Annotated in this window: 93 protein-coding genes (2 of these 93 only partly in view); 35 read left to right on the forward strand and 58 right to left on the reverse strand. The window is 37.3% G+C overall.

The genetic code is table 11. From position 1 onward, the window contains the following. Positions 1 to 691, reverse strand: the 5' end (the start) of a protein-coding gene (locus tag GQS55_RS15145) for a Lon protease family protein (RefSeq protein ID WP_159821288.1). 1,703 nt of this gene lie to the left of the window's left edge; 691 of the gene's 2,394 nt are visible here — the first part of the coding sequence; it begins with the start codon at positions 689 to 691; its stop codon lies off the left edge, out of view. A 119-nt stretch (positions 692 to 810) separates the two neighbouring features. Continuing rightward, a complete protein-coding gene (locus tag GQS55_RS15150) occupies positions 811 to 1,296 on the reverse strand; it encodes a zinc ribbon-containing protein (RefSeq protein WP_159821289.1) in 486 nt (161 codons plus the stop codon). A 211-nt stretch (positions 1,297 to 1,507) separates the two neighbouring features. Between GQS55_RS15150 and leuS the strand changes: the two genes are divergently transcribed. The 10 genes from leuS (at position 1,508) to GQS55_RS15200 (ending at position 12,955) form a co-directional block, all read left to right on the forward strand. Continuing rightward, positions 1,508 to 4,120 carry a leucine--tRNA ligase gene (gene leuS / locus GQS55_RS15155; protein ID WP_159821290.1) on the forward strand — a complete coding sequence of 871 codons (2,613 nt, stop codon included), beginning with the start codon at positions 1,508 to 1,510 and terminating at the stop codon, positions 4,118 to 4,120. A 1-nt stretch (position 4,121) separates the two neighbouring features. Beyond that, positions 4,122 to 4,670 carry an LPS-assembly lipoprotein LptE gene (locus GQS55_RS15160; RefSeq protein WP_159821291.1) on the forward strand — a complete coding sequence of 183 codons (549 nt, stop codon included), beginning with the start codon at positions 4,122 to 4,124 and terminating at the stop codon, positions 4,668 to 4,670. 37 nt (positions 4,671 to 4,707) lie between these two features. Next, the gene (holA, locus tag GQS55_RS15165; protein WP_159821292.1) at positions 4,708 to 5,772 is read left to right on the forward strand and encodes a DNA polymerase III subunit delta; all 1,065 of its coding nucleotides are present in this window, start codon (positions 4,708 to 4,710) and stop codon (positions 5,770 to 5,772) included. 71 nt (positions 5,773 to 5,843) lie between these two features. Next, the gene (gene nadD, locus GQS55_RS15170) at positions 5,844 to 6,521 is read left to right on the forward strand and encodes a nicotinate-nucleotide adenylyltransferase (protein ID WP_159821293.1); all 678 of its coding nucleotides are present in this window, start codon (positions 5,844 to 5,846) and stop codon (positions 6,519 to 6,521) included. A gap of 116 nt (positions 6,522 to 6,637) precedes the next feature. Continuing rightward, the gene (rsfS, locus tag GQS55_RS15175) at positions 6,638 to 6,961 is read left to right on the forward strand and encodes a ribosome silencing factor (RefSeq protein WP_159821294.1); all 324 of its coding nucleotides are present in this window, start codon (positions 6,638 to 6,640) and stop codon (positions 6,959 to 6,961) included. A gap of 17 nt (positions 6,962 to 6,978) precedes the next feature. Further along, positions 6,979 to 7,449 (forward strand): 23S rRNA (pseudouridine(1915)-N(3))-methyltransferase RlmH, encoded by a 471-nt coding sequence (gene rlmH / locus GQS55_RS15180; RefSeq protein ID WP_159821295.1) that lies wholly within the window; start codon positions 6,979 to 6,981, stop codon positions 7,447 to 7,449. A 114-nt stretch (positions 7,450 to 7,563) separates the two neighbouring features. Then, complete coding sequence (gene mrdA, locus GQS55_RS15185) at positions 7,564 to 9,540, forward strand: penicillin-binding protein 2 (protein WP_159821296.1); 1,977 nt, start codon at positions 7,564 to 7,566, stop codon at positions 9,538 to 9,540. Further along, entirely contained in the window at positions 9,530 to 10,642 is a 1,113-nt protein-coding gene (gene rodA / locus GQS55_RS15190) for a rod shape-determining protein RodA (protein ID WP_159821297.1), read from the forward strand. Before mrdA ends, rodA begins: the two co-directional genes overlap by 11 nt. A gap of 112 nt (positions 10,643 to 10,754) precedes the next feature. After that, a complete protein-coding gene (locus tag GQS55_RS15195; protein WP_159821298.1) occupies positions 10,755 to 11,603 on the forward strand; it encodes a septal ring lytic transglycosylase RlpA family protein in 849 nt (282 codons plus the stop codon). A 155-nt stretch (positions 11,604 to 11,758) separates the two neighbouring features. Next, positions 11,759 to 12,955: a serine hydrolase gene (locus tag GQS55_RS15200; RefSeq protein ID WP_159821299.1), complete on the forward strand. Its 1,197-nt coding sequence runs from the start codon at positions 11,759 to 11,761 to the stop codon at positions 12,953 to 12,955. A gap of 133 nt (positions 12,956 to 13,088) precedes the next feature. On the opposite strand, the gene GQS55_RS15205 is transcribed toward GQS55_RS15200, so the two are convergent. From GQS55_RS15205 to GQS55_RS15225, 5 genes are all read right to left on the reverse strand, one after another. Further along, the gene (locus GQS55_RS15205) at positions 13,089 to 14,207 is read right to left on the reverse strand and encodes a beta-ketoacyl-ACP synthase III (protein WP_159821300.1); all 1,119 of its coding nucleotides are present in this window, start codon (positions 14,205 to 14,207) and stop codon (positions 13,089 to 13,091) included. Positions 14,208 to 14,353: 146 nt separating this feature from the next. Next, positions 14,354 to 14,704 carry a ribonuclease E inhibitor RraB gene (rraB, locus tag GQS55_RS15210; RefSeq protein ID WP_159821301.1) on the reverse strand — a complete coding sequence of 117 codons (351 nt, stop codon included), beginning with the start codon at positions 14,702 to 14,704 and terminating at the stop codon, positions 14,354 to 14,356. Next, a complete protein-coding gene (locus GQS55_RS15215; protein ID WP_159821302.1) occupies positions 14,697 to 15,428 on the reverse strand; it encodes a 1-acylglycerol-3-phosphate O-acyltransferase in 732 nt (243 codons plus the stop codon). Before GQS55_RS15215 ends, rraB begins: the two co-directional genes overlap by 8 nt. A 316-nt stretch (positions 15,429 to 15,744) precedes the next feature. Continuing rightward, positions 15,745 to 16,119: a YcxB family protein gene (locus GQS55_RS15220; RefSeq protein ID WP_236559659.1), complete on the reverse strand. Its 375-nt coding sequence runs from the start codon at positions 16,117 to 16,119 to the stop codon at positions 15,745 to 15,747. Between the two features lie 247 nt (positions 16,120 to 16,366). Then, positions 16,367 to 17,176 carry a crotonase/enoyl-CoA hydratase family protein gene (locus tag GQS55_RS15225; protein ID WP_159821304.1) on the reverse strand — a complete coding sequence of 270 codons (810 nt, stop codon included), beginning with the start codon at positions 17,174 to 17,176 and terminating at the stop codon, positions 16,367 to 16,369. A 336-nt stretch (positions 17,177 to 17,512) separates the two neighbouring features. On the opposite strand from GQS55_RS15225, the gene nagB reads away from it, so the two are divergent. Continuing rightward, positions 17,513 to 18,319 (forward strand): glucosamine-6-phosphate deaminase, encoded by an 807-nt coding sequence (gene nagB, locus GQS55_RS15230; protein ID WP_159821305.1) that lies wholly within the window; start codon positions 17,513 to 17,515, stop codon positions 18,317 to 18,319. A gap of 307 nt (positions 18,320 to 18,626) precedes the next feature. Here nagB and GQS55_RS15235 read toward each other — a convergent pair whose 3' ends face one another. From GQS55_RS15235 to rppH, 5 genes are all read right to left on the reverse strand, one after another. After that, entirely contained in the window at positions 18,627 to 19,478 is an 852-nt protein-coding gene (locus GQS55_RS15235) for a thymidylate synthase (RefSeq protein ID WP_159821306.1), read from the reverse strand. Further along, on the reverse strand, positions 19,478 to 20,338 hold the full coding sequence (lgt, locus tag GQS55_RS15240) for a prolipoprotein diacylglyceryl transferase (protein ID WP_159821307.1): 861 nt from the start codon (positions 20,336 to 20,338) through the stop codon (positions 19,478 to 19,480). The genes GQS55_RS15235 and lgt overlap by 1 nt, the downstream gene beginning before the upstream one ends. A 42-nt stretch (positions 20,339 to 20,380) precedes the next feature. Next, positions 20,381 to 21,172 carry a sulfite exporter TauE/SafE family protein gene (locus tag GQS55_RS15245; protein WP_159821308.1) on the reverse strand — a complete coding sequence of 264 codons (792 nt, stop codon included), beginning with the start codon at positions 21,170 to 21,172 and terminating at the stop codon, positions 20,381 to 20,383. Next, a complete protein-coding gene (ptsP, locus tag GQS55_RS15250) occupies positions 21,172 to 23,490 on the reverse strand; it encodes a phosphoenolpyruvate--protein phosphotransferase (RefSeq protein ID WP_159821309.1) in 2,319 nt (772 codons plus the stop codon). The genes GQS55_RS15245 and ptsP overlap by 1 nt, the downstream gene beginning before the upstream one ends. A 78-nt stretch (positions 23,491 to 23,568) precedes the next feature. Continuing rightward, the gene (rppH, locus tag GQS55_RS15255; protein WP_159821310.1) at positions 23,569 to 24,096 is read right to left on the reverse strand and encodes an RNA pyrophosphohydrolase; all 528 of its coding nucleotides are present in this window, start codon (positions 24,094 to 24,096) and stop codon (positions 23,569 to 23,571) included. A gap of 138 nt (positions 24,097 to 24,234) precedes the next feature. Between rppH and mutH the strand changes: the two genes are divergently transcribed. Continuing rightward, positions 24,235 to 24,924 (forward strand): DNA mismatch repair endonuclease MutH, encoded by a 690-nt coding sequence (gene mutH, locus GQS55_RS15260; protein WP_159822893.1) that lies wholly within the window; start codon positions 24,235 to 24,237, stop codon positions 24,922 to 24,924. A 285-nt stretch (positions 24,925 to 25,209) separates the two neighbouring features. On the opposite strand, the gene GQS55_RS15265 is transcribed toward mutH, so the two are convergent. The 3 genes from GQS55_RS15265 to GQS55_RS15275 all read right to left on the reverse strand — a co-directional run bounded on the left by GQS55_RS15265 (position 25,210) and on the right by GQS55_RS15275 (position 29,485). Next, entirely contained in the window at positions 25,210 to 26,088 is an 879-nt protein-coding gene (locus GQS55_RS15265) for a D-hexose-6-phosphate mutarotase (protein ID WP_159821311.1), read from the reverse strand. A gap of 87 nt (positions 26,089 to 26,175) precedes the next feature. Then, entirely contained in the window at positions 26,176 to 28,386 is a 2,211-nt protein-coding gene (locus GQS55_RS15270; RefSeq protein ID WP_159821312.1) for a patatin-like phospholipase family protein, read from the reverse strand. A 256-nt stretch (positions 28,387 to 28,642) separates the two neighbouring features. Next, a complete protein-coding gene (locus GQS55_RS15275) occupies positions 28,643 to 29,485 on the reverse strand; it encodes an HDOD domain-containing protein (RefSeq protein WP_159821313.1) in 843 nt (280 codons plus the stop codon). A gap of 247 nt (positions 29,486 to 29,732) precedes the next feature. On the opposite strand from GQS55_RS15275, the gene trhP reads away from it, so the two are divergent. Together trhP and GQS55_RS15285 are read left to right on the forward strand one after the other, a co-directional pair. Then, positions 29,733 to 31,139 (forward strand): prephenate-dependent tRNA uridine(34) hydroxylase TrhP, encoded by a 1,407-nt coding sequence (gene trhP, locus GQS55_RS15280; protein ID WP_159821314.1) that lies wholly within the window; start codon positions 29,733 to 29,735, stop codon positions 31,137 to 31,139. Between the two features lie 3 nt (positions 31,140 to 31,142). Then, positions 31,143 to 31,391 (forward strand): YfhL family 4Fe-4S dicluster ferredoxin, encoded by a 249-nt coding sequence (locus GQS55_RS15285; protein WP_159821315.1) that lies wholly within the window; start codon positions 31,143 to 31,145, stop codon positions 31,389 to 31,391. A gap of 795 nt (positions 31,392 to 32,186) precedes the next feature. Here the strand turns inward: GQS55_RS15285 and GQS55_RS15290 are convergent. Continuing rightward, a complete protein-coding gene (locus GQS55_RS15290; RefSeq protein ID WP_159821316.1) occupies positions 32,187 to 32,936 on the reverse strand; it encodes a DUF748 domain-containing protein in 750 nt (249 codons plus the stop codon). 242 nt (positions 32,937 to 33,178) lie between these two features. On the opposite strand from GQS55_RS15290, the gene GQS55_RS15295 reads away from it, so the two are divergent. Beyond that, positions 33,179 to 33,889 carry a DUF642 domain-containing protein gene (locus GQS55_RS15295; protein WP_159822895.1) on the forward strand — a complete coding sequence of 237 codons (711 nt, stop codon included), beginning with the start codon at positions 33,179 to 33,181 and terminating at the stop codon, positions 33,887 to 33,889. An 81-nt stretch (positions 33,890 to 33,970) separates the two neighbouring features. On the opposite strand, the gene GQS55_RS15300 is transcribed toward GQS55_RS15295, so the two are convergent. The 7 genes from GQS55_RS15300 to GQS55_RS15330 all read right to left on the reverse strand — a co-directional run bounded on the left by GQS55_RS15300 (position 33,971) and on the right by GQS55_RS15330 (position 43,118). Then, the gene (locus GQS55_RS15300; RefSeq protein ID WP_159821317.1) at positions 33,971 to 35,143 is read right to left on the reverse strand and encodes an AraC family transcriptional regulator; all 1,173 of its coding nucleotides are present in this window, start codon (positions 35,141 to 35,143) and stop codon (positions 33,971 to 33,973) included. Between the two features lie 201 nt (positions 35,144 to 35,344). Next, positions 35,345 to 36,469, reverse strand: a complete 1,125-nt coding sequence (locus tag GQS55_RS15305) for a DUF3083 family protein (protein WP_159821318.1) — start codon at positions 36,467 to 36,469, stop codon at positions 35,345 to 35,347. Between the two features lie 258 nt (positions 36,470 to 36,727). Beyond that, positions 36,728 to 37,588: a PA4780 family RIO1-like protein kinase gene (locus tag GQS55_RS15310; protein WP_159821319.1), complete on the reverse strand. Its 861-nt coding sequence runs from the start codon at positions 37,586 to 37,588 to the stop codon at positions 36,728 to 36,730. Between the two features lie 4 nt (positions 37,589 to 37,592). Further along, the gene (locus GQS55_RS15315; RefSeq protein WP_159821320.1) at positions 37,593 to 39,197 is read right to left on the reverse strand and encodes an ABC-F family ATPase; all 1,605 of its coding nucleotides are present in this window, start codon (positions 39,195 to 39,197) and stop codon (positions 37,593 to 37,595) included. A 198-nt stretch (positions 39,198 to 39,395) separates the two neighbouring features. Further along, positions 39,396 to 40,079 (reverse strand): DsbA family protein, encoded by a 684-nt coding sequence (locus GQS55_RS15320; RefSeq protein WP_159821321.1) that lies wholly within the window; start codon positions 40,077 to 40,079, stop codon positions 39,396 to 39,398. Between the two features lie 89 nt (positions 40,080 to 40,168). Continuing rightward, entirely contained in the window at positions 40,169 to 42,112 is a 1,944-nt protein-coding gene (locus GQS55_RS15325) for an AsmA family protein (protein ID WP_159821322.1), read from the reverse strand. A 184-nt stretch (positions 42,113 to 42,296) separates the two neighbouring features. Continuing rightward, positions 42,297 to 43,118 (reverse strand): zinc-dependent peptidase, encoded by an 822-nt coding sequence (locus GQS55_RS15330; protein WP_159821323.1) that lies wholly within the window; start codon positions 43,116 to 43,118, stop codon positions 42,297 to 42,299. Between the two features lie 208 nt (positions 43,119 to 43,326). Here GQS55_RS15330 and GQS55_RS15335 point away from each other — a divergent pair, with 208 nt between their 5' ends. Beyond that, on the forward strand, positions 43,327 to 43,944 hold the full coding sequence (locus GQS55_RS15335; protein ID WP_236559661.1) for a hypothetical protein: 618 nt from the start codon (positions 43,327 to 43,329) through the stop codon (positions 43,942 to 43,944). Positions 43,945 to 44,220: 276 nt separating this feature from the next. Here GQS55_RS15335 and GQS55_RS15340 read toward each other — a convergent pair whose 3' ends face one another. The 5 genes from GQS55_RS15340 to GQS55_RS15360 all read right to left on the reverse strand — a co-directional run bounded on the left by GQS55_RS15340 (position 44,221) and on the right by GQS55_RS15360 (position 52,915). Further along, positions 44,221 to 45,165, reverse strand: a complete 945-nt coding sequence (locus tag GQS55_RS15340; RefSeq protein WP_159821324.1) for a sugar kinase — start codon at positions 45,163 to 45,165, stop codon at positions 44,221 to 44,223. A gap of 76 nt (positions 45,166 to 45,241) precedes the next feature. Then, complete coding sequence (locus GQS55_RS15345; protein ID WP_159821325.1) at positions 45,242 to 46,540, reverse strand: MFS transporter; 1,299 nt, start codon at positions 46,538 to 46,540, stop codon at positions 45,242 to 45,244. A gap of 2 nt (positions 46,541 to 46,542) precedes the next feature. Next, positions 46,543 to 46,938 (reverse strand): cupin domain-containing protein, encoded by a 396-nt coding sequence (locus tag GQS55_RS15350; RefSeq protein ID WP_159821326.1) that lies wholly within the window; start codon positions 46,936 to 46,938, stop codon positions 46,543 to 46,545. A 323-nt stretch (positions 46,939 to 47,261) separates the two neighbouring features. Beyond that, positions 47,262 to 49,526: a chondroitinase-B domain-containing protein gene (locus GQS55_RS15355; RefSeq protein WP_236559662.1), complete on the reverse strand. Its 2,265-nt coding sequence runs from the start codon at positions 49,524 to 49,526 to the stop codon at positions 47,262 to 47,264. 95 nt (positions 49,527 to 49,621) lie between these two features. Beyond that, positions 49,622 to 52,915 (reverse strand): TonB-dependent receptor, encoded by a 3,294-nt coding sequence (locus tag GQS55_RS15360; protein WP_159821327.1) that lies wholly within the window; start codon positions 52,913 to 52,915, stop codon positions 49,622 to 49,624. A gap of 344 nt (positions 52,916 to 53,259) precedes the next feature. Here GQS55_RS15360 and GQS55_RS15365 point away from each other — a divergent pair, with 344 nt between their 5' ends. Continuing rightward, a complete protein-coding gene (locus tag GQS55_RS15365) occupies positions 53,260 to 53,994 on the forward strand; it encodes a FadR/GntR family transcriptional regulator (RefSeq protein ID WP_159821328.1) in 735 nt (244 codons plus the stop codon). Between the two features lie 77 nt (positions 53,995 to 54,071). On the opposite strand, the gene GQS55_RS15370 is transcribed toward GQS55_RS15365, so the two are convergent. From GQS55_RS15370 to GQS55_RS15450, 17 genes are all read right to left on the reverse strand, one after another. Continuing rightward, complete coding sequence (locus tag GQS55_RS15370) at positions 54,072 to 54,290, reverse strand: hypothetical protein (protein ID WP_159821329.1); 219 nt, start codon at positions 54,288 to 54,290, stop codon at positions 54,072 to 54,074. Between the two features lie 491 nt (positions 54,291 to 54,781). Further along, positions 54,782 to 55,663 carry an NAD(P)-dependent oxidoreductase gene (locus tag GQS55_RS15375; RefSeq protein WP_159821330.1) on the reverse strand — a complete coding sequence of 294 codons (882 nt, stop codon included), beginning with the start codon at positions 55,661 to 55,663 and terminating at the stop codon, positions 54,782 to 54,784. 573 nt (positions 55,664 to 56,236) lie between these two features. Beyond that, positions 56,237 to 59,248, reverse strand: a complete 3,012-nt coding sequence (locus tag GQS55_RS15380; protein WP_159821331.1) for a TonB-dependent receptor — start codon at positions 59,246 to 59,248, stop codon at positions 56,237 to 56,239. A 681-nt stretch (positions 59,249 to 59,929) separates the two neighbouring features. Beyond that, positions 59,930 to 60,118 carry a hypothetical protein gene (locus tag GQS55_RS15385; RefSeq protein WP_159821332.1) on the reverse strand — a complete coding sequence of 63 codons (189 nt, stop codon included), beginning with the start codon at positions 60,116 to 60,118 and terminating at the stop codon, positions 59,930 to 59,932. Between the two features lie 152 nt (positions 60,119 to 60,270). After that, complete coding sequence (ureG, locus tag GQS55_RS15390; protein ID WP_159821333.1) at positions 60,271 to 60,882, reverse strand: urease accessory protein UreG; 612 nt, start codon at positions 60,880 to 60,882, stop codon at positions 60,271 to 60,273. 115 nt (positions 60,883 to 60,997) lie between these two features. Then, positions 60,998 to 61,756 carry an urease accessory protein UreF gene (locus GQS55_RS15395; RefSeq protein ID WP_159821334.1) on the reverse strand — a complete coding sequence of 253 codons (759 nt, stop codon included), beginning with the start codon at positions 61,754 to 61,756 and terminating at the stop codon, positions 60,998 to 61,000. Beyond that, positions 61,746 to 62,204: an urease accessory protein UreE gene (ureE, locus tag GQS55_RS15400; protein WP_159821335.1), complete on the reverse strand. Its 459-nt coding sequence runs from the start codon at positions 62,202 to 62,204 to the stop codon at positions 61,746 to 61,748. The genes GQS55_RS15395 and ureE overlap by 11 nt, the downstream gene beginning before the upstream one ends. Before the next feature lie 73 nt (positions 62,205 to 62,277). Then, positions 62,278 to 63,981, reverse strand: coding sequence for an urease subunit alpha (ureC, locus tag GQS55_RS15405; protein ID WP_159821336.1), 1,704 nt, complete (start codon positions 63,979 to 63,981; stop codon positions 62,278 to 62,280). Between the two features lies 1 nt (position 63,982). After that, a complete protein-coding gene (locus tag GQS55_RS15410) occupies positions 63,983 to 64,300 on the reverse strand; it encodes an urease subunit beta (protein ID WP_159822909.1) in 318 nt (105 codons plus the stop codon). A 64-nt stretch (positions 64,301 to 64,364) separates the two neighbouring features. Further along, positions 64,365 to 64,667: an urease subunit gamma gene (locus GQS55_RS15415; RefSeq protein ID WP_159821337.1), complete on the reverse strand. Its 303-nt coding sequence runs from the start codon at positions 64,665 to 64,667 to the stop codon at positions 64,365 to 64,367. A 57-nt stretch (positions 64,668 to 64,724) separates the two neighbouring features. Continuing rightward, entirely contained in the window at positions 64,725 to 65,681 is a 957-nt protein-coding gene (locus GQS55_RS15420) for an urease accessory protein UreD (RefSeq protein WP_159821338.1), read from the reverse strand. A gap of 116 nt (positions 65,682 to 65,797) precedes the next feature. Then, positions 65,798 to 66,493 carry an urea ABC transporter ATP-binding subunit UrtE gene (gene urtE / locus GQS55_RS15425; RefSeq protein ID WP_159821339.1) on the reverse strand — a complete coding sequence of 232 codons (696 nt, stop codon included), beginning with the start codon at positions 66,491 to 66,493 and terminating at the stop codon, positions 65,798 to 65,800. Beyond that, the gene (gene urtD, locus GQS55_RS15430; protein WP_159821340.1) at positions 66,493 to 67,356 is read right to left on the reverse strand and encodes an urea ABC transporter ATP-binding protein UrtD; all 864 of its coding nucleotides are present in this window, start codon (positions 67,354 to 67,356) and stop codon (positions 66,493 to 66,495) included. The genes urtE and urtD overlap by 1 nt, the downstream gene beginning before the upstream one ends. Next, positions 67,356 to 68,528: an urea ABC transporter permease subunit UrtC gene (gene urtC, locus GQS55_RS15435; protein WP_159822911.1), complete on the reverse strand. Its 1,173-nt coding sequence runs from the start codon at positions 68,526 to 68,528 to the stop codon at positions 67,356 to 67,358. The genes urtD and urtC overlap by 1 nt, the downstream gene beginning before the upstream one ends. 53 nt (positions 68,529 to 68,581) lie before the next feature. After that, a complete protein-coding gene (urtB, locus tag GQS55_RS15440; RefSeq protein WP_159821341.1) occupies positions 68,582 to 70,240 on the reverse strand; it encodes an urea ABC transporter permease subunit UrtB in 1,659 nt (552 codons plus the stop codon). A 190-nt stretch (positions 70,241 to 70,430) separates the two neighbouring features. Next, on the reverse strand, positions 70,431 to 71,714 hold the full coding sequence (gene urtA, locus GQS55_RS15445) for an urea ABC transporter substrate-binding protein (protein WP_159821342.1): 1,284 nt from the start codon (positions 71,712 to 71,714) through the stop codon (positions 70,431 to 70,433). 118 nt (positions 71,715 to 71,832) lie between these two features. Continuing rightward, complete coding sequence (locus GQS55_RS15450) at positions 71,833 to 72,771, reverse strand: porin (protein WP_159821343.1); 939 nt, start codon at positions 72,769 to 72,771, stop codon at positions 71,833 to 71,835. 340 nt (positions 72,772 to 73,111) lie between these two features. Here GQS55_RS15450 and GQS55_RS15455 point away from each other — a divergent pair, with 340 nt between their 5' ends. Together GQS55_RS15455 and GQS55_RS15460 are read left to right on the forward strand one after the other, a co-directional pair. After that, a complete protein-coding gene (locus tag GQS55_RS15455) occupies positions 73,112 to 76,480 on the forward strand; it encodes an ATP-binding protein (RefSeq protein WP_159821344.1) in 3,369 nt (1,122 codons plus the stop codon). Continuing rightward, on the forward strand, positions 76,473 to 77,363 hold the full coding sequence (locus GQS55_RS15460; protein ID WP_159821345.1) for a response regulator transcription factor: 891 nt from the start codon (positions 76,473 to 76,475) through the stop codon (positions 77,361 to 77,363). Before GQS55_RS15455 ends, GQS55_RS15460 begins: the two co-directional genes overlap by 8 nt. A gap of 84 nt (positions 77,364 to 77,447) precedes the next feature. Here GQS55_RS15460 and GQS55_RS15465 read toward each other — a convergent pair whose 3' ends face one another. Continuing rightward, a complete protein-coding gene (locus GQS55_RS15465) occupies positions 77,448 to 77,762 on the reverse strand; it encodes a hypothetical protein (RefSeq protein WP_159821346.1) in 315 nt (104 codons plus the stop codon). Beyond that, the gene (locus GQS55_RS15470) at positions 77,759 to 78,793 is read right to left on the reverse strand and encodes a YHYH protein (RefSeq protein WP_159821347.1); all 1,035 of its coding nucleotides are present in this window, start codon (positions 78,791 to 78,793) and stop codon (positions 77,759 to 77,761) included. The genes GQS55_RS15465 and GQS55_RS15470 overlap by 4 nt, the downstream gene beginning before the upstream one ends. A 428-nt stretch (positions 78,794 to 79,221) precedes the next feature. Here GQS55_RS15470 and GQS55_RS15475 point away from each other — a divergent pair, with 428 nt between their 5' ends. Both GQS55_RS15475 and GQS55_RS15480 read left to right on the forward strand, forming a co-directional pair. Further along, positions 79,222 to 80,391, forward strand: coding sequence for a hypothetical protein (locus tag GQS55_RS15475; RefSeq protein WP_159821348.1), 1,170 nt, complete (start codon positions 79,222 to 79,224; stop codon positions 80,389 to 80,391). A gap of 254 nt (positions 80,392 to 80,645) precedes the next feature. Next, the gene (locus GQS55_RS15480; RefSeq protein ID WP_159821349.1) at positions 80,646 to 81,107 is read left to right on the forward strand and encodes an REP-associated tyrosine transposase; all 462 of its coding nucleotides are present in this window, start codon (positions 80,646 to 80,648) and stop codon (positions 81,105 to 81,107) included. Between the two features lie 646 nt (positions 81,108 to 81,753). On the opposite strand, the gene GQS55_RS15485 is transcribed toward GQS55_RS15480, so the two are convergent. From GQS55_RS15485 to galU, 6 genes are all read right to left on the reverse strand, one after another. After that, positions 81,754 to 82,080 (reverse strand): YbaB/EbfC family nucleoid-associated protein, encoded by a 327-nt coding sequence (locus GQS55_RS15485; RefSeq protein ID WP_159821350.1) that lies wholly within the window; start codon positions 82,078 to 82,080, stop codon positions 81,754 to 81,756. A 107-nt stretch (positions 82,081 to 82,187) separates the two neighbouring features. Then, positions 82,188 to 84,404, reverse strand: a complete 2,217-nt coding sequence (gene dnaX / locus GQS55_RS15490) for a DNA polymerase III subunit gamma/tau (RefSeq protein WP_159821351.1) — start codon at positions 84,402 to 84,404, stop codon at positions 82,188 to 82,190. 6 nt (positions 84,405 to 84,410) lie between these two features. Then, the gene (gene apt, locus GQS55_RS15495) at positions 84,411 to 84,956 is read right to left on the reverse strand and encodes an adenine phosphoribosyltransferase (RefSeq protein ID WP_159821352.1); all 546 of its coding nucleotides are present in this window, start codon (positions 84,954 to 84,956) and stop codon (positions 84,411 to 84,413) included. 91 nt (positions 84,957 to 85,047) lie between these two features. Beyond that, on the reverse strand, positions 85,048 to 85,431 hold the full coding sequence (locus GQS55_RS15500; RefSeq protein ID WP_159821353.1) for a response regulator: 384 nt from the start codon (positions 85,429 to 85,431) through the stop codon (positions 85,048 to 85,050). 360 nt (positions 85,432 to 85,791) lie between these two features. Further along, positions 85,792 to 87,468 (reverse strand): glucose-6-phosphate isomerase, encoded by a 1,677-nt coding sequence (pgi, locus tag GQS55_RS15505; RefSeq protein WP_159821354.1) that lies wholly within the window; start codon positions 87,466 to 87,468, stop codon positions 85,792 to 85,794. A 208-nt stretch (positions 87,469 to 87,676) separates the two neighbouring features. Continuing rightward, positions 87,677 to 88,576 (reverse strand): UTP--glucose-1-phosphate uridylyltransferase GalU, encoded by a 900-nt coding sequence (gene galU / locus GQS55_RS15510; protein ID WP_159821355.1) that lies wholly within the window; start codon positions 88,574 to 88,576, stop codon positions 87,677 to 87,679. 393 nt (positions 88,577 to 88,969) lie between these two features. Here galU and gspC point away from each other — a divergent pair, with 393 nt between their 5' ends. The 14 genes from gspC to GQS55_RS15580 all read left to right on the forward strand — a co-directional run bounded on the left by gspC (position 88,970) and on the right by GQS55_RS15580 (position 104,114). Then, complete coding sequence (gspC, locus tag GQS55_RS15515) at positions 88,970 to 89,941, forward strand: type II secretion system protein GspC (RefSeq protein ID WP_159821356.1); 972 nt, start codon at positions 88,970 to 88,972, stop codon at positions 89,939 to 89,941. A 104-nt stretch (positions 89,942 to 90,045) separates the two neighbouring features. After that, on the forward strand, positions 90,046 to 92,211 hold the full coding sequence (gspD, locus tag GQS55_RS15520; protein WP_159821357.1) for a type II secretion system secretin GspD: 2,166 nt from the start codon (positions 90,046 to 90,048) through the stop codon (positions 92,209 to 92,211). Further along, positions 92,211 to 92,435: a hypothetical protein gene (locus GQS55_RS15525; RefSeq protein WP_159821358.1), complete on the forward strand. Its 225-nt coding sequence runs from the start codon at positions 92,211 to 92,213 to the stop codon at positions 92,433 to 92,435. Before gspD ends, GQS55_RS15525 begins: the two co-directional genes overlap by 1 nt. A 29-nt stretch (positions 92,436 to 92,464) precedes the next feature. After that, positions 92,465 to 93,949 (forward strand): type II secretion system ATPase GspE, encoded by a 1,485-nt coding sequence (gene gspE / locus GQS55_RS15530; protein ID WP_159822913.1) that lies wholly within the window; start codon positions 92,465 to 92,467, stop codon positions 93,947 to 93,949. A 37-nt stretch (positions 93,950 to 93,986) separates the two neighbouring features. Next, positions 93,987 to 95,219, forward strand: coding sequence for a type II secretion system inner membrane protein GspF (gspF, locus tag GQS55_RS15535; protein ID WP_159821359.1), 1,233 nt, complete (start codon positions 93,987 to 93,989; stop codon positions 95,217 to 95,219). Positions 95,220 to 95,828: 609 nt separating this feature from the next. Next, positions 95,829 to 96,281: a type II secretion system major pseudopilin GspG gene (gspG, locus tag GQS55_RS15540; protein ID WP_159821360.1), complete on the forward strand. Its 453-nt coding sequence runs from the start codon at positions 95,829 to 95,831 to the stop codon at positions 96,279 to 96,281. A 46-nt stretch (positions 96,282 to 96,327) separates the two neighbouring features. After that, complete coding sequence (gene gspH, locus GQS55_RS15545) at positions 96,328 to 96,954, forward strand: type II secretion system minor pseudopilin GspH (RefSeq protein WP_236559663.1); 627 nt, start codon at positions 96,328 to 96,330, stop codon at positions 96,952 to 96,954. Next, complete coding sequence (gspI, locus tag GQS55_RS15550; protein WP_159821362.1) at positions 96,947 to 97,366, forward strand: type II secretion system minor pseudopilin GspI; 420 nt, start codon at positions 96,947 to 96,949, stop codon at positions 97,364 to 97,366. Before gspH ends, gspI begins: the two co-directional genes overlap by 8 nt. Then, positions 97,366 to 98,043: a type II secretion system minor pseudopilin GspJ gene (gene gspJ, locus GQS55_RS15555; RefSeq protein ID WP_159821363.1), complete on the forward strand. Its 678-nt coding sequence runs from the start codon at positions 97,366 to 97,368 to the stop codon at positions 98,041 to 98,043. Before gspI ends, gspJ begins: the two co-directional genes overlap by 1 nt. Continuing rightward, positions 98,043 to 99,071, forward strand: a complete 1,029-nt coding sequence (gene gspK / locus GQS55_RS15560; protein WP_159821364.1) for a type II secretion system minor pseudopilin GspK — start codon at positions 98,043 to 98,045, stop codon at positions 99,069 to 99,071. The genes gspJ and gspK overlap by 1 nt, the downstream gene beginning before the upstream one ends. Beyond that, positions 99,071 to 100,513: a type II secretion system protein GspL gene (gene gspL, locus GQS55_RS15565; RefSeq protein ID WP_159821365.1), complete on the forward strand. Its 1,443-nt coding sequence runs from the start codon at positions 99,071 to 99,073 to the stop codon at positions 100,511 to 100,513. Before gspK ends, gspL begins: the two co-directional genes overlap by 1 nt. Beyond that, positions 100,513 to 100,998: a type II secretion system protein GspM gene (gene gspM, locus GQS55_RS15570; RefSeq protein WP_159821366.1), complete on the forward strand. Its 486-nt coding sequence runs from the start codon at positions 100,513 to 100,515 to the stop codon at positions 100,996 to 100,998. Before gspL ends, gspM begins: the two co-directional genes overlap by 1 nt. 83 nt (positions 100,999 to 101,081) lie before the next feature. After that, positions 101,082 to 101,846 carry a type II secretion system protein N gene (locus tag GQS55_RS15575; RefSeq protein WP_159821367.1) on the forward strand — a complete coding sequence of 255 codons (765 nt, stop codon included), beginning with the start codon at positions 101,082 to 101,084 and terminating at the stop codon, positions 101,844 to 101,846. Positions 101,847 to 102,512: 666 nt separating this feature from the next. Then, a complete protein-coding gene (locus GQS55_RS15580) occupies positions 102,513 to 104,114 on the forward strand; it encodes a cytochrome-c peroxidase (RefSeq protein ID WP_236559664.1) in 1,602 nt (533 codons plus the stop codon). Between the two features lie 656 nt (positions 104,115 to 104,770). Here the strand turns inward: GQS55_RS15580 and GQS55_RS15585 are convergent. The 5 genes from GQS55_RS15585 to glnE form a co-directional block, all read right to left on the reverse strand. After that, a complete protein-coding gene (locus tag GQS55_RS15585; protein WP_159821368.1) occupies positions 104,771 to 105,571 on the reverse strand; it encodes a tetratricopeptide repeat protein in 801 nt (266 codons plus the stop codon). 41 nt (positions 105,572 to 105,612) lie between these two features. Continuing rightward, complete coding sequence (locus GQS55_RS15590) at positions 105,613 to 106,095, reverse strand: hypothetical protein (protein ID WP_159821369.1); 483 nt, start codon at positions 106,093 to 106,095, stop codon at positions 105,613 to 105,615. A gap of 117 nt (positions 106,096 to 106,212) precedes the next feature. After that, positions 106,213 to 109,794, reverse strand: coding sequence for a beta strand repeat-containing protein (locus GQS55_RS15595; protein ID WP_159821370.1), 3,582 nt, complete (start codon positions 109,792 to 109,794; stop codon positions 106,213 to 106,215). 1,284 nt (positions 109,795 to 111,078) lie between these two features. Then, positions 111,079 to 112,734, reverse strand: coding sequence for an MBL fold metallo-hydrolase RNA specificity domain-containing protein (locus GQS55_RS15600; protein WP_159821371.1), 1,656 nt, complete (start codon positions 112,732 to 112,734; stop codon positions 111,079 to 111,081). A gap of 361 nt (positions 112,735 to 113,095) precedes the next feature. Continuing rightward, on the reverse strand, positions 113,096 to 115,343 hold the 3' portion of the coding sequence (gene glnE, locus GQS55_RS15605) for a bifunctional [glutamate--ammonia ligase]-adenylyl-L-tyrosine phosphorylase/[glutamate--ammonia-ligase] adenylyltransferase (RefSeq protein ID WP_236559665.1). 668 nt of this gene lie beyond the right edge of the window; only the last 2,248 of its 2,916 coding nucleotides appear in the window; the start codon falls outside the window, past its right edge; it ends in the stop codon at positions 113,096 to 113,098.

The raw sequence follows: 115,343 nt of genomic DNA on the forward strand, positions 1-115,343 counted from the left end.
GTTTCCATAACGGTAATTCAATTAATTGTTCAGCCAGTGCAATTTCTAACTCGCCTAAAAGTTTATAAAACTGAGCTCTTTCCGTTTCATTAATATTCGCAAATTCTTTATCGTTTAATGGCTTACCATCAACTAAAGGAGCAAAGCCTACTTCGCCATTTTCTTCATACAATGAAACATTGTTTTTCAATGCTATTTTTTCAACAGTAGAAATAGCTTCATCATATTTTTTATTAAAATCACGATCAATGGCTGACTTATATCGTTGATAGCCTGGGTTATCAAAAATTTCAGGAAATAAATCCATTAACTCATCAATAAACTTATTCATCCGTGATAACAACTGTTTACCATCACCTGGATTAACGTAAAGTTTATAAGGTGCATGACTTTCATCAAAGTTATTGATGTAACACCACTCAACAGGAGTCGCTTGTTCTTTTGCTAATTTAGCTAACAACTGCTTAATTAATGTTTGTCTTCCTATGCCATGTTCTCCCATAGCAAACACATTAAAGCCTACAGATGACATTGAAAGACCAAAGTCTAATGCCTCTTTAGCTCGTTCGTGACCAACAAAAATTTGTTTTATTTCACTGGCGTCTTTTTTTTGAGAAAAAAGTTCAGCAGATAAAGTAGAGCTAAGTTGTGCAGCAGTTATTTTACACTGCAAAGCAGGTGTTGTTATCATGTATGTCCTTGAGAATATTACTTTTTTGAAATAGAGCAAGCTAGATAAAGCTATCGCGCTAGTGTACTAGCTAAGGGCTTTGCTAACAATATAAATGGTTACTCTAGATTAAAGATATTTTAAGGAGCTAACGGTAGACGAGTAAAACTATTTCCACCACACTTTACACACTCAGTCACTTTACTAAAATGCACAATATGTTGCTTGTCATCACATTGCTGACAAACTAATTCCCCAAAACCAATAACATCGCCCACTTTATACAGCCCTTCATGCTCAAAATCGTCCATCAATTCAGCCCATTCGACTTGCGACTTATCCGTTAATTGTGCAAGCGTCGACCATAATGTTTCATTGAGTAATCCCAAATAAGTAGAGTTTTTTGCTTCAGACTGATTTTGCAGATAAAAGTCATGTAAATCATATTTTAAATTTTCAGTAAATTGGTTTACTTTTTCCTCTGACATATCTTCCGCTGCTTTAGCGTAGAGCTTAGCCTGCTTAACTAATTCTATAATTTTTGGCTTTTGTAACTCCGTCATTTCATCAAGCCAGTTGCTAAGATCTTGGTAAATTTCCGTAAGATAGTCTTTTTGATTTGCCATTACCTTTTCCTTTTCTCATTATATTTATGAATACACTTACTAACAGTATAGACAAAATTGCCAATATAAGCTTGTTGTTAGCACGCTAGATAAGGTATTCTATCACGATAATTTAAACTCAAGTTTATTGCGTGTTCCACCTGTTTTTTATTATTATCCAAGCAGATTAACACCCTACAATAACATCTAAAATAGCGTTAGAGACCCCCTAATGGAAGCCATTTATAATCCCCAATCGATTGAAGAATCAGTACAAACTTTTTGGACTGAAAACGATACATTTAAAGCTGTTGAAGACGACAGCAAAGAAAAGTTCTATTGTCTTGCCATGTTTCCATACCCTAGTGGGCGTTTACATATGGGTCATGTACGCAATTACAGCTTAGGTGACGTAGTTTCTCGCTATCAACGTCTACAAGGCAAAAATGTAATGCAACCTATGGGTTGGGATGCTTTTGGTTTACCTGCTGAAAATGCTGCGATTAAAAACAAAAGCGCGCCAGGCACTTGGACTTATCAAAACATTGACTACATGCGTAATCAATTAAAATCGTTAGGTTTTGGTTATGATTGGAGCAGAGAGTTAGCGACTTGCAAACAAGATTATTATCGCTGGGAACAATGGTTTTTCACTAAGCTTTATGAAAAAGGCTTAGTTTACAAGAAAAATGCTACTGTAAACTGGGATCCTGTTGATCAAACAGTATTAGCAAACGAACAAGTCATTGACGGCCGAGGCTGGCGCTCAGGTGCAATCGTTGAAAAGAAAGAAATTCCTCAATGGTTTATAAAGATTACCGATTACGCACAAGAATTACTTGATGATTTAGATCAGTTAACTGACTGGCCGGAACAAGTAAAAACAATGCAACGTAACTGGATTGGACGCTCACAAGGCGTTGATATGACTTTTCAAGTTGACGGCTTAGTTGAAGGCAAACAAGAAAGTTTTGATATTTATACAACACGCCCAGATACCTTAATGGGGGTTACTTATGTCGCTCTTGCTGCTGAACATCCTTTAGCGTTAATTGCTTCAAAAGATAATGCAGCATTAGCAGACTTTATTAAAGAATGTAAAGGCAACCAAACCACAGAAGCTGATATGGCTGCGATGGAAAAGAAAGGTGTTGATACCGGTTTTAAAGCTATTCACCCGCTTACCGGTCAGTTAGTGCCAGTTTGGGCTGCTAACTTTGTGTTAATGGATTACGGCTCTGGTGCGGTTATGTCTGTTCCTGGTCATGATCAACGTGATTATGAATTTGCCAAAAAATATAACCTTGAAATTACGCAAGTTATTGCTGGAAAAGATGAAGATAATATAGAAGAATCGGCGATTACTGAGAAAGGTACTCTAATTAACTCAGGCGAATTTGATGGCTTAGATTTCGAGCAAGCATTTGCCGCAATCAGTGAGAAATTAGCCAATGAAAACAAGGGTAAAGTAACGACTAACTTCCGTCTACGTGATTGGGGAGTCTCTCGTCAACGTTATTGGGGAACGCCAATCCCAATGATTAGCCTTGCTAATGGTGAGTCAGTTCCCGTACCTGAAAATGAATTACCGGTAGTATTACCAGAAGATGTAGTAATGAACGGCGTTACTTCACCTATTAAAGATGATCCAGAATGGGCAAAAACCACTTTTAATGGTGAACCAGCTTTACGTGAAACCGATACTTTCGATACCTTTATGGAATCTTCATGGTATTACGCACGTTATTGTTCACCAAATGATGACACTCAAATGATCGACCCAGCTAAAGCAAATTATTGGCTACCTGTTGATCAATATATTGGTGGTATTGAACACGCTATTTTACATTTACTTTATTCACGTTTTTTCCATAAATTACTACGTGATGTTGGCTTAGTTAATTGTGATGAACCTTACAAAAAACTATTATGCCAAGGCATGGTATTAGCAGATACTTATTATCGTGAAGCAGATAATGGCGGACAAGAATGGATTGCTCCTACTGACGTTACCGTTGAGCGTGATGAAAAAGGTCAAGTAACCTCGGCTATTAGCAATATTGATGGCGAAGCGGTTATCTCAGCCGGCATGAGTAAAATGTCAAAGTCTAAAAACAATGGCATTGATCCACAAGAAGTAATTAGTAAATATGGCGCAGATACTGTGCGTTTATTTATTATGTTTACTTCACCGCCAGAGCAAACTTTAGAATGGTCTGATGCTGGTGTTGAAGGTGCACATCGTTTTGTTAAACGTGTTTATAAACTTGTGCATGACTTTATCGAGGTAAATGGGGAATCAACAGCAGTAGACAATATTAAATTGAATGCTGACCAGAAAAAACTTCGTCGTGAGTTACATAAAACAATTGCCAAAGTAACTGATGATATTGGTCGCCGAAATACTTTTAATACAGCGATAGCTGCCATCATGGAGTTAATGAACCATTTAACTAAAGCGCCCATGGCAACTGATGAAGACAAAGCAGTAATGCTTGAATCTCTTCGTGCAGTAGTAATCATGTTAACCCCGATCACACCGCATATGTGTCATTACCTATGGAACCAATTAACGCAACAAACCGTGGTTGATAACAACAACGCTGTTGAAAATGCTCAATGGCCTGTAGTTGATGAAAGTGCGCTAGTTGAAGATGAGAAATTAATCATTGTTCAAGTAAACGGTAAGTTACGTGCGAAAATCACCGTTGCTGCTGATGCGAGTAAAGAAACCGTTGAAGCATTAGGCTTAAATGATGAGCATGTATTGAAATTTACCGAAGGCAACACTATTCGTAAAGTTATCTATATACCAGGTAAACTATTGAATATAGTGGCTAACTAAGATGTATTTATCACTAAAGCAGTATGTAAGTCGTCAGGCTATTAAGCAAAGGAGTTGTATTTTTCTAGTAATATTTTCTACTAGCTTTTTAAGCGCTTGTGGCTTTCATCTGCGTGGTGATTACCTGCTTAGTGATGAACTGCAAACTCTGTATGTAAGCTCAAGTGATGTTCATGGTGAATTGACCCGCTTGGTGAAACAACACCTTTCACGGAACCAAGTGAATGTACTAAAATATAAAAGTACCCAAAAACCTGAGCTTCGCATACTGTCAGATACGCTCGATAGAAGAACTTTATCTGTATTTCAAAACGGCCAAGTGGCTGAATATGAACTTATTTACACCGTTCATTATCAGCTACGATTTGGCTCTACAAATGGTGAACCACTTGAAGAGCCTCAAGACTTTAGCTTTGAATTAAACCGAGACTACCAAGATGATCCTAATCTAGCATTAGCAAAATCTCGCGAATTATCATTATTATTAAGTGAAATGAGAAAGTCTGCTGCCGATAAAATTTTACGAGACATGGCAAGAATTCAGCGATAATACTGACAACTTGCGCTAACTTTTAAACAAGGCATCTATGAAGATTTACCACAACCAACTACAGCAAACAGTAAAACAAGGCTTCAAGCCTGTGTGGTTGGTATTTGGTGATGAACCTTGGCAAAAAAATGATAGCTTAGCAATAATCAAAAATCATGCTCTACAACAAGGTTTTAGTGAGGTTATTCGCTTTACTAGTGACAATAGTTTTGATTGGCAACAGCTCATCGATGAATATCAATCAATGAGCTTGTTTTCTAGCCAACGTATTATTGAAGTGGAATTAACGACGGTTAAGGTTGGAGAAAACGGTAATAAAACCTTACTTGCATTAAGTGAGATTATTGAAAAAAATGCAGCATTACAAGATGTGGTTTTTATTTTTTATGGACCTAAACTTGATGGTCCTAGCGCGAATAAAAAATGGTTTAAAGCCTTAACTCAACTAGGTTGCTACCTTCCTATATATGATATTGATGCAAAAATATTACCTCGCTGGTTGCAAAACCAAGCAAGAAGCTTAAATGTCAATTTAGCACCTGAATTATCCTCATTATTAATCGAGTTATGTGAAGGTAATTTACCCGCTTTAGAACAAGAGCTTCAAAAACTCTCATTACTTTTTCCTAATAATAATCAACAGATCAGTTTAAATGATGCCGAAAAGTTAGTAACCAAACAAGCTAAATTTAATCCGTTTCAAATTATTGATGCTTTATTACTGGGTAATTGCAAAAAGTGTGTTGTGATGTTAGATCAATTACAGCAAGAAGGTGCTGCTACCGGACAAATAATTTGGGTATTTCACAAAGAAATAAACCTGTTATACACCATGCTAAGTAAAGTAGCACAAGGAACGCAGCTCAATGACTTATATAAAGAATATCGAATATGGGATAAACGTAAACCTTTATATCAGCACGCACTAACACATATAAGCCTAAAGAATGTAAAACGAGCTATGTCACGACTTGCTGACATTGATTTAATCAGTAAAACCAGTAGCGAATTCAACGCTTTCATATTATTAGCCGATTTATGCATAACTCTATATTACGGCGAAACTACCCAACACTTTTCGCTAAATTATGAATATAGTTAACCTGCGCTAACTTAAGAGCTCAGCTACACGCAAAGATAGTTAATAAGAATAAAGACGTAAGAGTAAAATTAATGATGAGCAAAAAAACGGTGAGTGATATTGGTATTTTAGGTGGTACCTTTAACCCCATTCATCTTGGTCATACCTTACCTGCGAAAGCAGTAGCTAAACATTTATCATTAGATGAAGTGTTATTTATTCCTGCCAGCATTCCTCCTCATAAAGCATCACCTAATGTCAGTGCCACCCAACGCGCAACTATGGTGAAATTAGCATGTGAGAGCGAATCTATATTTAGTTGTGATGAACGCGAATTACAACGTAGCGGCTATTCTTATACCGTAGACACGTTGAAAGAACTATCGTTAGCGTATCCCAATTCACGTTTATATTTCATCATGGGCTTAGACTCCTTATTAACCTTTACCCATTGGCATAAACATCAAGAGATATTATTGTTTTGTCACTTAATCGTGAATACTCGGCCAAATTATCAGTTAGACAATATTAATCAAGCGACTCAAATATTACTCAATGAACATCAAGTAGACGATGTTCATTCATTAAAGCAAAAAAAATCAGGCAGTATATTATTACTCCCCTGTGACCTTCCAAATAATGAAAAACTCATAAATATCAACCTCTCTTCTAGTGAAATAAGACAGCGTTTAATTAATAAACAGAGCTGTCAAACGATGTTAAATCCAAAAGTATTAGATTTAATCAACAAAAATAAGCTTTATCGTTAACTGCTTCGTTAAAAAGTGTTACTATTGCCAACTTATATGGTGCGTATTTTAACGCAGCTATTATCGGTACCTTAATACCGAGCTTAATAATAAACCTGACTCTAGGAAGAACAACCTTGCAAACTGAAGAACTTAATAAATTTGTTATAGAAAAACTTGATGATATGAAAGGAAGAGATATTATTTCTCTTCATATTACTAATAAAGCAAGTTTTGCTGATTATATGATTATCTGTTCAGGTAATTCAAAACGTCACGTAAAATCAATCGCTCAATCTGTTGCTATGGAATGCCGTGCCGCTGGCTCTGCTCCTCTTGGAATGGAAGGTAACGATGTTGGTGAATGGTCATTAGTAGATTTAGGCGATATTATCGTTCATGTTATGACTGATGAACAACGCGATAAATATAATTTAGAACAGTTATGGGCAGAAGAATAATTTAGCTGGACTTATTAATGAAACTAACTTTATATGCCGTTGGCACTAAAATGCCTTCTTGGGTCACTCAGGGCTTTAGCGAATATTCTCGTCGCTTTCCTCGTGACTTGCCATTCGAGTTAGTCGAAATATCAGCGGGAAAGCGTGGTAAAAATGCAGATATAGCACGTATCTTAGAAAAAGAAGGTGAGCAATTACTTAACGCTATTCCCAAAGGAAACCGTATAGTCACTTTAGAGGTGGAAGGTAAACCTTGGGATACGCCACAACTTGCTAAACAACTTGAACGTTGGCAGTTCGACGGTAGAGATGTCGCATTGTTGGTGGGTGGCCCGGAAGGCTTATCTCCTGCTTGCATTGAAGCGAGTGAACAAAAATGGTCTTTGTCGTCATTAACCTTGCCCCACCCAATGGTTAGAATTCTTATTGCTGAAAGTTTATATCGCGCTTGGAGCGTCAATACTAATCACCCTTATCATAGAGAATAGCTGTGACTAATTGTTGTATGGCTGTACAAAACTTTCTTTATAATATTCTTTACAATGAGTGTGCTAATAAAAATATATTCGCCCCTAAAATAGTATGGCGTAAAGGAAATAATTGTGGCTAAACGTCGTATTACGATGCGTAATCATAGCGCAGAAGCAAACTTATTTGCTCGTCGTACCTTTATTATATTTATTGGCGTATTAGTACTTATATTAGTATTGTTTAATAATATCTATTCACTGCAAGTAAATTCATTTGAAAAATATCAAACGCGTTCTAACTCTAACCGAATAAAGCTGTTGCCAGTTGCTCCGAATCGGGGCCTTATCTATGATCGAAATGGTGTTATTCTTGCTGATAACAAACCAGTTTACAGCCTAGCCGTTATTCCCGAGCAAACTGACAACTTACAAGAAAATATTGACGAAATTAGTGCGTTACTCAACATCAGTGATGATAGAAAAAAAAGTTTCTTCAAATCTGTCAAACGAAAGCGCCGTTTCAAGCAAATTGAATTACACCCTCGTTTAAGTGAACAACAAGTTGCTCTTTTCTCCGTTAACCAACATAAATTCCCGGGCGTTTTTGTCGATGCTCGGTTAAAACGTTATTATCCTTTTGGCAAGTTAACCACACATAACTTGGGCTATGTAGCACGAATAAATCGTAAAGATGCTAATCAACTCGAAATTGATGGCAAGTCTGAAAACTATGCGGCAACTCATGGTATAGGGAAACTAGGTATTGAAAAATATTATGAAGATATTTTACACGGAACTATAGGCCACCAAGAAGTTGAAGTTAATAGTCGAGGCCGAGTTATTAGAACATTGGATTATAAACCGCCAACCCCCGGTAAAGACTTAACGTTAACGCTCGATATTGAATTACAAATGATCGCTAAACGCGCACTTGCAGGAAAGCGCGGTGCAGTAGTTGCCATGGATCCTCGTACAGGCGGTATTTTAGCAATGTACTCGAATCCTAGCTATGATGGTAACTTATTTGTCCATGGTATTAGCACTAAAAATTGGAATAAAATACGTAACTCAAAAGATTTACCACTAATCAATAGAAGTGTTCAAGGCTATCCGCCTGCATCAACAGTAAAACCTTTCTTAGCATTAACAGGTTTAGAAGAAGGCGTTATTACACCTGAAACTAGAGTTTGGGATCCCGGTTGGTACCAACTTAAAGGCTTACCTAATAAATACCGTGATTGGAAAAAATGGGGCCATGGCTGGGTTGACTTAAATAAAGCAATTGAGCAGTCCTGTAATACCTACTTTTTTGATTTAGCGTTTAAACTTGGTATTACCAAAATTAGTACTATGATGGAACGTTTTGGTTTTGGTGATTACACTGGCATTGATATACATGAAGAAAGTAGTGCGATAATGCCAAGCGTTGCATGGAAACGTGCGCGTTATAATAAGTCTTGGTACACGGGAGAAACCTTGTCTGTTGGAATAGGTCAAAGTTACTGGACCGTTACACCTTTACAATTAACTCAAGCATTAACAACGTTAGTAAATCACGGCAAACGTAAAGTGCCGCATTTACTTAAATCAACTAAAGAGCCTAGCAGGGATCCCAATGTTGAAGAAGAAGTAATTTATGAAGAACAAGCCCCTCTCGTTCTAAAAAACGATGAACATTGGGATTTAGTACTTAACGCCATGCATCGTACAGTACAAGAAATTGGCGCAACAGCCCATGCCCCTTTTAAAGGAGCAAAATATGATGCATCAGGTAAAACAGGCTCGGCACAGGTTGCTCGTATCAAACAAGATGAAAAATATGATGCGAAAACAACTAAAGAAAATCAACGAGACAATGCAATGTTTATCGCTTTTGCCCCCTATAATGCACCTGAAATAGTTGTATCGGTTGCAATAGAGAACGTTGCAAAAGGTGGCGGTGGAACGAATGCGGGCCCAGTAGCAAGACAAATTATGGATCAATACTTTGGTAACAGAGAAATTACGTCTAGTTATGGAAGTTCAACTACCGATTCAGATAGTATTGCTAATCACCAACATGATCACTCGCCACAACAACAAAAACTGAGCTCTGATAATGCGGAATAACAGCGAAGCGCAACAACCCTATAGTGTATGGCAGAAGTTACACATTGATTTAGTATTGTTGCTTGGCATATTATCACTGATGGCTCTTGGGTTATTTATTGTCTATAGCGCTGGTGGACAAAACATAGAGATTGTTTACCGCCAAGCTATTCGATTAGGCGTCGCTTTAGCCGTTATGTTAGCAATAGCCCAAATCCCGCCGCTTTCTTATAAAAAATGGGCGGTATCTGTTTTTGTATTAGGTGTATTACTATTAGTTTGTGTATTACTTTTCGGCCATGTAGGAAAAGGTGCGCAGCGTTGGCTAGATTTAGGTTTTATGAAATTTCAACCATCTGAAATAATGAAACTGATTGTACCTATTATGATTGCTTGGTTTGTTAGCCAAAAAAGCCTCCCCATAAAAAAAACTACGATGTTTTTCGCTTTTATTTTAGTGTTAATCCCCACACTCTTAATTGCTAAACAGCCAGATTTAGGAACATCGCTATTAATTGCTAGTTCTGGTATTTTTGTAATATTTCTTGCTGGTGCAAGCTGGAAGCTTATTGGTGTCTGTGTTGGTTTAGCCTCTGCTTTCGCACCTATTTTATGGATGTTTTTGATGAAAGATTATCAAAGGCAACGTGTAATGACTTTTTTAAACCCTGAACAAGATCCTCTCGGCTCTGGCTACCATATTATTCAATCTAAAATAGCGATTGGCTCAGGTGGCGTTACTGGTAAAGGCTGGTTACAAGGCACACAATCACAGCTAGAATTTTTACCTGAACGACACACCGATTTTATTTTTGCCGTTTTTAGCGAAGAATTTGGTTTAGTTGGCGTCGGAATATTACTCGCAGTATATTTACTTATTGTAATGCGCGGTTTATGGATAGCAACAAATGCTCAAGATGCTTTTACAAAATTATTGGCAGGTAGTATAACTTTAACTTTTTTCGTTTATGTATTTGTGAATATTGGTATGGTATCAGGTTTATTACCGGTGGTTGGTGTGCCACTACCGCTAGTTAGCTTTGGTGGCACCTCAATGGTGACATTACTCGCAGGATTTGGCATGCTTATGGCTATCAGTACACACAGGCGATTTCATGTGTAATATTTCATCTTAACTTGCTGTTAGCCTAGCCGCTAACGATAACTTTGCCTTTTGCTTAAATTAATAATACTGCAATTATAACAATCAAAAACTTTATACAATGAGTAAATTCATGAGAAATCTACAAACACTTTTCTTAATTATTTCAGTGCTTCTTCTCGCATCCTGTAGCACTGGTCGCTATCAAGATAAACATGACAGTATACCCACTCGACTTCCAAACCAAAGTGAGCAACAAGATGCCATTGCACGTGCTGAAGTTTATAGCAGAGGGGGTAATAAAGACTATCAAGTACGTGGTATCAACTATAAAATATTACCCAGTGCACAAAATTTTGAGCAAATAGGTACAGCATCTTGGTACGGCAATAAGTTTCATGGGCATTTAACGTCGAATGGCGAAATTTATGATATGTACGCAATGAGTGCTGCACATAAAAATTTACCATTACCTACTTACCTTAAAGTCACCAACCTAGCTAATGATAAATCAGTTATTGTCCGTGTTAACGATCGAGGACCCTTTCATCAAAATCGTATTATTGATTTATCCTATAGTGCAGCTTATAAACTTGATATGCTAAAAAGTGGTACCGCAGACGTAAAAATTAGCGCGATTACCGAATTTGGAGAGAAAATAACAGCAATGACCTCACCTATTACGAATAAAGAAATAGATAAAGAGCCAATCATTAGTAAAACAATTGCTGACCATTTACTTGAGAAAACATCAACTAAAGCAAAAGATCATATTCAAGTGTTTGCTACTACCAAACATGAATTAGCGCAAAAAATAGCGAAAGAGATAGCAATCAAACATTCTCAAACGGTTAAATTCCCTAAAGAAAATGGAATATATCGTATTCAAATAGGTCCAATTGTAGATACAACCATTTTAAATAACCTATTAATAGAGCTAAAAAGTGGTAGCTATCCCAATGCCTATTTAAAAGCTTTATAATACAAAACAATGCAGAAGTTAAGATATTAAGACTAATTGTAAATCGATTTTTACAATTTACTTAATATCAACCATAGCCATGTAAATTAGAGCTGTTATACTTTCTCTAGCTTTATATTCATTCATCACTCTATCGAATCTAACATTAAATAATTATGCCTATAAAATCAAAAAATATCGTACGTAATTTTTTCAAAATCATATCCACTTCTTTGTTTGGAACAGCACTCACTTTTTCATCGATAAGTAATGCAATAACAATTATACCTGATGCACCACAAATTAATGCTAAAGGGTATATTTTAATGGATTTCACTACAGGTAAAGTTATTGCACAAAGCAATGCCGACATGCAATTAGCACCTGCTAGTTTAACCAAAATGATGACAAGTTATATCATAGGAAAGGAATTAAAAAACGGCAATATATCCAATGAAGATAAGGTGAGAATCAGTGAAAATGCTTGGGCAAAAAACTTTCCTGATTCATCAAAAATGTTTATCGAAGTCGGTACAGAAGTTTCAGTTGAACTACTAAACAAAGGTATTATTGTTGCGTCAGGTAATGATGCCTGTGTTGCAATGGCCGAGCACATCGCTGGTAGTGAAGGTGCTTTTGCTGACTTAATGAATGCTCATGCTGCACAGTTAGGTATGTCGAGTTCATTCTTTGAAAACAGTCATGGTTTAGATAGCTCATCACATATGACCACACCACGTGATATGGCAACTTTAGCGGGTGCAATTATCCGTGACGTACCTGATGAATATTTAATTTATAAACAAAAATCTTTTACATACAACAATATCAAACAGTATAACCGTAACTCATTGCTGTGGGATAAAAGCTTGAATGTGGATGGCATGAAAACAGGCCACACATCAAATGCTGGTTATAGTTTAGTAACCTCGGCAACAAAAGGTGACATGCGCCTGATTACCGTGGTAATGGGCACTGAAAGTGAGCGTTCACGTAAAGTAGAAAGTAAAAAATTACTTAACTATGGCTTCCGTTTCTTTGAAACATTTACACCATACCAAGCTGGTGAAATATTTGCGACTAACCGTATTTGGATGGGTGATAAAAAAGAAGTAGATTTAGGTATTACAATGGATATTCCTATTACTATTCCTCGTGGTCAACGTAAAAACTTAGAAGCAACATTTGAATTAGATCAACAACTAAAAGCACCAATAGCAAAAGGCACTGTTGTTGGTAAGTTATTCTTACAAATCGGAAATGAAGAGATTGCGCAATACCCTCTTGTTACTCTACAAGAAGTTAATGAAGGTAGTTTCTTTTCAAAAGTAGTTGATTACATTAAATTATTCTTTGCACAGTTTTTTGAATAAAAGCTTTGTGCAAAGCAGTAAATAAACAACCTAGACTCAACAAGCTACCTAGATAGTTTACATAAAAAAGCCACAAGTGATATATCACCTGTGGCTTTGTTTTTAGGGCTATATGTCCTGCCTTACAATCTGTTTAAACATACTCTAAGATTAAACAACACGCTGAATAACCGGCGCCAAAAGAGCATAACACCGCTTTATCTCCTGAATTAAAACCATCATGATGTTTATGCAAAGCAATAATACAACCTGCTGAACTCGTATTAGCGTACTCATCTAAAATAATAGGTGCTTCTTCTGGAGTAGGATCGCGCCCTAAAACCTTCTTACCAATAAAGTTATTCATATTAATATTTGCTTGGTGTAAATAAAGGCGCTTAATATTTTCTGGTGCTAAGCCAACCTTATCCATTTGCGATGCTATTAGGTTCGATACCATCGGCAGTACTTCTTTAAATACTTTACGCCCTTGCTGTATAAAATACTTATCGATATCGTTTTCAGTGTCAGGACTACATTGATTCATATAACCAATATTGCTACGAATATTATTTGAAAATTGTGTGATAGGTTGTTCTGCAATAATTTTGAATTGATGCTCGCCTGTCGCTGTAGAAGCATCCTCAATGATTGACGCTGTTGCAACATCACCGAAAATAAAATGACTATCTCTGTCTCGGTAATTAATTTGTGGTGACAGTATTTCAGGGTTAATCACTAATACTGTTTTAGCTGTACCACTACGAATAGCATTGGCCGCATTGATAATACCAAATGTTGCTGCAGAACAAGCAACCAACATATCAAACCCCCAACCAGGACAACCTAATGCTTGTTGTATTTCAATTGCCATAGCAGGGTAAGAGCGTTGCGTATAAGCGCAAGCGACAATAATAAGGTCAATATCTGCCGCGGTTTTATTCGCTGCTGCAATTGCTTGTTTGGCTGCTGCAACACCAATTTCGGCTTGTAGGGATAATTCGCTATTTGGCCGTTCAGCAAATGAAGGCCTCATAACATCAATATTTAAGATGTCTGACTTAGACATAACATAGCGGCTTTTAATACCTGAAGCTTTTTCGATAAAAGCGCTACTTGAATGGGCTAGCGCAGTAATATCACCATTTTCGATGGCTTGTTCATTACTGCTATTGAATTGATCGACATAACGATTGAAACAAGTAACTAACTCATCATTTGAAATACTTTCAGAAGGAGTAAATAACCCCGTACCACTAATTACAACAGACATAAAATTTTCTCAAACATACAAAGAAGGTATGACCACTAGTGTATTTTATTTGATAGGTTTTGTCGATTGTTCGGCAATTTATTAACAACAGGGCTTAATGACAATAGTCATTCTATTACCCGCTAAACTAACCTTAATGTAAAAGGTTATTCCTCAAAATAAGTACCCCAACCGTCATAATCTACTTTGCACTTCTGCGCCAGCTCAAACATTTCTTTTGTTTCTTTTCTCAGTAATTCTGCGTTTAGCATTTGCTCAGTTACAATATCAAAAGCAAATACTTTATCACCATTTTCAAGTTCAGCTTCTTCAGGCTCTTCAATTTCTAACCCTAATTTAAATGCAGCTATTGCGGCCTTTTCAAGTACCTCAAAATTTTCACTAGCAAAATGATGTTCAATGGTATGGTATACCTCTTCATTTGTGCCGTCTTCGAGTAATTCACCAACAAGTGCATCGGTATGTTCCAACCAACCTTCTAATTCTTTATCAATCATTTTCTTTACCCTTTGCTATTTCTTCATCAAGTTGACTAATTTTTTCTTTCATTAAAGCGTGTGTTTGCTCTGCTATAATACGCGCACTGACACTAGTATCATTAGGAATCACAATCGGGTCTAAAAGTTCAATAATAATTTTACCATTGTTCCAGCGTCCTAGTTTAATTGTTCCGTTTTGATTACTAACACAAATAGGAATTATAGGAACGTTAGCTTGTATTGCTGTACGAAAAGCGCCTGTTTTAAAAGGTAAAAGCCCTCGCCCTTTACTGCGAGTACCTTCAGGGAACATCAACACAGAAAGTTTATTTTGCGTAATTTTTTTGACGGTAACATTCATAGTCCCCATCGCTTTATTCGAATTTTTACGATCAATTAATATGTTGCCTGTCAGCCAATACATTTGGCCAAAAATAGGGATCCATTTTAAACTTTTTTTACCTAGCGTTACCGTGCCTGGCTGGACAGCATTAGCGACAGTAAAAATATCATAATTGTCTTGGTGATTAGCCACATAAATTGCAGGGCCGATAGTTTTAACTGACTCAGGAATTCTGACTTCAACATCAAAACCGAGTAATTTACTTATTTTGCCTAAATATTTAGACGTATAGTAAACATTGTCTCGATGAAAGGGCCTTATTACACAGTATAAGCAAGAAAGAATGCAAACAAGTAGAAAGACAAGAGCCATCAAAATAAAACGAAAAAGAGATAACAATAAAGGAATTCCTAGCAAAATTTAAGGTGGCGAGTATAGCAAGTTGCCATACTCAATAAAACAATTACTATCCTTAACATAGTAATCAAAGACTTAATTTTCCAATATAAAAATTAATAAAAACAAAGTAAAGGCTGGGTCGAGTCTTCGAACATGTTTAACTGTCGATTCACTACCAGAGTATTTAAAATACCTTATGTAATAATGGCAGCTTTAGATATAGAGAAAGTATAGTAAAACAATACTATTAGGATTAGTTAACCTTAAGGTCAATAAGCATAAGGTTAACTAATTTGGCATTTAACTAGTTTGACATTTAACTAATATCTGTCATTTTCATCTGAATATAAGACTGGGCATCATTTGATAGATGAGACTTAGATAAGTAGCTTTTTCCGGTATTTTTCCCTGCCTTAAAATGCAAAACATACCCTAAACTCGTTTCTGTTATTGTGGTTACGTCTTGCCATAAAATCCTGCCGGTATGATAAAAAGACTCACTAAGAACACCTTGTTCATCAATAGTTAATGTTACTTCGCTGTTAGAAGCTTTACTAAGCATTTGTCTAACAACCCACCAAGGCTGACTATAGTAAAGACTTAGCGCTTCTAAGATCCCTAGTGCCACAACAAACCAAGCAGCATAGGCATTTACCGGAGTAAATAATAGAATGATTAAACCAAATAACATTAACACACCTGATTTTAAAAAAGTCTTAGCTGAAAGCTCTAATGTGCTTGATTCACTATAACACTCGTTAAAATATGGTTTATCTAATATAAATTTGCTTGTAAAAGAAGGAGATGAATTCATGAAAAAAAACTAACAATAAATAAAAATAATTCTAACAGAAATTATTCATGAAGTAATGAAGGTAATTGAACTTTAATGGTTAAAAAGCACTCTGCGTCATCAAAATGCCACAAGTGCTATAAAATTAAAAACTACTGCGATCGATAAATGATTTTGGTTCTTCATTTCTTGCTAAACCATTCTTCATTGCTATCCGTTGGTTTTTCCGTCCTAATAATCGTAACTGAACTATCCTTTCCCAGAATAACGCCGCTCGGGTATCTTTTTTCCAAGTCTTTTTAAATAAATATTTAGCGGCAGCAATAGCGTCGGGACTTTGTTGACAGATTTTTTCAGCCAACGATTTTGCTTCAATTAATGGTGTATCACTAACCTTTGAAACTAAACCATATTGCTCAGCCTCAACTCCGGAGAAAAATCGCCCTGTCATTGTTAATTCTTGGGCTATATCTACACGAGTTAATCTGGACAAGGTTGCCATACCGCTCATGTCGGGGATCAAACCCCATTTCATTTCTAGAATCGATAGATTTGCATCAGGAGTCGCTATACGATAATCACAACCCAATATAATTTGCATACCAGCCCCAAAACAATTGCCGTGTACAACAGCAATAACAGGTACTGATAAATCTCGCCAAACGTGTGCTACTCGTTGAAACATATTATCTTTGCGCCAAGGGAGTTTGAAGAAGAACTTACCAATCATTGAGGGATTTTTAGCAACATAATTAAAATCTAACCCCGCACAAAATGAAGCCCCTGCGCCTTGTAAAATGACACAACGAATACTGCGATCTTTATCTATTTTTTTAGCTACTTGCACTAATTCAAGTATCATTGGTTTATCTAAACCATTATGTTTATCCACTCTATTTAAAGTGACATAAGCAATGTTTTGCTCAACGTTAAATTTCACTCTCGCATTAGTCATAAAATTTACCATCTCAAAGTTAATCTTTTATTGAGTGTGCCATAATTAAACTGGTAGTACCACAAAGCAAGATTATTTAGCTTAACGCGGTAATTTTCAGATCAAAAATGTGTTTTTTTCCCTGAACTTTACCAATATATCCGATAATTTTGTGGTAAAGTTACTAAACGCACCTAGATTAATATCATTACAAAAATAAAACAGCCTCAGGTTGATAATGTTAAAAATAAATAACATGTAATGATTACTGATACTTTCAGATGTCTACTATTTAAGACGTCTGCCCTTGGTATAAACACCAAAGGGATAATAGTTTAATTTTTCTAAGGAAATAACATGCAAGTTATTATTTTTGACGATGCACAACAAGTTGCCGTTAATGCTGCCGAATGGGTAGCTGAATTAATTACTAAGAAAAAAAACCCCGTGTTAGGCCTAGCGACAGGCAGCACTCCAATTAGTCTTTACCAACAACTTGTTAATAAATATAAAGCAGGTGAGTTGAGCTTTAAAAATACGACAAGTTTTAATTTAGATGAGTATTTGGGTATTGATGCTGATAATGAACAAAGCTATCGCCACTTTATGAATCAAAATTTATTTAATCATGTTGATATTAATATAGACAATACCTTTTTACCTACTTGTAACCAAGGTGAAAACCCTAGAGAGCAAGGCTTAGCTTATGAAGAGAAAATCAAGCAAGCAAATGGTGTTGATTTACAAATATTAGGCATTGGTGCAAATGGACATATTGGCTTTAATGAACCAACGTCAAGTTTAGCGTCACGCACACGAATAAAAACATTAACACAACAAACTCTTAATGATAATTCTCGTTTATTTAATAAAGATGAATTTCAGCCAACACTCGCTATGACCATGGGTATTGCAACTATTTTAGATGCTAGATATGTATTATTAATGGCGACGGGTGAGAGTAAAGCCCAAGCGGTAAAAGACATGGTAGCAGGGCCACTTTCAGCTATGTGCCCTGCTTCAGCTTTACAAATGCATGAAAACGCCATTATATTATTAGATAAAGCGGCAGCAAGTAAGCTTGAAGATCAAGAGTATTACCACTGGGCAAATAATCAAAATATTAAAGTGAATGAAGAGTTTGGTTTATATCACAACTATTAATTTAGATAATATTAATTTAGATGATATTAATTTAGATAATTACATACATTAACAATAAAAAACCGACATTATGTCGGTTTTTTTATAGCAGTTTCATTAATTAAGTGAACAATTAGATACGTAGAAAAAATTGCCAAATATAAGGCATTTATTTCAATAACTAGTTGTTCTAATTATTAAATAAATAACGATGTAGTTGGTTATTTTAGCAAGTAGAAATGATCACATAGCTAGTGAGCTTGGTATTATCCATTATCGAATTAGCCGTAAATCGCTAGAATAAATAGCCTAAGATTAAAAATATCGTTTATACAGCAAACGGGTATTTTATCGCTTCATGACTCTGATAGCCTTCCACTGAAAAATCATCCATTGTGACCCAGGTTTCTAAGTCTTTTAATGATTTAATATCCGGATTTATAATCAATTTAGGTAACGGCAACGGTTCACGTTTAAGTTGTACATCTTTCATCAAGGCCAATTGATCTTCATAAATATGTGCATTCACTATTTTATGATAAGCAATACCAGGCTTTAACCCTGTAATTTGTGCCATGATAGCCAAGAAGAAAAACACCTGTACTTGGTTGAAATTTAGTCCTAATGGTACATCACACGAACGTTGAAAACTGGTTAAATAAAGTGTGTCATCCAATACTGAAAAATTGTGAGTATGCATACAAGGTCTTAAACAACCCATATGAAATTCACCAGGGTTATAAAAAGTCAGAATTTCAGCACGGTCGTCGATGCCTTGACTTAAGTTATCAACTATTTTTTGGAGCTGATCAATAGTGCCACCATCTGGTGTAGCCCAAGCTCGGCCCTGAACGCCATAAACACGCCCCATATCATCCTCACCTTTACGGTGAGTATTATTCAACCAAACATCATTTAAATTAGCATTCGCATCCCAGGTTTTTGTACCTAGCTTTCTAAAATCAGCCGCATTATCATAGCCACGAATATAGCCAAGAAATTCAGCAATAGCCGATTTAAAAAAACTTTTTCGGGTAGTTATCATCGGAAATTCGTTATCGGCAACATTGTATTCCAAATCGGCATTAATCACAGTTAAGCAACGCTTGCCTGTTCGGCTATTTTCAACCCAAGTTCCGTGGTCAACAATACGTTGACATAAATCTAAATATGCGCGCATTATGTTTTACCTTTATTTGAAGATGTTGTTTTTTTTCCTGTGCGCTTTGTATTAGAAATTGCTTCTTTTTCTTGAATTAAGTAACCCAAATAAATAATCAAAATCCCACCTAAAATCATAGGAACACTTAAAATCTGCCCTTTAGTAATAAAAGAAAAATATAAGCCTAAATGGGCGTCTGGCTCTCTAAAGAATTCAATAATGGTTCTAAACACACCATAACCAATTAAAAAGACGCCTGAAGCTAAACCTAAACTTCTAGGCTTACGTGTAATAACGTATAAAATAACAAATAAAACAACGCCTTCCAGGAAAAACTCATACAACTGTGAGGGGTGACGTGGCAATTGTAATGGGTCTGTTGGAAACACCATAGCCCAAGGTACATCAGTTTGTCTTCCCCATAATTCAGCATTAATAAAGTTACCTAAACGCCCCATCCCTAAACCAATAGGTACAAGTGGTGCAACAAAATCACCAACCGTTAAAAAAGCTTTATTTGTTTTACGTGCAAAAAGATACACCGCAGCAATAACACCAAGCAAGCCACCATGGAATGACATACCGCCAGCCCAAATTTTGAAAAGGTATAATGGCTCAGCTAAAAAGTAGTCGAATTGATAAAATAGTACGTAACCTATTCGCCCACCTAAAATAACACCAAGAAAGCCATAAAATAATAAATCGCTTACTTGCTCACGAGTCCACTCGCCACCACTTTTATCCGCGGCTTTATTTGCAATAAACATTGCACCCAAGAATCCGACTAAGTACATCATGCCGTACCAACGAAGTGCAACCGGCCCAATACTAAAAATAATAGGGTCAATAATGGGAAATTGTAAAAATTGGTCTGTCATTTTCTATCCAAATAAAGCTTCGCTGAAAAATACGAAGAAAAGTTAAGTTAACATCATTTTCATTGCCACAATAATAAGAAAAATGGCAAATAATTGTTTTAAAGTTTGTACTGGTACCTTAGCGGCATATTTTACGCCAACAGGGGCAAATAATGAAGATGTAAGCGCTATTCCGCTTAAAGCAGGTAAATAAACGTAACCAAGACTCCAAGCAGGTAATAATTCATTACCAAATCCTGAAATGATATACCCCAAAGAGCCAAATAACGCCACCATAACACCACATACGGTGGCAATACCAATACAATGCCTTAATGGCGTACCAAAATACGTTAAGATTGGCACTAAAATAGCACCACCTGCCATGCCCATTAAACTCGCAACCACACCGGTGAGTAAACTAATAAATTGTAACTTAATTTTTGATGGCATTTCTTTATAGCGCTGCAAGCGAATAGATAACAGCATATAGGACGCAAGTATCACAACCGCAATAGCAAAAAAGCTTGTTAATGCCTGAGCTGACAAATGATCTGCAATAAAAGCCCCGACTAAGGCCCCAAAAGCGACAATGAACATCAGTGGTTTAGTTATATTCCAAGGAATATTTCTGTTCTTATGGTGAGCAAATGTGGCACTCGATGAAGTAATCACAATTGTCGATAACGAGGTTGCCAATGCCATCGGCATTATCACTTCATTACTAATCCCTAGTTGAGGTAATAAGTAAACCAAAGCTGGCACTACTATCAAACCACCACCAATACCTAATAGCCCAGCTAAAAAGCCAGTAAAAGCGCCAAGGAATATACAGCTAATAAAAATTAAAAACATTACAATCCAGCGCGAATAAAACCGCCCAAACCTAATTGTTCGAGTTGCTCATTTAAGTAAATATGCACTTGCTTAGCAGTAATCAGTTTTAAGGTGTGAGATAAAATCAATTCAGCTCTTTGAAAATCAATATGGCGAATAACCCATTTAATACGCGCTATATTATGCCCATTCATACTGAGTTTATCAAAACCCATAGCTAATAATAATAAGGCACCAGCAGGCTCACCAGCTAACTCCCCACACAAACTTAGCGGTATAGAATACTTTTTAGACTGTTTTGCAATAGTATACAGAGCTCTAAGCACCGCAGGATGATAAGCATCGTGTAAACCAGCCACTTGCGCATTGTTACGGTCTACCGCAAGTAAGTATTGTGTTAAATCATTACTACCAACAGAGAAAAAGTCGACTCGCTGTGCTAATTCTTCAAGTTGAAAAATCACAGAAGGAACTTCTAACATAATACCTATTTTAGGACGAGGAAGCTCTTTAACTTGAACGTCGCCGCCATACTGATTATTTATCCCATTTTGACTTTCACTACTTATCTCGGCACCTACTTCTAGGTAAGCTTGATTTATTAAGCGAATAGCATCATCAACTTCATTAACATTTGAAATCATAGGTAACATAATTTCTAAGTTATTATACTGATGATTAGCTCGAATCATGGCACGAACTTGAACTAAAAATATTTCAGGGTGATCTAAAGTGATCCTGATCCCACGCCACCCTAAAAACGGGTTATCTTCAGTAATAGGAAAGTAAGGTAACGATTTATCTCCGCCTATATCTAACGTACGCATGGTAACCGTTGCTTGAGAAAACTCTTTTAATGTTTTTTCATATAAGGTCGTTTGCTCCTGCTCTGATGGAAAGTAATGTCGATCCATAAACGGAATTTCAGTTCGATACAAACCTATGCCTAAACTACCTAAGTTTTCTGGACGATCAAACCCCGCAGACAAACCAGCATTTAATTGTAGCTCGATAGCTTGGCCATCTTGAGTAATTGTGGGTAAATGAACTTCTTGTTGAATTTTACTGATCAACTCGCTTTCTTGAGCAATTAATTGACGATATTCACTTATCAATGCGTCATCAGGATTAATAAATAGCTCACCGCTATAACCATCGACAATCGCTTGTTGATGATTAAACTGGGCAATAGGGATATTCGTAATTCCCATAATGGCCGGCAATTCAAGCGCATGTGCTAAAATAGCAGCATGAGAATTAGCAGAGCCAGATAAAGAAACGATACCTTTTAATCCTTTGTGTTGATATTCAGCTAACATAGAAGCTGTTACATCTTCAGCAAGCAAGATAAAGGCTTTAGGGAGTTTTACTTTTAGCGATTTTTTCTTCTGTAAATTACGTAATAATCTATTACCTAAATCACGAATATCGGTAGCTCGCTCTTTTAAATAGCTATCATCTATCGCTTCAAATTGAGTCACATAATGATCAATGATAAGTTTAAGGGCACTTTCTGCTTGCCAGCCTTCATTGATTTTTTTGATTACACCTTGACGAATATCCGCTTGATCAAGTAACTGTATATAAACATCAAAGATGGCTAAGTTATCATCGGTGATAATATCACTTAGTTTTTGACTCAACTTTTCAAAGTCAGCTTTGGTTTTATTAACTGCAGCAGTGAAGCGCATAATTTGCTTACTTTGTTGAGCTAAGCTAACTTTTTCTAAGACTACTGTGACAAGCTCAACCTTAGGTTGATAAACAACTATCTCACTCAGCGCGATACCAGGAGCACCTGCAATACCTAATAACTGTTTTACATCTTTACTTTTATCTGATTGCATAAAGAGGTTTTTCACCTCGGCACTGGCTAACGCATTAGCCAATTGTGCTGCTATCGTAACTAAAAAGGCTTCTTCATTTTCTGTAAAATTTCTAGCGTTTTTTTGTTGAATAGAAAGAATGCCCAACACTTTACGTCGGTGGATAATAGGTGTGCCTAGAAAAGCATTAAAATCATCTTCTTCAACTTCAGGTGCATGCATGAAATGTTGATGATTTCTTGCATCAGCTATATTTATTGGCTCTTCTCGCTGCCCTACTAGCCCAACCAACCCTTCAGAGAACCTTATCGCTGTTTGCCCAAACGACTTTTGTGCTAATCCATCAGACGCCATTAATAAGAAGTGTTGTTGAGCGTGATCAGCTAAATAAATTGAGCAACAGTCGGTATTCAGTGAATTTTTGATTTGGCTAACCATACGCTCTAATGCTATTTGCAAGTGCATTTCTTGACTAAACTCAAGCACAATACGACGTAGCGTGGTTAACATAATTTCCTTATTGAACGTATAAAATGAATAAAAAAGCCCACGTAAGTAGGCTTTTAATAAAATAACTCATAGTAATAATTACGCTTGGCGTTTACCTCGATTAGGCCGCCTATCAGGCCTTTTTTCATATGAAAAAGATAAAGCCTGTAGGGCAAACTCTTTCATAACTTTACGATAAACATCGCGCTTAAATGACACTACTTGTCGAACTGGATACCAGTAACTCACCCAACGCCAATCATCGAATTCAGGATGAGAGCTATGTAGCAAATCGACCGATGATTCAGGAGCAGTTAATTTTAATAAAAACCACTTCTGTTTTTGCCCAATACAAACAGGTTTACTATCGTGTCTTATATAACGTTTTGGTAATTTATACTTTAGCCAGTGTTTAGTTGAAGCAACAATTTTAACATGTTCTGGTTGTAATCCTACTTCTTCATATAACTCTCGAAACATGGTTTGCTCAGCAGTTTCCCCTTCATCAACACCACCTTGTGGATATTGCCATGAATGTTGCCCAAACCTTCTAGCCCAAAATACTTGTCCCCTGCTATTAATTATTACTATGCCGACATTGGCTCGGTAGCCTTCGGCATCGATCACAGGAACTCCTGAAAACTAAAAAATACTTGTGTAGATTCAACCATAATAACGCCAATGGAGCAAATGATTACTTTGATTTTTTTACCTATTAACCAGATAATAGCTTTTATTTACAAACGCATTAGTGATAAACACACAATGAACATTCCCGCTTCCGAACAAGAACTACTTGAAAGAGTGCATAGTTTAGCTGGCTTAACCCTAGCTGAGGTTGCCGATGATGCGAAAATTGAAATGCCTGTAGATTTAAAGCGTAATAAAGGCTGGGTAGGCTTATTGCTTGAGCATGTCCTTGGCGCTAGCGCTAGCTCAAGACCTGAACCTGATTTCCCCACACTCGGAATTGAATTGAAAACCTTGCCAATTAATTGCCAAGGTAAGCCACTTGAGACAACTTTTGTTTGTGTTGCGCCATTAACGGGTTTAGTAGGTGTTAATTGGCAAAATTGTTGGCTTAAACAGAAATTATCAAAAGTATTATGGGTTCCCATCATCTGCAATACGCCAGAGGAAAAGAAAATACCTTTAGCAGAGCGCCGAATTGGCAGCGCTTTTCTTTGGTCACCTTCAGTTGAAGAAGAGCAGTTATTAGCAATGGACTGGCAAGAGCTAACCGATATGATTGTTTTAGGTGATGTAGAAAATATTCATGGTAAACATGGACAAGTACTACAACTTAGACCAAAAGCTGCCAACGCTAAAGCAAAAACACAAGCCTATAATCGCCATGGCAAGCCATTTATGACCTTACCTCGTGGCTTTTATTTAAAAATCCCTTTCACTCAAGCGCTATTAAATAAAAACTTACGTATCAATGATGGTGCTTGACTTCTTAACACCGTCCCCCTGAAACGCCCTCGCCTTCCGTATTAAATCACCTACGGAATGACTGCAGATCCGCATTCTGAATTTGATTCAGAATCCCAAGCGTTATGCTGTGTAGACGTTGAGATCTAGGAATTCACGCATAATTCAACCACACGCATGGAATTCCGTATTAAACCATCAACGGAATGACGAAGCTGGTGACCTACGGAATGCACAAGTGACGAACAACTGATGAACAACTGATGAACAACTAAATAGTTAAGTATCGAACAATAAAGACAGCACTTACGCATGATTTATAATTGAAATTTCTTGTTCAATAATTGTACTCATACCCGCTGGAAGTAATTGCATTTCGGTAGTTGCCGCTTCTAAACAAACAAACTCCTGTTCACCGTTACAATGAACATCAGTCATATTATTAGCAGCATCAGTTCCTGGGTTCCAAAAAACCCACTGCTTTGTATTTTGTGATTTCAGCTCAATCGTACGTCCCCATGTATTATCAACTAGGCTCATATCATCATTGGTGTGGTAAATGCGATCCACAGGCCCCACACCATTTTTAAACGCTTGTGGCTTACATAACTGTTCAGTTAACTTATCATAAAAATTAGCTTGCGCTAACGCCGCTATTTTTATTGCTTTAGGTGAGCTCACGGAAAAATAGCTGTGTAGAGCGCCGGTGTAGTATGCGTCAACATCACTTAAGTTAGTTATATGTAACGTTTGCTTAAATGTTCGACCAAAGAAGAGAACTTGTTTTAATTGGCAAGCATTTGGCCATAGTTCGTTCATTGCTTTTCCTTGCCAACTCAACGTGACTTCTACGCCCTGCTCGATGATATCAATATTATCTACTTGCCATTGCTGCGTTCGCGCAAAACCATGATTACCAGCAGTTTGATCATTATCGTTTGGATGAGCACCAAACCAAGGCCAACATAAAGGTATACCGCCGCGAATGGCTTTTCCTTGCTCAAAAGCTGAATCTTTTGATAACCAAAAAACTTCTTTTTCACCATCAGGGCGCCAGCTCAGTACTTGACCGCCATATAAACTGACTTTTGCTTCAACCGCAGTGTGTTTAATATCTAATGCAGATAAGTCTTGAGATAACTTGGTTTCAAGTACTTGGCCAAATTCGTTTTTAACTAATAACACTATTCAAACACCTTATTATTTCTATATATTAATATGACTATTTTTCTAAAACTAAAGATAAGACTAAGTATAAATTGAATGTAAAAATTAAAAGTTTTTACCTAATGATAAAAATACCGTACTTTCACCACCAGAAGCGAAGCCGAAGCCGAAAACAGCAGGGCCGAAATCTGTATCCGTGCCAAAATATAAACTCCCAGAGCGAACCATGTCGTCAATTGCAATGGATTCACTTAATTCCCACACATTACCTGTTTCAAAACTAGCGCCTAAATAAAGAGGTAAACTTGCTTTTCCAAAAAGTTCACGTCCTAAATCATACTGATAAACGATGGCTGCAAAAACCTTATGCGAACCAATTAGTGCATCTTTTTGATAACCAGAAAGGTTCAAAAAACCACCTAACTCAGTTACATGAACAGTAAAATCACTATCGTTATTAACGGTTGCGAAAGATGCTATACCAACAAAAGAATGATTCTTAACGTTAAAAGCACCTCGCCAATCTAACTGTACTTCCAGTGACGTATCTTTGGGCTCAACACCTTCAATTTCTTGATAATGGTCATTTCGCCAAAGCACATTAAAAGATAGCTTATTACCATCAGTGGGAAAATCAATACTATTTAAGCTGTCATAATTAAATGATAAATAAGCACCGTAAGATTTATAGTCAAGCTTTCCGCCTTGATTATATTCAAACGCAAGCTTTCCTTTTTCTCCAAGAAAACCGAGTTCTACAACACCATCATTTAAATAATCAAACCCTAAACCTAACTTAACTAAATAATTTTTATTAATGAGTTCAGCCCTATTATCAGTAGCCTCCCATTTATCCTGACTATATTGAATTCTTGTTCTAGTAAAGTAGTGTTGGCTTTCTGATAATGGTTGATAAAACTCGGTTGCTAACAATGGTTCCCAACCTAACTTTATTTCATTAATCCACATACCACCATAGGGGGTAACATCATTTAAAATATAAGCTAAATCAAGGTCAATAACAGAGCCTTGTTTAAAGTCACTTTCTAGCTTAAAACCCAAATGAAGATAATTGGGTCCCCAAGATTGAGCTCGAGTAGTAACTATCAATTGCCTTCCATCTTCTAAATCAACAAATTCGGCATCAACATACTCAAATTTATTAAGAGAATATACTCGTCCAATAGCGAACTGTAATTGCTCCTTATTTACAATATCGCCAATTTTCAGTGCTAATTTTTCTTCAATAATGGCGGTACTTACCGTTGAGTTATTCTGGTATTCAATACTCGTAATAGGCTGAGTAAAAGCAGTAAACCAAGTAAGTGATTTTTGTGTTTTTTCTTGTTGATAGCTTAAGTACTCTTGCTCATCAACACTTAATACTTTTAATGCTTCTTCAGCTTGCAATGCCGCCTGCTCTCCTAGCTCAAGCGCTTGACTCATGATTGAAAAGTCTGTGGTACTTAAATAGTCAATTTTGGGGCGAATTAATACATCTCTAGTTGATAAGTACTTCATCTGAGTTTGTGTGGTGTTATTCGTGATAATTGTTGAGAGCTGATTAAATACATCAAACGTACTATTAATATTTTCTTTCGAAAATAAAGCAGAACCAATATCCACTGCAATAACAATATCAGCTCCCATTGCTTTTATTACATCAATAGGCATATTATTGGCAATACCGCCATCCACTAATAACTTACCATCAATAGTTACCGGCTCTACTACACCAGGAACAGCTGCTGATGCTCGCATTGCTTTAGTAAGACTGCCTTTATTAAGAACGACCATTCTTGCGGTAACCAAGTCAGAAGCAATGGCACGATAAGGAATAGCTAGATGATTAAAACTATCAAACTTTGCAATAACATTGGTCGATAACTTCAATAAACTGTCTGCTGACTGCCCTAGCAATACACCATTAGATGATTTTAATTGCCCATCACGAATACCTATTCGCATAGGAATATTATATTTATCTCTTAAGTTTTTATTTTCAAATGATAAGAATAACCTAGGAATATAATCAGAATAACTCTGTTCCCAAGGTAAATTAAGCATTGTTTTTTCTATATAATCGACGCTATAACCTAATGCATATAAGCCGCCAACATAAGCGCCAATACTGGTACCAACAACGTAATCAATGGGAATTTCATTCTTCTCAATGACCTTCAGTACGCCAATATGTGCAGCCCCCTTAGCACCACCGCCACTGAGTACTAAACCAATTTTGGGGCGTGATTCTGCATGGATTAATGAGCTTGTTAGCGTAATACAGGAAATGATAAAAAGAAAAATAAATCGCATAAAATTAAAAAGTTAATAAGGAACAGGGACGTTACAAATATACAGTTTTATTTATTCCTATTCATCTTTAATTAAAAGTATGATTTAAATTTAAGAAAAACTAGTTAAAAATAAGTTGTGTTTAAATTCAATGTGGAATCTAACGTATCTATAAGGATGAGGTTCTAGTTTAACGATAAAGGGTTTATTAAAGTATGACCAATAATAAACCCAGCATAAAAAAATCACTTTTGAGGGCAATAAATAATAACGAATTTTAGATGAACATTGATCTTACGTCAGAGCACCTTGCTTTAAAACCTTCGGTGTCCATAAAGTCGATATCAGGTAAAATACCTTTTTTAACATAACTATTTAATAGTGCTTCTTGTGTCGCTTTATTCTTAAAAATATTATGATAGATAGCACCTGCTCGAATAAAATCTAGGTAATGAATTTCTGTTGGTAAAATAGTTAAATCCCCCCAACTTTCCGCCAACTCAGTTAATTCATCTGAAAAACCCCATGCACGAGTAACTTCTCCACCAATTTTACCTGAAAGCTTGGTAATGGCTTGCTGTAAGAAAGTTGGGTTAGCAAAGGTATCTGGATATTGCTCAGCTTCCGTTAAAATAGGTAGAACTCCAATATTATGTATTAAAGAGCCTAAGGTTAGCGTGTCTAAATTTAATGCCGTATGTTTATTTTTTTCAAGATAAGCCCCCATTAAACTAATTGATACTGATGCTATATCAACAGTTTTTTCCCAAGACTTCTTCATATATGAAGCAACAACGTCATTTTTAGACACAAATACTTGCTCAAGTGCCATTGCCGTAGCAATACCTTTAATTTGACGTAAACCAATACGAGTTACGGCTTGAGATACACTTTCAACCTTAACCGTTCTCCCTAATAAGACGCTATTAGCCACTTTTATTAAGCCTAGAGACAGCGCAGGATCTTGCGCAATGATGTCGCTCATATAATGTAGATTAACATCAGGATCGTCAGCCGCTTGCCTTACCTTAAATGCAACTTCGGGCAACGTTGGTAACACTAACGCCTCTTGATTTATTTTTTCCGTTAAAATCGTGTATAACGCACTTTCAGCAGCCATAAAAAATCCTCTTTATTTTTATCCTATAATTTTAACATAGCACAATTTTCTTTAACTCAATGGATTATTTACTTTTTTTTATTAAATATTTTTCACTTATAAATAGTCGATAGGTCAATTAATAAGTATTTAATCGTATTCTTTGTTCTAGAACATACTTACCCTTGTTTTAGATTGTCCGTATTAGCCCTTTTTTTTATAATGCGCGTCCATTTACCCTGTACACAAATAAAACTAATTATATTTTATGCTAAAACCTGAATTGCTTTCCCCTGCGGGTAGTTTAAAGAACATGCGGTATGCTTTTGCCTATGGCGCTGATGCTGTTTACGCCGGACAACCACGTTACTCTCTTCGTGTTCGAAATAATGAATTTTCTCTCGAAAATATTAAAATAGGCATAAATGAAGCGCATGCGTTAGGAAAAAAGTTTTATTTGGTCAATAACATTGCGCCTCACAATGGCAAATTGAAAACTTTTTTAAAGGATATAGCCCCGGTTATTGCAATGAAGCCCGATGCTTTAATTATGTCAGATCCAGGTTTAATCATGATGGTGCGTGAAAACTTTCCAGACATGCCTATTCATTTATCTGTACAGGCTAATGCCGTGAACTGGGCAACCGTTAAGTTTTGGCATCAACAAGGGGTTGAACGGGTAATATTATCGCGCGAGTTGTCGCTTGATGAAATTGAAGATATTCGCCTGCACTGTCCTGAAATGGAACTTGAAGTATTTGTACATGGTGCCTTATGTATGGCTTATTCAGGCCGTTGTTTATTATCTGGTTATATTAATAAACGCGATCCAAACCAAGGTACCTGCACTAATTCATGTCGATGGAAATATGACACACACGAAGCAAAAGAGACTGAAACAGGTGACATTGTTGCGGTAGCTCCCTCGCCAGAAATATACACACCAAACAACAATATTATTACATTCGAACAAGGTCAAACTCCAAACCAACCAATCAACGACCTAGTATTACTTCAAGAACAGGGCCGCCCTGGTGAATATATGCCCGCATTTGAAGATGAACACGGCACATATATTATGAATTCAAAAGATTTACGCGCTGTTGAACATGTAGAACGTTTAGTAAAAATGGGAATACATTCATTAAAAATTGAAGGTAGAACTAAGTCATTCTACTATTGTGCTAGAACTGCTCAAGTTTATAATCAAGCCATTAATGATGCCATGGCTAACAAGCCTTTTGATACCAATTTAAACTCTGAGTTAGAACACTTAGCACACAGAGGATATACCGAAGGATTTTTAAAACGTCACCGCCCTTCAGACACACAAAATTATGACTATGGGTATTCAAAAAGTGATACACAGCAATTTGTTGGCGAAGTATTAGGAAAAAACAAAGATTCAGGACTGATTGAAATTGATGTTAAAAATAAATTTCTTATCGGCGATCAATTAGAATTAATGACGCCAGATGGCAATATAACCTTTACCCTAACTCAAATGGTTAACAGTAAAACAGGTGAAGCAATAACAGATGCAAAAGGCTCAGGTCATAAAGTAGCTATTGCGCTAAATACCGAATTAGATTTAAGTTTTGGCATTATTATGCGCTACCTAACAGGTGAAGGTACAACAAGACACCCTTTCGCCCAAAACCAAGTAAGCAAATAAATAGTGGCATTATATATTGAAGACAGCTGCATAAATTGTGATATGTGTGATCCTGAATGTCCTAATGAGGCAATAGCATTAGGAGAACACATTTATGAAATTGATACCGATAAATGTACTGAGTGCGTAGGTCATTATGATAAACCTACTTGTGTCAGTGTTTGTCCAATTGATTGTGTAAAGCCCGATCCTAACCACGTTGAAAACGAAGACGCGTTATTGGCTAAATTTATCAAGATGCATGTTGCTTAATTTTATTGTTAATTAAGCGACGTCAGTCGCCTGTTCACAAGACACGTCAATAACGCTGTATATGTTATATCCCATTATTAGGCGAATAAATTCGCCCCTACGATGATGATAATCAATTATTTCGTAGGACATTTTCTGTATTTGGCGAATAAATTCGCCCCTACGGTGATGATAATCAATTCCTTCGTTGGGTATTTTTGTAGGGGCGACTTCAGTCGCCTGAACACAATACACGCCATTATATCCCATTATTAGGCGAATAAATTCGCCCCTACGATGATGATAATCAATTATTTCGTAGGACGTTTTCTGTATTTGGCGAATAAATTCGCCCCTACGGTGATGATGATCAATTACTTCGTAGGACGTTTTCTGTATTTGGCGACTGAAGTCGCCCCTACGGTGATGATGATCAATTACTTCGTAGGACGTTTCTGTATTAGGCGAATAAATTCGCCCCTACGGTGATGATATTCAATTCCTTCATAGGACGTTTTCTGTAGGGGCGACTTCAGTCGCCTGAACACAATACACGCCATTATATCCCATTATTAGGCGAATAAATTCGCCCCTACGGTGATGATGATCAATTCTTTCGTAGGACGTTTTCTGTATTTGGCGACTGAAGTCGCCCCTACGGTGGTGATAATCAATTCCTTCGTTGGGTATTTTTTGTAGGGGCGACTTCAGTCGCCAGTTCACAATACACATCAATAACACCTATATGATGTTATATCCCATTATTTAAAGAATTCATGCCTTTATAAAAGACTAGGACAGGAATAGATTACTAGTTTAGCCATTAAGCTTATCAAGAAGTCCACCAAACTTTTCTTTAGCTTTCTCTTTTATTTTATCTTTAGCTTCTTCTTTTAAAATATCCACTTGCTCTGCTTTAGCTTGCTTCCAAATAGATGATAATGCTTGTTTTACCAACTCTGCACCTAACTGGCTTGCCGGCATACCAGACTCACCACCAATATTACTTAAATGAATATCAGCTAACGTCGCTTGGTGCGATTTATTACCAAGTTTTGTTAAATCAACGGTTAAAGCAACACCGGCTAAGATAAATTTGTTTACACGTATAATTGGCTCAGTTTTACCTGTCTCTGATTCTGACACAGGAGTACCATCGCCTGCGGTATTTTTCTTAATCGCATCCAGTATGTCTTTAATATTGGCGCCACCATTTTCTGTAAACTCTACAACAGCTTCAGGCTTATCAATAATAATTTGATCAATAACAATAAGATCTGTTGCTAAGCTTTTAAGGTTAATATCTAGGGTTATCTCATTTAATGAAAATACTGAGGGCGCGCTGTAACTTGACGGATTAGCTAATACTAAGCCATTAATCGTACCCGCCCCTTTTAATAATTTCATGTCAACCCGACTAACCGTTACTGATTGTTCGGTAACTTTTGAGCCTACTTGCTCAATTTTCGTTTTAATTAAGGCATTAATTGCATCACCACTTAAAAATACAAAAGCCCCTCCTGCAATTAACACTAAAACGCCTACCAATATGATCAATTTTTTCATTACCTAAATATCCTTACAAAATAATAATTTAATAACTGATAACTTACGGTATAAATAGCATTCAAGCAATCACTGTATGCCTGATATTACTTTAATTAAATTTAGTTAAAGTAATATCACCATCAAGTAGCACAGCTAAATCTTTATCATCTTTTAAACAATTGGACAGTTAAGCCATATTTTCAATATATAGACTTCTCTATACTTACCACATCAATCAACGCCAACGAGATAATAACGCTATGTCCACATTTATAAATAAAATAGTATTAACACTTTCTTTAACTTGTTTAACTTCATTTGCAAATGCGTCATTAATTACTAATGGTAGCTTTGAGCAAACAACCTATGATGATGGTTCAGTCGTATCAGGCACTCTTTTCAATACCGATTTACATACATACGATAGCGCTAATGGTATATGGGATATATTTTCTAGCTTACCAGGATGGGAAAGTAGCGGCGGCAGTGGTATCGAGTTACAAAAAGGTATTGTTAGCCAATCACAAGATGGGTCACATCATATAGAGTTAGATTCACATGTTGGTGCCTCTAATTCAGTTATGACACAAACAGTAAACTCATTAACAATCGGTCAAAATTATTTATTAGAGTTTTATTATAAGCCTAGAACAAACATCCTTAATGACAACGGTATTAATGTTTTTTGGTATGACGCCGCTGAGGATTTCAGCATAAATATGGATGCTGTTTTGGTTGCTGATAGCACTACAGGTTTAACACCTGATTGGGCCTTACAATCTATTTTGTTTACAGCAGAAGCTGAGTCAATGAATTTAAGCTTTGGTTCTTCTGGTATACAAAATACGTTAGGTGGCTTAATCGATAATGTATCTTTAAAGCAATCAACAGCGGTACCTGAGCCATCTATGATAGTTCTTTTCTTAACAGCGCTTGCTTTCTTAGTGATACGTAAGCAAAAAGCAAATTAAGACTTTAATTTTATGACTTTCTCAATTAGTAGCCCCCTTCTAACTATTAGTTGAGGAAGCTCATAATGTTAAATAAATACACTATAAAGAACGATCAAATACTTGTTCTTTAATATCGGCAAAGCCTTTAATATTCAATAGTTCTGCTTTGTCTGACAGTTCACCAAAGTCTTCATGGCCAGTCGCAGAAAAATACAAACACGACAGCATAAATAATACCAACTCATCTTGCTCACTTCTTTTTCCATTTACCTGACTAATTTTTTCTATATGGTTTAGTTGTTTAATTAAGCTGACATCAATATGCCACATTGACAACATTAATGATGATGACGAGTAAATACTAATTTGCATAAGCTCCCTAATGTGACAATTAAGCGAGTGAAGATCAGATATCCCACGCAATGAATACAGCATTAGCTCGTGTTTATAAGCGCTTTTATGTGCAAGTAAAAATACACCAAGCAAGGCAAAAGTTAATACTTGTTCTGTTAAAGGGATATCAAACTCGACTTCTGAACTTAACGATTTACGAATGAGTTGAAAAAACTTAGGGGCAATTAAAAATATCTCACTATATTGCTCAATAATAAGAGGGTCTACATTATCTTGTAATGCATCTTTCACAGCATAAACAATAGCAAAATTAATAACAGTATTAATGCCTAAATTTCGACTAATAGCTTCAGAAAGGTTATTAGGTGTTTTCCCGTATATCGCTTTACTGGCAAGCCCCATAATACGAGCAGAAAAAATAGCATCTTTACTCACAATTTCTACAACTCTATGTACATCAAGATCATCACTTTCTTTTGCATCCAACAACTGCTTGCAACTACTTGACATTGGCGGTATATCTGCCGCAATCTCTATTAGTTTTTTATGGCAACTACTGTCATTGTCAACTAACGATAATACTCGAAATTGAGATGGCGTGACGCCAAACTTTTGCCGAAAAGCACGTTCAAAAGTGGCTCTTTCGGAATAGCCGAGTTTAATAGCTAAATCATCAATTTTAATTTGTTTCGTTAATAATGTACTCACACAAAGTTCATTTAAAAATTTACTTTGGATGAGCTTATAGCTAGTTTCTTCTTGGGAAAGTTTACGGCGAAAAGAGGTCATGCTCATGGCTAGCATAGAGGAGCATTGTTCTAACGTTAAGGAGGCTGGCAGCTCAGACTGATTAAGCAAAGAGTTAACAGACTCGGTTAATGGTAGCGTGAGTTGTGTATCATTCATCTTATTTGGCATATATTATTTAACGATAAATGGTATGTACTATCACTCTACGTTGGATAGTCATAAAAAGCAAAAACCCAGTGCTTAAGTAAAACACTGGGTTAAATGATACTAGTAATGCATATAGATTAATTAAGTCTAGTTATTAATCAACTCTAGTAATTAATAAGTTATAGCAATTAATAAATTATGGCAGTTATAGTTTAATGATAATTATACTTGCAACATAAGATGCTGATGTATGCGAATCATAATATCATCGCTTTCTTTTTTCCAATTAACTTCATCGGCAAAAGCTTTTACTGCGCTAATCGCTTGGTTAACAAATTTACCATAATTATTATGGGTTTCATCACTTTTATCGGCAATGAAAACAATACGCAAGGTATCAACTAATTTATCTGCGTCCCAGTGTATACAGAAACGAGTTTCTGAATTATTAGGATTAATGCCAATAGAAATTAACTCACCTCGAATTTCTGCTGCTTCACTTTCATCATAACGAACAAAGGGTGATACACCATTAGCAATCAAAGCCGCTTGATTAATTTTATTGCTATTGCATGAATTTTTAAAGGCCTGCTCAATTTTTTGATAAAGCTCGGTAAAAGGCGAATCAGACAAATAATCAATATCTGTTCCTTTCAATAAGCGACGCGCCATCGGTATACTAGCAATTGCATAAGTAATTGAGGTGTGATTGCTATCAATATTTTGATTTTGACTTTCATAGCGCTCAGATATTTCTCTAAAAGTATGGCTAAGCGTATTACTCGCACCCTTTTCTTTTGCAAAAACGTCAAAGGTTAAATGCTGATGATCACGTAATTTAATTTCATTTTCAGGTAAGCCAAGGGTAGTTGAGATTTCTTTAACAGCCTGATGAACTGTATTATGAAATTTACCCGCATTGCTTCTAAGCTCTTCACCCGTTGCTAAAAATAATACTTTTATCTTTCTTACTCGAACAGCACCATCGTAATAACCTTTAAAAGTACTGTTGTGCTGCGGACAATAAAAGAAATATGATTGTTGTTCTGTATGTAATACTCTTTGCTCGCCGCTGTATCTTACACGTACTAAGCGATTGTTGGCGACAAAGTTGACATGTGATAAATCATATTTTTCAACAACACCAAAAATCTTGTGAGATAATGTTTGATAAAAGCGTTGATACGGTTTAGCTGAGGTGTGATCAATTGCGCCGCTAATTTTCTCAATTAAGCTATCTGTTAGCGGTATTTCAGCTAAGATATATTGATTATCACGTGAATCACTTGGTAAATAAACGCGCTCGCCGGCACGATGTTTCTTTAAAATAGATGAAGCTCTTCTCATTTTTCCTCCCCAACACACTAATAATAGTTAAGCACATCAAAAATCTTACGTTTTCTTGTGCTTTCCTTCCTTTTACTTTTTTATTTTGCTTTAAACATCATACAATAAAAAATAATACTAATGTTACTTTTGTTGTTAAATTACGTCAAAAATATAAATAACATCTGAAGGTTTGGTAAGGCGTATCATTGAGGATACGCCTTGATATGTTTTACATAACTCTCTATTGATTGCTCTATGTAAATTATTATCTACTGATTACTCTTCAACTTCATTCGCTTCGGCTATCCGTTGTATACGATCTTGCTCTTCAAGAAATGCCGCTTTTATTTCTTCGATTACGTTATCCACATCAGCAGACACTTCACTTTCTTGAAATAGCCCGGTCAGCTGGGTCTCGAATGTTAATTCACCGCTTTCATATAAAGCCCACATTTCTTGTGCATACTTACTTAATAATAACTCTGGAGCAAATTGACCATAATAATTAGTCATGTTTTCTACATCACGTATTAACATGGCTTTAGCATTATTATTTGCCGACGCATCTACCGCTTGTGGTAAGTCAATAATAACAGGGCCATACTCATCTACTAATACATTAAATTCTGATAAGTCACCGTGAACAATACCAGCACATAACATACGTAATACATAAATCATGACTAATTGATGATCTTCAATAGCCTGTTCTTTTGACATAACTACATCATTTAATCGAGGTGCTACATCACCAGCTTCATCAGTAACAAGCTCCATCAACAAAACGCCATCAAAACAACCAAAAGGATGTGGTACTCTAACGCCAGCTTCAGCTAATTTATAAAGTGCCTCAACCTCAGCATTTTGCCATGATTCTTCTTGTTGATTACGACCATACTTAGAGCCTTTTTCCATGGCTCTAGAACGACGACTGTTACGACTTTTTCTGCCTTCTTGATATTGAGCAGCCTTTTTAAAACTACGCTTATTTGCTTCTTTATAAACCTTAGCACAGCGGACTTCGTCGCCACAGCGAACCATGAAAACAGTCGCTTCTTTACCACTCATCAATTGGCTAATAACTTCGTCTACTAAGCCATCATCAACAAGTGGCTGAATACGCTTGGGAGTTTTCAAAACCTTAAGCAACCTTTTGAGTATTTGATTGGTTAGCAAGGTACTCATCTAAAGAACCTTCAAAACTAACTAATTTTTTATCTTTAATATCGATAATACGTGTTGCCAAACTTGACACAAATTCACGGTCATGACTAACAAAGATTAACGTGCCTTCAAAGTCTTTTAATGCATTATTTAATGCATCAATCGCTTCAATGTCCATATGGTTGGTAGGCTCATCCATGATTAATACATTAATATCAGCCATCATCAATCGACCAAATAATAAACGGTTCTTTTCACCACCTGAACAGTTACGTGCTTTTTTATTTGCATCATCATCAGTAAATAACATACGACCTAACATACCACGTACACTTAAATCGTTATGACAAGGTCTACGCCATTGCGACATCCAATCCATTAATGTTAAATCATTATCAAAAAATGAACCACTGTCTTGCGGACAATAACCTACAGCAGCATTTTCAGACCATTTAACAACGCCTTCTTTTTGTACTAATTCACCCATTAAACAACGTAATAACGTAGTTTTGCCTACGCCATTTTCACCAATAATAGCTAATTTTGCACCGGCTTCTAATAATAAGTTACCTTTGTTAAATAAATTATCACCCTCAAAACCGTGAGCTAGATCTTCAAGCTCTAACGCTTGGCGGTGCATTTTTTTACCTGGAGCAAAGGCTATTTTTGGAGTGATACGACTTGATGACTTAACATCATCTAGCTTTATTTTATCCATTTTTTTAGCACGAGAACTCGCTTGCTTCGCTTTTGACGCATTAGCACCAAAACGGTTAACAAAATCTTGTAACTCAGCAATTTCAGCCGCTTTTTTATCATTACCTGATAATAGTTGTTCACGTAATAAACTAGACTGCTCTAGAAAGAACTCGTAATTACCAGGGTAAATGCGTAATTCACCATAATCAATATCTGCCATGTGCGTACATACTGAATTAAGAAAATGACGATCATGTGAAATAATAATCATAGTACACTTACGTTTATTTAATTCGCCTTCTAACCAGGTGATGGTATGAATATCCAAGTTGTTAGTTGGCTCATCAAGTAACAAAATATCAGGATTTGCAAACAACGCTTGGGCAAGTAGTACACGTAATTTCCAACCAGGCGCAACTTGTGCCATCGAACCGAAATGGAAAGACTCTTCAATACCTGCTTCTAGTAAGATTTCACCAGCGCGACTTTCGGCTGTGTAACCGTCCATCTCAGCAAATTCACTTTCTAATTCGCCGGCACGCATACCGTCTGCTTCGCTCATTTCAGCTTGTGCGTAGATAGCATCTCTTTCTTGTTTCACTTTCCATAATGGCGCATCACCCATGATTACAGTATCAATCACGTTGTTTTCTTCAAAAGCAAACTGATCTTGTCCCAAAGTACTTACTTTGTGGCCAGTGCTAACAGACACATTACCTGAGCTTGGCGTTAACTCACCACTTAATATTTTCATAAAAGTAGATTTTCCGCAGCCATTTGCGCCAATTAAACCGTAACGGTGTCCGTTGCCAAATTTAGCCGATATGTTTTCAAATAAAGGCTCTGCGCCAAATTGCATTGTAATGTTAGATGTAGTGATCAAAAGAAGTTCCTAGGTAGTGCCAACAGAGATTTAGTGCCGATTAAAATAACAAGCAGAGTCCAAATAATAAGGTCGCGTATTATACAGGAATATCTATCCAGTCTATACCCTATATTGAATTTAATTGGTTGTTTTTTCACCTTCACCGTCAGAAATAACTTTATTCTGATTTTTATTGCTTAATCAAAGGCGAATATACTATTGAGCAAGCACGTTATTAATCGTCGTTAAGGTAGCGTGATAGTCTTCATAATTAATAGGAATCTGATAATGAGCACCGTCACATTCTAATACAAGCGAAGGAAAACCTTGATTTGTTAACGCTCTCGCAAGTTGAATTTGATGAGTTAATACTTGTTGGGTTTCTTCTGATTTAAAGTCACGAGTAAAGCGAGGTAAATCAAATGCTAGTACTGGCGGTTTATCTCCCTCACTGGCTGTTTTTTTAGTTATTTCCTGGGTTGATATACCTCTTGCTAACTCAATTAAAATCTCACTATCTGAAGGATTTAAAGCACGTAAATAATACCCTTTTTGGATCGCTTCAATCATTTGCAATTGATAGCCTTGATTATTCGCTGCAATAACCGCTCTGCAAGCATTGTAAGTAGATCGGCGTGGCGTATTATTACGCCAAAAATCAAAATTGAACTCTGTCCCCAATTTTTTTTCAATGGTATGCCAGTGCGCCTCAATCATTTTTTGCTGATCTAGTGGCATGGGCGTATCAGAGTCTGGCGCTAAGCCACCAACAACATACTCCACTTGAATTGATTCAGGTAAATTAAGCTTCAAGGTATTCCATACTGGACGATATCCCCAACACCAGCTACACATTGGATCGTGAATATAATATAAGATTGTCTTTATTGTTGTGCTCATAGCGACTTCATACCAAATTGATTGAGTGATTATTCACAAATAGAAAAAACCGTATCACTACGGTTTTTTATCAAACTTACAATACATAATTAACCGAATAACTTGTTTAGTTTATCTTTAACTTTGTCTTTTACCTTATCTTTTACTTTATCTTTTACCTCTGAACTTATATCAGGTCTTACTTTTACATCATGAAATGGACCAGAAATCTTAATCGGAATTTTAACGCCTGAACTTGCATCTTGCGCGGCTTGTCCCTGAACCGACGCGACCATTTCAGTGACTACCTGCATATTCATTTTTGTTTGAGGTAAATCGATATCGCCCGAACCTAATACACGAATAAAAGGGTTATCTAAAGATAAATCCTTAGTATTCGCTACCCCATTACTTAATATAAATGTACCTTGCAAAGCAGCAAAATCTGTTTTTTCTGCATTACTAAAATCACTATCTAAACTAACTGCGGCCAAATTACCTGACATAATATTAGTCGCACTTTTAGCAATTGCGGCTAAGTTAACACCTTTAACGGCACCATCAATAAAACTAAAATCAAGCTCACCATTAAGCTGGCTAATAAAGTCTCGTTGACTAATACCTTTAGTAGATAAATTCCAAGATAATTGTCCTTTACCTAATAATTTATCAAAACCCACGGCATCAGTAAGTAATGGCTCTGCATTTATTTTTGCTAACTCAAACTTAGTCGTTATTTGATATGGTTTTTTATTCGTTGAAACTTCGATAACACCTGAACCTTGGCCTTCATATCCCTGAAAATCTACTAGGTTAATCGTCGCTTTACCGTTATGTGTTTTAATTGCTAATTTGTTCTCACCTAACTTAATATCTTGTACAAAAAGTTGACGTGATTGAATCTTTATATCGGCATTAATTAAACTTAAGGCAGATAGGTCTAACTCACTATCATCCCATACTAAGGGTTCACTCTTAGTTTCGGCCTTATCATTATTAGACGCTGCTTGTTCAGCTATCGCACTTTCAGGCAAGTATGGATTAAGATCTAATATGCCTAAATCAATATTACCGTTAACCATTAATGGCTCAGATAATGTTATATCAGCCAAACCAGTAAAGGCTAATTTATCAAGATCTACCGCGATATCATTTAGCGTGAGCTTATTATTAGCAAAATGCATACTTGTTGCTAAAGAAAATTGATTAAATGCCTCTTCTTTAGCTTCCAATGGCATACCTTGCCACTGTAGTAATGCCTTAACTGAATCACCTGAAATTGATAACTTTCCACTAATGTCCTGACCTTGCTCTTTAATTTCACCTTCATAGTTAACATTAGCAAGCTCAGATAGTAACGCGAGCTTTATAGTAAACGGTTGGTTATTAATAGCTTCTGCGGGTGTGGTAACACTTGATTCCAGTTCAAACACTTTATCCATATAACGGATACTACCTGAGACATGAAGGGGTTGCTTTAATGATGGTAGTAAAACGGCAAGATCTAATTGGTCAATAATCTGCGTTGTTTTATTTTGATGATCTAGCATAGTCAGCTTACCGCCTTGAATTTCGACTTGCCCAAGACTAATATCGAAATTTTCAGGCAAAGTAACGGCTGTTGCTTTATCTTTGCTTGTGCTTTGCTCACTTGTACCACTATCGGCAATATCAAACTGCCAATTAGCTTTTCCTTTAGCCGACGTTTCTAACAAAATATTGGGGTTAACGATGACAAATTTATCGACATTTAACTCCCCTGAGAATATTGATAGCCAGGGTATATGAATATTCAGCTGATCAAGCGTCGCCATATCAGGTCTTGAACCATCTGAAGCATTAGCAAAGCGCACATTATTAAGAACCAGAGATAATGACGGGAAAAAGCTTAATTCTTTATCTCCATCTACCGATAAAGAACGACCCGTTGATTCTTCTACTTTTATACTAACTTGCTTAACAATATCTTCTGTCGATATTAACTGTGTAGCGGCTACAATCAATAAAGCCATGATAACTACTATTACTGCTATTATTTTTATGAATATTCGCATAATTTATTTAATTCTCGCTGAGTTGGGAATAACTTTAATCAAATTGGTATTACTATAGTAAAACTGCGTACTGAAGTCAGCGATTAAAATGAAATAATGTATTTCTACCAACTTAAGCATTCGTGATTAAATGATTATCTCTCTTTATCTAGTAAGTTTCTTATCAATGTATAGTGAGGAATGATTACCAATGAATAGGATCAACTTGATAATACTGCTTTAATTGTTGGTATAATTTTGGATGCTCAGCAGAAAACTGTTGTGCTTTTTCGAAGAAGACCTCACTGGCAACAGCAAAAAATTCAGCTGGGTTTGTAGCACCATAATAATCAAAAATTGACGGCGTTCCAGTCGCCACATTATTTTTCAATTGTTCAAATTGTGCAGAAAAAACATCAGACCAACACTGGTAATTCTGACCTTTTTCTAAAATAGGCGCACCATTAGCATGGCCGTTTTCCTGATCTAATTGATGAGCAAATTCATGAATAACAACGTTATGACCATCATCAGGTATTTTTGCACCATCAATGGTATCTTGCCAAGATAAAACCACTTTACCATAGTCCCATGACTCACCCGCTAAAACCGTTTTTTGCGTAAATTGTACGCCACTGACATCCTTGCTTTGTTGATTTTTAACAAAAGCACGAGGGTAGACAAGTATCGTTTGTAATTTAGGATAAAAATCAGTTTTTCTATTAAGTAACAATAAACAAGCTTGAGCTGCAACCGTTACCCTGATCTCATCTGTTATATCAACACCGTTACAGCCAATAAAGTTTTTCTCAGCCAAAAAGACCTGAATGTGCTGTTTAAGCTGTAACTGCAAGTCAGCTGGCATTTGCCTAAAGTAAGGCATTCTTTGTTGGATTATTTTTCGCCACTCTTTTTTAAATGGCATGCTTGCTATTTTATTACGTTGATAATCACGCCAATAAGGCTTACCTACTGAGTAACCTATAAGTAAGACACCAATAAGAATTGGTAATAAATAAGACAACATAATGAAATACAATGAATGGTTTTACTATGAGATTGGTACAAAAGAGCTAAATATCAAGCAGTCCAGCAATAAATTAGGTTTAATAATAAAATTTACAAATAACAGTTAGGAGTAAATAAAAGAAAAACAGGACTAATTCAAAAGCACTTGTTGTTATAGAATCGATTCTTTATAGTAGCTCACTTGTATGAATTAAAAGGAATAGATTATGTTTACAACGTTAGGAAAATCATTACTAAAAGCGACTTTTACATTAGTATTAATACAACAAAGCGCCCTTGCAAATATAGCGGAAGCACCGCTTGTTTCAATCAAGTCTCATGATGACTATTTCACTAATATTAGCCAATATTGTGGACAAGCGTTTGAAGGAAAAGTTACTGAAGATAACTCAAACAGTGATAGTTTTGCCAATAAAAAGCTTGTTATGCATGTACGCAAGTGTACTGATTCTGAGCTTCAAATACCGTTTCATGTTGGTGACGACGCATCAAGAACATGGATTATCACGAAAACAGGTTCGGGTTTATCGTTAAAGCATGATCATCGCCACAAAGATGGAACCAACGATGCTTCAACTATGTATGGCGGTCATACAGTAGATGCTGGTTGGTCTGAAGTACAATCCTTCCCTGCCGATCAATACTCTAAAGAGCTTTTTGTAAAGCAAGGTATTCCTCAATCGGTAGGTAACACATGGCAAATGTTTATTTATCCAAAGCAATTTACTTATAGATTAATTAGAGATGGTAGAGAGTTTAGAGTCGACTTTGATTTATCTAAGCCTATCACTCCACCTGCTGTACCTTGGGGTTATAAAGATTAATAATAGCGATAAAAAAAGGGCTAAAATAAGATTATTTTAGCCCTTTTCACTACTATCAATGTTTATAGCAAGCTAATACCAATCTCACTAGCTATGTGATCATTTTTACTTGCTAAAATCATCAACTACATCGTTATTTATTTAATAATTAGAACAACTAGTTATTGCAATAAATGCCTTGTATTTGGCAATTTTTTCTACGTATAAAATTGTTCACTTAATTAATGAAACTGGTATAAAAACAATTGATAACGTGTTTTATTAATTAGCGGAGAGTTAGTTAAGCAAGTCTGTAATGAATGCCTGATAAGCATTCGGCTCAACAATAGCACCATGATGCTGGATAACAAAAGCAGCCGACTTAGAAGCAAGCTCTATCGCTTCACTAAGACTAGAGCCATTAGCTCTTGCTCCAAGATAAACACCATTAAATGAGTCACCGGCAGAAGTAGTATCAACAACATTATCTACTGGCGTGATAAAGAACTCATACGCAAGCTCTCCCAAATAACAAATAATACCTAGCTCGCCGTTTTTAATGATTAATTCATCAAATTGATATGGCTTACAAAACTCATAAACTTCTTGAGAGGTTGTTATTCCATATAATTGTTCAAAGTCATCAACACCAGGAAGTAAAACATCCGCAGCACTAAAAGCTAGTTCAAATTGCTCTTTCGCTTTAGCAGGGGTATCCCACATTCTAGCTCGATAATTTGGATCAAAAACAATCTTAACACCGGCAGTTTTCAACTTTTCTATCATAGACCAAAAAGCAGCACGAGCTTCAGGCTCAATAACAGCTAAAGAAATACCTGAAAAGAAAAACATATCACCTTCAGATAACACATTTATTGCTTCATCATCGATATGTTGCATAACTTGACGAGCGGCTGAATCGTTGCGCCAATAGGTAAAGCTTCGCTCACCTTTATCGTCAAGTTGAATTGAATATAAGCCTGGTATTTTGCTTTCTGATTGAAAAACTAAATCAGTACCAATTTGCTCATCTTCAAAGTATTGAACCATTTTTTGGCTAAAATTATCTTTTCCTACTGCCGTTACCAAGTTTACTTTTATATCACTAAAAGTACGCTTTAAATAAACTGCTGTATTAAAAACATCACCGGCAAATGACTGTTTAATGGTACTTGATGACTTTTCTTGTGAAGCTGTCATCAGCTCAATCATACATTCGCCGAATAAAAAAATGTTTTTCATCTATAAAGCCTTATTCTTATTTAAACTAAATTTATACTGATTCATTTATTTGAATCAGTATAAATTACTTACTTAATTACTTAATGCTTTTAAGTGGTTCAATTTTTGGAATCAAAATCCAAACAGCTGCCATCGCGATAACCGCTAATGATGCACCAATAATAAATGCTGGTGTGTAATTTCCATCAGCCGTTAAGATAGGTACAAGCGCTGTTAAACCTAAAGCACCTAACTTGGCAGCCATACCGGCGAAACCAGAAAGTGTACCAACGGCCTTTTTACCAAATAAATCACTAGGAAGTGTTTGTACATTACCAATAGCGGTTTGGAAACCAAATAAAATCACAGCCATAATAATAACAGCCATCGTTGGTCCACCAGGGTTAGCCATTGCTAACAACGCTGGTAACATAATTAAACAACCTAAAGTAATTGTCAATTTACGTGTTTTATCTGTAGTCCAGCCAGCCTTTATGCGATTTTGCGCAAGAAGACCACCAAACCAAGCACCAAACATAGCACCAACGTACGGCACCCAACCATAGATACCAATAGATTTAACATCCATACCATAAACTTCGTTCAGGTAAATAGGAATCCAGAAAACGAATAACCACCAAATAGGATCTATTGCTGCAGAAGCAATGATCACGCCCCAGCTTTGCTTGCGAGAAAGTAGTTCACCTGTAGATGGGTTGTATTCTTCTTCATCACACACACCTTCAGAGTCAACAGTTTTCTGACCTGTTAAAATATACTCACGTTCTTCGTCAGTAATCCAAGGATGACTTTTTGGTGGCGCTTTCACTAAAATTATCCAAGGAATAAGCCATAATAAACCAACTAAACCTATAACAACAAAAACCATCTGCCAACTAAAAAACACGGTCAAATAAGCAATTAAAGGAATGGCAATAATACCACCGATAGCGGCACCTGAATTAAAAATCCCCTGTGCTAAGGCTCGTTCTTTAGTAGGAAACCAATCAGCATTACTTTTAGCTGCTCCTGGCCAGTTCCCAGCTTCAGCTACACCTAATATTGCACGGAAGATACTAAAACTAAGTACCCCTTGTGCCATAGCATGAGCTGCTGTTGCCAAAGACCAAATACCGATAGACAATACAAAGCCTAATCTTGTTCCTACCCAGTCAAATATCTTACCAAATATCGCTTGACCAAAAGCATAAGATAAAATGAAAACAATCGAAATATTTGCATAAATTTGTTTACGCTCTAATGCCGATTTATCAGGAAATAAATCCTCAACAATATCTGGCCATAACACACTAAGTGCAGAACGATCTATATAATTAATAACTGTGGCAAGGGCAATTAAAGTAATTACCCACCAACGTAGGTTTTTTAATTTCATACCTATTTCCCTACTGGCTTGCTGTTGGCTTTTTCAATATCTAGGTTATCAAATGTGCCTTCAGGTAAGAAATCTTCACGTGGCGGACTAAATGTATCAATTAGAATGCCACCTGTAGGAGATGTTGCGCCGTGATCATCGTAAGGTGCCATAAAACAACTATCACCCGCTTTTAATATTTTAGTTACACCATTAATATTAAAGTGAAACTCACCTTCAACTATATAAGTAACTTGTGAGTGTCTATGAGCATGATTGTAACCAATAGCACCTTCGGCGAACCAAATTTTAACTGCCATTAATTCATGGTTATAACCTAACATTTGACGCTTCAATCCGCCGCCAATGTCTTCAATCTCTGCTTCATTACCAAATGTAAAAACTTCACCTTTACTCATATTATTCCCCTAGTATTTAATTTTTAATAATTCACAACGGCTATTAAACTCATCTCTCTTGCCATTAAATGAAAATGTATTTTTATGATCATTTTTTACTGTTTTAGCTGAATTGAACGCTACTAATAGGTAATGTTGATTACCAGATAAACTAATTTCAACATCAGCAGTCGTTATCACTAAATTAGGCTAGCTTTTGCAATAGCTAACGGATTAAAGCTAACACTCGTTCACACAACGAGTGTAGCAATCCAACTCTTCGACACAGACATTACTGGTCTTATATTTAATAATTTAGAAAATAGTGACACAAATCTCTATTATTATAATTGCTTGTTATCTACTAACACTGCGGTGTGTGGACCTTTAGCGTGTAACTCTTCTACACTAGGTGAAGTAGTATTGTTGAACGTATTCGTTTTAATTAACGTTTTAGGTTCACCCACAGTATGTTCGATAATAATAGGCGCCGAATTCTCAAAAGTATTAGTTTCAATATTTACAACTTGTACGCCATGTAAGTAAAGGCTTGCAGCTGATTTATTACGCTTGCCTTTACCACTATTTTCTATTTTGTTATTTGTCATTTCTAGGTGAGGACCAAATGTACTTTCATCCGTACCACCGCGGTATAAGTTAACTAAAGCACCATCTACATTTTTAAATGTATTATTTTTTACAATGGCATATTCAGTGTTATAAATGCCTAGATCTTCAATTTCTTTATTTAGACGAAGAATGTCACCTGTAATATGAGTGAAATTATTGTCGGTTAACTCAATGTAGTTGGCAAAAGCACCTTTACCTGAATCAAAGAAATGGAATGAATGATTAGTATCAAGGGCACTAATATTACTATTGCGCACAACAAAACGGTAATTATCAACCATACCCCATTTTTGGGTACGAATTAACGTATTACCTGCTGCATCAGGGCTATTCATACCACTAATATTTAAACCATCTAGTGTTAAACTGCCACCGTTAGAAATTTGAAATAACGTTGAGCGTTGAAAAGTTACTTTTACTTTACCTTTATTTTTAGCTTTAATCGTTAACGTTTTATTCACGTCGATCATTTTTCTTACATCATACTGACCATCAGCTAATACAAGAACATCACCTTCATTAGCGACTAATACAGCATTAAACAAAGCATCGGCTTCATCTTTAACTTGAACTGTTTTACCTGAATCAAAAGCAACTACACCTTCAATTTTAGGATACCAACTAGGGCCCGTAGCTGATTTTAATGTAGGAGTAAGACTCTTTTTAGAACCTTTAGCTGCAAGTGTTTTGTTAACAGGATAAAGCAAGCCATTATCAGCACGTTTTAGGGTTATTTTTTCCTGCTTAACACCTAAAGCAATTTTTTCATCAACGAGGGTATTAGCAATATTGCCTTTAAAAGCAATGCCACTTACATCATCAAATAAAGTAAACGGCTGTTGACCATTTTCGTTAAAAATTAAATTATTCTGCATAGTCGAGTTAATTGGTACTGCTGTTCTTTCTGCATCACTACCAGCCGCCAATTGAATATGTCCAACATTAATAAAACTATTGTTTTCTACTAATGCATTATCCACTTGATGGTATCGATTGATCTTAGAGTTAGGAACACCGTTCATTACCGTAAAACCACTACCAAAACGATAACCAGTTAAGCCTTCAAGATAGTTATTTCTAACTATTTGGTTTTTATTAATCACACGAATACCACCCGTATGATCAACACCGTTACCAAAAAACACATTTTCTTCAATTAAGTTACCATCACCATGACGTAATGTTAATGTACCTCTTGACTCAAAAAACACATTATTACGAATCGTATTTTGAGCTGATTTTACTGAAATAATCTCTACTTCACCGTCACAACGATCAAAGTAGTTATTTTCAACAACCGTGTATGAATTTGATAATGAATAATGGCTAGTACCTATACGTAATGTTTCACCACCATTTGAACCAAAGATAGGGCGAGGACCAAAGTAATTATGGTCAATTCTATGATGATTTTCTTGGCTATCTTCACTATCAAGACGAACGGCAACAGTTACACCTTTATTTTGTTTTCCTTCAAGGTAACTATGATCAAAACGGTTATGTTTACCATATAAAGCTACCCAATAATCTGATTCACTTTTATCAGGATTATTATAACTATCAATAACCACTTCGCTTACACGTGAATGGTAAGCTAAGTTATCTTTAGTACTTCTAAAAGCAATAACTGAATTACTTGGCGTATAACCATCTTTAAACACAAGACCGGTTACTACTAAGTGCTTTCCAGCTAATCTCAAATTAGATTGCCCCGTAAGAAAAACCTTACCTTTAGTTTCTGCCTTTAGTGTGATCGGTTCTTCTTTAGTCCCCTCACCTTCAAACAAAATTTCAAAGTTATTCCATGTACCATTAGACAAAATAATTTCATCGCCTGGTGATAACTTATCAAGTGCACTTTTATATTCAACTTGCGATTTAACAGACCATGATTTCGCCATGACTTGTTGGCAAAACACAGTACTCAATATCACAAAAGTTGAAAAAATCACGGTTGGAAAATGTTTAGACTTGTTCATAACTACCTCAAAAACTAGAACTTAAAAATGTAGAATTCTCAATTACATAAGTAAAAAAGAATCCCACCTCTACTAGATATATTTATAGATTAAACTTAAAAACTTGCTTTTACGCTAACGAAGAATTTACGACCGGAATAAGAATAGTCAGAAACGGTTCCTGTTCCACGGGTCATCACTTGCGCTTCTTCCAACAAATTAAGTGCTTTTAACGATACTGATACATTGCTACTGATTTTATACTTAATAGCCGCATCTAAATAATCACTATCCTCTACCCAACGGTGACTTTTGTGTGGGAAAGGTAAATTATTTGGTTGGAAGTAACGTGAACGATATTTATACATTAAACGCATAGATAAGTTATCCCCTTCCCAATAGATAGAGCCTGAGGCGACATTTTTAGAAAAACCCATAATGTTTGCGTCTGGGCTAATACCATAGTTTGCTGGCTCTTCAGTTCTAAAGTCAGAAATGGCATGGTTCCAAGCACCTTTAATACCAATACCACTCAAGACACCTGGTAATTCAGAAAAATGTTTTTGGAAGGTTAATTCGAAGCCTTTAATTGTCGATTCATCATCTGATACTTGGTTCACGCTATAAGGAATAGATTGCGAATATTCTACTTCATTCGTTGTTCCGTCAGCGCTAACAGTCGTTACCGTTGGTACACGGTTTTCTATTACTAAATTAGTACCACCAGTAAAGTTTTTCCAATAACCCGCTAAAGTAACAGCCATATCAAGACTTGGATACCACTCTAATGATAAATCAAAGTTATTCGCGGTAAATGGTTTCATCATGTTACCTTGGGCAGTTGCGCTAACAACTTGCTCGTCATAACCGCCACATTGAGCACTTTCACTAGTATCAGCAGAATTACAATCAGTAACCGTTTGGCCTGCTGACATAGCATTCAAAGAAAAACGTGACATTGAGCGATACGCTGCAGTTCTTAGTAACCATTCATCATTTAAATGAAAAGTAAGATTTAAGCTTGGTAACCATTCGTCATATGAATCATCTAAAAATAGTTGAGCTGTTTCAAAAGAATAGCTCCACTGCTCAACACCATCTTCATTAAATGTTTGCGTTAGAATTGGTTTTTCACCCCAAGATTTAGAATCAGTATCTGTACGTACATAACGTACACCAACATTACCCGTTACTGGTAATCCTGCAAATTCAGTATCTAAATTCGCCATCATGTATACAGCAGCCGTTTTTTCTGTAACATCAACTAACTGACCATCAATTTGATTTGGGTTTTCACCGATATCATAAAAGCCAATATCAGGGTTGTTGCCTTCAGGCGTATTAAATCCTACTTGTCCTAAGTACGCACCGATTATGCATTGAGAATCAAATGTTGAGAAGTTACCTGCATCGGCAGCACCACCTTCAGAGCCAAAGAAGCCATCAAGGCTATGACCATTATCACCACAAGCTTGTGCTCTAGCTGTCGCTTCTGCATGTTCTTCTGGATATAAACTATCGAAATCGTTATTAGCACCATCTCTATCTACATGATCATCTGAGTTCCAGTTATCATCAAGCGGACGACGTTCTCCAGTATCTACTTCTAACGCATTAGCTATTTCTGAGTAATCGTATAAATGTTCACTTGAATAACGAACACCCATTTCAATAGATGAAACAACTTTATAATCATCAAAAGAATATTGAGTATCAAATTTTACAGCCCAAATATCATCTTCACGTTCGTCATTTTCACGGCCATACTCTAAATAAGCACCACCATCAGATCCAACAAAACTAGCCATATCACTGACGTCAAATGCTGCACCAGCATAATCGGTATTAGGTACTAACTCTCCACCTTCAGCTTTATAGAAGAAGTTAGCATTTTCAATTTGTTCACTGTCACCAAGATATAACTTAGGCACAGTGCCTCTTGAATCTAATGAATAAGCTGTTGTAGATTCATGACGGAATTTTGCACGTTGGCGTAAGCGGTAACGGTAAGATTTTGAATAAGAAGCGTCAAATGATAAAACTAAGTTATCATTTGGTGTGAAATCGATATTAAGACCGTAACCATCGTATTTATCCACTTGATTACGATTTTCACCTTGTAGCGTTAACTTACCTTCGCCTTCTTCATAAAGTAAAGTGCCGTTATCGCCAATAATTAAGGTATCAACATTTAAATTTTTGCCACGTTCCTGGGCTAACTCCATACGATCTTCAGTATACTCTAAATGCGAGTATGCATAATCGAAGTTAATATCCCATTTATCATTAGGAACCCACTGAAAAGTACCAACGATATTACGACGTTCATCTTTATCAGTACCTGTACGCCAATATGAATCATCTGGAATAAAAAAGATTGAATCTGGATCAAATTTAGCTAAATGATCCGCACCATTAACACCAAATCTTTCGGCATCAGCATTTGGACCTAAAGTAACCAAATCAGCAGAACGACCAGGACTCACCATAGAATCATTATCAGGCAAGTTATTGTTGCTGCTGTTTAAGTCACGATCACCACAACGCTCATTATCACCATTATTTGTAGTAAGTGGTGAACCGTCTGCTGCTCTAAAACTACAAGCGGCTAATGTTGAGCTCGTACCATAATTTTCTTCTGGGTTAGCAGAGCTACTTTCTACATAACCCAAACTGAATCCCATAGCACCAAAAGAATCAGTTTCAAAACTATGGACGGTTGAAATTGTAAACTTATTACCCCACGCTGACTGATTGTCACCCGCGGTATAATAGTCATTGTAATCAGCCTGTGCTTCTATAGTAGTTTTACTTTTACCGTAATCTACCGCACGAAGAGAGTTCACATCGATAGTGCCTGAGGTACCACCTTCAACTAAATTAGCTTGTTGAGATTTATAAATAGTAACTTTATCAACTAAATTAGATGGGAATTTTTTAAAATTAACGGCACGGCCAGCACCTGCATTAGTAATAGTACGACCATTAAACGTTGAGTAGCCCCAATAGGATCCTAAACCACGAATTGAAATTTCGTTTTGGCTACCTTTTAAACGGTGACCTGAAGCACCTGATACATTTTCAATTACATCAGATAAAGAAAGACCAGGTAAGTCACCAAAGTCAGCCGCTGCAATAGCATCTACAATCGCCGAGTTATGCTTCTTTTCACTAAGAGAGCGCGTCATAGTCCCGCGCATTCCGGTTACTTCTATCACTTCAATGTTAGAGGATGTTTTTTTGGCTTCAGCTGAATTGGTAGCTTTATTTTGTTCTATTGTTTGGGCTTCTTCGGAAAAAGCTGGTGCACTAAGTAAAGTCAAAAAAGCAGATGTAAGTAATGCGGCTTTTCCTCTATTATTTACTATGTTACTAGCTTTAAGAGCCGAGCTGATTTTATTTAATTCCACCTTTAATCTCCCCTTAATGGCTTATTTGTTTTATGTTTTATATTTTATAAGATTTTTGCTACTATTTTTTTCTAGATATATTAGTTTGCAATCAATTTAAATATAACCAATTAACACCCTTTATGTCAACCAGTTTACTTTACCAACTTAGCTTACCAATTTAATTCCAAACATTAAACCATGTAATACCAATACTATTAGCAACTTTATTAGTCTTTTATACCAAAAATAGTAAAAACTCGTAAATAATTACTGATTTGCTTTTGCCAAAAGCCATATAAATAGATATTATAATGGGACAGATAACTCTTATGAGTCATTATAATATTTGTTAAGGAATCATTATGAGCAATCGCAGGTTGTTTTGGCGTATTGTCGAAAACATTGAAAAATCTATAGACTCTGGCACTTATTCACCCGGAAGTCGGTTACCACCAGAACGTGAACTCGCTCAAACTTTTGACGTCAGTAGACCCACCATTAGAGAAGCAATAATTGCATTAGAAGTAAGAGGTCGCATTGAAGTTAAAACAGGATCAGGTGTCTATGTACTTGAGTCTGATAATATCGCAGGTGCTGCCGAAAAAGTGAATGCGTTTGAAGTAACTCAAGCACGCGCACTTATTGAAGGTGAAGTTGCAGCAATCGCTGCAATAACAATAACTGAAACTGAATTGAAACAGTTGCATAAAACCCTTGTCGATATGGAAAATGAGAAGAATATCGCCACAGCTGATGAAGAATTTCATAGTATTATAGCGAAAAGTACTCGTAATGCTGCCATGATTTTATCCGTGAAAAACTTGTGGGATTTGCGTTCTTCGACTCCAGCTATAATTGACGATTATAATAGTGTTTGTAGCCGCGATAATGAACAAACGTTAGCTGAGCACAAAGCTATTTATCATGCATTAGAAGCAGGCAATTCAACAGAAGCTCGTCAAGCAATGCATGGCCACTTCAATCGTCTTATTAACACGCTATTTGATGCAGCCGAAACTAAAGCACTAGAAGAAATAAAACGCAAGAATAGTGAACAACGCGGCCTTTATTCAATTCCTAACACCGCTGGCATATAAGTTAGCAGCCAACCAGTTCTGCCGGTAATTACCTATGCCGGCAACTCCTTTTTCCCTTTGAAGTTTTGCAAGTAATCTCAGAATATGTAACATAACGCTTGAGATCCTGAATCAAGTTCAGGATGACGAAAGAACCCGTCATTCCATAGGTCACCATTCCTGTCATTCCGTTGGTCACTTAATACGGAATCCCATGCGTGTGGTTGAATAGTACGTAGGATAGCGAATCCATGCACTACGAAGCATAACGCTTGGGATTCTGAATCAAGTTCAGAATGACGAAAAAGTACTGTCATTCCGTTGTTCACCCTGCCACCTCATTCCGTAGGTCACTTAATACGGAATCCCACGCGTATGGTTGAATAGTACGTAGGATAGCAAATCCATGCACTACGAAGCATAACGTTTGGGATTCTGAATCAAGTTCAGGATGACGACTGAAGTCGCCCCTACATACGCCCCAACAAAAAACATTGTTAGGCTAAGGTGATCGACATCACTGTAGGGGCGAATTTATTCGCCTAATAATAAGAACAGGCGACATTCGTCGTCATTCCGTTGGTCACTTAATACGGAATCTTCCTCGTAAAGCAGCATAACGCTTGAGATCCTGAATCAAGTTCAGGATGACGGTGATCATTCAGAATGGCTTATTATTATTGAGGATAACTAAAAATGTTTAAAAAGTAGGTTGTTTTAGGCAAAAAAAAGCCTCTCAAATGAGAGGCTAAAAGATAGTCATACAAGCTACTATCCCATCAAAATTACTTTGATAAAAGTCTTCGAATTACTTCTCTAATTTAGAAAAATAATCAAAAATCACTGGTACATCATTTTGACCAAGACCAGCATCAACAGCGGCTTGTAAGTTTGCAGAAGTACCTTGAGCAATTAAAGACTCACTACCTAAATCAGCAACCATTTGATTAAAGTAACCAAGATCTTTGTTTGCGTTTGCAACAGAGAAACCTAATTTCTCTTCGCCATCTACAGCGTAAAACTTACAGAACTGCATGAATGGTGAATTAGACGGGCCTGCAGACATAATGTCAAACAATTGTTGACCGTCAACACCAGCAAGTTTTGCTATAGCAAAAGCTTGTGACATAGCAGTAACAGTTGTCATACCCATAAAGTTATTGATTAACTTAGTTGTATGACCAGCACCTAATTTACCAAGATGGAATACGTTTTCGCCTTGCTCTTCTAATAAAGATTTAACTTTATTAAAAGTATCCATATCACCAGCAGCCATGATGTTTAATAAACCATCTTTAGCATGTGCAGGAGTACGGCCTAAAGGAGCATCGATCATGCCAATGCCTTTTTCAGCAAGTGCGGCACCAATTTTAATCGTTGATGCTGGGATCGAAGTACCAAAGTCAATTAGCGTTGAACCTTCTTTCATACCAGCTAAAACACCATCATCACCGTATACAATTTTTTCAACAACAGCTGAAGTTGTAAGACAAAATTCAACCACGTCACTAGCAGCAGCCAATTCTTTAGCAGAAGTAAATTGAGTCGCATTACCACGAGCAAGTACAGCATCAACTGCCGCTTGATTAAGGTCCATTACGTTTACATGAAAACCGCGGGTTTGTAGGTTTTCAACCATGTTGCCGCCCATAAGGCCAAGGCCGATGAAACCTATAGTAGGTTTTGTCATATCTAACTCCTAAAAATATTTTTTATGTTTATCTGAGTGTGAAATATTTCACCTAAAACTCAGATTACTATTTAATCTACAATCAAATAACAACTTTGATTAGAATCTATTATGCAAACCATTCAATAGTATGTCTGCATAACTGTAAGTCACTAAGAAAAGATTAATAATGTGACTTTTAATATAAGCTAATCGGTTAGTTAAAATGCCTAACTACGCCTAATAATTACGAACAATTTAATACTAACCAACACCAACTAAAATGTCAACCAATTGTACGTAATTGGTAATAACAAAGTCGATTTTTAAAACGTTTATTTAATGAATGATAGATTGGATATAAAATTAATTTATTAATAAAAAACGCAGTATCGAACCTAAATCAAATACTGCGTCATTTTTAATCTTTACTAAATAACAATCTACTTAATCATTATTACGCTTTAATTAAAACTTACCAAAAATGGTCATATTGTAAATAAAGATTACACATTATATATAACCAAAACTAACATACGCTAATCAAGCCTAAACCAACTCGTTCAAGCTAGTTTAGGATATATGTTAGGTAGATTAGAAACGGTAGCTAGCACCAAAGGTAATACGACGGTCAGTGATGCCTTGAGCACATAACAATGCACCTTGATTAACACAAGATTGAGAAATATCTGATCTAGTTAAGTTAACAGCTTCAACACCAAGGTTTAGCTGGTCATTCACGTCATAACTTATGCTCGCATTAAGTTGTCCTCTGTCATGTGTAACAACAGGATAACCTAAAGTCGATGTAAGACTTGCGCCCGCAGCAGTATCTAAAGTACGGTACGCTTCACGCCAAGTGTAACGCAATCTTGCAGCAAGACCGAACTTCTCGTAGTAGACTGACGCATTATAAGCATTTTCTGAAAAATCAAGTAAACCTTGCTTTAAAGTGTAATCTGTCCAATTAGCAGACTCATCATCATAAACACCATTGGCAGCATTAAATATCTGCCCACCACGACTTGAAGCAGTGTAATCTGCAGAGCCACCTGAATAATCTTGGATCGTGTAATTAATTACAAAGCCAAAACCTGACGCCCAACCTAAGTCATCTTCAAAGCTTGAAAGGTCGTATTGGAACGCCATCTCAATACCTGATTGTTTGATTTTCGCACTATCATTAAATAATGATTCACGATCAACACATAAACCTGTTGAATTAGGATCACCTAAGGTATTTGGTTGAACAGATGGGTTATAAATACCAGTACTACAAGTAGGACCTGTCTCACGTAAACCATCTGTACCATAGCTTGCATAATCGAGCTCAGTAACAAATAAGTTACTACGGTCTTTTTGAAAGTAACCAATACTTACTACTGCTGATTCTGCAAAATACCACTCAGCAGAAAGGTCAAATGAAGTCACTTCTTCTGGTTGTAGTCCTGCATTACCAATTTCTACCGTTTGGTTTTCATTAGTACTGTATGATACAGAGGTATTCAAATCACCAAAATCAGGACGTAAGATATCTTTACCCCAACCTAAACGAACAACAACATCATCCGTTACATCGGCAACGATATTTAAACGAGGTAGCGTATAACTATAATCAGCTTTAGTCGTTACAGCTATTACCTCAGAACCGATTACAGAATTACCTGTTGAAGCAATGTCGGTAGAAATATGACGAACACCAAAGTTACCGCGAATCATTTCATATTCAAAGTTTGCTTGAGCATAAATAGCAAGCGTTTTTTCTTCGATGCTAAAAACAGCCGTATCACTAGGCGTTAAATCAGGGGCGTCAACATTACCACCATGTTGCTCCATTGCACCAATTAGAATATCAGTAACAGCATCCGGATCGTTAAATACTAAATCAGGGTCGATAATTAAGAAGTCGCGCATCGCTAATTCTCTACCATCAGCATCACCAAAATTACTAGGGCCTGCAACAAGAAGTTCAGAGAATAAAGCACCACTTGGGCTATCTACCATTTGACTGAAGCCACCGATACGATCTGAACGAGTAACCGCATCATGTTTAGTTTTGTTATAACGGATACCCGCATCTACTGAAGTAATAACACTATCGTCAATAAAGTATGTTGAATCTATACGGAATGCTGTATCAGAGTTTTCATTACTGCTGCGGCTAATATCAACCTGATCTAACACTACATTTGCAGGATTTAATAACTCAGCTGTGCTTGGTGCAAAGGCTGAATTTTCATCAATACCAAATGTTAATTTACCACCTGTTAAGTCATAGGCGAATGGAACACCATTATCATTTGCATCAGTTATAGGTGCATTAGGATTGATAAAGTTTAATTGTGAATTATATGAAGGAGTTGTTGTATCTGAAGATGCATGTGAAATTTCAGAGCTTATAAATAAGTTGTTGCCTTGCCATTCACCACCGACTCTAAATATTTGTGTATCAGTTACACGTGCACCAGTATCACTATTGAAACGTAAGTTTGGATCTGAATCGTGAATAGCTGAATTAGGTTGGATTGTTCCTGTTTGAGCAAATTGCATACTACCTAAGTTGACACCATCTAATGAGCCAAAATTAACAGTTTCAAAAGTATCAGGTACACTATCGGCACGGAAACCAGCAACACCAGAAGCTTGAACACGCGTACTTTCTTGACGTTGTTCTTGTTTAGTTAAAACAGCATCAACAAAAAATTTCATATCGTCATTAGGAGCATATTCTACGGTACCAGCAAAGTTTGATGTTTCATATTCAAAATTTTCTAATTCTTGGTTTAAGAATTGAATACCAACATAATCACCTGTTGTAGCATTATCTGTAGTAGGTTCAGCATCTCTGTCAACACGAGGGCGAAATGAAGTTGCTTCTTGCTCTGTATAACTACCACTTACTACTACACCGATTTTACCACCGGAATCAAGTTCCCAGTTATCACCGTATGCACCAGAAAAACGAGGCATAATTCCGTCAGTAGTTAAACTACTATCTTCACCTTGAATGCGCACAGAACCTAAAGTTTCAGTTAATTCTAGCGGACGAATAGTACGTAAGTTAATTGTACCACCAATTGAACCCTCAGTAGTTTTTGCTGTAGGTGCTTTAGTTACTTCAACACCAGCGATAATGGCAGCAGAAAGATCTTCGAAGTTCATACCTGTACGGCCGCCACCAGTACCAACGGTAGACGCACCGTTAATTTCAACGCGGTTTGCGTTAGTACCACGAATTTGTACACCCGTACCAACACCAGCTGTTCTTGTAATTTGTACACCAGTAATATTTTCAAGTACTTCGGCTAAATTTTGATCGGGTAATTTACCGATATCAATCGCATTAATTACTTCTGTTAAATTATTGGTATTACGTTTTTCTGCTAGTGCGCTAGTTAAAGATCCTCGCATACCCGTAACAGAGATTACTTCAATTTCGGCTTCTTTTTGTACGGTATTAGCTGGCTCATCAGCAGCTACTGCTGCAAATGGAAGTGCTAAACCTAAACACGCAACAGATAAGTTATTGCGAATGCTTTTGCCTGTAAACAGTTGTTGAACTGTAGCAGCTAGCTTTGTTTTTTTAGTAGTTATAATGTTTTTCATATTCCCCGCCTTCATATTATTGGTTTAATAATAGTTCAAAATTTATTGGGCTTTTATTTTTGAACTTTTATAATTTTAATTAGACAACAACTTAAACTAACCAATAATCATAAAATTGTCAACAATCTATTATTACCAATATCCTGTATATTCAACATAAGCAACGGTTATTGGTAATGAGTTACGGTAACCAGCTGATATATAATAATTAATATAATTTAAATTTTATTTGGTGATTTATAGATTAGAGTAATTACACTTATATAAGAAAAATTAACTAGTTTTAGATGGATATTATTAATCTTATAAAAAACCACAGAATAATCCTTTTAAATCAGTAGATTAACAATAAACAACGAGCTTTCAGATGTATTTATTTAAAACAATCAATAACTTAAAAAATATACCGATAATCATGCCTATATTATCCGTAATCCAAAGAGGTTAATACCAATTGGTATTAACCCTTTATAGATATTAATCACTATATTAATTGCTATGGTAAGTTTGTTATATGATCTTACACAGGAGTGTTCTGATTATTACAAAGAGAAATAAAATAGGTATATGTACAGTTAAACAATATTGGTGGGAAAATTGAATGATTGATAAAAAATTAACGGCTGTTGATACATAATAGATAGCTCATCTACCTATTATGTATCAACAATCAACTAAAACTTAATTCTTTTGAGCGTTTTTCTTTTTAAACCACGTATACCCTTTATATACCACTAGCGCAAAAACAACCCAAAAAGTAATATGATAAAAGGTGTGAAGAGAGCCATCGCCTAATGCGTGATCTGTATGTGCAAATGCTTGGGCGGTAAATAAGCTCAAAAAACTAATAAGTATTGTTAAAACGTTCATAATAAATCCTTAAAATAATGGGAATAAGTAAAGTAAAAATAACTAACTGATAGCCTAAATTTAAACTATCAACTAGATTGTTCTCAAAAAACAGTTTTATAGAAACGAGCGCTATAAATAACTAGCTTTGTAAAAATCAGATCAATCAAAAATTAAATTTTTAACATACCTTCTTTTTCAATAAATTCGATTATCTCGGCTAAACCTTGTTTAGTTTTCATATTAGAGAAGATAAACTTCTTATCGCCGCGCATCTTTTTAGTGTCTCTGTCCATCACTTCAAGTGAAGCACCCACTAAATCAGCAACATCAATCTTATTAATAATCAGTAAATCAGATTTAGTTATACCAGGACCACCTTTACGTGGAATTTTATCGCCTGCTGAGACATCAATAACATAAATGGTTAAATCAGATAATTCAGGGCTAAAAGTAGCGCTTAAGTTATCACCACCACTTTCAATTAACACGAAGTCTAAATTAGGGTGTAATGCTTGTAGCTCATCAATAGCGGCTAAGTTCATCGAAGCATCTTCACGAATAGCGGTATGAGGACAACCACCAGTTTCTACGCCCATAATTCTATCTGCTGCTAGTGCATCATTTTTAGTTAAAAATTCAGCATCTTCACGGGTATAAATATCGTTAGTAACTACAGCCATATTATATGTATCACGTAAGGCTAAACATAACTCGCGTAATAGGGCTGTTTTTCCTGAACCAACAGGACCACCAACACCAATACGTAAAACTTGTTTTTTCATTTTATATTCTCTTAATATCTTTTAAATAAATTGTATTTTGAACCATAATTGCACTTTTAACACCATAAACTCTAAACGATAAGTTCAAGTAATAAGTTTGAATCGCAAACAATTGCTACGAGCGAAACAGTCGTGAATATTGTGTTTCATGCCAAGCACTCGCCATCGCTAAATGCGGCAAACTAGTCCCTATATCTTCATCAGCTACCTTGTTCGACTTTTCAATAATGGTTAATGTATTTTCAGTTAACTCAAAGAGTAAATTTTGTGCTTGGGTTTGGCCAAGTGGCACAAGCTTTGTTGCAGCCGCAACTTGATTATCGATATATGTCCAACAGTAACCACTTTGTGCTGAAATTAAATCAAGTTTAAAAACATACGCGCAAAGTGCAAAAGCACTAACAAAACTAATTTCTTGTAAATCGATTATTGCTTGGTAAGGCGTGATATCAATACTATCAAGTTGCTTAATCAAACGTATCAACGCTTTTCCCATTGCTAAATCAGCCAACAATAATTCATGACTTTCTCGACAAGCAATCAAATGAGTATTCCATTCGCTAAACACCGCTAAATCATCATTGTTTAATGCGGTAAATAATCGCTTTAAAATAGCTAAGTCAGTTTGCGCAATAGATTCTGCTAAGTTAATATTTATCCAACTAGCGGTCGTTTCAGGTGATACTAACCAGCCCATTTCCACCGCATACTCTAACCCTTGAGAAAACGAAAAACCACCAACAGGCAAATTAGCACTACATAGCTGTAAAAGCCTATTAAGTTGAATTGGATCAGCTTGTGGCTTTTCTAATGACTCAGTTACTGAAGCAACAGGTTTAACTTCTGACGCTTTAGTATACGTGTTAGTGTGCATGAGAATGTGAGTGCCCATGACTGCCTTTGCTATAAGCACCATTTTCAGGTTCGAAAACAGTCGGCGTATGGTCAACCGTTAAACCGTATTTTTCCGCAAGCTCTTCTAACACATAGTCAGGCTTAAAGCGTACCCATAACTCGCCAATTTGTAATGAAGTATGGCGATTACCTAAGTGATAACAGACTTTACAAAAAGTTAACCAATCGGTTGCCGTTGCCGTCGCTACGGGTTCATTAGCACCTTTAATTTCAATAAATTGACCACATTCAGTTTTTAAAACTTCCCCCACTAACAAGGGGTGACCACGTTCCATAAAAATACCAATATCTAAACCACTATCAGTTTTACTTTTAATTCGGGCTTTTTTTCGCGTGTCTTGATCTAACGTAATTGAATCGGCTATTTCACTATGAGTATGATCTAAACGTTCATATGCTTGTAACATGTATTTTCCTAACCTTTCTAATTTTCTTTAATAACTAACGATTAATGCTCATGCTTTGTTCAATGAAGAACAATTAAAACAGACAGTATAATTGTGCGAGAGGCAATGAAGTTGCTGGCTCACATGTTAATAGCTCGCCGTTAGCGCGTACTTCATAAGTTTGCGCATCCACTTCAATTTTTGGTTGCCAATTATTATGAATCATATCGTCTTTACCAATATTTCTCGTGTTTTTACAAACACCAACTAAGCGTGTCATACCAATTTTTTCAGGTACACCGGCATCAATTGAAGCTTTAGACATAAAAGTCATCGATGTTTGCGCTGCCGCACTCCCGAGTGCGCCAAACATTTTACGATAATAAACCGGTTGTGGCGTTGGAATTGATGCATTGGCATCTCCCATTGGCGCTGCGGCAATCATGCCAGACTTTAAAATAGTCGCCGGTTTAATCCCAAAAAATGCAGGTTTCCATAACACAAGATCAGCTAATTTACCGACTTCAATAGAGCCAACTTCGTGACTAATGCCGTGGCTAATCGCTGGATTGATGGTATATTTTGCGATATAACGTTTAGCACGAAAGTTATCGTTACGTTCAGTATCAGGCGCTAAAGGTCCACGCTGCTGCTTCATTTTATGGGCAGTTTGCCAAGTACGCGTGATCATTTCACCGACACGGCCCATTGCTTGTGAATCAGACGAAATCATACTGATAGCACCCAAATCATGCATAATATCTTCAGCGGCAATACTTTCTTTACGGATACGTGAATCAGCAAAGGCAATATCTTCTGGAATTGATGGATTTAAATGATGACACACCATTAACATGTCTAAATGTTCATCAATAGTGTTAACAGTATAAGGTCTTGTTGGGTTAGTTGACGAAGGTAACACATTCGGTTCGCCACAAGCGCGGATAATATCAGGTGAATGTCCACCGCCCGCACCTTCAGTATGATAGGTATGAATAGTACGCCCTTTAAATGCTGCCAAGGTATCTTCAACAAAACCAGACTCATTCAAGGTATCGGTATGAATAGCAATTTGCACATCATAACGCTCTGCTACTGATAAACAGTTATCAATTGCTGCTGGTGTTGTGCCCCAATCTTCATGCAACTTTAACCCACAAACGCCCGCTTCAATTTGTTCTTCAAGGGCAATAGGTAAACTCGCATTACCTTTACCGAGAAAACCAAAGTTCATTGGGAGATCATTGGTTGCTTGTAGCATTTTATGAATATACCAAGGACCTGGCGTGCAAGTAGTCGCTTTAGTGCCTGTTGCAGGGCCTGTTCCGCCACCAATCATGGTAGTAACGCCAGACATTAATGCTTCATCGACTTGTTGTGGGCAAATAAAATGAATATGCGCATCAATACCACCAGCGGTAAGAATTTGACCTTCACCGGCGATAACTTCGGTGCCAGGACCTACTTCAATATCAATATTGTCTTGAATATCAGGGTTACCTGCTTTACCGATAATAGCAACACGGCCGTCTTTAATACCAACATCGGCCTTAACGATGCCCCAATGATCAAGAATAAGGGCATTGGTAATAACCAAATCTACCGTGTCAGCACAAGATGCTTGGCTTTGTCCCATACCATCACGAATAACTTTACCGCCACCAAAGGTTATTTCTTCACCATATTCAGTAAAATCTTTTTCTACTTCTATCCATAAGTCGGTATCTGCCAAACGAACTCGATCGCCAGTGGTAGGCCCAAACATATGTGCATAGGAGTGTTTATCAATAGTAGCCATATTATACTTCTCCCTCTAAGCTGCCTTGAATGTCACCACGAAAACCGAATACGCGGCGCTTGCCACGATAAGCGATTAAAGTCACTTCACGTTCTTGACCGGGTTCAAAGCGAACAGCGGTACTTGAGGTAATGTCTAAACGATAACCTCGCGTTAATTCTCGGTCGAATTTAAGTGCGCTGTTCACTTCATAAAAATGATAATGTGAGCCAACTTGAATCGGGCGATCACCCGAATTAGCAACGGTTATCTTTATCTGCTCACGACCCACATTGAGTTCGCGGTTACCACTGTCTGTTTTTATTTCACCAGGGATCATAATGGCTTCTCTCATGATTAATGTTTAACTAAAATCAACTAAGTAAATCAATTACAAAAATCAATTAAATAATGGGGTTGTGAACGGTAACAAGCTTAGTTCCATCAAGGAATGTTGCTTCAACTTGCACATCAGAAATTAATTCGGCAACCCCTTCCATCACTTGATCACGCGTTAGTAAAGTACGACCGTAATCCATCATTTCAGCAACGGTTTTACCATCACGAGCGCCCTCAACAATTTCCATAGAAATATAAGCCATCGCCTCAGGGTAATTTAATTTTACGCCACGTTTTAAACGTCGTTCAGCTAATAGTGCCGCAGTGAAGAGCAATAACTTGTCTTTTTCTCTTGGTAATAAATCCATACGTTTCTCTGCTTTATTTTAAATTGATAACTATTCATTTAGCGATAATATTGTAAATTAAGTGTGCCAAACACGTGGGATATTGGCCTCTTTATTGAGGTATAGCGGTCTTATCTTCTGCCATAACTGAATAAAAAGTGCCTTGCACTCTTCTGCATGCTGTCCCAAATAACGTATCACTAATAATTTACGTATTTGGCTAATACTAATTTTGTGCTCTGCACCCGCTTCAAGCATACATTCACGTAATTTTTCCACAAGAACTTTATTGTCAGCAACACTCAGTTGCTCATCAGGCACGTAAGCCATAAAGGTAGCAAAAACACTGTGATTATTTAAACCTGCCATATGCTGATGGATGTCATTGTCAGGCTTAATCGCTATTCTATCGTGATACATTAATGTACCTTCACAATACACTCGATTTAACTGTGTATAGCTGCCTTGTTTAAATAAATGACCTGCACTTGGTAAACCTAAGCAAGTAATATCCCAACCTAAGTAAGCGCTATCTTTTGTTAAATGTACATCAACAGTATTAAAGCCATCAGCACCTTCATACACAATCGTTTCTAATGGAAAGTTTTCACATTTGGCCTTAGCAGCGAGTCTCAGTTCACAATACTGTACTTGCTTAGAGTCGCCAATAGAAAGATCTTCACGGGCACGATAAAAACGATTAGCACCCGGAGTTGTCACTAAACTATGGGCTTGCTCATTAACTTGAATCTTGATTCGCAGTTCATCCCCCGAAACTATGCCTGCTGGTGGATGCAATAAATAGATATGCGCGCAATCCCGCCCTTCTGGGTAAAACGCTTTTTGCACGGTTAATGGGCCTTGTCGCTTAGTACGCGTAAGCTGACTACCATTAGGGGTTAAGCTGAATTCTAGAAATAAATTAGCAAGCCATGAATTTTTAGGTACATGAGCAATAGTCGTTACATTATTGATGACATTTTTTTCTGCGCTTGTATCTAAGGTATTAGATTTATCTTCAATGTTTTCTATCATTTTTATTGTGGCTACTTTTCAACGTACTTTATAGGCGTTTTCTATTTTATGACTAAAAACGCCCAGAAGTATAGTGTATTACTCGATAAAACAGTGACTTGATTAATGCTTTACGATTAAACGGCTAAATATTTACCAACTAGTTCATCAGTTAATTCAGGCATTGGACCCGTTGCAATAACATGACCTTTCTCCATTAACACAAACTCTTCACCAACAGCACGCGCAAATGGCAATTTCTGCTCAACCAAAACAATGGTAATGCCATGTTCTTTATTTAGCTTCAATAAAACGTCACGAATTAATTGCACTATATTAGGCTGAATACCTTCATTTGGCTCATCCAGAATTAAAATATCAGGATTTAAAACTAATGCTCTAGCAATCGCAAGTTGCTGCTGCTGTCCCCCCGACAAATCACCACCACGGCGATGTAGCATTTCTTTTAATACCGGAAACAACTCATAAATATGCTCAGGAATTATTTTACTTTTTTGGCGCTTACAATTAAGGCTTATTTTTAAGTTTTCTTCAACAGTTAACAAAGGAAAAATATGACGCCCTTGTGGTACATAGCCAACACCTATTTCTGGACGCGATTCCACTGAGCTTTTCGCCATATCTTTGTCATTGATAACAAGGCTACCTGCACTAATCGGCAACATACCCATAATAACTTGTAACAAGGTCGTTTTACCTACCCCATTGCGCCCCATAATACAGGTACGAGAGCCCTTCTTAATGTTAAGGTTTAAGTCCCATAATATTTGTGTGCCGCCGTATTTTTGATCTACTGAGGTTAACTCAATCATTATGCTTGTGCTCCTACTTCCTGCTCAGCCACATTATTTGCAGCGGTATTATCTTGTCCATCATCTTCACCTAAGTAAACTTTGATAACTTCTGGATTAGCCTGTACTTCTGACATTGTTCCTTCAGCAAGCACTGAGCCTTGATGTAAAACCGTTACTTTTTTAGCAATAGAACGAACAAAGGCCATATCATGCTCAACCACAATAACTGAATGCTTACCAGCCAACGAAGTCAATAATTCCGCTGTACGTTCAGTTTCTTGCCCTGTCATACCGGCAACGGGTTCATCCACCAATAATACACGTGGCTCAGCCGCCAACAACATACCAATTTCTAACCATTGTTTTTGACCGTGTGATAAACGACCCGCAGGATAATAAGCCTCTTTAACTAAACCAATGGTTTGTAGAATCTCCCCAATTCTATCTCTTTGTTCGCCGCTTAATTTATGAAATAAAGAAGTCCAAATACCTTTATCACCCGCTAAACTCAGTTCAATATTTTCAAATACAGTTAACGCTTCAAAAACGGTTGGCTTTTGGAATTTACGTCCTATGCCTGCTTTAGCAATTTCAGACTCATCTAATTGCAGTAAATCAATTTGCTGACCAAAATTAACTTTACCTTTGTCAGGGCGAATTTTACCAGTAATAACATCCATCAAGGTTGTTTTACCTGCACCATTGGCACCAATTAAACAGCGTAATTCACCGTCGTTAATATATAAATTCAAATCATTTAACGCTTTAAAACCTTCAAAACTTACACTGACGTCTTCAACATATAAAATAACACCATGTCGTGTATCTGGCTTAATGTTTTCTGTCGCGGTAAGCGGGCTACCTGATTTATCAACAATCATTATTTAGCCTCCGCTTTGGTTGTTTTTGTCTCATTTTGATCATTTACTTCTTTAACTACTAACATTTCTGGCTCTGCACTCTTAAATATTGATAATTTATCAAAAAGGTTTGGCAATAAACCGGCAATACCTTTAGGTAACAATAACGTGACTAAAACAAAAAGCCCGCCTAATGCGAATAACCATGCTTCAGGCATAATCGCCGTAAATCGTGTTTTTGCATAACTAACCACAATTGCGCCGATAATTGCGCCGTATAACGTACAACGACCGCCAATCGCCACCCAGATAACCATTTCTATTGAGTTAAGCGGTGAGAATTCGCCCGGATTAATAATACCAACTTGTGGTACATATAAAGCGCCAGCGACACCTGCCAACATGGCTGAAACAACAAATATCCACACTTTATAATGTTCAGGTTTATAGCCAACAAAACGAACGCGACTTTCAGCATCACGAGTCGCCGTAACCACACGGCCCATTTTAGAGTTAACAATAAAATTACTGATCCAATAACCAATGCCTAAAGCGACAGCGGTGATCACAAATAAACTGAGCTTGGTGTGCGGATCTTGTAGGGAGAAACCAGCTATTTCTTTAAAATCAGTTAAGCCATTATTACCGCCAAAGCCCATTTCATTGCGAAAGAAAGCTAGCATTAAGGCATAAGTCATCGCTTGCGTCATAATAGATAAGTAAACACCACTTACCCGTGAGCGAAATGCCATTGAACCAAAGATATAAGCGAGTAAACCAGGGCCAATAAACACCATGGCGATCATCCAGACAATACTGCTAGAGCCGGCCCAAAACCACGGAAGTTCGGTCCAGCTTAAAAATACCATAAAGTCGGGTAAGTCAGGATTTCCATAGACACCTCGGTCGCCAATTTGACGCATAAGGTACATCCCCATGGCATAACCACCTAAAGTGAAAAATGCACCATGTCCCAAACTTAATATGCCGCAATATCCCCAGACAAGGTCAACTGCTAACGCTAGTAAGGCATAGCATAAATACTTACCAAATAAGCTGACGGTGTAATCACTGACATGTAAAAAAGATCCTTCTGCAAAAAATAAATTACATATTGTGACGTAGAGTGTGGCAATAAATAAAGTGCCAACAACAACATGTAAATGACTTAATGTTTTGAATATTTTTTGCATTGAAAATGGTTCTTTTGAGTAATTTTCAGTTAATGCGTTAGTTGAGTTAGTCATTAGTCTGCCGCCCTCCCTTTTTGAGGAAATAATCCTTTAGGTCGTTTTTGTATAAACAACACTAAACCAACTAGCACAATAATATTGGCTAATACTGAACCAACTACCGGCTCTAAGAATTTATTAATTGATCCCAAAGACATCGCTGCAACTAAAGTGCCCCACAAGTTACCTACGCCACCAAAGACAACAACCAAGAATGAGTCAATAATATAAGCCTGACCTAAGTTAGGGCCTACGTTGGTTAACTGACTTAATACTACGCCAGCGACACCTGCTATACCTGAGCCTAAACCAAAGGTGATCGCATCAACCCTATCACTTTTAATACTTAACGCTCTGGCCATATCTCGGTTTTGCGAAACCGCTCGAACATGTAAACCTAATGACGATTTTTTCAAAATAAGTAGTAAGGTAAAAAACACCATTAATGAAAAAATAATGATATATAAACGGTTATACGTTAATGAAAAAACGGGATTGATCACCCAAGATCCTGTCATCCATTCAGGCGCTTGTACTTGGCGGTTAAGAGGAGAAAAGATAGTTCTCACTAATTGTTGTAAAATTAATGAAATACCAAAGGTCGCTAACAAGGTTTCTAGTGGACGCCCTTTCAAATAACGAATAACGCCACGTTCGATAATAATACCGACAAAACCTGACACTAAAAATGCAGCCGGCACGGCCATTAATAACGAATATTCAATTAAGTTAGGAAAAGCTAATTGAATAACATAAGTAGTATAAGCGCCTAGCATCATCATTTCGCCATGAGCCATATTAATAACGCCCATAACACCAAAGGTGATGGTTAAACCAATAGCCGCAAGTAATAAAACTGAGCCTAAACTTAAGCCAAAGAAAATATTTTCAATAATGCCGAAAAAGCTGCGTTTATCTTCAATACTACTAATGACTTTCGTTAAACTTGCAGCTAACGCTTTTTGCTCTGGGGTTTTATTATTAGCTGGTAACGCCGCTAACATTTTAACCATAGTATTATTTACTGATGGCTCTAAGGTATCTTCAAGCTGAGTGATAGCAGCCATTATTTGATTATGATTGCCTGTTTTTAACTGATTAAGCAATAAAGTGATATTCATTAATTCGCGAACATCATCATCTTTTTCGGTCGTAATTAAAGATTGTACAGCCGCAAGGCCAGATTCTGATGGGTTATCAAGTAATTGCTTAACCGCTTGAATACGCACAGCCTTATTTTGATCCGTTAAGTCGATTTTGGCAATAAAGCTTCGAATATCACCACGTAATCTATTGTTAGTTTTAACTTTTCTAATTTTAGATTTTTTAACGGGTACTAGTACTTCCGTCGTTAAAATATTAGTGATGGTGTAAAGTGAATCTTCTTTGACCGCAATAACAACCGTTTTATCGGCTTTAAGATAATAAAGATCACCTTCCATCATTGCCTTTAATACGTCACGTGTTTTGTTATCACGAGTTATCGCTATTTTTTCCACTAGCGGTGACATTTTGTTGAGTTTAGTTGTTGGTAATTGATTCACTAATTGTGACAACGTTGAGTCTGTATGAGCACTTTCAACCGTACTCATATCTTGTGTATTAGCAAAGGTTTGCCAAGATATAATACAACTAAATATAACCGAGAATAATACAGCGAATATTCGCTTCATTATGTATTCCTTCTTAATTTTAAAAACAGACAATTTATACTTATACTCAAAGAATTCTGTCACTAACCTGCGCTTGGTTTAGGTTAAAAGTGCTTTGAGTATAAAATGTGTCAGCTGCTTATCGCTCTTAATAAAATGAAAAAACCCAGCTACCAAGAGAGGAGATAGCTGAGTAAAGGTTGAACTTAACTTAGAAACTTTGTCCTGAACATTTAGCGGTTGTTACATCAAAATTTCCGCATTTTACTGGTGCTGTCCAATCTGAAATCAAGTTTTTTGAACTTGGTAAGAAGTCTGACCATGCATCACCAATAACAGTACCCGGTGTTTCTGAAACCACTTCAAACTGACCGTCTTCTTGAATTTCGCCAATAAGTACCGGCTTAGATAAATGATGATTCGCATTCATTACCGCAATACCACCCGTTAAGTTAGGTACAGCAATACCAATTAAACCTTGCTCAACAGCATCTACGTCAGTAGTACCTACTTTCTCTACTGCTTTTGCCCACATTTTAAAACCGATATAAGTCGCTTCCATAGGGTCATTAGTGACACGTTTGTCATCACCAATATATTTTTTCCATTTAGCAATAAACTCTTCATTTTCATCAGTTTCAACGCTTTGGAAGTAATTCCAAGCAGCTAAGTGACCAACAAGTGGTTTAGCATCAAAACCAGAAAGCTCTTCTTCGCCAACAGAGAAAGCAACAACAGGAATATCTTCAGCAGAAATACCTTGGTTACCTAGTTCTTTATAGAAAGGAATATTTGCATCCCCATTAATAGTTGAAACAACCGCTGTTTTCTTACCTTCAGAGCCAAATTTTTTGATATCTGATACAATACCTTGCCAATCAGAATGACCAAATGGTGTATAACTGATCATAATATCTTCGTCTTTAACGCCTTTAGACTTTAAATATGCTTCTAAAATTTTATTCGTTGTACGTGGGTAAACATAATCGGTACCCGCTAACACCCAACGCGTTGCACCAATTTCATCCATTAAATACTCAACCGCAGGGATCGCTTGTTGATTCGGCGCAGCACCGGTATAAAATACATTTTTAGATGATTCTTCACCTTCATATTGCACCGGGTAAAATAACAAACCGTTTAACTCTTCAAGTACCGGTAATGCCGACTTACGAGAAACTGATGTCCAACAACCAAAAATAACATCAACTTTGTCTTTCGCTAATAATTCACGTGATTTCTCTGCAAATAATGGCCAGTTAGAAGCAGGATCAACCACAACGGCTTCTAGTTTTTTACCTAATAAACCACCGGCTTTGTTTTGCTCTTCAATCATCATTAAAACGGTATCTTTTAATGTTGTTTCAGAAATAGCCATCGTGCCTGAAAGTGAATGTAATACACCAACTTTGATGGTATCTGCAGCCATAGTCACCTGCGCAACTAAACTACTCGCTATAATTGAACTGGCTAAAATCAGCTTTTTAAATTTCATCTTGTTATCCTTTATTTTTGTTTTTCATTTCGAATAAGGCGTACTAAAAATATCGGTACGCATTAACGTGGAAAGTTTTCTAAAGAGCGATTACTTCGCTCTTTGTATTAAGCATTTACTAAAAAGTAATCAGTGCTTCAACAGCGAATGAGTTCACATCAACATCGTTCACTTCATCCATACGGTATTCAAACACCATCAATAAGTTGTCGTTTACTACATAGCTTGGTGAAATTGTGATACCAGTTGCGTCTTCAAACATTGCGCCACTCTCGTCTTCAATTTCCCAGTCGTTGTAACGCAGTGTTAAGCCAAATTTCTCAGTTATGGTATAGTTAGCCATCACTAAATAACCACTTGCGTCACTACCTTCAAATGCACTGTCTTCAGCAGTGTTATATTCCACAGCCAAAGTTAACGCGTCTTTTGAATAACTTGCCCAGGTGTTAATTAATTCAACATCACCATCTTTTGAATAAAAACCTTTAATAGTAATTTCATCTGTTGGCATTAACGCCAGCATAGTTTCAATACCTGGATGTTCTGAATCAGTTGAGTCCGGGCCGGCTAAATCATTTACAACCGACACAGCTACAGCAAATTTATCGCCGCTATAAAGACCTGAAACCCCTTGTTGATAATACCCATAAAAATATTTGGCATAGCCAGTACCAGAGTATTGGAACAAACCAGTAGGCTCTTCTGTTTCCCAACCTGAATAACTTAAGAAACGACCGGCTTTAACACTAAAGTTATCGGTCAGCGCGTACGTGATAAACGCTTGTTCAAGGTCAACACCTTCATCCGCGTTTTGATACTCAATATCGACATTAGCGGTTAACTTGTTGCCAAAATCATAACCAACATTAATTTCTACTTGATCAAGGCCTGCATCATGCGTTGACTCGCCACCATCTGTATCAGTAGCGTAATAAGACATATCAATGAAACCACTGATGCTTAATGGATCTTTCTTCTCTTCTGCTTGCACTGATGTAGCGCCAAATGAAAGTAGTAATATCGCAGCTAAGGGTGTTAATTTAGTAAGTAATTTCATGTTAAGTTTCCATGTTAAAAAATTAATAAACGTGTTTTGGTTATCTTTTTAGTTGATAACTCTCAACTCAGGTATATGTTGAACTGGGTTTAGTATGTCGGTTATCGTCAAGGACTAATATTCGCAAAAGCACGCAAAGGACTACGCATAACTGCGCATATTTTTTTTAGTGAATTTATGTATGATGGCGCTCGCGTGCAAAACTGTAGATACGATTTTTTGAGTTAATCTGTTAACCTTAAAGCATATTTTTCACTATTTTCCTTGAGTTGCTTTAATTGGGCATATCAAAATAAAAACGGTTTTATGTAAACCAACCATATGAGTAAGTTACTTTTATATGCAGTCGAATCAAAAAATATTACCAACACGAAGAATCTACAATAAGCTTGTTGCGAACGAGATGATGGAAGATTTTGCTTTGCGCTTTACCGCAAGGCGAGCAAGACGATGGTCACTCAGTAGAATTGCTATCACCGCACTTGGTATTGTTTCTTTTCTGGTTTTAGAAGCTATTGGAGGCGCGATCACACTGAACTATGGTTTTACCAACTCAGTATGGGCTATTCTGGCGGTCGTATTGGTTATTTTCTTTACCGGTTTACCGATCAGCTATTACGCCGCTAAATATGGAGTTGATATCGACTTACTCAGTCGAGGTGCGGGGTTTGGTTATATTGGTTCAACCATCGCTTCCTTAATTTATGCGTCCTTTACGTTTATATTTTTTGCACTCGAAGCTGCCGTAATGGCGATGGCACTAAAAATTTCACTTGGCATTCCCCTCAGTATTGGCTATATCATCAGTGCAGTAGTGGTCATTCCGTTAGTCACACATGGCATTGCCTATATCAGTCGTTTTCAAGTATGGACCCAGCCATTATGGGTTGTTCTGCAATGCTTACCTTTGTATTTTGTCTTCAGCCATGAAGATAGCCAACTGCAAGGCTGGTTTAACTTTAACGGGTTAGCGGGAGAGCAAGGCGGATCTTTTGATATTTTACTTTTTGGTGCCGCCTCTGCAGTATTACTTGCGTTAGTTGCGCAAATTGGTGAACAAGTCGATTTTTTACGTTTTTTGCCTGAAAAACCTAAAAAGAATACTTGGCGCTGGTGGTGCGCTCTTATTGCCGCGGGGCCTGGCTGGATTATATTTGGTGCCTTAAAATTATTACTTGGTTCATTTTTGGCTTATCTTGCTTTACAACAAGGTATTCCCGCAGATGTGGCTAGTGACCCTGCTCACATGTATCAACTAGCCTTTGGTTATGTTTTTGATAATGTAGACTTAGTTATTCTTTTTTCTTGTTCTTTTGTCATCATTTCACAATTAAAGATTAATGTGGCTAATGCTTATGCAGGCTCCTTAGCTTGGTCTAATTTTTTCTCCCGTGTCACACATAACCACCCTGGTCGTGTTGTATGGATGGTTTTTAATGTTGCTATTGCCTTATTACTGATGGAGTTAGGCATTTACCAAACCATTGAAAGTATGCTGTCAGTGTATTCAGTATTAGTCTTGGCTTGGCTCAATTCTGTGGTAGCAGACTTAGTTATTAATAAACCTTTAGGCATAAGCCCCAAACATATCGAATTTAAACGCTCACATTTATACGACATTAATCCTGTTGGCGTTGGTTCAATGTTAATAGCGTCAGTAGTTGGTTTTACTGCACATTTTGGCTGGTATGGTGAAACAGTAAAAGCACTCGCTTCGTTTATTGCTTGTGGCTTACCCTTTATCACAGTGCCATTGATAGGTTGGTTAACTAAAGGTAAATTCTATTTAATTGATGAGAACAGAGACGAAATAACCAGTATTACCCAATGCCATATTTGTGAAAATAGTTTTGATCAAGAAGACATGACTTTTTGCCCTGCCTACGGCAAAGCCATTTGTTCTTTATGTTGCTCTTTAGATGTACGCTGTGGCGACCAATGCCGCACAGAAGCAACATTATCTAAACAGTCTTATCGTTTATTTAAACGTTTTTTTAGTGATGCCTTATTAAGTAAACTGTCGACCCCATTAGTACATTTTATTGCCGTCACCATTGCCCTGAGTTGTATTGGCGCAGCTATTATTTTTCTTATTTATGTCCAACTGCCCATGGAAAACAATGAAATTAGAGCTGTTTTTGCCAATACCCTGATTAAAATATTTTTTGTCTTGGTTATTATTATCGGCGTAGTCAGTTGGCTATTTATACTAGCCCGTAGCAGTAATGTTTTAGCGATGCGAGAATTACGCTCGCAAACCAAAGCATTAGCTGATGAATCGAACGCCCATGAAAAAACAGCGTTAGCACTGCAAGACGCCAAAGAAATAGCTGAAGCCGCCAACAATGCTAAAAGTCGTTATCTTGCCGGCTTAAGCCATGAATTAAGAACACCATTAAATGTGTTATTAGGTTATGCCCAATTATTAAGTCAAGATCAGGAGCTTCCTGCAAGGCAGCGCGAAACATTAGCGATTGTAAAGCGTAATGGGGAACATTTAGCGGATTTAATTGAAGGGCTATTAGAAATATCTAAAATTGAAGCAGGTCGAGTTACGCTGCAACGAGATGAATTTAACTTGAAGGCTATTTTGCAACAATTAGTTGATATGTTTCAAATGCAAGCAAGCCAAAAAGGCATCAAATTCCATTATATTACCCAAGAGTCCGTACCCGATTATGTCGCAGCAGATAAACAACGTTTTCGCCAAATTCTAATTAATTTAATTTCTAATGCGATTAAATATACCACGCAAGGTTCAATAACGTTTGAAGTAAGTTACCGCAGTCAGGTGGCCAGTTTTAGTATCACCGACACAGGATCTGGCATCTCTCAAGAGAATCAAGAATTGATATTTAAACCGTTCGAGCAGGTACGAAATTCTCATTCACAAGCCGTTGGCGGTACAGGCTTAGGCTTAACCATTTCACGCTCACTCGCGGAGTTAATGGGCGGAGAAATAACCTTAGCGAGTACTTTAGGGCAAGGTTCAACCTTTACATTTCGCTTAATGCTATCATCAATTAGTCGAAAACAAAGTGAACCCGAATATGCTAAAACTAAGGCTATTGGCTACGATGGCAGTCGGCAACACATTTTAGTGGTTGATGACAATAAAAACCAACGACGCTTAATGCACGACTTATTATCGCCTCTAGGTTTTACTTTTTTTAGCGCTGCTGATGCGAATGAAGGCTTTGATATATTAGAAAAAAATCATATTGATTTAATTTTACTTGATGTACAAATGCCAGTCGTTAATGGCTGGACAATGTTAAAACAATTACGCGAAAGAATGTATTTAATGCCAATTATTATGGTATCGGCTAATGCCAGAGACGCCGAATTTAACTTGCAGGCAGAAGGCTATCATAATGATTACATTGCCAAACCCTTAAATTTTGATACCTTATTAGGAAAAATAGGCATATTTTTAGAGTTAAATTGGCAATATCAAAATATCCAGTCAGAAAAAAAGTTAACTGAAAATGCTAAATACGGCACTAAACCTTTAGCAAAAGAATCAGAGTATCAAGCATTAATCGCTATGGCCGAAATTGGATATTTATCAGGCTTTAAAGAAAAACTGTTAGAATTAAAAGAACACTATTATTTGCCTGCCGTGGTCGACATACAATTAAAAGAGTATCTTGAGCTATGTAATTTCCCTGCAATTATTCAATATTTAAATGAGTTAAAACATGAGTAGTAAAATTAGCGATATTGTACTGGTAGTCGATGATTCGCCTGAATCGTTAGGTATGCTAAATGCTGCCTTAAATACCCAGGGTTATACCGCGTTAGTGGCATTAAACGGCGTTCAGGCATTAGCTATTATTGATAAAGTAGAGCCCGACGTTATTCTATTAGACGCGGTAATGCCCGAAATGGATGGTTTCGAAACGTGTAGAAGGCTAAAAAAATTACTGCCTCATACGCCTATTATTTTTATGACTGGCCTTACTGATATTGAAGATGTTGTTAAAGGGTTTGAAGCTGGCGGTATTGATTATGTTACTAAGCCGATATCTCCCGACGAAGTGATTGCCCGTATAAAAACACACGTACAAACGGCGAAACAAGCTTTAAGTGCGCAAAACGCTTTAGATCATGCAGGTAAAAATGTTTTTTGTGTGAGCAAACAAGGTAGATTGTCTTGGGCTACACCCTATGTTCATGAGTTTATTGACCAAATATCAACTATTGATAACAGCCCATGGGCAACATTAGCACCTATGATTGAAGCATGGTTATCTAGTGATCATCAGAAAAATTTAGTTATTAAAAACTTTAGTGAAGCGGTAACTATTTTTTATGAACGTCAACAAGACGAGATGCACTTATTAAGCATAGTTAAAACGAAACAAGACAAGTCTCCCGTCGATTTACAACAAGCACTCCCCGTTACTAAACGTGAATCTGAAGTTTTATATTGGGTTTCATATGGTAAAACGAGTTGGGAAATATCTCAAATTTTAACAATGAGCCCCAGGACAGTAAATAAACATCTGGAGCAAATTTATAAAAAGTTAGGCGTTGAAAACCGCACATCTGCGGCAGCAATATCTATTCGTATTCTAGAAGCAGAATAAATACTCCAGCGACTAACTTCTTAACTAAATTGGTAACTAAATCCACAGTTAAATCGATAACTAAATCGATAACTAAATCGACAGTTAATGAACTCCGTTATCACTTAACGTTTCATGGTGATGTGTTTTTTTATTTGTACTTTGTGCGTCTTTAGCTAGATCCTCAACATGAATAATCGGCTGATTTCTAACACACATAAGAACTTCATTAAATAACTGACATGTACCTTTAAACAAGTCACCATCACCATTGGTATAAGAACATTCTTCTGTTTTCTGCATATTATCACAAGCCTGCCAAGGTGCCGTATGAGTATGAGAGTCATGAGCATTTGCAAGCTTGCTGCTACATAGCGTAATAATAAACAGGCTTACACATAAATTAATCAATTTGATCACAGTGCAGTCTCCCCGTTGAAGCAACCGATAAATAAATTCTCTCCAGGACCGGCAGCATGATAATGATAACCACGAACATCATCGCTATGTCCGCGACAAGAGTCTAAATCACTCTCTTCTTCATTATTTTCATCTAACATTGTATGGATTGCGTAACCATCAAGTGCATACCCAAAAGCGCCACCATGACCGTCAGCTTCAAAGGCAACCGCAGGGCAAGATCCTTCACCGTGATTTGCACCATGGTAATGGTAACCCGCAAATGGATTTACATGACCAACGCAATCGTCAAATGCAGCAATAGTGTAAGCCCCTAAAATAGCTTCCGTTGGCGCAGCAGCATCTAAGGTTACGCCATTAAATGCTACACCAATACTATCTCGACCGACTGATGAAGGACTATCTCGTGGCACAGGTGTTGTTGGAATTAAAAAGGTCGACGAAATTCCTTCACCATCATCACCGCTGTAATAACTAATTTCACATTGCACACAAAAGTTATTATATTCTTCAGCGACATCAGGTCTTGCTGCCGCTTCGCATGCTATTTGTGTATCGGTAATATTAACTTCACCAGTGTCTTCATTGTATAACTGCCAAGTACTATCACCGTAAAAAACATCTAAATTAGTAATAAACTCGCCAGTAAGATCATATAACACACCATCATCAAACCATTTGCCAGCATCAGCTGCTTCCGTGGAAGTCGATTCTGGACAAAATGGACCCAGTACCGTTCTATCTGAAGGAAAGCCACTCACCGTAATAGAGTAACAAGTCGATTCCTCACCGTTTGATAACGTACAGGCTACTTCGGTTACCGATTCAGTTAACGATGCTTCAAACCTTGTGGTATCAACTAAATAATTACCTGGCTCATTATCATCCTCAACCACAACTTCCGTTAATTCTTCAGTTTCATTTTGTGAATCACTACTACCGCAGCCAAAAAGCAATAAACTACTAACGACAGGAACACACAAGGTAACTGCTTTTCTTGCAAAAGATTGGGTTATATAAATTTTACGCATAAGGACGCTCTCATTATTTGTTTAAATAATGATATCGAATGATTGTGTAAAGAATATGCAAAACAATAAAAATAATAAAATTAACTATTTCTGATCATCAGAATGTACTTTTTATCTTGTTTATAAATTACTTACGTCACTGCAACCAGAGCTTCTCTATATTCTCTTTACTTTAATTATCTTTAATTTTCATTACCTTATTCACCTCAGCCTAAATTTACTCATTGTTATAAGACTAATGTTTCTTTTTACTTTATAGTATTAGCTAACAATACTGGCAGCGTTTGTAACATAATGATCTCAGTACTTTTTTAAGGTACTGCTCGCGTTAAGCTGTTACACGATAAAGTTACTTAGTTAGCTGTCATAATTAGCCAGCTATCATTTTTAAAATTACCATTTCACAGTGCGATCACAATAGGAATATTATGTTTAAAAAGAAAATATTACTAACCATAACCGCCTTACTGCTAAGTAATGCTACTTATGCAACGCAATTAACGGTTGAAGAGTTACGCATTGAAAACGCGATAATTAAAATGCCTGAGGTAATGAAGGCTTTTACCACTAATATTGATGACTTTAAACAAGCATGGCAAGCAGCAGATAGTTATCAAAATGCTAAGAACATAACAATATTACACGCTCAAAAGCTCTGGTTCGACGCAAAAAACAAAGTACAATCGGCAGCAACACTCGACGATCGTCCTTTATACTGGGCTCGACTGCTTGCAAGTAAAGTTATTCGCTCAAATTCGCCATCATTCGAGCTTTCTATGCAGCAAACACAGGCTTTATTAACCTTGTTTGAACAAGGCTCTAGAGGACAAATGGATCTTGAGTATACGCAAGCCACTCATAAAAAAATATTATTAACCGGGTTCGACCCATTCTTGCTTGATAAAAATATTAACCAAAGTAACCCTTCAGGTATTGCTGCATTAAAGCTTGATGGTCAAGTAATTACCTATAAAGGTATTACAGCTGAAATTAACACAGTTATGATCCCTGTTCGCTATAAAGATTTTGATGAAGGACTCATTGAATCACTGCTTGCACCCTATTACGCATTAAATAATGTAGATATGATTGTAACCGTGAGTATGGGGCGTAAAGAATTTGATTTAGAGCGTTTTCCTGGCAAGCGTCGAAGTGTAACAGCACCCGATAATTTAAATATTCTTTCCGGTGGTACTAAAGAAGCCCCCATCATTTCCAAACTTCATAATAAACCATTACCTGGTGAAGAATTTGTGCTTTTTAGTCTTCCTATAAAGCAAATGCAGCTTGCTAAGGGCCCTTATAAAGTCATTGATAATCATAAAGTAACCAGTATCGATGAGTCACTCAAGCCAAAAGATATTGAGCCTCATACCCTGTCACAACTTAATGGTCATGTAGCGGTTAACGGATCAGGCGGTGGTTATTTATCAAATGAAATTTCATATCGCAGCATAAGATTAAGAGATCAGCTCAACTCCAATATCCCAACAGGTCATATACATACGCCTAGAATTCAACAATTTGAACCAGAAATTGAAGCGAAAATAGTACAGCAAATTCGCACTATGCTAGAGCTATCATTAGAAGCCATTTAACCTTATTGCGTAAAGTAATAATGTAAAAGGCGAATAAATTCGCCCCTACGATAATTATAATCAATCGCTTCATAGGACGTTTCTGTATGGGCGACTTCAGTCGTCTGTCCTACGGTGATAATAATCACCACCTTCGCAGGACATTTTTTGTAGGGGCGACTTCAGTCGCCTGATAATACCAATCAATTAACCACAACAAAGACCTCAATTATTTGACTATAATAAATACAAATCACATCAAAAAGATTTTGATTATGCCACGTACTAATCTTATTAAAGGTAGAACATCTCTTAAACATCATGTCTACCACATCACAACATGCACAGAAAATCGCAAACCATTCTTTCATAACTTTCAATGCGCTCGTTTGTTAATTAATGAAATGAAAGGCCTAACTAACCAACATGAAGTTAAATCCATTACCTGGGTGATCATGCCAGACCATTTACATTGGTTATTTCAGCTAACGTCAGATAAGAGTTTGTCAAAAATGATTCAAACATTAAAAGGTCGTAGTTCTAGAGCTATTAATAAACACAGCAACAAAATAAAATTTTCATGGCAACGCGGTTTTCATGATCATGCCATTAGAACAGAGGAAAGTTTAATAGCGGTATCACGATATATTGTCGCCAATCCATTACGCGCAGGTTTAGTAGAAAATGTGGGAGATTATCCGTTATGGGATTCAGTATATTTGGATGGCGATGAATAAACCTTTTGTAGAGGCGCTTTCTGTATTTGGCGAATAAATTCGCCCCTACGGTCATGATTTGAAAATTGTTCATATGTTATTTGCTATAGGGGCGTTTGTAGGGGCGACTTCAGTCGCCTGAACACAATACACGCCAATAACTTTGCATTATGTTATATCCCATTATTTGGCGAATAAATTCGCCCCTACGGTGATGATTTGAAAATTGTTAATATGTTATTTGCTATAGGGGCGTTTGTAAGGGCGACTTCTGTCGTCTGTTCACAATACACGCCGGTAACGCTGCATTATGTTATATCCCATTATTTGGCGAATAAATTCGCCCCTACGGTCATGATTTGAAAATTGTTCATATGTTATTTGCTATAGGGGCGTTTGTAGGGGCGACTTCAGTCGCCTGAACACAATACACGCCAATAACTTTGTATTATGTTATACCTCATTAATAGGCGAATAAATTCGCCCCTACAGTGATGCACTTCGAGATTGAATCTGCCAATTTCTTCTTGGTGCGGTATTTGAAAAACTAACAGCAGAAGAAGCGCTAATCGGTATACTGCAAATAAGAAAAAACCGACATAAAAGTCGGTTTTTTATAAGCTTACTATGGGTTTTATATAAAAATATAGCACCTCATATAATAAACCTAAAACGGCATTTTCATCCCTGGTGGTAATTGCATACCGCCAGTTAATGAGCCCATTTTATCTTTATTTTGTTCTTCTACACGGCGTACAGCATCATTTACTGCAGCAGCAAGTAGATCTTCAATAAGATCTTTATCATCTTCCATTAAGCTATCATCAAGCTCAACTTTACGTACGCTGTGGCTACCAGTCATAGTAACTTTAACCATACCTGCACCAGATTCACCTACCACTTCCATTTTGGCCAGTTCTTCTTGAGCTTTTTGCATTTTTTCTTGCATTTGTTGGGCTTGCTTCATCAAATTGCCCATACCGCCTTTCATCATTACTCTCTCCGATAAGTTATTTTAAAAATGGTTAAAAATATTTATTGCTCTCATTATACCAATATGGTGTCAAAGCAACATTTTAAAAGGTGTTATTAACAAAAAAATCAAATTGGCGTAATACTATCTTCATCCAAGGTCGCTTGAAAGTGTTGTACTAAGCCTTGTACCAATTCATCTTTTCTCAATAAGTCTTTTGCATAATCATAACGTTTATCATTTATATGTGACTGAATTTGATAAGGATCAGCAACGGTTTGCTCAACTATATTAATAGTTACTTGTATATTGCGTGATAAAAACTGACTGATACTTTGTTGTAGTTGCTGTTGCGCTGTGTCAGTGTATAAATGTTTTGTCGCTTGATTTAAGCATAAAATTAAATTGTTGTCTGTCGAATTCTCATCAATAGTTGCATGAATTGCTAACTGCCTTAAACGCGCAGTAAGCTCCATTGAATCAATCATATGTGCCCATTGATCAACTTGATTCGCTTTACGAATAGTTGCAGGGTCAATACTTTCCGCTTGATATGGCTCGGCAGGTTTAGGTAGCGCTATTTTTTCAACATCAGCCTTTGCTGAACCTGTATTTTCTGAGCCTTTGTTTAATGTACTTTGATTACCGATATCAACTTGACGCGCTATGGCGCCATCAGACTTTTTTCCCTGCTTATCCAATTGTTTTTTTCGGCTGCGTAACATATTACGAGTCGCTAACACTGAGCTTACCGGGCTATTAAATGCAGATGTATCATCTGCTTTTATTGGTGCAGTTGATGTATTCGTAGGATCTGCGTGCATGGGCTCTGGGTGTATAGGTCGCTCATTAAGAGTTTGCTCTTGAATCGCGGGCTTCTGATGTTGTTTTTCTTGTTCATGTTCATGTTCTTGTTTTTGTTCTTGTCCAGAAAAATTATTTTCTTGCGTCGGTGCTATTTCTTCTACGATACCTTGCGGTACAAAGTTTTGCGTGGCTAAATCTGGTGACGCTTCACCTTGTGGAACATAGCTATTATCTTCTGCAACATGAGGCACTTCATCTGCTTGACTTGAAAATGGTATTGGCTCAGCTTGTTGAATATCAACCGCCTGTTGCTCTATATCATGCATTTGTTGTGCTAAAGCTTGCTCATCACTTGAAGACGTTTCCATAAACGCATCATCTAAACTCTTGATGTCAGATACAGGAGCAGTTTGATTAAGTGCACTCGCTTCTATTGGCGGTAACGACTCTTTCTGCATTGGTTTAAACGCAAATAAACGCAGTAACGTCATATCAAACGCTGCTTGTTCATCTGATGCATAAGGCAAATCTTTACGGCCATTAACACAAATTTGATAAAAAAGTTGCACATCTTCTGCGGACATCGACTGACTAAATTTTTTCAGTAATTGTGCGTGTTCTGTAGGTAAATCAAAATGTTGATCAACAATTTGTAATATCGCTATTTGATGGAAAAGCTGTATAAGCTCAGCGTATAAACGGCTATAACTAGGCGCATAACTTGCTATTTCTTGGGATAACGCCATTAAACTTACCCCGTCTTGTTTTAATAACGCAATAACAATTTTATACACCCAATTTTGATCTAATCCACCTAACATTTCTTGAATATTAGGCAACGTTATATTGCCCTGACCTTGCGCTATCGCTTGGTCAGTTAAACTTAAAGAGTCACGCATACTGCCTCTGGCAGCTTTAGCCAGTAAGGTTAATGTACCACTAGCATGGGTAACGTTTTCATAGCCTAATATTTCGGTCAGTTTACTTTCAATTTGCTTAACCGTTAGCGCTTTTAAATGAAACTGTAAACAACGAGATAACACAGTAACCGGCAATTTTTGCGGATCGGTAGTCGCTAAAATAAATTTTACATGTTCAGGCGGCTCTTCTAACGTTTTCAATAACGCATTAAAGCTATTACGCGACAACATATGCACTTCATCAATAAGGTAGACTTTATAGCGACCACGTGTTGGCGCATACTGCACGTTATCTAGAATTTCTCTAGTGTCATCTACCTTAGTTTTTGAGGCTGCATCAATTTCAAGTAAATCAACAAATCTACCTTGATCTATTTCCAAACAGGTATCACATTTTCCACATGGTGTGGCTGTAATACCTGTTTCACAGTTCAAGCTTTTAGCAAAAATTCTGGCGATTGTGGTTTTACCCACACCTCGTGTTCCCGTAAATAAATACGCATGATGTAAACGTTGTTGCAGTAAAGCATTAACAAGTACAGTAACTACATGTTCTTGCCCTACAAGCTCTTCAAAACACTTGGGACGCCATTTTCTTGCTAAAACTTGATAACTCATATAATTTTATTCACCAGAATATTGCACAAGAGATGACGTAGTAAGGCCGATTGCTTCTAATCGCTTCTCACCCCCTAAGTCAGGTAAAGAAATAACAAAACCTGCATCCTTCACTTCAGCACCAATGCGGCGTATCAATTTCGTCGTCGCCTCGATAGTGCCACCGGTTGCAAGTAAGTCATCAATAATTAACACTTTGTCATCAACACTTAACGCATCACGATGAATTTCTAATACATCTTCACCATATTCAAGTTGATAAGCTTGTGCAAAAGTTTGTCTAGGAAGTTTACCGGGTTTACGAACAGGAATAAAACCAAGACCCAATGCTAGTGCTAAAGGCGCACCAAATAAGAAACCTCTAGCTTCAGTACCAACAACCTTGGTAAATCCTTGGTCTTTATATTTTTCAGTGAGCAGGTCTATCGTTAATGCAAAGGCTTCTGCGTTTTCTAGTAGACTAGTAACGTCGCGGAATAAAACACCTTCCACAGGGTAATCAGGGATTGCTTTGATGGCAGATTTTAATTGTGCTAATTGTTGTTCAGTCATTACTGTTCTTATACCGAGTAAAAATTTAATAATGACAAAGAATAAAACAATTCAGCCGATATTTATAGTGATGATCTTATTTACATTACTATTACAGGGCTATTTTTGTTCGGACATTACCCAGTAAACACTTTACTGTAGACATAAACTTAGTTTCATTCACAGGTTTAGTGACAACATTACTAAATAAATTAAATTCTGGTAAGTTTTCTACACTTTGTTTATTTTGCGTTGTCATAAACAAAACAGGCGTTGGCGCACAAAAAGGTGTTTGCTTAAGGTTTTTAGTTAAGGTTGCACCATTCATTAATGGCATAAGGTGATCAATAATATAAAGATGAAATGATTCTTTTTGCGCTTTTTCAAAGCCATCTAGCCCGTTAACCGCGGTAGTAATAGTGTACCCAACTGATGTTAATAGTTTACTAATATTTTCTCGTACACTTTTGTTGTCATCAATTACTAAAATATTCATATAAAACTTCACGCCTATATATCAATTAGTCCTTATTTCGGACTACGCTACAAAGATATAGCTTCCCTTCACGGTGCGTATTTTACCCTAAATAAAGATAATAACAAAGCCCAGTATTATTACAGTTTTATTCTAGTGTTACTATTTCCTTACACGATGTTGTTCTATTTATTTATGGTTAATTAAGCGGTCGTCTAGAGAAGTTATGTATGCGGGGATTGCTCAAACTAGTGCAGGTAAATCACCTTAAGAATAAAGCAGCTAAACACCAAAGATTAGGGCTGTCTGTACTCAGCCCTATAGCTTCCTATATGGCTGAGTACTCGCTGAGTATATGGCTAAGCATATAAAATATGGTTATTATGTTTTTTTATTTTGATCTAGGAAAAGCGTGATTAACTTAAGACTCGATGACGACATACTCTTATCTATATTATCAGCGTAAGCTTCGCCTTCCATATAGGTAAGTACTTGCTCACTTAATTGCTTTCCTAATTCGACACCCCATTGATCATAAGAATTTACTTGCCATAACATACCTTGTACAAAAATCTTGTGTTCATACAGGGCGAGCATGGCACCAAAGCATTTAGGTGTTAATGACTGCATTAACAAGGTACTACTTGGCGTATTTCCTTTCATCGTTTTATGCGGTGCTAAAGCAGTAATCTCTGTTTCAGTTAGGCCATTATTAAGCAATTCAGCCTTTACTTGTTCTATGTTTTTACCTTGCATTAATGCTTCACTTTGCGCAAAGCAATTAGCAACTAGCACTTTATGATGTTCCTCTAACAAACTTGTCCCTTGTAAAGCAACAATAAAGTCTGTTGGTATAATCTCATCACTTTGATGCATCAATTGCATAAAAGCATGTTGGCCATTGGTTCCTTCTTGTCCAAAGACAATCGGAGCTGTTTTCCAACTCAACTTTTCTCCTTCGCTAGACACTGACTTACCGTTACTTTCCATATCCGTCTGTTGAAGGTAGCCAGGAAGCGCTCTTAATGCATGATCATAGGGCAAAACAGCCAAACTGGCATAATCCAAGCCATTACGATTCCACAAACCAATCAACGCCATTAACACCGGCATATTTTCAGAGAAATCACTTTCTTGAAAGTGCTTATCCATTTGATAAGCCCCAGCCTTAAAAGCATTAAAATGTTCAGTACCAATAGCTAATGCCAAAGGTAAACCAACTGCAGACCATACAGAAAAACGTCCGCCAACCCAATCCCACATAGGCAGAACATGGCTAGGCTCTAAACCAAAGGCTTGTGCTTTATCCACATTACTACTTATCGCAAACCATTGTTTTGCAATCGCATTATCATCAGCTAGTTGCGTTAGCATCCAGGTTTTAATCGCTTTCGCATTTAACAAGGTTTCTTGTGTGGTAAACGTTTTAGAAATAATAACGACTAGCGTTGTAGCAGCATTGAGGGTATTAAGTTTTTCAGTAACAGCGCCGCCATCAACATTAGCAATAACATGCACCTTCAAGCCAGTACAGTGATAAGGTTGCAAAGCACTTAAACCAACTTTAATACCATAATAAGAGCCACCAATGCCAATAGCTAATACATCAGTAAACTTTTCTCCTGTTGCGCTTAGGAGTTTTCCTTTTTGTATATCATCAACAATATCAGCCATGCGTTGTTCAGTTGCTTCAACTTGCTTGGCTTCGTTTCCTAAGACTCGTTTCTTTACCTGTTCAGGTGCTCGTAATGCAGTATGTAAAACAGCACGCTGTTCAGTGTTATTTATTTTGTCACCACGGAACATCGATTGCATTTTTTGAGCTAACCCCTGAGTATTTGCCCAAGAAATTAACTGCGCGATCTCTGCTTTAGTGATGTTTTGTTTAGAATAATCGAGGTAAAGTTCAGCAGCACTGACAGAAAAATCGTCTGCTCTATTTGGCATACTGCGTAACGAATCAATTGCTGATTCGGCTGGTAAATCGAACAATGAAAAAATCGAACGTTCTTTCGCTAGCTTTGCCTTTTGTTGAATAGTTTTATTAAAGAGTTCCATATCTTGTTAGTGTACTTCCTGATTCACCGTTATTGTTTTCTTAAATTGATGCATTAGACTAAGTGCTTCTTAATTAATTTTTTTTCCTAACTTTTAGCTGAAGTTGATGCCGAAATATCTAACCAATCACGGCATCAATAACTAGTATAGCTATCACATTACGATAGTTATCATTACCTCAGTTTAAAAACTAAGACTATCACAATAACTATAGAGACAAGGTTTTCAAGAAATCTTTAAACTCTGCGCCTAACTCATGATGTCTTAATGCATATTCAACATTGGCTTTCATATAACCTAATTTGGAACCACAATCATGTGATTTACCTGTCATATGAAAAGCTTCAACCGTTTCTTTTTCCATTAACATCGCAATAGCATCAGTTAATTGAATTTCATCTCCTGCACCTGGAGGCGTTATTCTTAATAATTCCCATATTTTTTCAGATAACACATAACGACCAACAACGGCTAAGTTTGAAGGCGCATCTTCGACTGCAGGTTTTTCAACAACCGCTGTCATAGGTTGTGATTCGCCAGGAGCTAGCTCAACGCCACCACAATCAACTACACCATAACTACTTACTTGTTCCATAGGTACAGGTTCAACCATTATTTGGCTATAACCACCCACATCTTGGTATCTGCGAAGCATTGCCGCTAAATTTTCAGTTTTTAAATTAGCAGAAGCTTCATCTAAAATAACATCAGGTAATACTACAACAAATGGCTCTTCGCCAATAATAGGTCGTGCTTTTAATACCGCATGACCAAGCCCTTTTGCTTCACCTTGGCGAACATGTAATATGGTGACATCTTTAGGACAAATTGCTTGAATCTCTTCAAGCAATTGACGTTTAACACGTTTTTCTAATGTAGTTTCAAGCTCAAATGATTTATCAAAATGATTTTCAATAGCGTTTTTAGAAGAGTGAGTAACCAATACTATTTCTTTAATACCTGCAGCAACACATTCGTCAACAATATATTGAATTAATGGCTTATCAACTATCGGTAGCATTTCTTTTGGAATAGCTTTAGTCGCTGGTAACATACGTGTACCTAACCCTGCGACAGGAATTACGGCTTTGGTTATTTTCTTGTTCATTCTAATCCTTCATTTTTAATTAATACAAAAAAAACATATCCTATGCTACACCTGCCTTATGTTAATAGTAAATACGTAACTTACCTTATTTACAATTATGCTGGTGATTAGTTGTTATTTGAGCATTTTAATCAAGTTCTTGTATCAAGAGAGCATTAATATAAGTGTTAGTGTAACTATTACTTTAACTATTCATTTAACAATAAAGCAAAAAAACAGAGCACAGCCTCTCGTCATAGGTTCTCGCAATAAAATTTATAATAAACGAAACAAACTAATTAAATTGTAAAATAAAGTTACATCCCTTGTTGCTATCATCTAGGTCAAGTATCATTACTGTTCGACATTTATCTAATTTGTTTGTAATCACTTTTTACATTCATGGTTTATTCAATGGTTTTACCCAACAATTTCATTTTTATTAACAACTTAATAGCCAAATTACCTCAGAAAAAAATAGCGCAAGCTATCTGTCTCTGCTTGTTAATTTATATCGCTTTTATCTTGGCCAAGATCACCTGGATGATAATGCCAACGGCGGGACAAAGCATTGGTAATAAAAATGCAGGTAATCTCAGTGCCGCTCAACGACAAGCACAAAATCAATTACAAGGTAATAAGGTTGATTTATCGCAATTACAATCGTTGCATTTGTTTGGCGAGTATAATCAAGTAGCCAAAACACAAACGATAGAAGAAATCACCTCAGCACCTGAAACGCGTTTACAACTGACCTTATCAGGTTTAGTGGCCAGTGATAATATGGCGATTGCGGCTGCGGTTATTGAACATAATAAAAAGCAAGCGACCTACGGTATTGATGACATTATTGAAGGTACGCGGGCAACGCTTGAAAAAGTATTAATTGACCGGGTTATCATTAAGCAGTCAGGACGTTTAGAAACCTTGATGCTTGATGGCGCTGACTATAATCAACCGGCGCAAAGTGTGTCGCATAAAAAAGCGCACAATGCGAATGCCGCTGAGCGAAGTGGCCCGAAAGTCGCTCCTGAAAAGGGCACGGTCATTGACCAACGCAAGAATGATAATTTAAAACAAGCAGCACAACAGTTACGTAATGATTTAAACAACAATCCAGGAAAAATAACCGATTACCTTCGCATTACACCGGCCCGTAAAAACGGTCAGATTTCGGGGTATCGTTTATCACCGGGTAAAAGTCCTGAGTTTTTTGCCTTATCGGGTTTAAAGTCAGGCGATGTAGCAACACAAATGAATGGGCATGATTTATTGGTGCCTTTAGAGGCAGCACAAGCGATGTCAGCCTTAAAAACAGCACAAAACATTTCATTGTTAGTTGAGCGAAACAACGAGCTAATTGAAATAATGTTTAGTATTGAATAACAACCTATTTTAGCATTAACGTTTGCATTTATCTTGAGTGTGAGCCTTTAGTATTAACCTTTGGTATTCATCGTGGATAGCAAAGAAGCAATAAGGAATTTTTCATGGGCACAACCTTAAACGCCATTGTGGTTAAGCCATTACGCCACAAGTTTAAGCAACTTCAATCATTGAGTTTGGTTTTAGTGACAGCATTGAGCTTTAGCGGTATTTTTGCGGTGGGACAAGCGAGCGCTGCGGAGTATTCGCCAAGCTTTAAAGACACAGAAATTGTCGAGTTTGTCACTATTGTGGGTAAAAACTTGAAAAAGACCATGATTGTTGACCCGAACGTGCGCGGTAAAATTAATGTGCGCAGTTATGACTTGTTATCGGAAGAGCAATATTATCAGTTTTTCTTAAACGTGTTAGCGGTGTATGGGTTTGCGGCGATTGAGCGTGAAAACAACATTGTAAAAATCATTCGTAATAAAGATGCTAAAACCTCAGCTATTCCGGTAGTTGACAGCGGCGGCAGTATTGTTGGCGATGAAATGGTGACACGCATTGTTGAAGTAAAGAATGTCACGGTACGTGAGCTTGTGCCGTTATTGCGTCAACTGTCTGACCAAGCAGGTGGCGGTAACGTCACAAACTATGACCCAGCTAACGTCATTATGTTAACGGGTACAGCGGCGACGGTTAATCGTTTAGTGAACATCATTGAACGTGTTGATAGAGCGGGTGACCAAGACGTAGAAATTATTAAATTACAATATGCATCAGCAGGTGAGATGGTGCGTATTATTGAAGCGATGAATAAGCCAAGTGCCGGTAAAACAGCGCAAGCAACCTTCTTAATTCCGACCATTGTTGCCGATGACCGCAGTAACAGCGTTATTGTTAGTGGTGAAGTAAAAGCACGTGAGCGCGTTGTGCGTTTAGTGAAGCGACTTGATAGCGAATTAGAGAGCAACGGCAATACCCGTGTTTACTACTTAAAATACTCAAAAGCTGAAGATTTAGTCAAAGTGCTTAGCGGTGTTAGTAAAACTATATCTTCTGAAGCACAAGCGTCAAGAGCCGGTGGTAAAACAAATGGACAAAACGAAACCAGTATCGAAGCCCATGAAGCAACCAATACCGTTGTTATCACCGGACAACCTGAGATGTTACGTTCATTAGAAGGCGTTATTCGCCAATTAGACGTACCAAGAGCACAAGTTCATATTGAAGCCATTATTGTTGAAGTCTATGAAAGCGATGGCGCACAACTAGGTGTGCAATGGTACAGTGAAGCGGGTGGTTTTACTCAGTTCACTAACGGCGTAGCGCCTGTTTCAAGTATTGCCGCGGGTGTTAAAGCTGCGGACAGTATTGATGGTGATACCGTTCCTGCGGTGTACTCTTCTGAAACGGGTGAGAAAATTTCAGATGAATATACACTCAATGATACCGACGGTGATTACACTTTATTAGCGCAGCTATTGGGTACTGTTAGTGGCGGTATGTTTGGTATTATGAAAAATGACTGGGGCGCGATTGTACAAGCAGTTAGCTCAGACACTAACTCTAATATTCTAGCAACCCCTAGCATTACCACCATGGATAATGAAGAAGCATACTTCTTAGTAGGCCAAGAAATCCCAGTGATTACAGGCTCTCAAACGGGTAGTAATAACGATAATCCTTTTCAAACGGTTGAACGTCAAGAAGTGGGAATTAAATTATTAGTGACGCCACAAATTAACGAAGGTAACAGCGTACAGCTTACCATTGAGCAAGAAGTCTCCTCGGTGAGTGGCGCAACGGGTGTCGATATTTCAATTAACAAACGTGAAATCAAAACCACCGTGATGGTAGAAAGTGGTCAAACGGTTATCTTAGGTGGCTTGATTGATGAAGATGTACAAGAAAGCGTGCAAAAAGTACCGTTACTTGGTGACATCCCGATTATTGGTCACTTATTTAAGTCAACAAGCAGTAGCACGCGTAAGCGTAACTTGATGGTATTTCTTAAGCCGCAAATCATTACTGATTCAGCAATGATGCACAGTATGGCGAAAGAGAAATATAACTTTATTCGCGCAGACCAATTACGCAAGCAAGAAGAAGGTTTATCGTTAATGGACGATGATAACCTACCTCTTTTGCCGCAGTGGAGTGATGAATTAACATTACCGCCATCGTTTGAAGCGTATCAAGAATCAGTACAAGACGATAAGCGCCTTAAAGAATACTCAGTAAAAGACGACTTGCCGGTCAATGATGTTAAAGAGAATGATGAATAATGTCTGACGATGTAATAAAAGACAGCGGAGCAAGCAAAAGCAACACGGTCGCTACAATCGACGAGCAAAGCGCAACAGCGCTTGGTGAGTCGGTTGACTTGGACCATGCGGCCATTGCAGATGATGTTGACAGCTTAGTGGAGAGTTTAGTCAGTAATACCTCGGGTATAGTACAACTGAGGCGAGCGCTGATAACAACGCTAACAACGCAGCAGATAACCTAAGCGACAGTGAGCGTGAAGCGTTAACTGAAATCAGTGAAGAAACCGCTATCGCGTGGCGTTTACCGTTTGCCTTTGCGAAACGTTTTGGCGTATTGCTCGCTAAAGAAGATGAGCACTATGTGCTGCATTGCTTGGCCAATATCAGCGTTGATACCATTGTTGAAGTGCGCCGTATTATTAAAGCGCCCTTTAGCTTTCGAGTACAAGAAGTTGCCGCCTTTGAGTTATTACTCACGCAAGCGTATCAACGTGATTCATCAGAAGCGCAGCAGATGATGGAAGATATTGGTAACGAAGTTGATTTATACTCCCTTGCTGATGAGATGACCGAAAGCGAAGATTTACTCGAAAATGAAGATGACGCGCCAATCATCAAACTCATTAATGCGATGCTCAGTGAGGCCATTAAAGAAGGTGCCAGTGATATTCACATTGAAACCTTTGAAAATGCCCTGCAAATACGTTTTCGTGTTGATGGTGTGTTACGTGAAGTATTAAAACCGAATCGTAAACTTGCCTCATTGCTTGTTTCACGTATTAAGGTCATGGCGAAGCTTGATATCGCTGAAAAACGTATCCCACAAGATGGTCGTATTTCATTGCGTATTGGTGGTCGTGCAGTTGATGTACGTGTATCGACCATGCCAACCGGTCATGGTGAGCGCGTAGTATTACGTTTACTTGATAAAAACGCTGCGCGATTAGATTTACAAGATTTAGGCATGACTGATGCTAATCGTCACGCCTTTGGTCAGCTAATTGAAAAACCGCACGGTATTATCCTTGTTACTGGGCCAACGGGCTCGGGTAAAAGTACGACCTTGTATGCGGGATTAACACAAATCGATGAGCGTGAACGTAATATTCTAACCGTCGAAGACCCAATCGAATTTGCGATTGAAGGCATTGGACAAACCCAAGTGAACACCAAGGTCGACATGACCTTCGCCAGAGGCTTACGTGCTATTTTACGTCAAGACCCGGATGTTGTGATGGTGGGTGAGATTCGCGATTTAGAAACGGCACAAATCGGCGTGCAAGCCAGTTTAACTGGTCATTTAGTCTTATCGACCTTGCATACCAATACGGCTGCTGGGGCAATAACGCGAATGGAAGATATGGGCGTTGAGCCGTTCTTATTATCGTCGAGTTTATTGGGCGTACTGGCGCAGCGCTTAGTGAGAACCTTGTGTCCACATTGTAGAGAAAGTCATTTACCCAGTGCAGAAGAGTGCACGTTACTGAATTTACCGAGCGACAATCAACAAGTGATTTACCACCCGAAAGGTTGCAAGGAATGTAACTTTAAAGGTTATCGTGGCAGAACCGGTATTCATGAATTACTCGTGGTTGATGACACTGTCCGTGAGTTGATTCATAACGGGCATGGTGAGCAAGGTATAGAGAAATATATACGCACCAACACCGCGTCAATTAGACGTGATGGCTTTGATAAAGTTATGTTGGGGCAAACAACGCTTGAAGAAGTATTGCGCGTTACCCGAGAAGATTAATGGCACATTTACAAACAACAAGAAATGATTAAAAAATATGGCAGCATTTGATTACCTTGCGGTTGATAGCCGTGGGAAAAATAAAAAAGGTGTTATTGAAGGTGATACACCAAGGCAAGCCCGCGCATTATTGCGTGAACAAGGTTTAATGCCGACGGAAGTAACCCCTACCCTTACTCATAATAAAAGTAAAACAGGTAAAGCTAGCTCGGGTAAGAGCAAAGGCACAGGAAAAATATCTGCTGCTGAATTGTCTTTAATTACTCGCCAGTTAGCTACCTTAGTAGAGTCGGGATTACCACTAGAAGAGTCGCTAGTAGCCGTTGCCGAGCAAGGTGAAAAAAATCGTATTAAAAGTATGATTATGGGTGTGCGCACCAAGGTAACTGAAGGTTATGGCTTAGCAGAAAGTCTCGCTGAATATCCAAAAGTATTTAATCATTTATACCGTGCTATGGTTGCGGCAGGTGAAAAATCAGGACATTTAGATAAAGTATTAAACCGTTTAGCTGATTATACTGAAAAACGAGAACAGATGCGTTCTCAACTTATTCAAGCCTTAGTGTACCCTGTTATTATGACAGTGGTTGCTATTGGTGTAATCGCGATATTGTTAACTAAAGTTGTTCCCCAGATTGTAGGGCAATTTGAGCACATGGGCGCAAATTTACCTGGTTCAACTAAATTTTTAATTGCCAGCAGTGAGTTTTTACAAGCGAATGGTCTTTTGATTGTTTTATTCATTGCCGGTCTTATGTTAATAGTTTCAGAGCTATTGAAGAAACCAAAGTATCAGATGATCTTCCATCAAAGACTTATCTACTTACCGGGTATTGGTAAAGTAGCTAAAGGTCTTAATACTGCACGTTTTGCTAGAACCTTAAGTATACTGTCCGCGAGTGCTGTGCCGTTATTAGAAAGTATGAAAATTTCAGGCGAAGTACTTGATAACTTATACATTAAACAGCAAGTAAAGTTAGCGTCAGACAAAGTACGTGAAGGATCAAGTCTACATTTATCACTTGAACAAACAAAATTATTTCCACCAATGATGTTGCATATGATCGCCAGTGGTGAAAAAAGTGGTCAAATAGAGCAAATGTTAGGTCGCGCCGCTGACAACCAAGATAACGAATTTGAAGCATTAATGAATATATCATTAAAAGCATTCGAACCCGCGTTAATGGTAGGCATGGCAGGGGTTGTTTTATTTATAGTTATGGCCATATTAGAGCCTATATTGAAGTTAAATACCTTTGTTGGTGGATAAACGTAATATGAAGCGAGATCCTGAATCAAGTAGATCAGGCGACTGAAGCCGCCCCTACAAAACGTCCTATGAAGGTGTTGATTATTTCACTGTAGGGGCGAATTTATTCGCCTAATAATGGGATATAACATAATGCAGAGGTTAGTAGTGTGTATTGTGGACAGGCGACTGAAGTCGCCCCTACATACGCCCTAACAAAAACATTGTTAGGCGAAGGTGAACAACATCACCGTAGGGGCGAATTTATTCGCCTAATAATGCGATATAACATAATGCAGAGGTTAATAGCGTTTATTGTGAAAAGGCGACTGAAGCCGCCCCTACAAAACGTCCTATGAAGGTGTTGATTATTTCACTGTAGGGGCGAATTTATTCGCCTAATAATGGGATATAACATAATGCAGAGGTTAGTAGTGTGTATTGTGGACAGGCGACTGAAGTCGCCCCTACAAAAAGATCCTACGAAGTGATTGAATTATTTAACCGTAGGGGCGAATTTATTCGCCTAATAATGTGTTCAGGCAACAATCTCCGTCATTCCGTAGGTCGCTTAATACGGAATCTCAGGATAATAGAAGTTAAATTTATAAAAGTAATTAGGAAAAAATAATGATTAAGAAAAATTTAAAAAATACACACAAAAAAGCACAAGGTTTTACGCTATTAGAAGTAATGGTGGTAATTGTAATTATCGGCATGATGTTAAGTGTGGTGGTACCAAACTTAATGGGTAGCCAAGACACAGCTAAATTACAAAAGGCCGTGCAAGATGTTACCGCACTAGAAAACTCTTTAAGTATGTATAAATTAGATAACTACGATTATCCAAGTACTGAACAAGGGTTAGAAGCATTAACAGATCAAACCGATATTGAACCTATCCCACGTCGCTTTCCTGATGGTGGTTATGTAAAACGTCTTCCTAAAGATCCGTGGGGCAACGAATACTTTTTATTGAATCCAGGCGAGCAAGGAAAAATGGATGTATTTACTGCAGGACCAGACGGAGAGGTTGGCACTGAAGATGATATTGGTAATTGGAATTTGGGCGATTACCAGTAATTGAATTTAATAAGAAGCACACAACATATAACGGATGAATAGTATTTTGAAGAGAACATTTACCACAAAAAATAAAGGCTTTACCTTACTTGAGGTATTGGTGGTGATCGCATTAATTGGCTTAATTATTTCAGCGGTGCAATTTAACTTCTCAACAAAACGTCCAGAAGATACCTTAAAAAAAGTAAGCTATGAATTTTCAACACTTTTTGAAAGTGCGGCAAACTATGGCTTACTCAATAATATTGAACTGGGTTTATATATTGATAAAAGTAGCTATCAATTTCTTGGCTATGACGGTCTAAAATGGAGTGAAATACCTGAGCAAGATTGGTTAGCAGCTCAAGAGTTACCAGAAGGGGTTACCTTTACCTTAGAATTAGACGATTTACCCATTGAAGAGCCATTACTTTTTGACTCTTCTGCATTCGGAACTGAAGAAGAATCATACCTTTCTTTTGATGACATCGAAAAAACTAAAAAATCCGACGATGAAAAAGGGTTAACACCGCAAGTGTATATTTTATCTGGTGGTGATATTACCCCTTTTAGCCTTACATTTTACTTTACCGATGAAGCATCACTTAATGAAGATTTATCTGATTTAGCTTATCGGGTCAGTGGTCTATATAGCACACCATTAAAAGTTGAAGGACCCGTGTTAGATGATTAATTCATTAAACATAAAAAACGTCAACGCTAAGGCTTTACGTAAAAAAAGATCACCTGGCTTTACCCTTATTGAAGTTATGCTTGCTTTAGCTGTTTTTTCGATTGCAGGTATCGCATTACTCGGGACAGCCAGTAATAATGCCCGTAACATCGGTTATCTAGAAACTAAAATGTTTGCCGGTTGGGTTGCCTCGAATCAATTAGTTGCAGTAAACCTAGATAAAACATGGCCACCAAAAAACAATGTTAAAGGCGAAGTAAAGCTTGCTGGCCGGACTTGGTATTGGCATAAAAAAGTAATTAAAACCACTGATGATGATATGCGCTCTGTTGTAATAGAAATTAGAAAAGATCCAGATGACGAACTAGCCGTAAGCAGTTTAACCACCTTTGTTTCTAAAGTGGAATCCTAATGCTAACTAACCCCATAATACACTCACAACCTTATATAACACGTAATAAAGGATTTACTTTATTAGAAGTACTCATTGCTATTGCTATATTTTCAATTATTAGTCTATCTAGTTTCACTATTTTTAATTCGGTATTAAGTGGCGATGAAATGGCGAAAAAACATAGCGAACGACAAAACGAGTTACAACGTGCTTTTTTAATTATAGAGCGTGACCTTACCCAGATCTCACGTCGTAGTATGCGCCTTAATGGTGAAGCACCACAAACACGTTTAATACAAAGCTCTAGTGACGGTTTCGAAAACGAAGAACAAGTAATCGCTTTTGTACGAAGTGGATGGACTAATCCTAGACTATTATTACCTCGTAGCGACATGCAACCAATAGCTTACAGAATAACAGAAGAAACACTTGAACGTTTACACTTTAATTTTGTTGATTCAGTGGTCGGTGAAGAGCCAAAAGTAAGACCATTAATTCATGATGTTACCAAGGTCGATTTTGAGTACTTTGACGGTAAAGATTGGTTAGAGCTTTGGGAAAAAGATACCTTACCGTTAGCAATCGCCATTGAAATTGACACAAAAGATTATGGTCTTATTCGGCGTCAGTATTTGGTACCTGGTGATGGATTGCTTCAAAAAACAACGGATAAAGCACTAGGTTTAGGCTCGTAATGATAAATTCCAAAAGATTTAATAAACAACAAGGTGTTGCACTAATAACCGTTATGCTTATCGTTGCACTTTGTGCTGTTATTGCCAGTCAAATGACGGCGCGTTTACAGGTACAAATGCAGCGTAGCGCTAATGTTAGCTTTAACCAACAAGCTTATTGGTATGCCATGGGCGCTGAAGCGTTTACCAAAAGAGTATTAATAAAAGTTTTTACAGCAGAGCCAAATGTTACTAACTTAGGCCAAGCTTGGGCTGAAGGTGAAACCACTTTTCCGGTCGATTTCGGTGAAATAACAGGCGAAATAACAGATCTACAAAGCTGCTTAAATTTAAATGCATTACGCGCCCCATATAAAGAAGATCAAGACCAAAGTAATAATAATACGAGGAATCAGGGCGATAATAAGGCCCCTGCTCGTCTTGCCTTTGAAGCGCTATTAATTAACTTACAACTAGAAAATGTTAGTCAATTTGAAGCTGAATCAATGGCGGATGCCCTCACCGATTGGTTAGATGCAGACACAAGTATAAGTAGTGCCGGTGGTGCAGAGGATAATGATTATGCCTCACGTGAGTTTCCTTATCTTGCGGCCAATAATTATTTAGCCAGTGTCAATGAATTAAGAGTTATTGAACATTTTACTCCTGCTGTTATTAATGCAATTAAACCTTATGTTTGTGTTATCCCTGGCAGTGAATTACACAAAGTAAACATTAATACCATTAACAGTAAACACGTTGAATTATTACAAGCGCTTCTTGGCTCAACAGTAGAACAAGCACAAGATGTATTAAGCGCTAGAGGTGAAAAAGGCTTTGATTCACTCGACACTTTTTACAATTTACCTGCCATTGTACAAATTGAAAACTTCAATGATAAAAAAGATAGCTTTGATATCGATAGCGAATATTTCAACCTGAAAGCGAGCGCCAGTTTTAATGAAAGTTATTATGCCATGAACTCCGTAATGAAAATAACCGAGAATAAGTACATCAATGTGCTTAGTCGCACCGTAGGACGAAATTAATGGCCGAAACTTTATATATACGCCTAGGTAGCCAAGCCCAAGATGAAATATCTTGGTTGATATTCAATACGCTAGAGCAAGAAATTATTGCCAGTGGTGTATTAACCCATGCTGAGCAGTTAAGCGCATTAACCGAAAAAGCACAACAACGTATTGTTAAGGTCTTTGTACCCAGCTGTGACGTCTTATTAAAACGTTTAACCGTACCCACTAAGTCACACAGAGCAATGCTTTCTGCTGTGCCTTACATGTTAGAAGATGAGTTAGCACAAGATGTTGATGAGTTATTCTTTGCCTATGCCAATATTACTAATGATAACAGCGAACATAACTGCTTTGTTGCCATTACTCAACGTGCACAAATGTTATTGTGGCAGTCTTGGCTAGATGACGCCGGTATTAATACTAAAAGCATGCTGCCTGATGTATTGGCGATGCCTTATGTTGACGAGCAGTGGAGCGCTATTGCGCTACACCCTGAGCGTGTTTCATCGCAAGCGACTGTAACGGGACAGCGCTTAAGTGGGCAACATAAGCCAACGCAGATTATTATTCGCCAAGGTGCATGGCAAGGCTATGCACTTGATAGTGAAGCGTGGCAATTTACGCTACAAAATAGAATTGCTTTAGCCCAAGCGGCAGAAGACGTCAGTGACAAAAAAAATGCCGCTAAAAATGCGGTTAAAAGTGATGCGCAAAATAGTAGTCAAAGCAATGCTCAAAGCAATACAACGTCAGACAATATCTTAACGATTAATGCTTATTCAGCTTTACCCGCATTTGAATCAATCGATAAGCTTGATGCTAAAGACAGCAAGTCAGCGATTACCATAGTCAATGCAGGAGAAGAGCTACCGTTAGCCTTGTTTGCTCAACAGAGCAGTCAAAAACATAGCCAAGCGAGTACATTCAACTTATTGCAAGGCGAGTTTAAAGTAAAAGAGCGCCGCTCACCGCATATTAATAATTGGCTTTGGGCAGCAGGATTTGCTGTTTGTGCTTTATTGTTAAATGTGGGTTATAAAAGTGCACAGTTATTTCAACTCTCAGCACAACAAGCAGACATTGAAGCGCAAATTATTAAACAATATCAGCAAGCATTCCCTGGGGCTAAACGTGTTCGTATTGGCACAATAAAATCACAGCTTAGCCGAGAGTTATCAAGTTTGGGTAGTGCAACTGAGCAAGTTGGCTTTTTATCGATGTTGGCACAAGTACAACCCGCCTTTGCTAAAGTCCCGAGCTTAAAACCTGAGTCGTTAAAGTTTGACGGTAAAAGACAAGAGCTTAGGTTACAAGCCATTGCTGATGATTATCAGCACTTTGAACAATTTAAAAATGCATTAGCCTTAGCAAACGTTGAGGTAAAACAAGGTGCACAGAATAATCAGGGTGAGCAAGTAACTGGCTCCTTTAGTATTGTTAGCAAGGAAGGCTCGTAATGAATATCGCTTCACTTAAAACATGGTGGCAAGGGCTTAACTTACGTGAGCAACGTTTAGTGATGGGCGTTGGCGCAGTATGTTCACTTTTTTTACTGTATAGCCTCATTTGGCAACCTCTCAATGATAATGTTGCCAATGGCAAAACAAGACTTGAGAGCAGACAAGCGCTACTAACATGGGTAACAGAAAACACAGCACGTTATAAAAGCGCGAAATCAGTCGGTGGTGTAAAGCAAAGCAGTGGTAGTTTATCAAGTATCGTTAATCGCACGGCAGAGCGTCAACAACTGACCATTACACGTATGCAGCCTCAAGGTGAGATTTTACTGGTGTGGCTTGATAGTGTCCCATTTACCCAGTTACTACTCTGGTTAGAGAGCTTAGCGAATAATGAAGGGTTACAAGTGCAAGCTATTGACCTATCGCAAGGTGATAACCAAGGCGAAGTACGAGTGCGTCGTTTACAGCTAGGTAAGCACTAAGCGAGTACTCTTTTTAATTTTACGTGTTCCACTGAGTTAATCAGCAAGAAACAATCAATGAACAACCAAGACTGAGATAATCAATGAGAAATAAGATTGCCATGGGGATTATTTTTTTAATCGCTTATATTGGCTTTTTAATCGCAACATTACCCACTGCCTTTGTATTAAAGCATGTGACCTTACCTAAAAACGTGATGAATAGTATTTATCTATCGGGGGTGAGCGGCAGTGTTTGGCATACTCATATTAACCAAGCGATGATTAACGGTGCACCGATTGATAAAGTGGAAGCACGCGTCAGTTTTTGGTCTTTATTGAGTTTAACACCGAAGCTATCTATTACTTTTGGGGATTCATTTAAAGCAGGTCCTGAGGGTCAGTTTGACTTAGCACTGTCGTCAGATAAAGCGACATTAACAAACCTTAACTTATTAGTCAGTGCTAATGACGTTGCACAGCAACTACCACTGCCTTTACCGATGCTAGCGCAAGGTGATGTTAAGTTAACAGTATCATCAGCAGAAATTGACCTCACTAAAAACAACCAATGTATTAGTGCAACCGGTAATGGCGCGTGGTCGAAAGCCGGTATTACTGCATTAGATAAAACAGTGCCATTAGGTCAACTTAGCGCTGACATTAGCTGTGCAAACGGGGTATTAACCTTAGTGATGTCACCAAAAAATGATTTAGGCTTAACCTTTACCGCATCAGTTGGTCAAAATGGCAAAGCATCTGGCAAGGGATATTTAACACCAGGCCCTAAGTTTCCAGCCGCCCTTAACGACGCCTTACCTTTTTTAGGTACGCCAGATAGCCGTGGCCGCTACCGTTTAGTGTTTTAGTTTTTTCGTTAACTAGTACACAGGTCACCACCTTTGTCATTCCGTAGGTCATTTAATACGGAATCCCATGCATGTGGTTGAATAGTCGGTAGGATGGCGACTGAAGTCGCCCCTACATACGCCCTTACAAAAAACATTGCTAGGCGAAGGTGATCGACATCACCGTAGGGGCGAATTTATTCGCCTAATAATAAGAACTGGCGACTGAAGTCGCCCCTACATTCACCCTACATACGCCCTTACAAAAAACATTGTTAGGCGAAGGTGATCGACATCAACGTAGGGGCGAATTTATTCGCCTAATAATAAGAGCTGGCGATATTCGTCGTCACTCCGTTGCCCTGCCTGTCATTCCGTAGGTTACTTAATACGGAATCTCATGCGTATGGTTGAATAGTACCCAAGCTACTGATTACGCTATATGTAATAAAATATTCTTGTTTTATTTTTAAATATGCGTATATTTTGTTGCTTGAAATTTTAAGTCGCATTTATACCAATTAAACTGCAATTTTCGTTACTTATACGTAATGTTATACGTTAATTGAGTACTACCTGAGCATAAATTGGGAATTAAGCGACTTTAAAATTAAGAATGAAGAATTAATTTATTTATATAAAATGGCGAAAAACAACATGTCCCGAAATCTATCACGGAAGATCCAAATGAGTAATCTTTCACTTAACAACTCACAGTATATCAATTCATCTTTATCGAAATCGCCAAAGAAGGGAGTTAAAAAAGTACTAAAAAATAGCTCAATAATGCTCGCATTATCCCTATTTTTAGCTGGTTGTAACGACAATAATTCAAGTACTGATGATAACGTTCCGACAGAGCCAGTTATTTCTCTAGACACTGAACTTAGAGAAATTATTACTGCACAAAAACTAACAGGCGATCCAAGTACTGACCGCGAGCTACCAAGTATTGACGACCCGCAAGCTCAATTAGGCATGAAATTATTTTATACTAAAAGCTTAGGGGGCGATTTAGATTCCGCTTGTGTTAGTTGTCATCACCCTATGCTAGGCGGTGGTGATGATCTTGCCTTACCTGTCGGTGTAGACGCTGAACAACCTGATTTATTAGGCCCAGGTCGAGTTCACAGTGTTACTGGTGAATATTATTATAGTGGTGCTGCAACAGTGCCAAGAAACTCACCTACAACGTTTAACATTGCTCTTTGGGACAGCTACATGTTTCATGATGGTCGAGTTGAAAGTTTAGGTAAAACTCCGAAAATGAACGGAAACGATGGCTTAGGTATTCGCACGCCTGATACGGCTTTTGGCATAAGTGATAGTAACGCAGCTAATAACTTAGTTGCCGCACAAGCAAGGTTTCCTGTTACTTCAGATGAAGAAATGAAAAACTACACTAACTTTGAAGGCACAACAAATGCAGAAGTGAGAGATAATTTAGCTCAGCGTTTAGGTAATTACGGTAATCCGTTAGGGGGTATGTTAGCCATGAACGAATGGTTAGCAGAGTTTAAAACAGGTTTTGACGATCCCGATGGCACAGCAGAAGAGTTAATTACTTTCAACAATATTGCGCAAGCGATTGGCGAATATGAAAGATCACAAATATTTGTTCAAACCCCTTGGAAAGAATACGTACAAGGAGATGATAACGCGATAAGCGACACCGCAAAACGTGGTGCAAAGCTATTTTTTAATACAGCAGAAAATGGTGGTGCAAACTGTAGTTCATGTCACAGTGGTGACTTTTTCACAGACGAAGACTTCCACGTTATTGGTATGATACAACTTGGCCGAGGTAAAGGTGACGGCGAAGATGGTACAGAAGATTTTGGTCGCTATAGAGAAAGCCTTAATGAAGATGAAAAATATGCTTTTAGAACACCTTCATTACTCAATGTTACCGCGACAGGTCCTTGGGGACACGCTGGTGCGTCAAAAACCCTTAGCCATGCTATTCGTACTCATTTAAATCCACAACAAGCATTAGATGAATACGACTTCTCTCAATTAGATCCAGCTATTCATGCCACAGACAGCGTAATGTATACTCAACGCGCTATTGATAAACTAGTACTAAATCGCGCTGCTGGTATTCCAAGTATTGAAGATATAACACTCACTGATACTGAGGTTGCTGAATTAGTCGCGTTTGTTGAAACACTAACGGATCCTTGTGTTGAAGACAGAGAATGTATGAGCCAATGGATCCTTGACGACAACGAGGCTGATCCTGATGGCTTACGCCTAATTGCTATTGATGGCGAAGGTAATGCTTTATAGCCGAAATAAGTAGGTAAAAGTAGCCAAGGAATGTAGGAGTTAAGCCCAGTCATCCCTTGGTCGCCCTGCCCGTCATTCCGTAGGTCCCTACATAAGCCCTTACAAAAACATTGTTAGGCAAAGGTGATCGACATCACCTTAGGGGCGAATTTATTCGCCCAATAATAAGAACTGGCGACTTAAGTCGCCCCTACATACGCCCTTACAAAAACATTGTTAGGCAAAGGTGAACGACATCAACGTAGGGGCGAATTTATTCGCCTAATAATAAGAACTGGCGACATTCGTCGTCACTCCGCTGCCCTTCCTTTGTCATTCCGTAGGTCACTTGATACGGAATCCCATGCGTGTGGTTGAATAGTCCGTAGGGTAGCGAATTCATCAACTACACAACATAACGTTTGAGATTCAGAATCAAGTTCAGAATGACGGTGTTTGTTCAGAGTGACGAGGCAGTAGTTCAGAATGACAAGGCAAGAGTTCAGGGACGGTGAAATAATAGTTCTGATAAATTATTGTAATAGTATTAGTAAGCTATTAGTTAATGAAAATCGATATTTAGCAATTTAAAATTTGTTTATATTGATTGCAAGCAACCAATATAAACAAAATATTATTCTATTAAGCCATACAGGTCAATATTGTACTTAATGACGCTATTTAACGAGTCGCTTAAGCATTTGCTTAGCCCTATCATTGCCACCATCTGCGGCTTTGGATAAATATTCTTTTATCAAGTTAATATCTCTGTCAACACCAAGACCTTTATCATACAGCATTGCTAACATTAAATTTCCTTCTGATATACCATTAACAGCAGCTTGTGTAAAAAGTCTTTTTGCTATGTCATATTTCTTAATTGATACGTGATATTTACCTAACTCCATTTGAGCAAAGCCACTATTTCCTTCTGCAGCTAAACCATACCAATGAATAGCTTTTTCTAAGTCTTGATATTTCCCAGGCATACGATAAAAGTTGGCTAAATTTACCTGCGCTTCTAAAGAATATTTTTCTGCAGCTTTAGTTATCCACATCAAGCCTTTATCAATATCCTTTTCTACTCCACGCCCTTCCATGTACAAGACCCCTAAATTTGCTTGCGCATAAGGGTCATTATGCTTAGCTGCAAATTGATAATTTGAAACCGCTTTATCTATGCTTTGGGGTAATAAATTACCTGTTTCATATAATCGGCCAATTTTGTACCTTACTGCAGCTTTATTTGAGCTTTCTGCTTTAGCGTACCAAAATAAGGCTTTTTCCTTATTTTTGATAACACCATCACCATGATGATAAGCATAAGCTACATTATATTGATTTGTTGCGTTGCCATCCTCAGCCAACGTTAACTCTTGTGCAAATTGCTCAGGGCTAAATTGGTTTGAGTCAACTTGTTCAGCTAAAAGTGGACATGAAAATATCAACATAATAAGTAAATAATTGAGTTTTTTCACCTTTATCCCTCTTTATTGATTAAGTTAATATTACAAACTTACTAATTTTTGATTAACTGCCAGTCACCCGTTGATAAAGTACCGTCTTCTTCAACGGTGAATAATGCTTTAGGTGTCGGAAAAATGGCTTTATTACGTTCTTCTGGATAAATTAATTGTAATACTGAATCATTAATTACTTTATAAGTACCTTGTACTTCAGCTTCTTGTGTTGTGCCATCTTTTGTGACAATGCGTTTATGACGGTAATGTGTTTCGTCAATAATCTCTACCACAAGCTCCGCTTCAAAAGTGTCAGTTTTACGGTATTGACTATAAGTACCAAAATAGCTTATTTGGGAAATATCAACACCTGTTGCTAGGTCTACGTCTTCTTCAACTCTTGTAATGCCAACGGCACTGTTAGCTTGTTTTGGTGCTTTATTTTCAACAGCTAACTCATTGCTACTGTCATTATTTATAAACTGGTTGTAACCAAGGTAGCATGACAATGCGATGATAAAGATGATTAGTATATTTCTCATTATTCTCTCCAATAAAAATTTTATAAATGACTATTTGTATAACGAATTTACAGCGCTACTATAAATAAAAAAGAGAGCCGAGGCTCTCTTTTTAATTAACTCAATTGTAAGTTAATATTATTGAGTGTTTTGCCAGTTGAAACGACCTGCACTTGTTTGTGCGCCGTCAATCAATGAGCTATCCACTACAGTATTAAAGATGAAGTCAGATACACCGAAATCAACACCGTTATTACCCGCAGAAATATTCAAAGTAATAGTTCTAAAGTCAGCACTAATTACAATTGAACCTGTAGCTGCACTTGCACCATTAGCTGTTGCAAAAGTACCAGCAGTACCAGTATTAGTAAGTACATCAGCTGAACCAATATCTTCAAGACCAAAGATTGCATTCATAGCAGGTAAATCAGCAGCACTTGCTGAAGTAAAGGTCATTTGAGATGTTGAACCATTACCATATGCAGACCAAGTACCCGTTACAGCAGCGTTAATAGCATTACCTAGAGCAGTACCAGTACCACCATCAACAGTTGACGATAAGTCAATTGGGTGTGTGAATGTAATAGCAAATGTTACGTTACCATCAGCATCAGCAAGCGCACCTGCATTATTAACATCTTCATAACCCGTTGTAGCTACTGAGTATGTGAACGTTCCTACACCGTTAACCATTAAGAAACGTGGAGCACGTACATCATAACGATTTTCAGGAGTAACAGTAGTATAGTTGAATGTTTCCCATTTATTACTGTTAGTATCTGAAATACCATCCCATGCTAATACTGCATGATTTTCTTCGCCAGTAGCTGCAGAGTTATCTTCATACAAGAACTCATTATCGTTACCATTAGCGAATAAAGTACTAATAGTACCAGCTTCAGTTGAACTTAAATCAACTGTTAACGTTGTACCATTATCAGTTAATGTACCATTCGTTGTAGTAACACCAACAGAACCTGGGCCCGCGGTAGAATCTTCTGGTGAGTAAACAGTTAAGTTACTTGCTGTAGAGCTTAATGTAATAGCTTCATTGAAAGTAACAATTAATTGAGTACCGTTCCAAAGTGCGCTTGTAACCATTGGTGGCATAGCATCTAAAAGCACAACTTGTGCATTTGTATCTGCGTCTGCAACATTACCTCTGATATCAGCAACTGCATCAGTAAACGCTAAAATAGAGCCGTGATCATCATTTGCAAGGCCAACAACATCAGTTGCATTAAAGATAACTAAGTCAGCTTCAACTGCTACAGTGTTATTATTCGCTAAAAGAACATTAGCATTACCATCAACATCTGATGTTACTGAATTTTCAGCAGTATAACCGTTAATGTAAGCTGCAGTACCAGTATAAATTGGAGCACCTGTAGCTAAAGCAATTTCTTCAGAGAATGCAACACCAATATCTTGACCTACAGTCCAAGATTCAATAGCTTCAGCATCATAAAGAGCTGCAGTAAGTGTTGCGTCATTTGGAGCAAATACACTTAGTGTAGATTCATTACCAGCAGCAGCACTTGGTGTTTCACCAGAACCTAAACGGTCTGACATATCGGCTACTAATTCATCAAACTCAGTACCACGTGCAGGTGCTACATTACTAGTACCTTTTTGAGCTAAGTGACGAGGTTGAATGTAAATTGTTGGGTTACCAGGGATATCACTAACACCAGGGTTAGATGTTTCACCACCGTTACCGTATTGTGCTTGACCACTTGTTGAAACTGTTGCCGTGTAAGTACCAGTATTGTTATAACCATGTAGGTCATAATCATCTTGAATTACAGTAGTAGGCTTAGCTTGGTCTGTAACCGTAACTTTTTCAGTTTTAGTTGTTACATCTAAATCATCAGTGTAATTAATTGTTACTTGAGAGTTATGTGAAACATTATCAACATCTAAAGTAGGATTATTAGATGTAGAAGCAACAGAATCTGAACCAGATGTAGCAGTAGCAGAACCGTCAAACTCAATTGCAATACGTGTTGAAGTATCAACATATGTAGCAGGAATGTAAGTAACTGTTAATACATCACCAGCTAAATAACCTGGAACTGTTAATACATTACCAGATACAGATGTAACAGCTGTAACTGTACCATTAACTGTGTAGCTAGCGATAGCTGCTGGAGTATCACTTAATGTAATAGTAGTACCAGCTAATGTTGCAACATCAGTAGATGAAGTACGAGCAACACTGCCTTGAATAGCACGGAAAACAGATAAACGTTCTGCAGAATCTGCACCGTTAATTTGTTGTATTACGCTATCATTATTATCTTCACGTGAATCGACAAAAGCATTACTGTATGCAGCAAGTAGTGCAGAATCACCATCTTCACCTGATTTATCATCAACGATTTGAGTACCAGTACCAGAACCACCAGTAGTAGGCTCAATGAAGATACATAAGTTAACTCTTAAGTATGATGCTTTACCTGAGTTAGCAGTTGTGAAGTCATCAAATTCAATTTCAGGGTCAAGATTATCGTTAGCAGTAATGCTAAAGAAGTTACCTGCAACATCAGTTGCATCAGCTTTAGGGATAAAGAAAGCAACTTTATCGCCTTCATCTAATGCTTCAGTTAATACAACAGTTAATGATGTAGCATCATCACTTAATGTAGCTGTATCAATTGTTAAGTATGAATCTTCGCCTAATGTAGCTAATACATCATCTGTATTAAATCTATCAGCATCAACTGCTTCATTAAACCAGATAGTAAACGTTTGGTTTACGCCACGGTTAAGTACACCCCACGTTTGGCCACCAGAAGTTTTGGTTTCTTCAATGTAACCAGTAACATTTGTAATGTATGGGTTAACATCATCATTTGATGTGATTATACAAACATTTGTATCACCAAGGTTATTAACAATACCTTCGGCAGTAGTAGAAACACCACCTTGTTCAAATTCTATTGCAGTGTCATCGTTTGCAACTGAAGTGTAACCTTCAACAGCTAGAGTTAAATCAGAATCAGTAGGAAGTGCGTCAAAAGAGAAAACACCACCAGCACCTGTAGTTGTAGTAAATGTTGGAACGCCAACGTTTACGTTACTACCAGCATTTGTACCTGTAGTTGTAATTTTCCAAAAATCAAGAGCAACTGTTACGCCAGCAGGTAAAGCAGCGCCTGTTTTACAGTTACGTAAAACACCTGTTACTTGAGCTGAGAACATAGGTAAGTTAGCAGTATCTGCTTGTGCTAAGAAACCGTCAAACCAAGTGATTTGCTCACCATTATTAGTAGTGTTCTCACCGTTACTACCGTTGTTACCAGAATCAATTTGAATATTCTGAGATGTAACACTAACAGTTGCACTAGCGTATCCGTCAGGGCCTGTAATTGTAACAAGATAGGCGCCTTGATTTTCATTAGCAGAGTTAGAACCATCAACACCTGCAACTGGTACATTAGTGAAGTGATAGTAACCACTTGCATCAGTTACCATTGACTGGCCTGCTATAGAAACTGTAGCACCTAGTACTGGTAAGCCGTTAGTATCTTGAACAGTACCTTGTACCGTACCTGAACCTTGTGCTTGTTCAACTGTATTGCCACCGTTATCTTCAACTACAGACTCTGAAGTTGCAGTATTTGCATCGCCGTCTGAATCACCACATGCTGCTAAGCCTAAACTTAGTACAACTGCGAGTGCTACTTTTGTTTTATAAAATTGAGTTTTATTAACCATTATAGTGTTCCTATCACTTAAATATTACTTTAATACTACATATGCCAACATATGAGTACATTTAAATCGTGTTTTCGGTTTACAACATTATCATGCTTTACGCACAAAAAGTATCTGCCATCATGTTTTTATTGGCAAATATTTTTTGTTGTAGAAACATGTTGTTTATAGTTTTAAACCTGAAACAATATCATGTTGGAATTCTGCTTCAAACTGAATTTTACGCAACAAATCACAAAATACGTAAAACAAAATATCACCTACAACCTACATGTTTCAAAAAGATAGTAACTTTATATTTTTTAATAATCAACACATAAAGTTAATTATTTCTTATATATATACGACAAAATTATTATAAATTGTAATTTGTTGTAATCTTGTAATCAGTTCAGCCTACAGCTAGTTGTGCAGCCTTGCTCTTTTATCATTTGTCAACTCTATAGATTGACTAGATCAACTAACACGCAAGCCTTTAATATCAAGCACTGTACGTATAAACCACTATAAATATTAGTATCAAAACTATTAAACCTTTTTCAAACTAACGAAGTAATCGCTGGGTAATAGTAGGGTAAACAGAATAACAGGAAAAAGTTCCACCTAAGATGTTACCTATTGTTTCGTATGTTACTTTTCTGTTAATTTATTGTTGGTTTTTTTATAGTTTTTTGTGGCGTTATTTTTTACTATTACTTTATTTTTTTGTTGTATTGTTGTGTTGTTATGTGTTGTTGTAAAGAATATTATCGCTGTTTATTTGAGCTTAAATACGTTTGATTGTACTAAGCTTCACTGGCTTTTTACTGGGGTAATTAAGGATGAATGCTAAAGTCAATTCATAATGATAAAGTGCAGAATGACACAGTTCAGAAATTGAATTTTAATAAAAAATAGGCCGTAAAAATATTTATATTCATATTAATAGTAATTTTAACGAATAAATTATGAAGTTTGGCCTATTGTGTTGTTGCTATGCTGGTGTTGTCTTGTTTGTATTTTAGGTCATTGTTTCTAGTCGTGGCTTTCGGGTATTATTTTCCGGATATTAGCTTTCAGTTGTTCACTCTTAATCCTCAACTCTAGATTTAAGCATTTTATAGTACCTATAAAAGTAGGTACTATAAAAAATAAATGCCATAAAAATAATATAACAACGCTTAGCTATATTTCTGTTCTTATTGTTACTTCTTCTATTGTTCTTTTAGCCTTTTCACCATGACTCTTTACCGCTTGTTGATTAGGCTTACTTTTGCTTTAGTAGCAGAGCACCCGTGTTGCTGATTAGCCCATTGGAATTTCTATTTTGGCATTCGGCAATAGTTGTTGATATTTTTGTGCTAAAGCTTGTTTCGCATCTTCGTCGCCATGCACTATTTTTATATGTTGTGGTTTGTGGTGCATGCGCTTAACAAAATTAATCAGGCCATTTTGATCGGCATGGGCAGAATAACTACTAATGGTATGCACCATGGCGTTAATTGTTATTCGGCTACCGTCTATATAAACATACCCTTGTTTATTGGGCTGTGCGAGTGTTGGCCCATATTGCTGAATACTGCGTCCTAAAGTTCCTTGTGTTTGATAGCCAACAAAAAGCACATCAGTAGTGCTGTCGGTTAAAAACGCTTTAAGATAATTTACTATTCTGCCACCACTACACATTCCACTTGCGGCAATAACGATAGCAGGCTTTGCGTTAGTAAAATTTCGTCCTTTGGCTAAATAAGCAATTGTGTCGAGATGCTCTTGATGACTATTAACGGTATAAAGCTGTTCAAAGTTTAATGGATGACGACCAGCGTTAAGTTTACGTTTAGCTTCGTTGTCCCATAAGGTTTTAAAGTTGCGGTATTGCTCGGTAAATTTTGCTGCCATGGGTGAGTCGACAATAATGTCGATATTTTGCCACATTGTTGCAAGCTGATCGGCTTGATCTGTTTGCTGTTTTTTTTGTTGATTATTTTTTGAGACGGCTGTTTGATTGGCTTTTTGTTGTTTAGCTCTTTGATGTTGGGCTCTTTGTTGTTGAAAGATGATACTTTCTAGTTCGTATAAGAGTTCTTGTGTTCTACCAATGCTAAACGCAGGAATAAGTACTACGCCATTGTCAGCCACCGCTTTTTCAATAATATGTTGTAATTGTTGAGTGCGCTCTTTTCTACGTTGATGATTTTTATCGCCATAGGTAGATTCTATAATTAAGGTATCAGCGCGATAAGGACTTTTAGGTGCTGGTAACAATGGAGCATAAGGCGCACCGAGATCACCAGAGAATACGATGCGATGTTTGGTGCTTTTATGATGGTTACTTTTATTCGTGTTGTTTTGGGTACTGGCTATTTCTACCTCTATATAAGCAGAGCCTAAAATGTGCCCTGCCATTTGAAATTTAATTTTAGCCGTTGTAGCGTCTTTAATCGCTGCTGCTTTATTCTCTGCTGCTTTACTCGCTGATTTTTCATTAGCTGGTTTTGTATTCGTTATGTTGATTGCTTGCCATTGTTTGTAGTCTACGGGGATAAGTTGGTTTTTTAATAATTTTAAGCAGGCATCAATAATCGATTTATTGCGAGTAACACCAACTTTTAACGCGTCTTCAATCACTAAAGGTAATAATTGGGCAGTCGCTTTTGTGGCGTATATTGGCCCGCGAAATCCTGCTGCGAGTAGATAAGGAATTCGGCCAACGTGATCGATGTGGCAATGGGTGACAATTAATGCTCGTACAGTGCTGATGTCAAAATCGATAGTGAGCTGTGCTGCGTTACTTACTTCGTCATTGGTGTCATGGTTATTGTCAGCACTGGTTTTTCCGCCATCTTTTTCTGCACCTTGAAATAGACCGCAGTCGATTAGGATTGAGTTCTGGTTGTTGATATGAAGTTGATGACATGAGCCAGTAACACCATTTACCGCCCCGTGATGTTGAATATTCATAAATAATCCTTTGTTTATGCTTTTTTCGAGTATAGCTGAGATTTGGCATATTTACCGTCTTGGATGGTTGTCATTCTGAACAGCCACACGTGTGGGATTCCGTATTAAGTGATCAACGGAATGACGAAGGAAGGGCAGCGGAGTGACGATGAATGTCGCCTGTTCTTATTATTAGGCGAATAAATTCGCCCCTACGGTGATGATAATCAAACCTTTTGTGGGGCTTATTTTTTATCTGGCGAATAAATTCGCCCCTACGGTGATGTTGTTCACCTTCGCCTAACAATGTTTTTGTTAGTGCACATGTAGGGTGAATGTAGGGGCGACTTCAGTCGCCTGTTCTTATTATTAGGCGAATAAATTATTCAATAAACTTATGCCAAAGCGCCGTTACTTGTTCTTTTTCTGGAATCAAAGATTTATCGATGAGCAAGTTTTCATTACGTAGCGTGGCTACATGGCCCAAATGTCTTAGCTGTTGATAGTTACTGGTTAAGGTGTTTTGCTCGGCACTGGTTAATATTTCGAGTTTTGTTAGTAACTTAAAAATACCTAAATTGTCGCAACGCTCTGTTAAGTTTTGATGTTCACAACTATGTGCTAAGACTAAATATTGCGCGATAAATTCAATATCGACTAAACCGCCTACCCCTTGTTTAATATCAAAATGGGTTTCGTCAGACTTATCAAGGTGATTACGCATTTTTTCACGCATCGCTTTTACGTCTTCTTTTAACTTGGCTTTATCTCTGCTTTTATTTAGCACTTGTTCACGAATTGTTTTAAACGTATCAATAATAGGCTTGTTGCCATAAACAACACGCGCTCGTACAAGTGCTTGATGTTCCCATGTCCATGCTTCTTCTTGCTGATATTTACCAAAATTGTTGATATGGATAACTAGCATTCCCGCGTTACCCGACGGACGTAAACGCATATCTAGTTCATATAAAATACCGCTGTTCATGCGGGTGTTAAAAATATGCATAATACGCTGGGCAAATTTCACATAAAACTGACTCGATGAAACAACTTTATTCCCGCCAGCTAAACCAGTGGTTTCTTCACCTTCTGGGCTGTGATGTACAAAAACCAAATCTAGGTCTGAGCCATAACTCAGCTCTTTACCACCTGTTTTTCCGTAAGCGATAACACCGAAGCCTTTATTTTCGCTATCAACGGTTGATAAAGGTACACCAAAACGATTGGCTACTTGTTGCCAGGCAATATTTATTACTTCGTTAAGGATTGCTTCGGCTAATGCGGTTAAATGATCGCTAACCGTCATCACATCTAATACCCCAGCAATATCAGCTGCGGCAATACGTAATTGTTGTGCTTGTTTGAAAAGACGTAGGCCGTCCATTTGCGCTTCAAGATCTTCTTCTGGAATACGCAACATACTTTCTCTTAACTCAACGCCGTAAGTCGATAATTGCGGTGGATTATGAAGCAAGGTTGGGTCAATTAATTCATCTAATAAAATAGGATATTTAGCAATATAGTCAGTTACCCAACTACTGGCTTGGCATAAATGTATTAATTGTTTTAAAGCGCCCTCGTTTTCAAATAATAATTCTAAATAAGCGGTCCGAGTTACTATTCTTTTAAATACGTGCAAAACTCGTTCAAGTACAAATTCGGCTTGCTTGGCTTGTTTTATGTGACAAATAAGTAAAGGAATGAGTTTGTCTAATACTTGTCGGCCCCGGCTGCCAATGCTGCGCTTGCTTACATCATCTCTAAAGTCTGATAGTAAACGCCAAATGGCTTCACTATTCCATATAACCGAATCTTGAGTTGTGTGTTCTTGTTCAACCCAGGCGATAGATTCTTCATCACTCCAACGACTGTTCCAAAGTACACTCCAATGTTGGTCTTCGGCCTGATGGTTAGGGCTTTCAACACCAATTAATTGCTCGAACGTTGCATGCACATCATCCATATGCGCTTGTAGAACGAGCATAAAGGCTTGCCAAGCATCAAAATTAAGAATAGTGATCAATCGTTGTTTGTCTAAATCATTATCAGGTAGTGTTTGAGTTTGTTTGTCGGCTAAAGCTTGTAAAATATTTTCAACACGGCGTAAAAAACAATAAGCATTTTGTAATACTCTTTTATCGTCTTCTTCGAGCTCGCCAGCAATAACCAGCTGAGGTAAAACGGTGAGTAAATTGCGTTGCTGTAATTCTTCAACTCTGCCACCACGAATAAGTTGAAATACTTGGACGATAAATTCAATTTCTCGAATACCACCGGCCCCAAGTTTAATATTATTGACCAATTGTTTGCGACGAACCTCTTGGGAAATCATGCTTTTCATTTTACGCAAACTATCAATAACACTAAAATCGATATAACGGCGATAAACAAAAGGTTTTAACATGGTGGTTAATTGTTGGTGATAGTCTTCCTCTTGAGTTGGCGACGTTGCTAAATGAGGGATAACACGCGCTTTTAGCATGGCGTAACGTTCCCAGTCTCGGCCTTGCTCTTGGTAGTAATCTTCCATAGCATTGAATGTTAATACCAGTGGACCACTATCGCCAAAAGGTCTTAATCGCATATCAACCCGATAGACAAAACCGTCTGCGGTTTGTTGATGAAGA

Origin of the sequence: Colwellia sp. 20A7 (assembly GCF_009832865.1) — a bacterium.
Lineage (GTDB): Bacteria > Pseudomonadota > Gammaproteobacteria > Enterobacterales > Alteromonadaceae > Colwellia.

What these genes read in the sequence shown, in the direction of transcription:
- GQS55_RS15380 (WP_159821331.1), bottom strand. Translation starts at nt 59,248, where the DNA reads ATGAAAAACATTATAACTACTAAAAAAACAAAGCTAGCTGCTACAGTT.
- GQS55_RS15295 (WP_159822895.1), top strand. Translation starts at nt 33,179, where the DNA reads ATGTCCACATTTATAAATAAAATAGTATTAACACTTTCTTTAACTTGT.
- GQS55_RS15485 (WP_159821350.1), bottom strand. Translation starts at nt 82,080, where the DNA reads ATGATGAAAGGCGGTATGGGCAATTTGATGAAGCAAGCCCAACAAATG.
- GQS55_RS15355 (WP_236559662.1), bottom strand. Translation starts at nt 49,526, where the DNA reads ATGAACAAGTCTAAACATTTTCCAACCGTGATTTTTTCAACTTTTGTG.
- GQS55_RS15365 (WP_159821328.1), top strand. Translation starts at nt 53,260, where the DNA reads ATGAGCAATCGCAGGTTGTTTTGGCGTATTGTCGAAAACATTGAAAAA.
- GQS55_RS15345 (WP_159821325.1), bottom strand. Translation starts at nt 46,540, where the DNA reads ATGAAATTAAAAAACCTACGTTGGTGGGTAATTACTTTAATTGCCCTT.
- ureE (WP_159821335.1), bottom strand. Translation starts at nt 62,204, where the DNA reads ATGTTACAAGCATATGAACGTTTAGATCATACTCATAGTGAAATAGCC.
- GQS55_RS15270 (WP_159821312.1), bottom strand. Translation starts at nt 28,386, where the DNA reads ATGCGATTTATTTTTCTTTTTATCATTTCCTGTATTACGCTAACAAGC.
- GQS55_RS15450 (WP_159821343.1), bottom strand. Translation starts at nt 72,771, where the DNA reads ATGAAATTACTTACTAAATTAACACCCTTAGCTGCGATATTACTACTT.
- GQS55_RS15500 (WP_159821353.1), bottom strand. Translation starts at nt 85,431, where the DNA reads ATGAATATTTTAGTAATTGATGACAACAAAAGTGTACGAGAAAATATT.
- gspI (WP_159821362.1), top strand. Translation starts at nt 96,947, where the DNA reads ATGATTAATTCATTAAACATAAAAAACGTCAACGCTAAGGCTTTACGT.
- nagB (WP_159821305.1), top strand. Translation starts at nt 17,513, where the DNA reads ATGCAAGTTATTATTTTTGACGATGCACAACAAGTTGCCGTTAATGCT.
- GQS55_RS15235 (WP_159821306.1), bottom strand. Translation starts at nt 19,478, where the DNA reads ATGCGCGCATATTTAGATTTATGTCAACGTATTGTTGACCACGGAACT.
- rraB (WP_159821301.1), bottom strand. Translation starts at nt 14,704, where the DNA reads ATGATTGATAAAGAATTAGAAGGTTGGTTGGAACATACCGATGCACTT.
- rodA (WP_159821297.1), top strand. Translation starts at nt 9,530, where the DNA reads ATGCGGAATAACAGCGAAGCGCAACAACCCTATAGTGTATGGCAGAAG.
- pgi (WP_159821354.1), bottom strand. Translation starts at nt 87,468, where the DNA reads ATGGAACTCTTTAATAAAACTATTCAACAAAAGGCAAAGCTAGCGAAA.
- gspM (WP_159821366.1), top strand. Translation starts at nt 100,513, where the DNA reads ATGAATATCGCTTCACTTAAAACATGGTGGCAAGGGCTTAACTTACGT.
- holA (WP_159821292.1), top strand. Translation starts at nt 4,708, where the DNA reads ATGAAGATTTACCACAACCAACTACAGCAAACAGTAAAACAAGGCTTC.
- gspD (WP_159821357.1), top strand. Translation starts at nt 90,046, where the DNA reads ATGGGCACAACCTTAAACGCCATTGTGGTTAAGCCATTACGCCACAAG.
- GQS55_RS15330 (WP_159821323.1), bottom strand. Translation starts at nt 43,118, where the DNA reads ATGTTGTCTTATTTATTACCAATTCTTATTGGTGTCTTACTTATAGGT.
- GQS55_RS15325 (WP_159821322.1), bottom strand. Translation starts at nt 42,112, where the DNA reads ATGCGAATATTCATAAAAATAATAGCAGTAATAGTAGTTATCATGGCT.
- GQS55_RS15300 (WP_159821317.1), bottom strand. Translation starts at nt 35,143, where the DNA reads ATGCCAAATAAGATGAATGATACACAACTCACGCTACCATTAACCGAG.
- lgt (WP_159821307.1), bottom strand. Translation starts at nt 20,338, where the DNA reads ATGACAGACCAATTTTTACAATTTCCCATTATTGACCCTATTATTTTT.
- GQS55_RS15595 (WP_159821370.1), bottom strand. Translation starts at nt 109,794, where the DNA reads ATGGTTAATAAAACTCAATTTTATAAAACAAAAGTAGCACTCGCAGTT.
- GQS55_RS15195 (WP_159821298.1), top strand. Translation starts at nt 10,755, where the DNA reads ATGAGAAATCTACAAACACTTTTCTTAATTATTTCAGTGCTTCTTCTC.
- GQS55_RS15335 (WP_236559661.1), top strand. Translation starts at nt 43,327, where the DNA reads ATGTTTACAACGTTAGGAAAATCATTACTAAAAGCGACTTTTACATTA.
- GQS55_RS15460 (WP_159821345.1), top strand. Translation starts at nt 76,473, where the DNA reads ATGAGTAGTAAAATTAGCGATATTGTACTGGTAGTCGATGATTCGCCT.
- GQS55_RS15340 (WP_159821324.1), bottom strand. Translation starts at nt 45,165, where the DNA reads ATGAAAAACATTTTTTTATTCGGCGAATGTATGATTGAGCTGATGACA.
- ureC (WP_159821336.1), bottom strand. Translation starts at nt 63,981, where the DNA reads ATGGCTACTATTGATAAACACTCCTATGCACATATGTTTGGGCCTACC.
- mutH (WP_159822893.1), top strand. Translation starts at nt 24,235, where the DNA reads ATGAACATTCCCGCTTCCGAACAAGAACTACTTGAAAGAGTGCATAGT.
- apt (WP_159821352.1), bottom strand. Translation starts at nt 84,956, where the DNA reads ATGACTGAACAACAATTAGCACAATTAAAATCTGCCATCAAAGCAATC.
- gspL (WP_159821365.1), top strand. Translation starts at nt 99,071, where the DNA reads ATGGCCGAAACTTTATATATACGCCTAGGTAGCCAAGCCCAAGATGAA.
- GQS55_RS15205 (WP_159821300.1), bottom strand. Translation starts at nt 14,207, where the DNA reads ATGTCTGTTGTAATTAGTGGTACGGGGTTATTTACTCCTTCTGAAAGT.
- GQS55_RS15420 (WP_159821338.1), bottom strand. Translation starts at nt 65,681, where the DNA reads ATGATAGAAAACATTGAAGATAAATCTAATACCTTAGATACAAGCGCA.
- GQS55_RS15480 (WP_159821349.1), top strand. Translation starts at nt 80,646, where the DNA reads ATGCCACGTACTAATCTTATTAAAGGTAGAACATCTCTTAAACATCAT.
- GQS55_RS15475 (WP_159821348.1), top strand. Translation starts at nt 79,222, where the DNA reads ATGTTTAAAAAGAAAATATTACTAACCATAACCGCCTTACTGCTAAGT.
- GQS55_RS15455 (WP_159821344.1), top strand. Translation starts at nt 73,112, where the DNA reads ATGCAGTCGAATCAAAAAATATTACCAACACGAAGAATCTACAATAAG.
- GQS55_RS15275 (WP_159821313.1), bottom strand. Translation starts at nt 29,485, where the DNA reads ATGGCTGCTGAAAGTGCGTTATACACGATTTTAACGGAAAAAATAAAT.
- GQS55_RS15470 (WP_159821347.1), bottom strand. Translation starts at nt 78,793, where the DNA reads ATGCGTAAAATTTATATAACCCAATCTTTTGCAAGAAAAGCAGTTACC.
- GQS55_RS15305 (WP_159821318.1), bottom strand. Translation starts at nt 36,469, where the DNA reads ATGAGAAGAGCTTCATCTATTTTAAAGAAACATCGTGCCGGCGAGCGC.
- gspC (WP_159821356.1), top strand. Translation starts at nt 88,970, where the DNA reads ATGGTTTTACCCAACAATTTCATTTTTATTAACAACTTAATAGCCAAA.
- GQS55_RS15575 (WP_159821367.1), top strand. Translation starts at nt 101,082, where the DNA reads ATGAGAAATAAGATTGCCATGGGGATTATTTTTTTAATCGCTTATATT.
- GQS55_RS15290 (WP_159821316.1), bottom strand. Translation starts at nt 32,936, where the DNA reads ATGAAAAAATTGATCATATTGGTAGGCGTTTTAGTGTTAATTGCAGGA.
- GQS55_RS15590 (WP_159821369.1), bottom strand. Translation starts at nt 106,095, where the DNA reads ATGAGAAATATACTAATCATCTTTATCATCGCATTGTCATGCTACCTT.
- urtE (WP_159821339.1), bottom strand. Translation starts at nt 66,493, where the DNA reads ATGATTGAGTTAACCTCAGTAGATCAAAAATACGGCGGCACACAAATA.
- GQS55_RS15225 (WP_159821304.1), bottom strand. Translation starts at nt 17,176, where the DNA reads ATGACTAATGCGAGAGTGAAATTTAACGTTGAGCAAAACATTGCTTAT.
- gspG (WP_159821360.1), top strand. Translation starts at nt 95,829, where the DNA reads ATGATTAAGAAAAATTTAAAAAATACACACAAAAAAGCACAAGGTTTT.
- gspK (WP_159821364.1), top strand. Translation starts at nt 98,043, where the DNA reads ATGATAAATTCCAAAAGATTTAATAAACAACAAGGTGTTGCACTAATA.
- GQS55_RS15350 (WP_159821326.1), bottom strand. Translation starts at nt 46,938, where the DNA reads ATGAGTAAAGGTGAAGTTTTTACATTTGGTAATGAAGCAGAGATTGAA.
- galU (WP_159821355.1), bottom strand. Translation starts at nt 88,576, where the DNA reads ATGAACAAGAAAATAACCAAAGCCGTAATTCCTGTCGCAGGGTTAGGT.
- gspJ (WP_159821363.1), top strand. Translation starts at nt 97,366, where the DNA reads ATGCTAACTAACCCCATAATACACTCACAACCTTATATAACACGTAAT.
- GQS55_RS15385 (WP_159821332.1), bottom strand. Translation starts at nt 60,118, where the DNA reads ATGAACGTTTTAACAATACTTATTAGTTTTTTGAGCTTATTTACCGCC.
- GQS55_RS15395 (WP_159821334.1), bottom strand. Translation starts at nt 61,756, where the DNA reads ATGCACACTAACACGTATACTAAAGCGTCAGAAGTTAAACCTGTTGCT.
- urtA (WP_159821342.1), bottom strand. Translation starts at nt 71,714, where the DNA reads ATGAAATTTAAAAAGCTGATTTTAGCCAGTTCAATTATAGCGAGTAGT.
- trhP (WP_159821314.1), top strand. Translation starts at nt 29,733, where the DNA reads ATGCTAAAACCTGAATTGCTTTCCCCTGCGGGTAGTTTAAAGAACATG.
- GQS55_RS15200 (WP_159821299.1), top strand. Translation starts at nt 11,759, where the DNA reads ATGCCTATAAAATCAAAAAATATCGTACGTAATTTTTTCAAAATCATA.
- GQS55_RS15410 (WP_159822909.1), bottom strand. Translation starts at nt 64,300, where the DNA reads ATGATCCCTGGTGAAATAAAAACAGACAGTGGTAACCGCGAACTCAAT.
- GQS55_RS15245 (WP_159821308.1), bottom strand. Translation starts at nt 21,172, where the DNA reads ATGTTTTTAATTTTTATTAGCTGTATATTCCTTGGCGCTTTTACTGGC.
- urtB (WP_159821341.1), bottom strand. Translation starts at nt 70,240, where the DNA reads ATGAAGCGAATATTCGCTGTATTATTCTCGGTTATATTTAGTTGTATT.
- rlmH (WP_159821295.1), top strand. Translation starts at nt 6,979, where the DNA reads ATGAAACTAACTTTATATGCCGTTGGCACTAAAATGCCTTCTTGGGTC.
- ureG (WP_159821333.1), bottom strand. Translation starts at nt 60,882, where the DNA reads ATGAAAAAACAAGTTTTACGTATTGGTGTTGGTGGTCCTGTTGGTTCA.
- GQS55_RS15370 (WP_159821329.1), bottom strand. Translation starts at nt 54,290, where the DNA reads ATGACAGTACTTTTTCGTCATTCTGAACTTGATTCAGAATCCCAAGCG.
- urtD (WP_159821340.1), bottom strand. Translation starts at nt 67,356, where the DNA reads ATGATTGTTGATAAATCAGGTAGCCCGCTTACCGCGACAGAAAACATT.
- GQS55_RS15150 (WP_159821289.1), bottom strand. Translation starts at nt 1,296, where the DNA reads ATGGCAAATCAAAAAGACTATCTTACGGAAATTTACCAAGATCTTAGC.
- GQS55_RS15525 (WP_159821358.1), top strand. Translation starts at nt 92,211, where the DNA reads ATGTCTGACGATGTAATAAAAGACAGCGGAGCAAGCAAAAGCAACACG.
- GQS55_RS15160 (WP_159821291.1), top strand. Translation starts at nt 4,122, where the DNA reads ATGTATTTATCACTAAAGCAGTATGTAAGTCGTCAGGCTATTAAGCAA.
- GQS55_RS15580 (WP_236559664.1), top strand. Translation starts at nt 102,513, where the DNA reads ATGAGTAATCTTTCACTTAACAACTCACAGTATATCAATTCATCTTTA.
- ptsP (WP_159821309.1), bottom strand. Translation starts at nt 23,490, where the DNA reads ATGTTAACCACGCTACGTCGTATTGTGCTTGAGTTTAGTCAAGAAATG.
- nadD (WP_159821293.1), top strand. Translation starts at nt 5,844, where the DNA reads ATGATGAGCAAAAAAACGGTGAGTGATATTGGTATTTTAGGTGGTACC.
- urtC (WP_159822911.1), bottom strand. Translation starts at nt 68,528, where the DNA reads ATGCAAAAAATATTCAAAACATTAAGTCATTTACATGTTGTTGTTGGC.
- GQS55_RS15375 (WP_159821330.1), bottom strand. Translation starts at nt 55,663, where the DNA reads ATGACAAAACCTACTATAGGTTTCATCGGCCTTGGCCTTATGGGCGGC.
- GQS55_RS15600 (WP_159821371.1), bottom strand. Translation starts at nt 112,734, where the DNA reads ATGAATATTCAACATCACGGGGCGGTAAATGGTGTTACTGGCTCATGT.
- GQS55_RS15320 (WP_159821321.1), bottom strand. Translation starts at nt 40,079, where the DNA reads ATGAGCACAACAATAAAGACAATCTTATATTATATTCACGATCCAATG.
- GQS55_RS15415 (WP_159821337.1), bottom strand. Translation starts at nt 64,667, where the DNA reads ATGGATTTATTACCAAGAGAAAAAGACAAGTTATTGCTCTTCACTGCG.
- leuS (WP_159821290.1), top strand. Translation starts at nt 1,508, where the DNA reads ATGGAAGCCATTTATAATCCCCAATCGATTGAAGAATCAGTACAAACT.
- gspF (WP_159821359.1), top strand. Translation starts at nt 93,987, where the DNA reads ATGGCAGCATTTGATTACCTTGCGGTTGATAGCCGTGGGAAAAATAAA.
- GQS55_RS15220 (WP_236559659.1), bottom strand. Translation starts at nt 16,119, where the DNA reads ATGTTATTTGGTTTAATCATTCTATTATTTACTCCGGTAAATGCCTAT.
- dnaX (WP_159821351.1), bottom strand. Translation starts at nt 84,404, where the DNA reads ATGAGTTATCAAGTTTTAGCAAGAAAATGGCGTCCCAAGTGTTTTGAA.